This is a genomic window from Actinoplanes sp. GCM10030250, from assembly GCF_042666575.1.
Lineage (GTDB): Bacteria > Actinomycetota > Actinomycetes > Mycobacteriales > Micromonosporaceae > Actinoplanes.
The window spans coordinates 1-114,315 of sequence record NZ_JBHTDO010000001.1 but is presented as its reverse complement, the minus strand read 5'-3'; the positions used below and the strand labels follow the sequence as shown (position 1 = coordinate 114,315).

Sequence of the window (114,315 nt, the reverse complement as noted above, 5' to 3'; positions counted from 1 at the left end):
CGGACGACGGTGACGCGGATCTGGCCCGGGTAGGTCAGCTCCTCCTCGATCTGCTTGGCCACGTCGCGGGCCAGGACAGCGGCGCCGATGTCATCGATGTCGTCCGGCCGGACCATCACCCGGATCTCGCGGCCCGCCTGCATCGCGAAGACCTTCTCCACGCCGATCTTGCCGCCGGCGATCTCCTCGATCCGTTCCAGGCGCTTGACGTACGCCTCCAAGCTCTCCCGCCGGGCACCCGGACGGCCGCCGGAGCAGGCGTCCGCGGCCTGGGTCAAAACGGCCTCGATGGTCTGCGGCGGCACCTCGTTGTGATGCGCTTCGATGGCGTGCACGACGTCCTCGTGCTCGCCGTACTTACGGGCCAAATCGGCGCCGATCAGGGCGTGGCTGCCCTCCACCTCGTGGGTCAGCGCCTTGCCGATGTCGTGCAGGAACGCGGACCGCTTCATCGTCGGCACGTCCAGACCCAGCTCGGCGGCCATGATGCCGGCGATGTGCGCGGTCTCCACCAGGTGCTTGAGAACGTTCTGCCCGTAGCTGGTGCGGTAGCGCAGGCGGCCCAGCAGTTTCGTCAGCTCCGGGTGGATGTTGGTGAGGCCGACGTCGACCAGGGCCTCCTCGGCGGCGCGATCACAGAGGCGCTCCACCTCGTTCTTGGCGCTGTCGAAGACCTCTTCGATCCGGTGCGGGTGGATCCGGCCGTCGAGCACCAGTTTCTCCAGGGTGAGGCGGCCCACTTCCCTGCGTACCGGGTCGAAGCAGGAGAGCAGCACCGCCTCCGGGGTGTCGTCGATGATCAGGTTGACGCCGGTGGTCGACTCGAAGGCCCTGATGTTGCGGCCCTCCCGCCCGATGATCCGGCCCTTCATCTCGTCGCTCGGCAGATGCAGCACGCTGACCACGCTCTCCGCGGTCTGCTCGCTGGCGATCCGCTGAATCGCGTCGACCACGATGTGCCGGGCCCGGGTGTCCGCGGTGGTCTTCGCCTCGGTCTCGATGTCGCGGATCAGGATGGCGGCCTCGCGCTTCGCCTGCCCCTCGATCGCGTCGATCAGCTCGGTGCGGGCGGTCTCCACGGACAGGCCGGCGATCCGCTCCAACTCCCGCCGCCGGGTCTCCTCCGACCTGGTCAGCTCGGCCTCCCGCTTCGACACGGCCGACTCGCGGGTGGTGAGATCGCCCTCCAGGCTGGCCAGGCGGCGCTCCCGCTCGACAAGGCGCTCCACCTCCTCGGCGTGCAGCCGCTCCCGCTCGTCGATCCGGGCGGCCCGGCGCTCCACCTCCGCCGACTGCTCCTTCACCGTGGCATTCAGGAGAGCGATTTCTCGCTCCCCCGAACGACGAGCGGCGGCACGCAGCTGCTCCGCGTCCGCCTCCGCCTGCCGGTGAGCGTGCTCCAGGACGGTGTCGGCCTCGCTGTGCGCGGTCTCCAGAACCCGGCGGGCCTCAGCGCGGGCGGCATTCGCCTCGGCCTTGGCGGCGGCGGTCTCCGCCCGTACCGAAGCAGCCTTTGCCTTTGCGTCCTCGACCTTGGCCTGCGCGTCCCCGACCGCCTGCTCCTGCCGGTCCTGGGCATCCTGCCGGACGGCGTACAGGTTGCGCAGCGCCCGCATCCCGAAAACGATCCCGGCTATCACCGACACGGCGAGCACGATGGTCGCAACCACGAGCACCCAGACCAGGGGGGTCATCTCGCCGCGTCTCCCTTCGCCGCCGGCGCGGTTTGCGCGCGCGGCCTCTCTGCGGGATGCCCGACCAAGGCAGATGACCGCGTGCGGCACCGGGCCCGGCCCACACGCTCCGGAAATGGTCCCCGAGCTTCCAGTCTCCGCCAGGTGGTGCCGGCGCTCTCCGACTTCGGGCTGGCCCTTGGGGGTCGCCTTGGGCTTTGGGCCTTGGCTTTTGGGCCTGGGCTTTGGACCTTGGCTTTTGGGCCTGGGCCTTGGGCCTTGGGCCTTGGGCCTTGGGCCTTGGGCCTTGGGCCTTGGCTTTTGGGCCCTGGCTTTTGGGCCTTGGGCCTTGGGCCTTGGCCTTCGGGTGGCCCTTGGCTTTGGGTTGCCCTTGGCCGGGCTTTCGGAGTGAGACGGCCTCCGGGTCCGGGCAGGCTTGGACGACCGGTTGCTGTGGTTGTCGGCGGCCCGGTTTGCGGGTGCCTCTGCGCCTCAGCCGCCGGAAGCCCGGGGATGCTCGGATCGGAGTGTGTGGAGTTGTGGGTCGACCGCCGGTATGTCGTGCCACCTGTCGCGCGGTCAGCGACGGGTGGAGATATTCGCAAGGGCGGTGGACTGCCCAAGTGATGCCGTAATGTAATGCGATCTATGTTGTGCCTGTTGCATACGATGGTCGAACAAACCTTGTGTAACGCGAGGCTAGGTCGCAAGCACCGGTTCGGTCAAGGACTCATGATTCGGCAGCGGATAGGACGTACGGCACAGACACGCTTACGCCCAGCTCACCATACCGTCCGGATATTTCCGACGTACCGTGCGATGACGCCTCACGCCGACCGCCCGGCGGCAACTGAGAGTCTTGACTGCCGTAACGGCGGGTTCGACATTCAGCTTCGCTGCGGAAGTCTCGGGAACACGGTGCGTGACCGCATGCCGAATCAGCCGCCGCGACGGCGGGGACGCGACAGTAGGCAGCCCGGAAGGGATGCAAGGGGAGAGATCCTCACATCAGGACTATATCGGCGAGAGGGGCCGGGATCGTCACCAATGCCCCGTGTCGCGTCGTAGTTGATCTGGTTGCGGCGCGCGGGGGTCGTAGGTGGCTCCCCGCGCGGACTTCGCTCGAACCCCGCGGACTTCGCTCGCACCCCTGCGCGCGGAGTCTTGGCCCGCGCCTCGGCGGGCGGGACCTTTCACTCGCACTCCTGCGCGCAGGGTCTCAGCCCACACCCCTGCGCGCGGGTCTTTAGCTCACGTCCTGTCGCACGGGTGTGTTCGGTTCGCGGCCTCCCGTACGGGTCTTTAGCTCACGGCCACCCGCACGGTGCGTTCGGCTCGCGGCCTCCCGCACGGGTCTTTAGCTCGCGGCCACCCGCACGGTGCGTTCGGCTCGCGGCCTTGTCCGCGACGGGCGAAGCTTGTGTCCTTCCGCGCGGTGGGTTCAGGCTGGAGGTTCGCCGGCCTGGTCAGCCAGAGCGTCGGCGTCGATGGCGTCGGCGAACTCGGCTGCTTCGGCGTCGCGGTCGGCCAGGGCGTCCTTGACGGCGCGGATCGCCACGCCCGCGGAGTAGCCCTTGCGGGCGAGCATCGCCACCAGCCTGCGGAAAACCGCTTCCGGCTCACCGCGGGCGGTCCGCAGCTTGCGGTCCACCAACACCCGCGCTGTCGCGGCCTCGGACTCGTCGTCCAGCGACTCCAGAGCCTCACCCGCCGTCTCCGCGTCCACGCCGCGCTGGCGCAGCTCGTTGGCGAGCGCTCGGCGGGCCAGCCCGCGCCCGGAGTGCCGACTGGTGACCCAGGCCCGCGCGAAGGCCGCGTCGTCGATGATGCCGACCTCGTCGTAGCGATCGAGAACCTCGGCGACCACCTCCTCGGAGATCTCCTTACGGGCGAGCGCCTTCGCCAGCTCGGCACGGGTCCGAGGGCGCACGGCGAGCTGCCTGAGGCAGATCTCGCGCGCCAGCTCGGACTCACTCTGCGGTGGTTTCGACGGCTTGCGCTCGGAGCGGGCACCGCGCCCGAACGCGCCATCCGGCTCGAACGCACCACCTGGTCCGGTGGCGCCATCCGGCTCGAACGCACCACCTGGTCCGGTGGCGCCATCCGGTTCGAACGCACCACCTGGTTCGGTGGCGCCATCCGGTTCGGAGGTGCCGTTCGGGGAGCGCCACGGATTGGACGCCCTCTGGCGACCCCGGTTGCCGCGCCGGGGGATCCCGGCGCTGCCGTCAGCGGATTCATCGGCCTCGGTCCGGGGCGGGATGGCATCCCACCCGCGCCCGGACCTCGCACCGCGTCTTCCAGCCATAGCGGCTTACCGGATCAGAAGTCGACCGGCGGCAGCTCGGGGCCGCCCGCGGCGTCACCTGTGGTCTGCCCGACGCCGAGCTTCTCCAGGATCTTCTTCTCGATCTCGGCAGCGACGTCGGGGTTTTCCTTGAGGAACTCCCGCGCCTTCTCCTTGCCCTGGCCGAGTTGGTCGCCGTCATACGTGTACCAGGCGCCGGACTTGCGGATGATGTTCTGCTCGACACCGACGTCGATGAGCGAGCCCTCCCGCGAGATGCCCTTGCCATACATGATGTCGAACTCGGCCTGCTTGAACGGCGCGGCCACCTTGTTCTTGACGACCTTGACCCGGGTCCGGTTGCCGATGACGTCGGTGCCGTCCTTCAGGCTCTCGATGCGGCGCACGTCGAGACGGACCGACGAGTAGAACTTCAGCGCGCGGCCACCGGTTGTCGTCTCGGGCGAGCCGAACATGACGCCGATCTTCTCGCGCAGCTGGTTGATGAAGATCGCGGTCGTGCCCGAGTTGCTCAGGATGCCGGTGATCTTCCGCAGCGCCTGACTCATCAGGCGCGCCTGGAGGCCGACGTGACTGTCGCCCATCTCACCCTCGATCTCGGCACGCGGCACGAGCGCCGCGACCGAGTCGATCACGATGATGTCGAGTGCGCCGGAGCGGATCAGCATGTCCGCGATTTCGAGCGCCTGCTCGCCGGTGTCCGGCTGCGAGATGAGCAGGGCGTCGGTGTCGACGCCGAGCGCACGCGCGTAATCCGGGTCGAGGGCGTGCTCCGCGTCGATGAACGCCGCGATGCCGCCGGCCTTCTGCGCGTTGGCCACAGCGTGCAGCGCGACCGTCGTCTTACCGCTCGACTCCGGCCCGTAGATCTCGATGACCCGGCCACGCGGCAGGCCGCCGACGCCGAGTGCCACATCGAGGGCGATGGAGCTGGTCGGGATCACAGCGGTCTGCACAACCGGCCGCTCACCGAGCCGCATCACGGAGCCCTTGCCGAACTGCTTGTCGATCTGTGCCAGCGCCAGTTCGAGCGCCTTTTCCCGGTCCGGTCCTGCCGCCATTGCCGCCACCCCTGTATTCGACTTCGCGTTCTTCGTCGAAGAGCTCTTGTTCATCACGGCCGACACGTTATGCGGTGGGTACGACAAAAATCTTCCACCCCACCGCCGATCTGTGGACGGCCAAGCCGCTGTGGACAATAGCCGAACACCTGTACGAGGATCGAGCGACACGCCAGAACAAACGTGCTAATGCAGGTCAGCGTAGGCGCGAAGGCACCCGATCGGGGTACGCCGCCACCACCGCACGCCAGATAGTGGCGGTCTCGACACCCTGAGCAATTGCTTGGTCGATGGTTCGCCCGCCGAGATCCGCGAAAGCGTGGTCCGCCGCGAAGCTCCGGGCATAGGCCGATCCGAACGCCTGCTCGAGACGTCTCCAGAAGTCTGTCAACCGCACCGATCGAGCCTACCCACGCCCGCGGCGAGGACCTCAGACCAGCGCCGAAGCAGCCGCCTCCGCGAAGACGCCCGCCGAGTAGGTACAAGAAGATGTACATCTTCAATCGGACTCGACTATGCCAGGGAGGTCGCTGCGACCTTCAGATCGTCCACCAGTCCGCCGTACGCGATATCGCGATTGTCGGCGCGGAGCACTGCAGAGGGGTGGATGGTGGCCATCGCCTGGATCTCGGCGATGGGGAAGTCGTCGGGGTGCTCGGCGGACCCAGGCCATGGCATGAGCTGACCGCGCGATCGGGTGACCCGGAAGGACGCCCCGAACAGCGCCTTTGCCGCTGTGGCTCCGAGCGCGACGACCACGGCGGGCTTGAGCAGCGAGAACTCCGCGACGAGCCACGGCCTGCACGCGGTGATGTGCGCCGGCCCCGGCGTCTCGTGGATGCGGCGGCTTCCCCGCACAGTGTGTCTGAAGTGCTTGACCGCATTCGTGATGTAGAGGTCGGCCGGGTCGATGCCGGCGTCGTCGACGGCCTCGCGCAGCAGGCGGCCGGCCGGCCCGACGAAGGGCAGGCCGCGCTGGTCCTCGACGTCGCCCGGCTGCTCCCCGACGAACACCATCCTCGCGTGCGGCGTTCCCCGGCCGAAGACCGTCTGGGTCGCGTCCTGGTAGAGCTCGCAGCCCTGGCAATCGGCGGCAGCCGACTTGAGCTCGTCGATGCTGCCGGGTCTCTGCGGAACCCAGCGCTGCGCGCCCACCGGCGCCTCTGTCGATGGCATTACCCCGTTCTACCCGGATCGGCGGGCCACATGCTGACCGGCCTCCCCCTCACGGTGGAACGCGATCCGGCAGGGGATGGAGCGCGAATCAGCGCATCGGCACGACGAGAACGGCATGCGGGTCAGCACGGCGGCGCGATGGCGTCGGCGCGCGGGACAGCACGGCGGCACGGTGGGCCAGGCGCGGGACAGGACGGCGGCACGGTGGGCTGGGCGCGGGACAGGACGGCGGCACGGTGGCTGGGCGGGGGTCAGGACGGCGGCACGGTCGGCTGGGCGGGGGTCAGCGCATCGGCGCGGTGGGGACGAAGGCGGAGGTGACGCTCGCGATCGCTCGGGCCAGTTGGGGGACGTCCTCGTCCTCCAGTGAGCTGACGGTGATGCGGATGCCGGGGGCGGAGCGAAGGCGGAACAGGGCGCCGGGTGCCACCGCGAAGCCGGCGTCACGCAGACCGGCGACAGCGCGGGTCTCGTCGGGCACCGGGATCCAGACGTTGATGCCGGTCTCGCCGTGGGCGACGGCTCCGGCGGCCCGGACGGCTTCGATGAGGCCGCGGCGGCGTCTCGCGTATTCCGTGGCTGCGGCGGCGACCCTCGCGGTGACGCCGGAGTCCTGCCAGAGATGCAGCAGCATCCGTTGCTGGGTGGTGGAGACCCACCCCATGCCGATCCGCATCCGGCCGACCACCCGGGCAACCGTCGTCTCGTCGCCGGCGAGCACCGCGATCCGCAGGTCGGGCCCGAACGGTTTGGAGGCCGAGCGGATGAAGGCCCAGGAGCGGGTGACCGGCCCGACGCAGTGTGGTGCCCGCTCGGCCAGCTCGGCGGCGTGGTCGTCCTCGATGACGACGACCTCCGGATGGGCGGCGAGGAGGTCACGGAGTCGCGCGGCGCGCGCCTCGCTCACCGCGGCACCGGTCGGGTTCTGGGCGCGGACTGTGATGGCGACAGCCCGTACGCCTGAATGGAGGGCTTCGGCGAGTGACTCCGTCTCAGGCCCCTGGTCGTCGACGGCGACCGGCACCGGCCGCAGGCCGAGGGCCGCGATCAGATCGATGAGGCCCGCCCAGCCGGGGTCCTCGACAGCGACCGAATCTCCCAGCCGGAGATGGGCGGTCAGCACCCGCTCGATCGAGTCGAGGGCGCCGGCGGTCACCGCGATCGCGGCATCGGCGACCGGAATGCCGTCCGCGAGCAGGCGCGGGCGAGCCGCGTCGATCAGCTCCGGCATGGTGACCGCACTGGTGTAGCCCTGTGGAGGGCCGGTCTTGTCGGCCACGGTCATCAGCACCGGCCCCAGTGGAGGGAGCAGCCGGACATCCGGCTCGCCGGCGGAGAGATCCCTCAGCCCGGCGGGCACCGGCGAGTGCGGCGCCGATCGTGGCACGGCCACCGCGGGGCGCTCGCGCACCCTGGTCCCCCGGCGCCCCTCGGTCTCGACGACGCCGCGTTGCCGCAGCTCCTGATAGGCCTTGGCGACGGTGGCGGGGCTGACGTGCAGAGCACTGGCGAGAACCCGCACGGACGGGAGAGCCGCCCCGGTGATCCAGTCGCCCCGCACGACGCCCGCCTCGATGCTCGCCGAAATATCGGCGGCCGTCTCGCCATTGACCTGATACTGTGCTGACACAGATTGGATTCTGTACTAGCACAGCTTCAATAGCAAGATGATCGCCCACTCGGAGGCTCCGATGACCGACCTCTACCCCCCGACCGAGCGCACCACCGCCACCCGCACCCGCAGCCGGATGCACTACGAGCGGGAGACGGCGCACACCATTCTCGACGAGGCGTATGACTGTGCCGTCGGTTTCGTCGTCGACGGTGAGCCACGTGTGCTGCCGAACCTGCATGTCAGGATCGACGACACTCTCTACCTGCACGGCTCCACGGGCGGCAGGCTGGGGCTGACCGCTCGCGCCGACGGCGTCTCCGTCTGCGTGACGGTGACGCTGGTGGACGGTCTGGTGTACGGGCGGTCCCAGTTCCACCACAGCGCGAACTACCGCTCCGTGGTGGTCCTCGGCGTGGCCCGCCCCGTGACGGACGAGAACGAGAAGCGGCGGGTCCTCGGCGCCCTGGCGGACAAGGTCGGCAACGGCAGGTCCGCGGACAGCCGGCCGCCGAGCCGCCAGGAGCTGGCTCAGACGAGCGTCCTGGCGCTGCCTCTCGTGGAGGTCTCGGTTCGCGTCCGTGCCGGCGGCGTAATCGACGACCCCGGCGATCTGGATCTGCCGCACTGGGCCGGCGTGCTGCCGCTGCGGCAGGTGGCCGGGTCGCCGCTGACCGAGCCGGGTGTCGGCGCGGCTCCCCCTGCCTACCTGCCGGGACATCCGTCGCAGTGGCAGACACCCGTGGTTCTCGAGGGCCGGCACGTGCGGTTGGAGCCGCTGGCGCCGGCACATGTGGAGGGCCTGTTCGAGGCTCTCGACGACGAGGAGGTGTGGCGGCACCTACCGTCGCACCGGCCCAGCAGTCCGGAGCAACTGGCCGAGGAGGTCGATGCGGCGCTGCGTAACCAGTGGCTGGGCCATCAATCGTGCTGGGCGCAGATCGATCCGGTCAGCGGGGTGGTGATCGGCATGACGACCTACCACGACATCGACAGCTCCCGGCGCTCTCTCGGCATCGGGCACACCATGGTCGGCCGGAAGTGGTGGCGGACGGGCGTCAACACCGAGGCGAAACTGATGCTGCTGGAGCGGGCCTTCGACGTGCTCGGTGCCGAGCGGGTCTTCTGGTACACCGACGTTCGCAACGACCGTTCCCAGCAGGCCATCGCACGCCTGGGCGCCAGCCGGGACGGGATGATCCGGCACCAGCGGCTGCGGCCCGACGGCACGTGGCGCGACACCGTGCTGTTCGCGATGACCGCGGACGAGTGGCCGGCGGCCGCGCGGCGACTCCGGGATCGGCTGGCAGCCGGATGAGGGCGTTCCGGGACGTTGCGGTGAGGACTGAGGGCTGCGGACTGAGGGCTGAGGACTGAGGGCCGCGGGCTGAGGGCTGCGGGCTGAGGGCTGAGGGCTGAGGGCTGCCGGCTGCGGGCTGGGAGCTCAGCCGCGGTCGGTTTGGGCGGCGGCTCTGCCGGAGCGGTTGGCGTAGAAGGTCGTGCGGACCATTTGGATCTTGTTGAGGTCGTCCGACCAGCTGCCGGCTGGTGCGGCCCAGCCGAGGGCGTAGGCCTTGCCGTTCTGGGAGAACCAGCGGATGCTCGCGCGCCGCTGGTGTCCGTCCTGGCCGCGGTAGAGGTAGTCCCAGTCGGCTGCCTTGTGGAGCAGCGGTACCGCGGTGATGCCGATCAGCTGGTAACCGACCGGCGCGCCCTCCTGCTTGAGACGGAGGTCCTCCGCCTGGCACGCCTTGAGCGGGTCAGCGTCCGGGTCGCCTCCCACGTCGAGGCTCATGACCACGGGGCCGCGCGGGTCGCGGAAGCAGTAGGTCTTGCCGATCCGCTGGTAGGTCCAGCCGTCCGGCACCGCGATGTGGAAGCCCGACCCGTCGTTGAAGTAGGACCAGCCGGCGAGCAGTGTCCCCCCGTTGACGCCGCGGGCGGCTCCCTTCCTGGGCGTGACCCGGGCGTTCGCGGGTGGCGGGGAGTCGCAGGCCACCGGGGAGAATCCGCCCGGGTTGGCGACGGGGGTGGTCGGCATGGTCTCCCGGCGGGACGACTCGGCGGGCGAGGGGTCGGATGTGGAGGGCGCCGTCGACGGGCTTCCCCTGGGGACCGGGATCGCGGAGGGCGAGCTGGTGCTCGGCGCCGACCGGGATTGCACCGTTGTCGCGGCTGGTGGGAGCACGACCTGGGGGCGGGGGCCGGTGTTCTGTGCCAGGTAACCGGCCGAGACGCTTCCGGCCAGCAGGACGAGCAGCACAACAGCAACGAGGGTGCGCCGGGCCCGAGTCGAGCTGGGAATGCGGGGCCAGCCGGGCAGGCGGGACCAGCCGGGCAGGCGGGACCAGCCGGGCAGGCGGGTTCGGGGTGAGCCGGAACTAGGGGGCCAGCCGGGTGGGCGGGACGAACCGGGCGGGTGGGATCGGCGTCGCGGGCTGGGTCGGCGGCCTGGCCCGGGTCGGCTGTGCGAGCCCTCCGAGGGGGGCGGGCCGGTTTCGGAGCGGGTGAGGATTTGGCCGGTCAGGGCGGCTTGGGGTGGGGGCACGTACAGGACCAGCGCCTGGCCGCGGGAATGCAACGGCGATGTCACCGCGTGCATGTTGATGATGGGCGGCGCTTGGCTCGGCGCTTCCGGTTCCGGTTCGGGTGACGGGATGACATCGACGTCTGTGGTGGTCCGATCAGTGCCTTCTGCGGGGTCGTTCGCCGCCGGAGCGAAGTCGTGCTTGGCGGTTGGCGGTCTCCGGGACGCCGGCGCCGGCTCGTTCAGGGCCGGAGCCGGGGGACTTTCATGGGAGCGTTGCGGACCTCTTGAGCTTTGGGACGGGACGGCGGCCGCTCCGCGGAATCCCGGCCGAACGGCAGCTTCCCCACGTGCGGCGGGTGGAACGGGCGGCTGGACAGCAGCACCAATCACCGGCGGATCGACAGGACCCCCACCGGCTGGAGCCGGGTGGAGGTCGAACGCCGAAACGACCCTTTCGTCCGCGGAGTCGTCTTTGGCGACGGAGGACGTGGCGACGGAGGACGTGGCGACGGTCGACGTGGCGACGCCGACGGCCCTTCCGCGCGGCACATGGTGGGCGGCGGGAGGGGTGGGGTGCTCCGGGCGTACGAAATCTGCTTCTGGGTGGGGAAGCAGTTGATCGGTATCGGACTCCGGTGGGGCGGTTCGATGGTCGAAGGTCGCGCCGTCCGCCGGCTTTCGTGGTTCCTCCGGGCGTGGCCGCACAGTGCGCTGACCAGGGACGGAAGGGTGGTCGGCGGCGACGATGACGCGCAGCCGGTGCTCGACCTCGGTTGCGGTCAGGCGCGCGGCGGGGTCGAAGCGCAGGAGACCGTTGAGGACCGGCGCGAGTGGGCCGGAACGGACAGGAGGGTCGGGCGGTTCCGTGGCAAGCGCGGCCAGGGTCGCCATCGCGCTGTCCCGGGCGTAGGGAGAGCGGCCCTCGACCGCGGCGAAGACGGTCGCACCGAGGGACCAGAGGTCGGACTCGACCGTGGAGGCGCCGTCGCGGGCTCGTTCCGGGGAGACGTACTGCGGTGAGCCGACGATCAGGCCGGGTGCCGTGACGGTGCCGTCGTCGACGAAGGTGGCCAGACCAAAATCGGTCAGAACCACTCGACCGTCGGTGCCGATGAGCACATTGTGTGGCTTCACGTCCCGGTGCAGCACGCCCGCCTGGTGCGCCGCGTGCAGCGCGTCGAGCACCGCGAGACCGATCCGGGCCGCGCCCGCCGGATCATAGGGTCCGTCCTCCTGGAGGACCTGGTGCAGGGAGCGCGAGGAGATGTATTCCATGACGATCCACGACTGGCCGTCGTGCTGCACGACGTCATAGATCCGCACTACATGCGGATGGTTGAGGCGGGCGGCGCTGCGGGCTTCGCGCAGCGTACGGTCGCGGAGCCGGTCCTTCTCCGCCTCGGTCATCCAGTCGGGAGGGACGATCTCCTTGATCGCGACGTCCCGGTCGAGCATCTCGTCGCGGGCCAGCCAGACCCGTCCCATGCCACCGGCGCCGACCGGATCCAGAAGACGGTATCGACCGGCAACGAGCATCAGCCTGACCGCCATCGGCACCTACCCATCTCGTCGGGTATCAGGATAATCAGCCACAGACCGCCCAAGGAATGACGATCACCCGGTCGCCGCGTGGGGCTCGCTCAGACCCGAAAGAGCTTCGATCTTGCGTACGCCGAAAGCTCTTCGATTTTCGGATCCTGCACGGGCTTCCGGTCCGGCACGGGCTTTTTCGGACTGGCACGGGCGAATGTCGGGCATGGGGTCTCAGCCGGCGGGTTTTGTCGTACCCCCGGAGGAGGATGGATCGCATGCGAGAGGTGCTCGAGAAGTTCGGACCGGCCACCAGGGAGTGGTTCACGGCCGCCTTCGCCGCGCCCACCGCTGCCCAGGCCGGCGCGTGGCGGGCCATCGGTGCAGGGCGGAACGCGCTGGTGGTGGCCCCGACAGGCTCCGGCAAGACGCTGGCGGCGTTCCTCTGGTCGCTCGACAAGCTCTCCCGTGAGCCGGTTCCCGAGCAGGCGCGTCAGCGGTGCCGCGTGCTCTATGTGAGCCCGCTGAAGGCGCTGGCGGTGGACGTCGAGCGCAACCTGCGGGCGCCGCTGACCGGCATCCGGCAGGCGTCCGGCCGGCTCGGGCTGCCGCCGCCGGAGATCACCGTCGGGATGCGGACCGGAGACACCCCGGCGGACGAGCGGCGCAACTTCGCACGCACCCCACCCGACATTCTCATCACCACCCCGGAGTCACTGTTCCTGCTGCTCACCTCCGCGGCGAGGGATTCGCTGCGCGGTGTCCAGACGGTGATCATCGACGAGGTGCACGCGGTCGCGGCCACCAAGCGCGGCGCTCACCTGGCGCTCTCCCTGGAGCGGCTGGACGGGCTGCTGGAGCGTCCGGCCCAGCGGGTCGGTCTCTCCGCGACGGTCCGGCCGATCGACGAGACGGCGCGCTTCCTCGGTGGCGCTCAGGCGGTCGAAATCGTGCAGCCGCGCAGCGCCAAGACGATCGAGGTCTCGGTCGAGGTCCCGGTGGAGGACATGACACGCCTCGACGAGGCGCCCGGCCAGGACGGCGACGACCTCGACGGCGGCCGGCGCACGCCCTCGATCTGGCCGGCGGTCGAGGAGCGGGTTCTCGACCTCATCCAGGCACACCGGTCGACGATCGTGTTCACCAACTCGCGGCGCGGGTCCGAGCGGCTCTGTGCCCGGCTCAACGAGCTGGCCGCCGAGCGGGCCGAGCAGGCAGAGCACGCCGCGGAGCCGGCGGATTCGGGCGGTGATCGCGACGAGGGGGACGCCGCACGAGCGGGTGACAACGCCGTTCGGGGCGGGATGCCGAGTCCGGTCGGCCCGGTGATGGCGCGAATGCCCGCGGCGATCATGGCGCAGTCCGCCGCCACTCGCGGTGCGCCTCCGCTCGTCGCCCGCGCTCACCACGGCAGCGTCTCCCGCGAGGAGCGCAAGCAGATCGAGGAGGCGCTCAAGTCCGGGCTGCTCCCGGCGGTGGTCGCGACCTCCAGCCTGGAGCTCGGCATCGACATGGGCGCTGTCGACCTGGTGGTGCAGATCGAGGCGCCACCGTCGGTCGCCGCCGGGCTGCAGCGCATCGGCCGGGCCGGGCACCAGGTGGGTGCGGTGTCGCGGGGTGTCGTGTTCCCGAAACACCGCGGAGACCTGCTGTCGTGCGCCGTCGTCGCGGAGCGGATGGGCGAGGGCGCGATCGAGGAGCTGCACTACCCGCGCAACCCGCTCGACGTGCTGGCGCAGCAGATCGTCGCGATGGTCGCCCTCGACGCCTGGCAGGTCGACGAGCTAGCGGCGCTGGTCCGTCGCGCCGCGCCCTTCGCGGAGCTGCCCGACTCCGCGCTGCACGCGGTGCTCGACATGCTGTCCGGGCGATATCCGTCGACCGCCTTCGCCGAGCTGCGGCCCCGGCTGGTCTGGGATCGCGGCACCGATCAGCTGACCGGCCGGCCCGGTGCGCAGCGCTTGGCGGTCACCAGCGGCGGCACCATTCCGGACCGGGGAACATTCGGGGTCTTTCTCGCCGGTTCGGAGCGCGCTTCGCGGGTGGGCGAGCTCGACGAGGAGATGGTGTACGAGTCACGCGTCGGTGACGTCTTCCTGCTGGGTTCTACGTCCTGGCGGATCGAGGACATCACGCCGGACCGGGTTCTGGTCTCCCCCGCGCCCGGTGCTCCGGCTCGGATGCCGTTCTGGAAGGGCGACTCCCCCGGCCGCCCGATCGAGCTGGGACGAGCCATCGGTGCCCGGCTCCGGGCGCTGACCAAGGCCGGTGATGAGAAGGCCACTGCCTCTCTGCGCGAATCCGGCCTGGACGAGTGGGCGGCCGACAACCTGGTCTCCTACCTGCGTGACCAGCGTGAGGTGACCCGTCACCTGCCGGACGACCGAACCGTCGTGGTGGAACGCTTCCGCGACGAGCTGGGCGACTGGCGGATGACCGTGCACTGTGTGCTCGGCGCCAAGGTCAACGCGCCCTGGGCGCTGGCGATCGGGCGCCGGCTCTCCGAGCGGTACGGGGTGGACGGTCAGGTGATGCCCTCCGACGACGGCATCGTGATCCGGCTGCCGGACACCGCTGAGGAGCCACCGGGCGCGGAGCTCGTCACCTTCGACCCGGAGGAGATCTCCCAGCTGGTCGAGGAGTCGGTCGGCACGTCGGCGCTGTTCGCATCCCGGTTCCGGGAGTGTGCGGCACGGTCGCTCCTGCTGCCGCGCCGTGATCCGCGGCGCCGGCAACCGCTCTGGCAGCAGCGGCAGCGGTCCGCGCAACTGCTGGATGTGGCACGGGAGTTCGCCGACTTCCCGGTGACCCTCGAGGCGGCCCGGGAGTGCCTGCGGGACGTCTTCGACGTGCCCGGACTGGTCGGTCTGATGCGGGAGGTCGCGGGCCGCAAGATCCGGCTGGTCGAGACGGAGACCGCGCGGCCGTCGCCGTTCGCCCGGTCGCTGCTGTTCGGTTATGTCGGAGCCTTTCTGTACGAGGGGGATGCCCCGCTCGCCGAACGGCGGGCCGCGGCACTGGCCCTCGACTCGACCCTGCTCGGGGAGCTGCTCGGGCGGGTCGACCTGCGGGAACTCCTCGATCCTCAGGTCGTCACGGAGACCGAGGCGCAGCTGCAGTGGCGTACCGAGCAGCGCAAACCACGCGACGCCGAGGACACCGCGGAGCTGCTCCGGCTGCTCGGTGACCTCTCCACGGCCGAGCTGGCGGAACGCGGGGCACCCGAGGAGTGGGTGCTGACCCTCGCGGCGGCACGGCGAGCGGTGCGGATCCGGGTGGCCGGCGAGGAACGCTGGATCGGTGTCGAGGACTCGGGGCGTTATCGGGACGCGCTCGGGGTGGCGTTGCCGGTCGGTATTCCCGAGGCGTACATGGAGCCGGTCTCGGATCCGCTCGGTGACCTGGTGGCGCGGTATGGGCGTACCCATGGGCCGTTCGCCGCGGCGACCTGTGCGGCCCGGTTCGGGCTGGGCGTGTTCGTCGTCGAGCAGGCGCTGAAACGGCTCAGCGCAACCGGCCGGGTCAGCTCCGGTGAGTTCTCGCCCGGCGGCGCGGGCACCGAGTGGTGCGATGCCGAGGTGCTGCGCATGCTGCGGCGCCGCTCGCTGGCAGCTCTGCGCCGGGAGATCGAGCCGGTGCCGCCGGCGGTGTTGGCGGCGTTCCTGCCCCGGTGGCAGCAGGTCGGTGGCAACGCCCGCGGGGTGGACGCCGTGGCCGCGGCGATCGAGCAGGTCCAAGGGGTGGCGGTGCCGGCGTCGGCGTGGGAGCGGCTGGTTCTGCCGGCGCGGGTCGCCGACTTCACCCCTCCCCTGCTCGACGAGCTGTGCGGGAGCGGCGAGGTGCTGTGGGCGGGATCCGGCTCCATCGCCGGAGGTGACGGCTGGGTGACGCTGGCCTATGCGGACAGTGCCCCGCTGTTGCTGCCTCCGCCGGATGACGAGTTCGCGTCGACACCGCTGCATCAGACGGTTCTGGATGCGCTCGGCGACGGGCAGGCGCTGTTCTTCCGGTCGCTCTCCGACCGGGTCGGCTCGACAGATGACACCGACCTGGCGGCGGCGGTGTGGGACCTGGTCTGGGCCGGGCACCTGACCAACGACACGTTCGCACCGCTGCGGGCGTTACTCGGCGGCAGCGGTGCCCACAAGGCGAAGGCTGCGCCGGCACGCTCCCGCTACCGGCGTCCGGGCCGGCCGCAGATGCCGTCGCGGACCGGGCCGCTGAACATGGCGGGCCGCTGGTCCCGGCTCCCGGAACGAGACCTTGATCCGACCCGTCGCGCTGCCGCGGTCGCCGACGTGCTGCTGGAGCGCCACGGCGTGGTGACCAGAGGTGCGGCCATCGCGGAGGGGGTGGTCGGCGGGTTCGCTGCGGTCTACCCGGTTCTGGCGGCACTCGAGGAGCGCGGCGGGGCCCGGCGAGGTTACTTCGTCGAAGGGCTGGGAGCGGCTCAGTTCGCCGTGCCCGGAGCGGTGGACCGGCTGCGGGCGCTCGCCGAACCCGCGGAACTGACCAAACGTGCCGGAACGGCTGTGGTGCTGGCCGCCACCGACCCGGCCAACCCCTATGGTGCGGCGCTGCCGTGGCCGGAACGGATCGTGGAAAGCGGTGACGGGGAGCCGGTCGCTAAGGCCGGTCACCGGGCGGGACGCAAGGCGGGTGCGCTGGTCGTACTGGTCGGTGGTGAGGTGGTCCTTTATGTGGAGCGGGGCGGGCGGACGCTGTTGTCGTTCACGGACGACACGGAGCAGCTGACGATGGCGGCCCAGGGGCTGGCGGGGGCAGTGCGGTCCGGGGCGCTCGGGTCGATGTCGGTGGAGCGGGCGGATGGTGAGTCGGTGCATTCGTCGGCGTTGCGGGAGGCGTTGACGGCGGCTGGGTTTCGCGCCACGCCGCGAGGGTTGAGGCTGCGCGCGTAGGGGTCGGGTAAGCGCGGGCGGCGGGTGCGGGCGGCCGGCGGCTGGGAGGACCAGGCCAGTGGGGCGAGCGGCGGCGCGAGCGGGAGAGGCGGCTGGCGGCGCGGGGCGCGGCCGGCGGGGCGCGGCCGGCGGCGCGCGGCCGGCGGCGCCGTCAGGTCACGGCCGGCGGCTGTCAGCTGGCGGCTGGCGGGGCGCGGGCTGGCGGCCGGCGGGCGCGGGCTGGCGGCTGGCGGGGCTGGCGTGGGTAGGTGCACACGTTGGGGTTGCGTGCGCTGGTGAGGCCCAGGACGTGGGTAAATGCGCACAGAACCTCAACGTGTGCATCTACCCACGCTCGAGCGCCGTCGTCACATCAGTTCGAACCCGTGATCTTGAGGCTGGCGTGCGGTGATGTCGGGGCGGCAGTGGCGGGGCGGTGCCGGGGCGGCGGTGCCGGGCGAGGGCGTCGGGGCGGCGGTGCCGGGGCGGATTTAGACGTGGGGGGCTACTTCGGAGGCTACGAGGTTGATGTGGTCCAGGTCGGCGAGGTCCAGGACCTGGAGGAAGAGGCGGGAGGCGCCTGCTTCGGCGTAGCGGTTGATGATTTCGACGGCTTCGGCGGGGGTGCCTACGATGCCGCCGTTGGTGCGCATCTCCTCGGGCTCCCGGCCGATGGAGGCGGCGCGGCGGCGGATTTCGGCGTCGGTGCGGCCTACGCAGAGGACGGCTGCGGCGGAGAAGGTGGGGGGCTCGGTGCGGCCGATGGCGGTGCTGGCGGCGCGGACGCGGTCGTACTGGGCGGGGATGTCCTCGAGTTTGGAGAAGGGGACGTTGAATTCGGTGGCGTAGCGGGCTGCCAGGGCGGGGGTGCGCTTCTTGCCGTGGCCGCCGATGATGACCGGTGGCGGGGACTGTGCCGGCTTCGGCAGGGCCGGGGAGTCGCTGAGCTGGTAGAACTTGCCGTCGTGGTCGAAAGTGGAGCCCGCCGGTGTGGCCCACAGGCCGGTGATGATCGCGAGCTGTTCCTCGAGGCGGTCGAAGCGTTCGCCGAGGGGCGGGAAGGGGATGCCGTAAGCGGTGTGCTCGGCCTCGAACCAGCCGCCGCCGAGGCCGAACTCGACTCGGCCGCCACTGATCGCGTCGACCTGGGCCACCGCGATGGCCAGCGGGCCGGGCAGGCGGAAGGTGGCCGAGCTGACAAGCGTGCCGAGACGGATGCGGGACGTCTGCACGGCCAGCGCGGCAAGGGTGATCCACGCGTCGGAGGGGCCGGGCAGTCCGGAACCGTCGCCCATCTTGACGTAGTGGTCGGAACGGAAGAAACCGTCGAAGCCACCATCCTCGGCGGCCTTGGCCACCCGTAGAAGGTCGTCGTGGCTGGCACCCTGCTGAGGTTCGGTGAAGATCACGAGACGCATGGCTCAACACTGCCACGGCGTCACGGTGCCGCCCTCCACAAGCGAAAGATCACGATCAGCACAGGGTGTCTGCGCGGCGCGCCCGCCCGGCATCCGATGACGACAGGCAGTAACGTTGGCCACCATGCCGGGTTATGGATGGATCAGCTTCACCACCGATTACGGCACGTTCGACGGTTTCGTCGCGGCCTGCCACGGATCGATCGCGCGGGTCGCCCCCGACGTGCGCGTGATCGACGTCACTCATCATGTGCCGCCCGCCGATGTGGCCCGGGGCGCTGCCGTGCTGGCGCAGACCGCGCCCTTCCTGCCGGCCTCGGTGCACCTCGCGGTGGTCGACCCGGGTGTGGGCACGGCCCGGCGCGGTGTGGTGCTGAGCACACCCAACGGCATCCTGGTCGGCCCGGACAACGGCCTGCTGATCTGGGCGGCGGAGGCGCTGGGTGGCATCGAGTCCGCTCACGATCTGAGCAACAAGGACTGGATGCTGGGCGACGTCTCGCGGACCTTCCACGGCCGCGACGTCTTCGCTCCGGCCGCGGCCAGGCTGGCGGCGGGCGCCGCTGCGGCGGAGGCAGGTCCCGCGGTGGACAAAACCTCTCTGGTACGCCTACCCGCCCCGATCGTGACCCTCGGGGACGGCTGGATCGAAGCCGAAGTCCTCACCGTGGACCGGTTCGGCAACGTGCAGCTGGCCGCCGAAGGTTCGATGCTGACCGGCCTCGGACCGGAACTCCTGGTCAACGGCGGCGTCCGCGCCCGGCGTGGCGCCACGTTCGCCGACGTGGGCGCGGGTGAGCTGCTGGTCTTCGCCGACTCCGCCGACCGGATCGCGATCGCCGTCAACAACGGCCGCGCCGTCGTCGTCCTCTCGGTCCGCCCCGGCGACGTCGTCCGCATCACCGCCCGCTGACCCGCGAGCCCGACCAGAGCCACACGGCCCAGGGCGGCCCAGGGCGGCCCAGGGCGGCCCAGGGCGGCCCACGCGCCCACGCGCCCACGCGCCCACGCGCCCACGCGCCCACGCGCCCACGCGCCCACGCGCCCACGCGCCCACGAACGATACGAGAGCTGGGCGCGTGATCCCGTCAGATGCGGTGGTGGATCCAGACGTTGGGTTCCACGTACACCGCGTACCCCTGGTCCACCTCACATCGCACCGGCGACAGCGCCCCGGGAACCTCCACCGGACCTGACACGTCGAACGGCAACCCCGTCCAGCCCCGCCACTGCTCGAGAGTCCCCGGCACGGTCATGCTGTAGTGCGCGACGTTCACGATCCGTCCGCCGGCCCGCACGTGGACCCGCAACCATGGATCCTCGGGTAGGCCGTCGTCTCGGGTCGCGTAGGCGTACACGTCGATGGGCTTGGTGATCTGAGAGTGCTTGCCACTCGGTCTGACCGGCGCGACCAGGTCCGTGAAGCCCAGCGTGGCCGCGTTTTCCCGCATCGCGGCCAGCATGCGGCCGGAGAGTCCGGTGCCGCGCAGATCGGGACGGATCATGATTTCGAGGGCGGAGACCATGGTCGGGGCGGTGCCGGTGAGACGGTCGTGCGCGGCCGTCCGGATGGCCCAGTCCCAGCCGCCCTCGGGCAGGCCTTCCGCGATGTCGCCGGCGAAGGCCAGCGGCACTGAATGCGCCTTGGCCACCGCCCGGCCGGTCGCCCGATCCACTGCCAGCAGGGTGAAATCGGGCCAGAAGGTGTCGTGATAGCGGTAGTAGAAGGCGCCGATCGGGTCCTTCGACATGAACTCCGGCCAGAAACCGTCGAGTTCGTCGAGGATGCCTGAGCGATCGCCGATCGGGGCTATCTCCAAGTCCATGCGACGCAGGATGTCAGCCGGGGGCGCGGGCGGTCACGCGCTTTTTCCCGGACCTGATCGCTGAAGGAGCGCTGGGCGGAAGCTGAGCTGGGCATGGATGATCGATTCGGCGGCGGCAGACGGGGCACTATGTGTCCATGCCGGAAGGGGACACGGTCTGGAACACCGCGCGGGTGGTGGAGCGCGCGCTCACGGGTGAGGTGCTGACCGCCTCGGACTTTCGTGTGCCGCGGCTGGCCACGACCGATCTGAGCGGCTGGACGGTGGCCGAGTCCGCGAGCCGCGGCAAGCACCTGTTGCTGCGGCTGACCAAGGAGGGGCGGCCGCCGTACACGCTGCATTCGCACCTGCGGATGGAGGGTGCGTGGCGAGCCTATGCGCCGCGCGAACGCTGGACCGGCCGCCCGGCCCACCTGATCCGGGTCGTGTTGCGGACGGCGCGGTCGGTGGCGATCGGCTACCACCTGCATGAGCTCATGCTGGTTCCGACCGCTGAAGAGGAGAGCCTGGTCGGGCACCTCGGCCCGGATCTGCTGGGTGAGGACTGGGACGCGGCGGAGGCGGCGCGCAGGATCGCCGCGCAACCGGCGGCGAGTATCGCTGAGGCGCTGCTCGACCAGCGGAACCTGGCCGGGGTCGGCAACCTCTACAAGGCGGAGACGCTGTTCCTGCGCGGGATCTGGCCGTGGACGCCGGTCGCGGACGTGCCGGACCTGACCGCGACGGTGGAGCTGGCGCAGAAGCTTGTCGCCTCGAACAAGGGGCGGTGGAGCCAGACGACGACCGGTTCGCTGCGCCGGGGCGAGACCAGTTACGTGTACGGCCGGCGGGCCCAGCCGTGCCGCAGGTGCGCCAGTGCCATCCAGAAGGCGGAGCAGGGCGAGCGGATCACCTACTGGTGCCCACGATGCCAGCCCGACCCCGCGGGATAGCCCGGCCTCAGCTGGCGGATCTGAACCTGGTGGTGCTGTCCCGCAGCTCCGCCAGCCCCTCGGCGATGCCGCGGAGCCGGTCGCTGGCCTCGATCAGGCTGAAATAGGCCGGGTGCCGGGAGTCGGCCACCGGGTGCCCGTCCTCGGCCACATAGGCGGCCGAGGCCGCGACGAGGCTCTCGAACGCCGTGACGCCGTCGCTGAACTGCTCGGTGAGCGTCGCGTGCGACCGGACCAGCGTGTCGCGCTGGCCGGGCTTGCCGAGGGGGATGGCGCGCTCCACGCTCGCCGCACGCTGGCCGAGGTCGCGCAGCCAGGTCTCCGCGGTCGCCGCTTCCAGCACCGCGGTCTCGCCCTCGCCGCTGAGCCGCCCGGCGAGACCGGACATGGTCAGCGAGGCGCGGTCCAGGCGGTCCCAGGACTCGGCGATCGAGGAGCCGCGCAGGGCATAGCGGGTCTTCTGCCGGCGCACCTCGGAGAGGACGGTGCGGCCGAGCGCCTTGGTGAGCCCGGGTTCGGGCAGCGACGGCGGCGGGGCGGGCGTCGCGGCCAGCTCCCGGTGATCGCCCCACCTCCACCAGGCGAGCACGGCGGAGGCGCCGGCACCGGCAGCCCACGCCGCGTCGGCCAGGCCGATGCCCGCGTAGGGGGTGAGGACGGCAGCGGCGGCGGTCAGGCCACCACCGAGCACGCTCCACCGGCGTGCGGAGCCCCGCAGCCGCTTGAGCTGCCGGAAATACCTGGTCCGCTCGTCCACCGTCGCTCCCCTCCCGTCGTGTCGCGGGTCAGCCGGCGGCGCTGGTGTCGCCGCGCTTCTGGTTCATGCTGGCCCTGATCTCGTCGAGCCGCGCCACGCTGGCCGGGTCGGCGGCCGGGGTGGTGTTCTGCTCGACGGCCGGCTGCGCGGCGGCGCCGCCCAGTTTCTCGCCCGCCATGCTGGCCCGGATCTGCTCCAGCCGCGACGAGCCGGCCAGGTCGAGGCTGGATTTCTGCACCTCGAGCATCCGGCCCTCGACCGAGTTGGACGCGAGCTCGGCGCGGCCCATGGCGTTGGCATAGCGCTGCTCGATCTTGTCGCGCACCTGGTCCAGCGACGGGGTGTTACCCGGCGCGGCAAGCTGCGACATCGACTCCAGCGATTTCGCCACGGTCTCCTGCATCTTCGCCTGCTCGAGCTGGCTGAGCAGGCGCGACCGCTCGGCGATGCGCTGCTGGAGCACCATCGCGTTGTTCTCCACCGCCTTGCGGGCCTGCCCGGCGGCACCGAGCGCCTGGTCGTGGAGGGTCTTCAGATCCTCCATCGACTGCTCGCCGGAGACTAGCTGGGTCGCCAGGGTCTGCGCTGTCGACTCGTATTTCTGTGCCTCGGCCTCGTCACCGGCGGCGCGGGCCCGGTCGGCCAGGACGAGCGCCTGCCGGGCCATCCCCTGCAGTTTCTCGACCTCGGACATCTGCCGGGAGAGCTTCATCTCCAGCTGTCGCTGGTTGCCGATCACGGCGGCGGCCTGCTGAACGAGCGCCTGATGCTGCCGCTGGGCGTCCTCGATGGCCTGCTGGATCTGCACCTTCGGGTCGGCGTATTCATCGATCTTCGCGCCGAAGAGCGCCATCATGTAGTGCCAGCCCTTGACGAACGGATTCGCCATCTCGCGGTATCCCCTCAAGTCGCTCCGTCGGAGGCGTCACCGTTTGGCCCTGCTCGACTCGACTTCATCGTGCTCGGCGGTGACGCGAAACCCATCGTGTCAGCCCGACGCCAGCGGCGTCACCTGTCCTACGGGGGATCTCAGGGTCTCCCCTGGCATCGAGGTTACGCTCCCCTGAGCCACGCGGCGATATACGCGCAGGGCCGCCCCTTGGGGGCGGCCCTGCGGTCGTGTCAGCATGATCAGGCGGCGTAGACGATGTCCCGCTGCTGTTTGCGGGTCGTGCGCAGAGTGGCCTTCAGCGGCGAGTCCTGGCGGACCGAGACGGAGACGTTCCCATCGGTCGCCTTGGCGGAATTGTCGTCCACCGGGACCAGAACGCCATCCATGTTCTCCGCCAGCGACAGCGTGCTGCTGACCTCACTGAGAAGCTCGGAGAGACGGGCGCCGAGGGCGTCACAGATCGCCGCGAGCAGCTCGCTGGACGCCTCTTTCTGCCCTCGCTCGATCTCGGACAGATACCCCAGGCTCACGTTCGCGGCCGTCGACACCTCGCGTAGCGTGCGGTGCTGACCCTGCCGGCGCGCACGAAGTGCGTCGCCGATAACGCGGCGTAGCAGGACCATGGCACCTCCTCCTGCGGGCGGGGCCACCGGCATCCGCCGGAGGCTTCCCGCAACCGTACCTGGCGCGGGCGACGGCGACATCCCGCCCCGCCGAATCAATGGGGCAGGCGGCCCGCGCGCGTATCGGGCAACGAGCCCGGCTCGGCGCGTATTCCCAGCTCAGACCGGAGCGGGAGTGGCACTCAGCGATTCGGTCAGCAGTTGCAGGACGGCGGTCACACTTTCGGTACGAACGGCCGCCCGGTTTCCGGCGAGTTTCAGCTCGCGCACCTCGGTGCCGGCCGGGCCGGCGACCGCGACGTATACCAGACCGACCGGCTTGCCGTCCTGCGGTTCGGGGCCCGCGACGCCGGTGGTGGCCACGCCCCAGTCCGCGCCGCAGCGTTCGCGGACACCAGCGGCCAGGGCGGCGGCCACGTCCGGGTCGACCGGGCCTCGTTCGTCGAGCAGATGCTTCGGTACGCCGGCGAGCGTGCCCTTCAACTCGGTGGCGTAGACCACCATCCCGCCCCGGTAGACCGCACTCACACCGGGGATCTCGACGATCGTCGCCGCGACCAGGCCACCGGTGAGCGACTCAGCGGTGGCGAGGGTCTCCCGGCGCTCGACCAGTACATGTACGGCTGCCGCCGCGGCCACTGCCATGTCCACGGGACTCCCCCTAGTTGTTCCGGATCAGCTGCTTCCCTGACGCCGCAGACGAAGCGCCTGCAGCACGTAGTCGGCGCCGGTCACCACGGTGACCACCAGCGCGCCACCCATCAGGATTACCCCGACAATCTCGGCTGATTCCGGGACAGGCCACAGATACCAGGCAATCGCGGCGGTCTGCAGGCCGGTCTTGAGCTTGCCGCCGCGGGAGGCGGGAATGATGCCGTACCGGATGACCCAGAACCGCAGAGCCGTCACGCCCCACTCGCGGATCAGGATCACGATCGTGACCCACCAGGGCAGATGGTCGTACGCCGAGAGCAGCACGAGCGCCGTACCGGTGAGGGCCTTGTCCGCGATCGGGTCGGCCACCTTGCCGAACGAGGTGACGAGCGACCACCGGCGGGCGATCCAGCCGTCCACGAAGTCGGTCGCCGAGGCCACGCAGAACGCCAGGCAGGCCGCGATCCGCCAGTCCGGGTCGGTCATGCCGGAGGCGACGACGAGGGCGAGGAACACGGGGATGAGCACGATCCGGACCACAGTCAGCGCGTTGGCCGCGTTGTAGAGCGACACCACGCGGGGTGCGGGCACCGGAGCCGGCTCGTTGGTCATGTTGCGGGCACCGTGGCGGCTGAGATCATCTCCACCGGCACCGCGATCAGGTCGACACCCTCGGTCCCGGTGACCGTCGCGCGAATCAGGTCGCCGGGGCGCAGCGCGGTCAGGTCGACACCGTGCTCACCGGCGACGAGCGTGGTGGAGCCGTCGACCTCGGGGGCCTGGTGCTCGGCGCGGCCCTCGATCTCGTCGCCGTCGATCGTGTCGACGAGCACCTCGACGGTGGTGCCGAGCCGATCCTCGGCGCGCTGGGCGCAGAGCTCCTCGGCCAGAGCGACGACCCGGTCGTACCGCCGCTTCACGGTGCCCTCGCTGAGCTTGCCGGTCATGCCGGCCGCCTCGGTGCCGTCCTCGTCGCTGTAGTCGAAGACGCCGATGGCGTCGAGCCGGGCCTCGGTGAGGAAGCGCATCAGCTCGTCCACGTCCTGCTTGGTCTCGCCGGGGAAGCCGACGATGAAGTTGCTGCGGGCGCCGGCCCAGGGCGCCAGTCTCCGGGCCGAGTCCAGCAGCTCGAGGAAGCGCTCGGTGGAGCCGAACCGGCGCATCCGGCGCAGCACCGGCTCGCTGGAGTGCTGGAACGACAGGTCGTAGTAGGCGGCGACACCGGGCGTGGTGGCGATCGCCTCGACCAGGCCGGGGCGGGTCTCGGCCGGTTGGAGGTAACTGGCGCGCACCCGGACGATGCCGTTGACACGGGCGAGCTGCGGCAGCAGCTTCTCCAGCAGCCGCGGGTCACCCAGATCCTTGCCGTACGACGTGCTGTTCTCGCTGACCAGCACCAGCTCGCGCACGCCGGACTTGGCCAGCCATTCCGCCTCGGCGAGCAGCTCCTGCGGGTCGCGGGAGACGAACGAGCCGCGGAACGCCGGGATCGCGCAGAACGCGCAGCGGCGGTCGCAGCCGCTGGCGAGTTTCAGCGACGCCACCGGGCCGCTGTCGAGCCGGCGGCGCAGCACCTTCCGCAGGTGTGCGGGGGTGTGCTCGTCGACGGTCGCGTGACCGGGCACCACCACCTTGGCGGTGTGCCGCTCGACCGGGGTGATCGGGAGCAGCTCGCGGCGGTCGCGCGGGGTGTGCGCGGCGAAGGACTCGCCGGCCAGCACGCCGTCGAGCCGGGCCGCGATGTCGGTGTAGTCGTCGAAGCCGAGCACCGCGTTCGCCTCGGGGAGGTTGTCGGCGAGCTCCTTGCCGTACCGCTCGGCCATGCAGCCAGCGGCGACCACCTTGGCACCGGTGTCGGCGGCCGCGAGCAGGGTGTCGATCGAGTCCTGCTTGGCTTTCTCGACGAAGCCGCAGGTGTTGACCACCACCACGTCGGCGCCCTCAGCGTCCGTACCGACCTCCCATCCACCGGCGTCGAGACGGGCGGCGAGCTCTTCGGAGTCGACCTCGTTACGGGCGCAGCCCAGAGTGAGGAGTGCGACACGGCGGGTGGGTGGCGTTACTGACACCCGACAAGGTTACCGGGCGCCCGCCGAGTCACCTTCCCCCGCTCGGACCGGTTGTCCGCCGGGCCGAAACACTCACGTTGCAATAAAGCAGTATGTTGCTCGCTGTCGAGCACGTTGCGCTATTCGGGGGAGTATGCGCGTGAAGCACCCCATCTCACGCATCCAGGCACGTATTTCAGCCGTTCTGCCGGAGGTCCTGTTGGCCTCCGGCCTGCTCGGCGTCGCGGTGCTGGTCCGCTACCTCGGCTGGGGGATGGTGGCGGGCGACTACCGCATCTACCTCGAGCCGTGGAGCCGGTTCATCGCCGAGCACGGGATGTTCTCCGCGCTGCGGTTCGGCTTCGCCGACTACAACGTGCCCTATCTGTACGTGCTGACCGGCTTCACCTGGCTGGACGCGCACACCCCGATTCCCCTGATGACGTGGATCAAGGGCTTCTCGGCGGTGTTCGACGCCGTCCTGGCCTATTACGTCGCCCGGCTCGTCGCGCTGCGCGGCCGGAATTGGCGGATGCCGCTGCTCGCCGGCCTGACCGTGCTGGTGCTACCGACCGTGGTGCTGAACGGCGCGTACTGGGCGCAGTGCGACAGCATCTACGCCGCGTTCTCGGTGGCCGGCCTCTACCACCTGATCCGGCAGCGGCCGTGGATCGGTAGCGTACTGATCGGGGTGGCGCTGGCGCTGAAGCTCCAGACCATCTTCATCTTCCCGGTCCTGCTCGTCCTGCTGCTGGGCCGCCGCATGCCGTGGCGCAGCCTGATCGCGTTCCCGGCGGTCTACGTCCTGCTCGCGGTGCCGGCCTGGCTCGCCGGCCGGCCGTTCGCCGACCTGATGATGATCTACGCCAACCAGACGAAGACCTACCCGAGCCTGACCCTGAACGCCCCGACGATCTACGCGTTCATCACACCGAGGTCGCCCGCGCTGCTCGAGACGGCCCGCTCCGCCGGAATCCTCTTCGCGATCGCCGCGGTACTGATCCTCACCTATCTGATCACCGTGCGACGGCTGAGGCTCAGCAACGAGCGCCTCGTGCTGCTGGCGGCCACCTCGAGCATGCTGGTGCCGTTCCTGCTGCCGGGCATGCACGAGCGCTACTTCATCCTGGCCGAGGTGCTGACCGTGGCCGCGGCGTTCTGGCTGCCGCGCGCGCTGTGGTTCGTACCGATCCTGGTGCAGGCCGCCTCGATGGTCACCTATCTGAACTACCTGATGTCGGCCCAGCCGAGCCCGGTCGACCTGCGGATCCTCGCACTGCTGATGCTCGGTGCGCTGGTCGCCACCGGAGCCCGGCTGCTGCGGCCGGACCCGGCGCCGCTCACCGCGACGATCCCGGCACCGGCGCTCGGCCACCTGCCGGGTGCCCAGCGTTCACCCGAGTCCGGCACGGCGGTCATCGCGGGCCGGTAGGTTCTCCGCTTCGTGTCGGTGATTCGGAGCCGGGTGGCGAGCCCGGAGACGTTGCTGCTGGTGGCGCTCGTCGCTGTCGGCGCGGCGGTGAGGTATGTCGGCTTTCCCACGGTGAGCCCGGACTACGCGAGCTTCATCCGGCCGTGGGGGCAGTTCATCGCCTCGCACGGCGGTTTCGAGGCGGTGGGCGAGAACTTCGCCAACTACAACGTGCCGTACCTCTATCTGCTGGCCGGGCTGGTCTGGCTCGACCAGCACCTGCCGGGCACGCTGCTGCCACTGGTCAAGCTGCTCTCGGTCGGGTTCGACGTGATGCTCGCCTACTACGCCGCCCGGATCGTCGCCCTGCGCAACCGCGACTGGCGGCTCGCGGCACTCGCCGGGCTCGTGGTGCTGCTGCTGCCGACAGTGGTGCTGAACGGCGCGTACTGGGCGCAGTGCGACAGCATCTACGCCGCGTTCGTGATGGCGGGCCTCTATCACCTGCTGCGCGACCGGCCGTGGCTCGCCATGGCGCTGGTCGGGGTGGCCTTCTCGTTCAAGCTGCAAACCGTCTTCGTCTTCCCGGTGCTGATGGTGCTGGTGCTGGCCGGGCGGCTGCGGTGGTACCAGCTGTCCGCCATCCCCGCGGTGTACGTCCTTCTCGCCGTGCCCGCGTGGCTCGCCGGGCGCCCGTTCGGCGACCTGATGCTGATCTACTCCGAGCAGAGCGGGCAGTACCAGAGCCTGACGCTGAACGCGCCGACCGTCTACACGTTCGTCAAGGCCGCGCCGGTCATGCTCGCGACCCTGCGTACCGCCGGCACGCTGCTCGCCGTCGCCGCCGTGCTGGTGCTCGCCTACACCGTGCTGATCCGCCGGGTACGCCTCGACAGCCCCGGCATCCTGCTGCTGGCCGCCACCTCGGCCATCCTCGTGCCGTTCCTGCTGCCCGGCATGCACGAGCGCTACTTCATCCTCGCCGAGACCCTCACCGTGGTGGCGGCGTTCTGGCTGCCGCGGCGGATGTGGTTCGTACCGATCCTGGTGCAGTTTGCGTCGTTCCTGAGTTACGCCGCCTACCTCTTCAAGGCCGGCTCCGGCGCCGTCGACCTGCGAATCCTGGCCCTGCTGATGTTCACCGCACTCATCGCCTCGATCGCGGTCCTGCTGCGGCACAACGCCCCCGATCCCGAGCCCGAGCGTCTAGCACCAACACCTGTTAGTCATACGATTGCCGGGTGACTTCGGAGAACCTGGACGACCTGGCGGCGGTGGCCGCGCTCACTGACGGGGTACGACGGTCGGCCTACCAGACAGTGGCCGGCCACCACGGCATTCCGGTCGGGCGGGACGAGGTGGCCGAGACGCTCGGCATCGGCCGCACGCTCGCCGCCTTCCACCTCGACAAACTGGTGGACGCGGGACTGCTCGAGGTGTCGTACGCCCGCCGTTCCGGCCGGACCGGCCCCGGCGCCGGCCGTCCCGCCAAGCTCTACCACCTCGCCGCCGGCGAGCACGCGGTGAGCGTGCCACCGCGCGCCTATCGCGCCGCCGCCGAGCTGCTGGCCGAGGCCCTGGAGCTCAGCGCCGCCGACGAGACCCTCAACAGGGTGGCGGGTTCGCACGGCAGGAGGGCCGGCGCGGGGCACGACGACGTCACCGGCCTGCTCACCGAGCACGGTTACGCACCGGCCGCCGACCCTGGGACACCGGATCGGATCGAGCTGCGCAACTGCCCGTTCCACCGGCTCGCCGAGCAGTTCCCGCCGCTGATCTGCGGGATGAACCTGGCCATGATCAGCGGCCTGCTGGAGGGAGCGGGCCTGGAGTGGACCGCCCGGATGGACGCCGCATCCGGCCGCTGCTGCGTCACGCTCTCTAAAAATAAAACTGATTGACTTTAGATGGGTGGGCTGGTGAGCTGAAAGCATGACCGACTTCCACCTGGCCCAGATCAACACCGCACGGCTCCGAGCCCCGCTGGAAGATCCGGCCATGGCCGATTTCGTCGTCGGCGTCACCACGATGAACGAGCTGGCCGACCGCTCACCCGGCTTCGTCTGGCGGCTCGTCGGGGAGAGCGGGGACGGCACCATCCAGGCACCGGCCGACCCCAGGACGATCTTCACGCTGTCGGTGTGGGAGTCCGTCGAGCACCTCCGGGCGTACGCCTACCAGAGCGAACACCTCGACTTCCTGCGCCGCCGCCGGGAGTGGTTCCTGCCCCACGAGCACACCACCTCACTCGCGATGTGGTGGATCCCCGCGGGCCGGCGCCCCACCATGCGGCAGGGCATCTCCCGCCTGGGACGGCTCGCCGCGAACGGCCCGTCCCCGGACGCGTTCACCTTCCGCCAGACGTTCAGTCCACCCGCAGCGCCGCGAGCGCCTCTTCCAGTTCGTCCGGCTTGACCAGCACGTCCCGGGCCTTGGAGCCCTCGGACGGCCCGACGATCCCGCGCGTCTCCATCAGGTCCATCAGGCGGCCCGCCTTGGCGAAACCGACCCGCAGCTTGCGCTGGAGCATCGAGGTCGACCCGAACTGACTGGTGACGACCAGCTCGATGGCCTGGATCAGCACCGCCAGATCGTCGCCGATCTCCTCGTCGATCTCTTTCTTCTTGCTGACCGGCACCTCGGTGACGTCCTGGCGGAACTCCGGCTCGCGCTGGCCCTTGCAGAACTCGACGACCGCGGCGATCTCTTTCTCCTCGACCCAGGCGCCCTGGATCCGGACCGGCTTCGAGGCACCCATCGGCAGGAAGAGGCCGTCGCCGCGGCCGAGCAGCTTCTCCGCGCCCGGCTGGTCCAGGATGACCCGGCTGTCGGCCAGGCTCGACGTCGCGAAGGCGAGCCGGGACGGCACGTTGGCCTTGATCAGGCCGGTCACCACGTCGACCGACGGCCGCTGGGTGGCCAGCACCAGGTGGATGCCGGCGGCCCGGGCCAGCTGGGTGATCCGGACGACCGAGTCCTCGACGTCGCGCGGCGCGACCATCATCAGGTCGGCCAGCTCGTCGATGATCACCAGCAGGTACGGGTACGGCTTCATCTCCCGCTCGCTGCCCGGCGGCGCCTTGATCTCGCCGCTGCGGACCTTGCGGTTGAAGTCGTCGAGGTGGCGCACCCCGTTGGCGGCGAGGTCGTCATACCGCATGTCCATCTCACGAACCACCCACTCCAGGGCGTCCGCGGCCTTCTTCGGGTTCGTGATGATCGGCGTGACGAGGTGCGGGATGCCCTCGTAAGCCGTCATCTCCACCCGTTTCGGGTCGACGAGCAATAGGCGTACCTCATCGGGGGTTGCCCTGGTCAGGAGCGAGACGAGAAGCGAGTTGAGGCAGGAGCTCTTACCCGCGCCGGTGGCACCGGCGATCAGGATGTGCGGCATCTTGGCCAGGTTGGCCACGACGAACCCGCCCTCGATGTCCTTGCCGAGCGCGACAACCATCGGGTGGTGGTCGGCGGTGGCCGCCCGGGAGCGCAGCACGTCACCGAGCGAGACGTTCTCCGGGTCGGTGTTCGGGATCTCCACACCGACCGCGCTCTTGCCCGGGATCGGGCTCAGGATGCGCACGTCCGGCGACTTCACCGCGTAGGCGATGTTGCGGGAGAGCTGGGTGATCCGCTCCACCTTGACGCCCGAGCCGACCTCCACCTCGTAACGCGTGACTGTCGGGCCGCGCGTGAAGCCGGTGACCACCGCGTCGACGTTGAACTGGTCGAAGACACCGGTGAGCGCTGCCATGATCTCGTCGTTGGCGCGGCTGCGGGCCTTCGCCGGCGCGCCGGTGGCCAGCAGGTTCGGCGGCGGCAACCGATAGTCGCCGGCCACCGCGGAGATCTCCAGCTGCTCGGCACGGGTCGGCGGCGGCGAGTGGTCCGGCGGCTTCGGCTTCTTCCGGCTCGCCGGAACCTTGGGCAGGGCGATCGTGTCGTGGAGGATCAGTTCCTCGTCGAAGTCGTCCGGGGGCTCGATCGGCGGGTCCTGCGCGGGATCGGCCAACGCGGCCTGCCTGCGCCGGGCCGGCCGGCGCGACTTCGCCGGCGTCTCCTCGGACTCGTCACCCTCCGGCAGAACCGCTGCCGGCGCGCGCCGCGGTGTCCGCCCGCTCACCACATCGAGCAGCAGGAGCACCCGCTCCGGGACCTTGGCGATCGGCGTCGCGGTGATGACCAGGAGACCGAAGACGAAGAGCAGGACCAGCAGGGGTACGGCGACCCAGGGCGTGACCGCTCGTTCCAGCACCCCGCCGATCCCGTAACCGAGCAGGCCGCCCGCCTCGTCCATGGCGATACCGTCGACCGGCTGCCCGGAGATGTGCAGCAGGGCCGCGGTGGCCACGACGATCGCCGACCAGCCGACCAGGTGGCGCCCGCCGTGCTCGGGATCGGCCGGTTCCCGCATCAGGCGGACCGAGCCGTAGAAGAGCAGCAGCGGCAGCAGCACCGCCAGGCTGCCCAGGAAGAGCCGGATCGTGTCACCGAGCCACTGACCCACCGGCCCGGCACCGCGGCCCCAGAGCGCGACCGCGACCAGGATGGCGAAACCGAGAACGAGCAGGCCCGCGCCGTCGCGGCGGTGCTCGGGCCCGATGTTGCGGGCGGTCGCCGCCTGCCGGCCGGCGCCACGGGCGACCCAGCCGACGCTTCCGGCCAGGCCCATCCAGAGCGCGCCGACGCCACGGCCCAGCCCGGTCGCGAGCGTCGCGCCCGCGGTGCTGCGCTTGCGCACGGGAGCTCGCCGCGTCGCGGTCTTGCGCGCGGCCGGTTTCCGCGCCGGTTGACGGGCGCGGTTGACTGCGGCACCGCGCGACGTGGACGCGGCGCGGCCCCGGCTCGCCGGAGGAGTACGGCCCGCCATGGATGTCACCGTAGCCCGGCGAGCCCGATCCACCGAGAAGGCGCACCGTGACAGCTTCTCGCTTTCCGGGCAATTACCATCGACAGGTGCTACCTCTCAGCAACGACATGATCAAGGCATCGCTGGACGCGAAGGGCTTCTCGTACTTCGTCGATGCCGACGGTGACGTCGCCGGCAACTTCCAGGGCAACCTCATCTACTTCTTCCGGCTCGGCGAGCGGCAGGAGATCCTCCAGGTCCGCGCCATGATGCAGCACGTCTTCTCGGTCGACGAGATCCCGCGGCTGTACGAGTTCTGCAACACCTGGAACCGGGATCAGCTCTGGCCCAAGGCGTACGTGCACGTCACCGACGACGGCTCGGCGGTCGTGGTCGGCGAGGTGACCTGTGACTGGGAACGCGGCGTCACGCCGGAGCAGCTGGACCAGGTGATGCTCTGCGGCATCGCGACCGGGTGCCGGCTGGGTGAGGCGCTCGGCGAGCTGAAGTCGCCGCCTCCTCCCGCATGAGAATCGGGGCCCGCACTCTGACGAGTGCGGGCCCCGATCCATGCCGGGCCTCGGTCACCTGGCCGGGCTAAGGCCTCCGCGCCCGGCTAAAGGCGTCCGGGTGGCTTCCACACCCGAACGCCCCTGGCCACCGCTAGGAGACGTTGAAACCCAGCGAGTAGGCACCGGTGCCCGAGGTGGCCACCACGACGTACCGGTAGGTGCCGGCGCGCCCGGTGAAGCTCAGGGTCTTGTCACCCTCACCGGTGGCGCGCTCGACCGTACGGAACGAGCCGCGGTTGTTCATCCGCTGAAGCACCAGGTCGAAGTCGGCACCGTCCGGAGCGTCCAGGCACGCGGTGTGCGTACCGGCACGGGCGCGGTAGGCCCCGTTGTCCGGCTGAGCCTGCGCCGAGCCGGCCCGCGAGATCTCGTTCTCACGCTGCACCGGGAGGCTGTCGCAGGCCGAAGCCTCGCCACCCTCCTCGCCGCCCTCTTCGGCCGGAGGTGCGCTCTCCGCCGGAGGTGCGCTCTCGGCGGGCGGCTCAGCCGCACCGCCGGTGGTCACCAGCGTCAGGTTCTGCGCCGCCAGGACCTCGTTGAGCGGCTGGAAGAACGTCTCGCCGCCGACCGTGCAGTCACCCGAACCACCCGAGGTCATGCCCTGGGCCTGGTCACCGGAGAGCCACGGCCCGCCGGAGTCACCGCCCTCGGCACACACGTCGGTACGCGTGAGCCCGGTGACCGCACCCTCCGGGTACCGCACCGTCTGGTTCTTCGCGAGGATCGTGCCGCAGAAGGTACCGGTGGTGGAGCCGGAGCGGCAGACCGCGGCACCGACCGGCGCCTCGGTGTTGCCGGCGACCGGCAGCTCGTTGCCCTCGAAGTCGTTGACCACCGCACGCGGGGTCCAGTCGCCGTTCACCGCGACGAAGCCCATGTCGGCCTCACCCGGGAAGACGGAGAACTCCACGGTGCCCTGGGCCTGGTTGTTGAACCCGGTCGTCTGGGCGCCCTCCTCGCCGCAGTGACCGGCCGTGACGAAGCCGCCCTCCACCGAGAAGCCGATCGAGCAACGGGCCTGCCCGCCACCGATGTTGATGAAGTACGGGTCAGCGCCGCGCACGTCGAAGAGCGGCTTCGGCTGCGCCTTGCTGATCTTCACGGTGACGGCGTTGTCCGAGACCCCGCTGTTCTCCGCCCACTCCAGCGCGGCCGACTTCGCACCGGGCTGCGCGACCACGACGACCTTGTTGGTGGTCGGATCCACGAACCAGCCGGTCACGGCGTCCGGGCTGGACTTCGCGTCGTCCAGCTTCGTCTTCGCCGCGTCGAGTTGCGCCTCGCTGCGCTTGACCAGCACCGGCACGGCGCCGGCGGCCTTGACCTCGGCTGCCGCGTCCGAGTCGGTCACCGCGACCTTCAGGGTCGTGCCGTCCTCGGCGAGCCAGGCGCCACCGAATTTCGCGCCGGTCTGCACGGCCAGCGTCGCCGAGACCCCGCCGGCCCATTCGGCCCGGGAGAGCCTGGCACGCGCCTGGTCACCATCGAGGCCCAGGTCGCGTTTCATCGCCGCGAGCAACTGCGGGGAAACGTCCCCACCCTTGCCGGCGGCTGCGGATGACGGCTTGTCCGACTCGGTGCCGGCGAGCGACGGCAGCGTGAACGCCACCGCCGCTCCGGTCGCCGCCAATACCGCCGCCGCTACGGCGATCGGTCTGCGCTGCATCTGGAGAACTCCCTCCGCCACGGGTGCCGTGGGGGCGGCACCGGTGACAGGAAGTACGCAGCAGATCCCCAGATGGTTGAAAAATACGTCAAACTTCCACGACGGTGGGCACGATCATCGGCCGGCGGCGGTACGCGTCGTTCACCCAGCGGCCGACCGTACGGCGGACGACCTGCTGCAACTGGTGCGTATCGGTGATGCCGTCCTCGGCGGAACGATGCAGCGCCGCGGTGAGCAACGGCACCACGGGGTTGAACGCCTCCGGGTCCTCGGAGAAGCCCTTCGCCGAGATGACCGGTTCGCCGACCACCTTGCCGGTGACCGAGTCGATCACCACGGTCGCGGCGATGAAGCCACCGTCGCCCAGTATCCTGCGCTCGGTGAGGAGCGACTCGCTGACGTCGCCGACGGCGAGGCCGTCCACGTACACATACCGGCTCTTGACCCGGCCCACGACGCGGGCGTGGCCCTCGACCAGGTCGACCACGTCACCGTCCTCGCAGAGCACCACCCGGTCGGCGGCCACCCCGGACTCGATGCCGAGCTGGGCGTGGGCACGCAGGTGGCGCCACTCGCCGTGCACCGGCATCAGGTTGCTGGGGCGCGTCACGTTGAGCAGATAGAGCAGCTCACCGGCCGGCGCGTGCCCGGAGACGTGCACCTTCGCCGTCTCCTTGTGGATGACCGTGGCACCCGCCCGGGAGAGCTGGTTGATCACCCGGTAGACCGAGGTCTCGTTGCCCGGCACCAGCGAACTCGCCAGCACCACGGTGTCGCCGGTGGCGATCGTGATGTGCCGGTGGTCGCCGGTGGACATCCGCCCGAGGGCGCTCATCGGCTCGCCCTGCGAACCCGTCGACATGAAGACGATCTCGTCGGGCGGCAGGTGGGTGGCCTCGTCCAGGCCGACCAGCAGGCCCTCCGGGATACGCAGCAGGCCCAGGTCACGGGCGATGCCCATGTTGCGGACCATCGAGCGGCCGATCAGGGCGACCTTCCGGTCGTACTCCCAGGCGGCGTCCATCACCTGCTGGACGCGGTGCACGTGCGAGGCGAAGCTGGCCACGATGATCCGGCCGCGCGCCTTGCCGAAGATCGAGCTGAGCACCGGGCCGATGTCGCGCTCCGGTGTGACGAAACCGGGAACCTCGGCGTTCGTCGAGTCGGAGAGCAGCAGATCGACGCCCTCGGCACCGAGCCGGGCGAAACCGGCCAGGTCGGTGATCCGCCCGTCCAGCGGCACCTGGTCCATCTTGAAGTCACCGGTGTGCAGCACCAGGCCCGCCGGCGTGCGCACGGCGACCGCGAGGGCGTCCGGGATCGAGTGGTTCACCGCGAAGAACTCGCACTCGAACGGGCCGAGCCGCTCGGTCTGGCCCTCCCGGACCGTCAACGTGTACGGGTCCAGGCGGCGCTCGGCGAGTTTCGCCTCGACCAGCGCCAGGGTGAACTCCGAGCCGACGAGCGGGATGTCCGGCTTGTGGGCCAGCAGATAGGGGACCGCACCGATGTGGTCCTCGTGGCCGTGGGTCAGCACGATCGCCTGGATGTCCTGCAGGCGCTCCAGGATCGGAGCGAAATCCGGCAGGATCAGGTCGACACCCGGCTGCTCGACGTCGGGGAACAACACCCCGCAGTCGACAACCAGCAGCTTCCCGTCGAACTCGAAGACCGTCATGTTGCGGCCGATGGCGCCGAGGCCGCCGAGCGGGACGACGCGCAGGGCGCCCTCCGGCAGTGGCGGCGGTGGACCCAGCTCCACGTGAGCGTGACTCATTCGCCTCTTCCTGTCAGAGCACGATGCCGGCCGCGGCGGCGTCCTGGCGCAATTGGTTCATTTCCTCGTCACCGGCGTCGACAAGCGGCGACCGGACCGGCCCGGCGGGCAGGCCGAGAGCCTTGAGACCCGCCTTCACCAGCATCGTCCCCGGGGAGCGGAAGATGCCGGTGAACAACGGCAACGCTGTGCGGTGCGCGGCCAGCGCGGCGGCCGTGTCGCCCCGCTCATATGCCTCGATCATGTCCTTGGCGAGGGCACCGGTGAAATGCGTCGACGTGCCGACCAGGCCGGAACCGCCGATGGAGAGCAGCGGCAGCGTGGCGGCGTCGTCGCCGGAGTAATAGGCGAGAGGGGTGCGGGCGAGCACCCAGGAGCTGGCGATCAGGTCACCCTTGGCGTCCTTGACCGCCACGATCCGCTCGTGCTCGGCGATCCGGCACATAGTCTCGGTGGCGATGGCCGTCCCGGCGCGGTGCGGAATGTCATAGACCATGATCGGCAGCCCGCTCGCGTCGGCGATGGCCCGGAAGTGACGCTCGACACCGGCCTGCGGCGGCTTGTTGTAATACGGCGTGACGACCAGCAGACCGTGCGCACCCGCCTTCTCGGCGGCGTTGGCCAGCTCGACGGTGTGTGCGGTGTTGTTCGTCCCGACGCCGGCCACGATCTTGGCGCGATCACCGACCGCCTCCACCACGGCCCGCAGAAGGCTTTCCTTCTCCGCGTCGGTCGTGGTCGGAGACTCCCCCGTGGTGCCACTGATCACGAGAGCGTCGTTGCGCTGCTCGTCGACGAGGTGAGCGGCGAGCCGGGCCGCGCCCTCGAGATCCAGGGAACCGTCGGCGGTGAACGGGGTCACCATGGCGGTCAGCAGCCGTCCGAACGGCCGCGGGTCGTGCGTCATACCTGACAACCTATCGGACGCTCCGGTCACACGTAGAAAGCGGTGAACGGCGCCCATGGCAGGTTACGCAGGATGCTCCAGACGGCCCACACCGCCATGAATGTGATCATGACGGCCGGACTGATCGACAGCTGCGGCACCTTCCACCGGAACAGCGTCCGCCCGGCCCACGCGACATACATGTAGATCAGGAACGGCACCGCGAACACGAACATCAGGTGGTGACGGGCGGCCGCGGGCACGTTGGCGTGCAACAGGTACCAGGCGGCGCGGGTGCCACCGCACCCCGGGCACACGAACCCGGTCGTGAACTTCACGATGCAGCTCGGCTCGTCACCGGCCGCCGCCTGGACCGGGTCGCTGACCAGCGTGTAGCCCGCCGCGGCGCCCATGCAGGCCAGCACCGCGACCGGGGCGAACCAGAACGGGGTGCGGGCGGCGACGCGGGTGACGAAGCGGGTCAGGCGGTCCTGCTGCGCATAGGCGATCCACTCCGGCGGCACGGCCGGGCCCTGAATCGGCTGGTCCGCCAGCCAGGGCGGGAGCTCACCCCAGGTGCCGGACTGGCTCGCGGGAGTGGCGGTGCTCATGGCCGCCACGGTACACCGAGGGCTCTCCCCCTCAGCGCCTCCGCGGCGTCACCCCGCACTCGCTCTCCGCTTGTGCGGCGCGCTTGCGGCCCCCGCTTGCGCCCGGTCACCCCGCACTCGCTCTCCGCTTGTGCGGCGCGCTTGCGGCCCCCGCTTGCGCCCGGTCACCCCGCTCTCGCTTTCAGCGCCGCGGTCAGCGGCCCGGCGAAGTCGCCCCGGTCAGGTGCCGCCACCGACTCCAGGCCCAGCCAGCCGGCCAGCCGGACCAGCTCGGCGGCCAGCGCCTCAGCCGTCTCGTCCTGGTCGGCGACCGGCTCGATCCACGCGGCCGGAACCTGCAGCACACCCGTCCTGCGCTCGGCCTTCAGATCAACCCGGGCGGCGAACCGCTCACCGAGCAGGAAGGGCAGCACGTAATAGCCGTAGAGCCGCTTGGGCCGCGGCACGTAGATCTCGATCCGATAGGTCATGTCGAAGAGCCGCTCGGTGCGCGCCCGCTCCCAGATCAGCGGGTCGAACGGGCTCACCAGCGTCGCCACGTCCACCCGGCGGGGCAGCCGGGCCCCGTGGTGCAGGTAGGCGGGCGCCTTCCAGCCCGCGACCGTCACCGGGCGCAGCACACCGGCCTCGGCCAGCTCGGCGATCGCGGTGCGGCACTCGCGCACCGGCAACCGGAAATAGTCACGCAGCTCCGGCTCGGCGGCCACCCCGAGGGCCTGGGCGGAGAGCTCGACCAGGGCGCGGAACGCCTCCTCGGGCTCCGGCGTGGGCGCGTCGAGGACGGCTGACGGCAGGACCCGCTCGGGCATGTCGTAGCGCCGGGCGAACGAACTGGTCCGCTCGGCGGCGGTCACCTGACCGGTGTAGAACAGCCACTCCAGCGCCTGCTTGACAACCGACCAGTTCCACCCCCAGTTGTCCCTGGTCCGCGGCGCGTCGTGCTCGATCTCGGCGGCGGTGATCGGGCCCCGCTCGCGCACCTCGTCGAGCACCCAGGACACCAGCTCCGGCTGCTCGGCGACGATCTGCCGCATGTTGCCCCAGGCCAGGTCGTGCGCACGGGCCATCCGCCAGCGAAAGAGCGGCTGCAGCTCGGCCCGGATCAGCGAGGCCTCGTGCCCCCAGAACTCGAACAGCTCCCGGGGACGGCGATAGGCCGCCCGCTCCAGCAGACCGGCCGGATAGGGGCCGAGCCTGCTGTAGAGCGGCATGAAGTGGGCGCGCTGCAACACGTTCACCGAGTCCATCTGGATCAGGTGCAGACGGCGCAGCACACGGCGCAGGTGACGCAGATCGGTGGCACCGCCCGGTTTCGGGTCGGTGAAACCCTGGGCCGCCAGGGTGATCCGGCGGGCCTGGGAGACGGAGAGTGCATCGGGAACAGCCATCGTGAAAACAGGCTAGGTCAGGGGTATGACAAAGTTGCCGCCATGGCTCTCGGCTTCGTCCGTCCCGCGCGTCCCGACGACGCACCGGAGATCGCTCGCATCCAGCTCTCCACCTGGCGCACCGCGTATCGCCGGATGTTCCCCGCTCACGTGTTGGCCAACCTGGACGAGTCGTACCTCGCCCGCGGCTGGACCGAGGCCATCACCGAGGCGCCGTCCGCCCGGCACCGGGTGCTGATCGCCGTCGAACAGGCCGAGAACAGCAAACAGGTGGTCGGCTTCGCCGCCTCCGGCCCCGCCGACGAGCAGGCCCTCGCCCCCGAGGAGTCCGCGCTGCCCGACGACGTCGCCGCCGTCACCGACCTGCTCATCGAACCCCGCTGGGGCCGGCGTGGCCACGGCAGCCGGCTGCTCGCCGCCGCCGTCGACAACTGGCGCGACGACGGCTTCCGCACCGCGGTGGCCTGGGTCTACGACGCCGACACCGTCATGCGCAAGTTCCTCGGTTCGACCGGCTGGGAACCGGACGGCGCCGGACGCGCCCTGGACGTCGACGACCTGCTCGTACCCCAGCTGCGCCTGCACGTGGCGCTGGACGGAGAATAGAGAACGTGACGAATACCCAGCCGACGTTCGTCTACGACGGCGACTGCTCCTTCTGCACCAGCTGCGCCCAGTTCATCGAGCGCCGCATACCCACCCGGGCCACCGTGATCCCCTGGCAGTTCGCCGACCTGGGTGCGCTCGGCCTCACCGTCGAACAGTGCGAGGCCGCGGTCCAGTGGGTCGGCCTCGACGGCACGACAGCCGCCGGCCCCGACGCGATCGCCCTGCTGCTGCGCGACGCCGGCCGCTTCTGGTCCCTCGCCGGGGGCACCCTCGGCCTGAGCCCGGTCCGCGCCGCGGCATGGCCGGCCTACCAGTGGGTCGCCGACCATCGCCACCTCATGCCGGGCGGCACCGCGGCCTGCGCGGTCCCCCAGAACCGCCGCCCCGCCCCGGCGACGGAGTCCTGACCGGCTTTCCCCGGCCACTGCGCGGGCACGCCAGGACGCCCTCGCACGCGGTCACGGCGGCGCCTAGGTGGCGGATCGGTCGTGCGGCGGCGCCTGCGTAGCGGGTTCCGGAGCAGGGCCCACAACACGGCGGCGCAGGCGAATCTTCTCCAACGGCAGGAAAGCCGCCATAGCCACCAAATGCGGCGCGAACGAGATCGTGATCGTCGCGAACGTCGCCAGGTGGAAGGCGTAGAAGAACGCCACCACACGCGCCCGCCACCGCTCCGGAACCACGAAGATCAGCGGGCTGAGCAGCTCGAACGCGATGATCCCGAGCTGCGAGACGATCAGCAGGCCGGGCACCGACGCGATCAGATCAGCCAGCTCGGTACCGCGGCGGATGATCGCCTGGGCGAGGACCCCGCTGGTCACCCACTCCACACCACCGAAGCGAAGTTTCGCGATCGCCGCGAGGAAATAGGTGCAAGTCACCGCGATCTGGGTGACCCGCAGCGCCCAGCCCCCCGACTCGGTGAGCGCGGGATCGCGATGCCGGGCGCGTCCGACCGTGGGAAGGACCGCGAGGGCCACGAGGAGCCCGACCCGGTCGTGATCGACCTTGCCGTAGCTCATCGCGATGATCATCCACTCGAAGTAGAGCAGGAAGACCGGCCAGCCGAGCAGCCGTGGCGCACGGCCGCTCGCCGCGGCCAGGGAGAGCACCAGCAGTGCCCAGAAGATGCCGTGCACCAGCAGCGGAGTGGGCGTCGGCAGGGGCAGGAGACGGCCGATCAGCAGTGGCTCGTACAGATCTCCCGGGGTGTTGGCGTGCGACCGCACCCAGGGGGTGAAAACGACCAGGTCAAGGGCGACAAAAAGATAGACGAGCGTACGGAACGCGGCGATCCGGCCTCTCGGAACCGGCTCGAAGAACCAGCGACTGATCATGGCCGGGTCCAATCGGCGACGATCTCGTCGTACGAGGTGCCGGTGGGCCGGGCGTCCTTGATGCCGTGCCAGCGGATCACGATGCGGACCTCACGCAGGACCGGGGCGCCGGGTGTGTGTTCGGCGTAGGCGTCGGCGATGCGACTCAGGCGGGACGGGTCCTGCTCGTACGCCTGCTGTTGTCCCTCGATCTCAGCCCGCCGGATGCCGCTGTTGGCCTCGGTGATGGCCACCACCTGCCCGGTTTCGTCGACGCCCTCGACGCGGGTGTCCTTGGCCGCGCCGTTCGGGTCCGGTGACGTGGAGTACATCCGGAAGGGCCCGAACGGGAAGTGGTCGTCCTGGCCGAACAGGGTCCCGGCAACCAGCAGCAGCAGTCCCGCCAGGGTGGCCAGGAGCCGCACCCGCCGGCCGCGCGTCGTCAGATCGGTCACCGCGACAAGATAGCCGGGTCAGTCCAGCAGCGGGTCGAGGCCGATGGTCAGGCCCGGGCGCTTGATCACGTTGCGGACGGCGAGCAGGACACCCGGCATGAACGACGAGCGGTCCAGCGAGTCGTGCCGGATGGTCAGCGTCTCACCGAGGGTGCCGAACAGCACCTCCTGGTGCGCGACGAGACCCGCGGCGCGGACCGAGTGGATCCGCACGCCGTCGATCTCGGTGCCGCGCGCGCCGAGCTGCTCCTCCTTGGTGGCGTCCGGCATCGGGCCGCAACCGGCCTCGGCACGGGCCTCGGCGATCACCTTGGCGGTGTGCATCGACGTGCCGCTCGGCGCGTCGAGCTTGCGCGGGTGATGCTGCTCGATGATCTCGACCGACTCGAAGTAGCGGGCGGCCCGGGCGGCGAACTGCATCATCAGCACCGCGCCGATGCCGAAATTCGGTGCGATCAGCACGCCGGCGCCGGGCTTGGCCGCGAGCCAGGCACGGACCTGCTCGAGCCGGTCCTCGGTGAAGCCGGACGTGCCGACGACGACGTGGATGCCCTGCTCGATCGCCCACCGCAGGTTGTCCATCACCACGTCGGGGCTGGTGAAGTCGACAAGGACCTGAGCGCCCGCGTCGGAGGCGTTGAAGATCCAGTCACCCTGATCGATCATGGCGACCAGGGTGAGGTCGTCAGCGGCGTCGACCGCCTTGCAGACCTCCAGGCCCATCCGGCCCCGGGCTCCGAGGACGCCGACTCGAACAGGTTCAGGCAGGTCAGTCACACCGTCAATTTAACGTACGGCGACGCGCCTCCCACCACCGCTCCGCGAGCCCGACGACCACGAAGACCACGCCCACGTACGCCCAGCCGACCAGCACGTCGATCACCCAGTGCTCGGCCGTGTAGACCAGGGTGAAGGTCATCGACAGCGGGTACGCGAAGAGCAGCGGCCACCACCGCCGCCGCACCTTCGGCAGGAAGAAGACGACGGCCATGAAGGCGAACGCGGTGTGCAGCGACGGCATCGCGGCGACCGGGTTCGCCGCCTCCACCTGGAGCGCGTTGAGGGTGTTGCCGGCGCCGTGCAGGCCGATCGCGTCCCACCCCTTGGTGGAGATCCGGGTCGCCTCGATCAGCGCACCGTGCTGGGGCTCCGCCGCCCACCACGGCGGGGCCGCCGGGTAGAGGAAGTAGGTGATCAGGCCGAACACGCAGAGCACGAACCAGCGGCGCATGAACCGGGCCCACTGGTACCGGGACCGCATCCAGAGGATCACGGCGATGGTCGGCAGGGTCAGGAAGTGCGAGAAGTAGACGATCGAGACGACCACCTCCCACCACTGGACCACGCCGGGCTGCCAGAGGTGCTCCTGGAGCCACTGCGTCGGGGTGAGGTCGCCGGTGAACCACCCGAACATCCACTTGTCGAAGGCGATCAGCTCGGTGACATGCGGCGCGAACAGCTTGTCGGCGTAGCCCCGGGAGATGTTGTAGATGAACAGCAGCAGGCAGATCGGCAGCCAGTCACGCAGGAACCGCAGGTGGGTCTGCCATGGCTCGTGGTTGCGCCACGCGATGGTCGCCAGCCACAGCCAGCCGAAGGCGATCAGTGGGTCGCTCGTCGGTACGCCCACGAAGTACACCCCGACGGCGAAGACCGCCGCCCAGATCAGCATCCCGATGATCCGCCGCTTCCGGAGCTCCGGTGGTGGCGGGGTTGCGGGGGTCTCGGGCGGGGTCTCCAGCGTCGTCACGGGGTCCAAGGGTAACTACGGGTGCAACTCGGACTCGTCGAACGGTCCCACCACGGCGAGCGAACGCTCCCCCGACAGGAGTTCGGCGGCGACCGCGTCGACCTCCTCGACGGTGATCGCGTCCACCCGGGCGAGCAACTCGTCGACGCCCATCAGGTCGCCGTGCAGCAGTTCCGACTTGGCGAGGCGGCTCATACGCGAGCCGGTGTCCTCCAGGCCGAGCACGTACGAGCCCTTGACCATGCCCTTGCCGCGGGCCAGCTCCTCGGCGGTGATGCCGTGCTGTGCCACCCGATCGAGTTCGGTGCGGATCAGGTCGAGCACCTCGGCCGCCTTCGCCGGTGCGCAGCCGGCGTAGACGCCGACCAGGCCGGAGTCCGCGTACTGGCCGGCGTACGAGTAGACCGAGTACGCCAGGCCGCGCTTCTCCCGGATCTCCTGGAACAGCCGGCTCGACATGCCGCCGCCGAGCACGTTGTTGAGCACGCCCAGGGCGAACCGGCGCTGGTCGTGGCGGCCGAGACCGGGACCGCCGAGCACGATGTGCGCCTGCTCGGTGTCGCGGTGCAGCACGACGTTGCGGGGCTTCTGGATGCGTACGCGCTTGTCGCTCGCACGGGTCTCGGCGGGCGCGGCCGGCGCGGTGTCCAGCGGGGTGCCGCCGAGCGCCTTGCGGACGAGCCGGACGACAGTGGCGTGGTCGAGGTTGCCCGCCGCGGCGATCACGATCTGGGGCGGTGTGTAGCGCCGCCGGTAGAAGCCGTGGATCTGGTTGCGGGTCATCGGGGCGATCGACTCGGGCGTACCGGAGATCAGCCTGCCGAGCGGATGGTTGCCGTAGAGCGCCTCGGCGAAGACGTCGTGCACCTCGTCACCGGGCTCGTCCTCGTGCATGGCGATCTCTTCGAGGATCACGCCCCGCTCGGTCTCCACGTCGGCCGGGTCGAGGATCGAGTCGGCGACCGCGTCCACGAGCACGTCCACCGCGAGCGGCAGGTCGGCGTCGAGCACCCGCGCGTAGTAGCAGGTGTACTCCTTCGTGGTGAAGGCGTTCGTCTCACCGCCGACGGCCTCGATCGCCGCGGAGATCTCCAGGGCGGTCCGTTTCGGGGTGCCCTTGAAGAGCAGGTGCTCAAGGAAGTGCGAGGCACCGTGCAGGGCTGGTGTCTCGTCACGGGAGCCGATGCCCACCCAGATCCCGAGCGAGGCGCTGCGGGTGGTGGGGATGGACTCGGTGATGATGCGCAGACCGTTCGGAAGGACCGTTTTGCGTACGCCGTCTTTGAGGGTCTTGGTGACAACGCGGGCCGGCCTTTCGGCCGGCCCGCGGTTGCTGTTCGCTGTCACTTAGTCGCGACGCTCGCCCGCAGGCCGCGACCGGCGCCGCCGGGGCTCGCCACCCTCGCCACGCGGGGCACCCTCGCCACGGGGACCACCCTCGCCACGGGGACCACGGTCCTCGCGGGGTGCCCGCTCGGGACGCCCGCCCTCGCCGGCAGCGGCGGCCGGCTCGGCCGGAGCCTCCGCGCCCTCGGGACGGACCTTGTCGAGGTAGATCTTGCCGCGGGCGTCGATGTCCGCGATGGACACCTCGACCTTGTCGCCGACGTTGAGGAAGTCCTCGACCTTGTCGACCCGCTTGCCGTCGCCCACCTTGGAGATGTGCAGCAGGCCGTCGCGGCCCGGCAGCAGCGAGATGAAGGCGCCGAACGCGGCGGTCTTCACCACGGTGCCGAGGAACTTGTCGCCGGCCTTCGGCATGGTCGGGTTGGCGATCGCGTTGATCCGCTCGACCGCGGCCTCGGCGGCCGGGCCGTTCGTCGCGCCGACGTAGATCGTGCCGTCGTCCTCGATGGAGATGTCGGCGCCGGTCTCGTCCTGGATCGCGTTGATGGTCTGGCCCTTGGGGCCGATCACCATGCCGATCTTGTCGACCGGGATCTTCACCGTGGTGACGCGAGGTGCGTACTCGCTCATCTCGGCCGGGGCCTCGATGGCGGCGGTCATCACGCTGAGGATCGTGGCGCGGGCCTCGTGTGCCTGCTGCAGAGCGCCGGCCAGCACGTCCGACGGGATGCCGTCGAGCTTGGTGTCCAGCTGCAGGGCGGTGACGAACTCGCTGGTGCCGGCGACCTTGAAGTCCATGTCGCCGAACGCGTCCTCGGCGCCGAGGATGTCGGTCAGCGCCACATACTCCGTCTTGCCGTCGACCTCGTCCGAGATCAGGCCCATCGCGATGCCGGCGACCGGGGCCTTCAGCGGCACACCCGCGGAGAGCAGGGCCAGCGTCGAGGCGCAGACCGAGCCCATCGAGGTGGAGCCGTTCGAGCTGAGAGCCTCAGAGACCTGACGGATCGCGTACGGGAACTCCTCACGCGACGGCAGGACAGGCACCAGGGCCCGCTCCGCCAGCGCGCCGTGGCCGATCTCGCGGCGCTTCGGCGAACCCACCCGGCCGGTCTCACCGGTCGAGTACGGCGGGAAGTTGTAGTTGTGCATGTAGCGCTTGGTCTTCTCGGGGGCGAGAGTGTCCAGCGACTGCTCGAGACGCAGCATGTTCAGCGTGGTGACGCCCAGGATCTGGGTCTCGCCCCGCTCGAACAGCGCCGAGCCGTGCACCCGCGGCAGCACGCCGACCTGGGCGCTCAGCGGGCGGATGTCACGCGGGCCACGGCCGTCGATGCGGATCTGCTCGCGCAGCACGCGGGCACGCACCTCGGACTTGGTCACCGAGCGGAACGCCGCGCTGATCTCCTTCTCGCGGCCCTCGAACTGGGCGTCGAGAAGCTCGTGCGCCTTGGCCTTGATCCGGTCCAGGGCCTCCTCACGCTCCGCCTTGCCGGCGATGGTGAGCGCCTCGGCGGTCTCACCGCGAACGGCTTCGACCACTGCGGAGTAGACGTCGTCCTGGTAATCCAGGAAGACCGGGAACTCGGCGACCGGCTTCGCGGCGACCTCGGCCAGCTCGCTCTGCGCGCGGCACAGCTCGCGGATCGCCGGCTTGGCGGCCTCCAGGCCGCTGGCGACGATCTCCTCGGTCGGGGCGACGGCACCGGCCGAGATCAGCTTGATCGCGTGCGGGGTGGCCTCGGCCTCGACCATCATGATCGCGACATCGCCGTCCGGCAGCGTCCGGCCGGCGACCACCATGTCGAAGGTGGCCCGCTCGAGCTCCTCGAGGGTCGGGAACGCGACCCACTGGCCCTCGACGTGCGCGACACGGGTCGAGCCGACCGGTCCGCTGAACGGCAGGCCGGAGAGCTTCGTCGACATGGAGGCCGCGTTCATGGCGACGACGTCGTACGGGTGGGAGGGGTCGAGCGCGAGGATGGTCTCGACGACCTGGACCTCGTTGCGCAGGCCCTTGGTGAACGACGGGCGCAGCGGCCGGTCGATCAGGCGGCAGGTGAGGATGGCGTCCTCGCTGGGACGGCCCTCACGCCGGAAGAACGAGCCGGGGATACGACCCGCGGCATACATCCGCTCCTCGACGTCGACGGTCAGCGGGAAGAAGTCGAAGTGGTCCTTCGGCTGCTTGCCGGCCGTCGTCGCGGAGAGGACGGTGGTGTCGCCCAGCTGGACGATCACCGAACCGGCGGCCTGCTGCGCGAGGCGGCCGGTGGAGAACTTGATCTCGCGGGTGCCGAACGACCCGTTGTCGATGACGGCGGTGCGGGATTCGTTGCCGAGAGCGTTGTTCTGCTCTGTCATGAAGTGCGGTACTCCTTCGTCGAGGACCCGGCGGTCTACAGCGCGGTTCAGAAGGCCGGTCTTCGATCGAAGTACCCAGGAGAAGTGTGCCTGGGAACCACTACCGAGGACCGGTGCTGACGGAGTGACCCGCGCGGGTCCGTGGGGTGTTGAGCCGAGGGAGCGGCCGGAGCCGCCCCCTCAGGGCGTGCTATCGACGCAGGCCGAGGCGCTCGATGAGCGTCCGGTAGCGGGCGATGTCCTTCTTGTGAACGTAGTTGAGCAGGCGGCGGCGCTGACCCACCAGCAGCAGCAGACCACGACGGCTGTGGTGGTCGTGCTTGTGCACCTTGAGGTGCTCGGTGAGGTCGGCGATCCGCTTGGTGAGCATCGCGACCTGAACCTCGGGCGAACCGGTGTCGCCGTCCTTGGTCGCGTACTCGCCCATGATCTTGTTTTTGGTCTCTTGATCGAGCGCCATGTTCTCCGGACTTCTGTGTTGCCGATTCAAACGATTCCCCGCACCCGCGGCGTCGGGCAGGCAGGCGGGGCCGGTGTCGGGACAACCCAACGACGGTTAAACCCTATCAGGGCGTCACCGGAGCAACACCCGGGTCTCTTCGACGTCCGCCCGGATCTGAGCGATCAACGGATCGATGGCGTCGTATTTGCGCTGCTCGCGGATGTGCGCGACGAAGTCGAGGCTGACGCGCTCGCCGTACAGGTCGCCGGAGAAATCGAGCACATAGGCCTCCACCCGCCGCTCCCGCCCGGAGAAGGTGGGATTGGTGCCGATCGACACGCTGGCCGGGAGCCGGACACCGTTCTCACCGCCGCGGGTGATCCAGGCGGCATAGATGCCGTCGGCGGGAACGGCCGCGTACCGGTGCACCATCAGGTTGGCGGTGGGGAAACCCAGCTCGCGCCCACGCTGATCACCGCGGACGACCACACCGGCCAGGCGGTGCGGCCTGCCGAGTGCGGCGGCCGCGGCACGCACGTCCCCGGCGTCGACACAACTGCGGATGTACGTGGAGGAGAACACCAATCCGTTCTCGGATACCAACGGAGCATCCTCGACGGTGAATCCGAACTTCTGCCCGAGCGTCTCCAGCAGAGCCACATCGCCGGCCGCCCGGTGCCCGAACCGGAAGTTGTCGCCGACCACGACGACCGCCGTGTGCAGCGCCTCGACCAGCACGTCATGAACGAACTCGTTCGGCGTCTGCTGCGAGAACGCCGGGGTGAACGGCACCACACAGAGCGCGTCGACGCCCAGCTCCTCGATCAGCTCGGCCTTGCGCATCGGCTCGGTGAGCACCGCCGGGTGCGAACCGGGGCGGACCACCTCGGCCGGATGCGGGTCGAACGTCATCACCACCGACTGGAGACCCAGGTCACGGGCCCGCTTCACGGCGTGACCGATGATTGCCTGGTGCCCGCGGTGCACGCCGTCGAAGACACCGATCGTCACGACCGACCGGCCCCAACCACCGGGGACCGACTCGTACCCCCGCCACCGCTGCATCGAACGCCCCTCCACTGAGCTACCGGGCCCTAGCGTATCGACCGCCCGGGCGGGCCGCGCGTCCCCCGCGCCACCCCCGAGCGGCCGCGCGTCCTCCCACGTCACGCCTGCGGCTGCCGGGCGCGCGGCTTCACCCGGCTTGGCCGGTCGTCAGGCGGGGGCTTCAGGCGGGGGCGAGGACGATCTCGGCGCGGGCCTTGCCGTCGCGTTCGCTGACGATCGCGAGGACGTCGCCGGACGGGTCGAAGACGGCGTACGGGCCGTCGATACCGGCCGGGGCCAGCGGGCCACCGTGTCGCAGTACCCGGGTCTCCTCCTCGGTGGCCGTGCGCTGCGGGAACGCCCGCCGGGCCGCTTCCGCCATCGGGAGGCCGATCACGTCGGGGGCGCGTTCCTCCAGTTCCGCGAGGGTGGAGGCGGCGTCGAGGGTCATGCCGCCGACCGCGGTCCGGCGCAGTGCCGTGAGATGACCGCCGACACCGAGCGCGGTGCCGAGATCACGGGCGATGGCACGGATGTAGGTGCCGGAGGAGCACGTCACGTCGACGTCCACATCGATCACGTCCTGGCTCTCGGTGCGCCGGATCGCGAGGACGTCCAGGTGGTGCACGGTGATGCGGCGTGCCGGGATCTCGACCGTCTCACCGTCGCGGACCCGCTTGTACGACCGCACACCCTTGATCTTGATGGCGCTGACCGCACTGGGTACCTGGTCGATCTCGCCGACCTGGGTGGCGAGTCCGGCGCGGATGGCGTCGTCGGTCACACCCTCCGCCGAGGTGGTGGACGTCACGTCACCCTCGGCATCGTCGGTGACGGTGGACTCACCGAGCCGGATCGTGGCGGCGTAACTCTTCTCCGCACCGATCACATAGGTCAGCAGGCGGGTGGCCCGGTTCACCCCGATGATCAGAACCCCGGTGGCCATCGGGTCCAGTGTCCCGCCGTGCCCCACCCGCCGGGTCTTCGCCAGCCGCCGAATCCGGGCGACGACGTCGTGCGACGTCATACCGGCCGGCTTGTCCACCACGATCAGTCCATCCGTGTCCACCGGACCACCCTATTTGCGCCCCGCGATCACCCCACCCCCGCCCGGACCTTCACCAGCAGGAAGGCGTACGGCGGGCGGCGGGAAGCGGCGGGCGAACGGCGGGGCGGCGGGAAGCGGCGGGGCGGCGGGAAGCGGCGGGGCGGCGGGAAGCGGCGGGCGGACGCTTGGGTGGCGGGAAGCGGCGGGCGGACGCTTGGGTCTCGGTCAGCGGGTTGCGCCTACTACCACCCAGCGGGGGGAGCGCCACCGCCAGACCAGGGTGACGAAGCGGACGAGAGTGAACAGGCCCAGACCGGCCCAGACGCCGCCCAGACCCAGGTCGAAGGCGTAGGCGAGCCAGATGGCCGGGAGGAAGCCGCACAGGGCGGAGATCACCGTGATGGTGCGCAGGAAGGCCACGTCGCCCGCGCCGATCAGGACGCCGTCGAGGGCGTAGACCACGCCGGCGAACGGGAGCAGGCCGACGAACCAGGGCCAGATTATCGAGGCCTGGGCCTGCACGGCGGGGTCGGAGGTGAACAGGGCGGGGATGGCGGAGGCGCCGGCCGCGGCGAGGGCGGCGAAGACGGCGGCCGCCACGCCGCCGGCGAGGGTGACGCGGCGGGCGATGTCGCGGGCCTCGTCGGCGTCGCCGGCTCCGAGGGCGGCGCCGACCAGGGATTGGGCGGCGATGGCCACCGCGTCGAGGGCGAGGGCGGCGAAGAACCAGAGTTGCAGGGCGATCTGGTGTGCGCCGACGGCGGCGATGCCGAAGCGGGAGGCTACGGCGGTGGCGGAGAGGAAGCAGGCCTGGAAGGCGGCGCCGCGGATCAGCAGGTCGCGGCCGAGGACCACCTGGCGGACGATGATCGACGGTGCGGGGCGCAGGGCGTGGGTCTCGCGTACCAGGGCGAGCAGGAAGAGGAGGCCGCCGACGCTCTGCGCGGTGACGTTGGCGATCGCGGAGCCGGTCAGGCCCAGGCCGAGGGGGTAGACGAGCACCGGGCAGAGGATCGCGGAGAGCACGTTCGCCCCGAGGACGATGTAGAGCGGGCGCCGGGTGTCCTGCACGCCGCGCATCCAGCCGTTGCCGGCGGCGGCGAGCAACAGGCCGGGCGCGCCGAACGCGGCGATCCGCAACCATCCGGCGGCGGCCTCGGCGGTGTCCGGGTTGCCGGCGAGGACCCGGGTGAGCGGCTCGGCAGCGACCAGGGCGGCCAGGGCGAGCAGCAGGCCGACGCCGAGCGCGAGCCAGGACGCCTGGACACCCTCGGCGACCGCGGCGGGCCGATCACCGGCACCGAAGCGGCGGGCGGCGCGGCCGGTGGTCCCGTACGCCATGAGCGTGCCGAACCACGCGGCCATCGACATGACGGTCCCGCCGATCGCGATCGCGGCGAGCTCGACCGGGCCGAGGTGGCCGACGACAGCGGTGTCCACCAGCACGTAGACCGGCTCGGCGGCCAGCACCACGAGCGCCGGCAGTGCCAGCGCGACGATCCTGCGCGCGGTGGCAGTGCGCCGCAGTTCAGCAGAAGACGCGGCGGGAGACCCTGCAGAAGACGTGGGCTCTGCAGAAGGTGCGGACTCTGCAGAAGGTGCGGACTCTGCAGGATGCACGGGCTCTGCAGAAGGCACGGGCTCTGCAGAAGGCACGGCGGGAGGTTCTGCAGGCGGGCTCATGGTGTTCCATGATGCCCGCCCGGCAGTAAGGGCCGCAATGCGGCTCCGTCACTTACATTTTCGTCGGCGGGAATTACTGGCGCGTGTCCAGCGAGGTCTGCAGGGCGCGGCGGGCCTGCTCGCGGGCGTCGTCAGAGGGCTGGGGCTTCGGCTTGGCAGCCATCGGAATGTCCTTCCACGGTGGGGTGGGGCGCACCCGAACTCGCGGGGCGCCCGAAATCGGTCGAGCGGTGCGTCACAGGAAGCCCGATCCGGGATCGCCGGATCTGCGGCCGAGGTGACGCGGCCCGGGGCTGTGGACCCGGGTGGCTCGAGGTCTCGCGGAAGGCGGTCGGTAGCAGCCGCGCGAAACCAAATCACCGTTCAGGAACCAAACTAACGTTCAGTCTCGCTGGCTGTTGGTGGGATCCCGCGATCCGGGACAACGAAGATGGGGGCCACCCTTTCGGGTGACCCCCGTTCAACTGCGGAAACGCCGCTCAGTTCAGGTATTCGTCAAGTAGGCGACGAACGGCGTCCACCACCTGATCGGGCTCGCCGTAACCGGTGAAACCGGCGGCCAGACGGTGGCCGCCACCGCCCTGCGACACCGCCACACCGCTCACGTCGACAGCACCCTTGCTGCGCAGGGACACCGACCACTCCCCCGCCGCGACCTGCTTCACCACCACCGACACGTCAGCCTCGGCGACCGAGCGCACCGGGTCGATGAGGGCGTCCAGCACATACGGCGGCTGGGAGTATCGCTGGAGGTCGTCGAGCGTCGCGTACGTCCAGACCATGCCGCGACCGCCGGCCGCGCCGGGCTCCAGCACCGCCCGGCCCATCACCTCGCCGGCCAGCTTCATCGCACCGAAGGGGCGGCTGTCGAAGACGCGCCGGGAGATCTCGCCGGGGCGCAGCCCGGTGGCGATCAGCCGCGCCGCCAGCTCGTGCACCGCCACGGTGGTCAGGTCGAACTTGAACGAGCCGGTGTCGGTGGCGAGGGCCACGTAGAGGCACTCGGCGATCTCCTGATCGAGCTCGACTCCGAGCTCGGCGAGGAGCCGCTCGGCGACCACCGACGTGGCGGCCGCCCGCGGGTCGACGAGCTGGACGCCGCCGAAGCCGGTGTTCGACGCGTGGTGGTCGAGCACCAGGCTGGCCGGCGCGGCGGACAACAGGCCGGCGAGCCCGCCGAGGCGGGACTCGCTCGCCACGTCGAACACGATCACGAGGTCGGCGTTCTGGTACGCCTCACCCTCAGCGACCAGCAACTCCGACCCCGGGAGAGCGGCGTAGGGATCGGGCACCCGGAACTCGCCGGGGAACGTGGCGCGCACCCGGTCGAACCCGAGCCGCCGCAATCCCAGCCCGAAACCGAGCATGCTTCCCAGCGCGTCCCCGTCCGGGTTCACGTGGCAGATCAGCTGGATCTCGTCACCGGTGCCGAGCGCGCGGACCGCCGCGACCGCGGCGGCCCACTGCCCGGCCGAGGGAGCGGACAGGGTCACCCCTGTTCCTCAGCCGCGCCCACCCGCTCGGGATCGTCCTCGTCCTCGTCGCTCTTGTACGGGTCCGGGTCGCCGGCGTAGCTCTTACCCGCCGCCAGCCGCTGGACCTCCTCGTCACGGTGCCTGGCCTGCTCCAGCAGGTCGTCGATCTCCTTGACGTTCTCCAGCACGTTGTCCAGGACGAACGCCAGGCTCGGCGAGTGCCGCAGGCCGAGGGCGTGCCCGACACGGCTGCGCAGCATGCCCTTGGCGCTCTCCAGGGCCGCCGCCGTCGACGCCTGCTCGGTGACGTCACCGAGAACGGTGTAGAAGACCGTCGCCTCGCGCAGGTCGCCGGTGATCCGGGCATCCGTGATCGTCACCATGCCGAGGCGCGGGTCCTTGATCTCCCGCACCAGCGAAGCCACCAGTTCACGGATGCGCTCCGCGTGCCGCCGTGTCTTGGCCGGATCCGACATCTAGCCCACCTCCGACTGTCATTCCCGCGGGTCAGCACCGACCCCGCCCTAACTGCTGAAGCCTACCCAGGTCAGTCGTCGTCGCCGTAAAGCCGTCGCTTGACGGAGAGCAACTCGATCTCGGGCCGGCCGGCCATCTGATGCTCGCAGGTGTCGATGACGGAACGTGCCTGTGCGGGGTCGGGCGCCACCACGGCCACCCCGATCTGGGCCCGGCCGTGCAGGTCGTGGAATCCCACCTCGGCGGCGCTCACCTCGAACTTCTTCAGCATCGCGATGATCGGCCTGACATAGGACCGCTTCTGCTTCAGCGACTGGGAGTCACCGGGCAGGAGCAGGTCGAAAACTGCGGTCTCGGTATACATCAGCGAGCAGGGTACGCCCGTACCGATGGCCAGGTCAGCCGGATTTCCGCGCCACGATCACGTCGCGGTCGATGCCCTGGTCCACCCGGTGCTGCAGGGGCAGGTGCTCGACGAGGTCGAGCCCGCACGCCAGCAGGATGTCCTCGGCCAGCTCACGCTTGGCCACTTTCGTGTTCCAGGAGAGCCCGATCGCGCCACCGCGGCGCAGCAGCGGCAGCCACTCGGGCACGGCGCGCTCCAGCAGGTCCAGCGGGCGGCGGGAGATGCCACCGCCGTCGTCGTAGCTGCCGTGGGCCACGCCGTACGGCAGGTCGGCGACCAGAACGTCGGCGATGTTGCCCCGGATCAGGCCGTCCAGCCCGGTGGTGTCGGCGTGCAGCACTGTCACCTTCTGGACCGCGCCGGCCTTGTGGTCGTCCTTGCTGGCCGCCATGGTGACCTCCAGGCGGCGGGCGGCGCGGCGCCCCTGCCGGCGCATCGGGACCAGCTCGGCGGTGTGCTTGAGCCGCTTGCGCTTGAGCCACGTCTGGAGGAACAGCTTGTACGCCTCGACGTCCTTGCCGTCGATCTCCACACCGATGCCGTCGTAGCCGTACATCAGGGCCTGGTTGAGGGTGGTGCCACGGCCGCAGAGCGGGTCGAGGACGGTGAGGTGCCCGTCGAGCATCCGGCCGGCCGAGTCGGAGGCGAGCAGGGTGAGGTTGAGCACCAGCTTGGTGAACTGCTCGTTGGTCTTGCCCGCGTACTTCGGGATGGTGATCAGGTCGCTGTCGTACCGGGCCAGCGGGGTGAGCAGGTGCGGGCGCAGCAGGTCGTCGTCGACGCGTTCGAAGAGGGCATAGGCCGAGGAGAGGTTCGACAGGTACGCGATGTCGCGCTCGGAGAGTGACCCGGTGAAGGTCAGGTACTCGACGCCGCCGATCTCGGTCACCTCGATGTCGGCGAGTTCCGAGGAGAGGACTTTCCCGAAGGCAGCCAGCTCCGCCTGGGACATGCGGGACGCCTGGTCGGCGTAGACGCGGTTGGCGGACGGGGCGAGGAGCATGGCGTACCGGGGCATGCCGTCATTCTCCCAGAGGCCCCCGCGCCCATCGTTCCCCGCCCGGCCGGCAAGCGGGACCACCGATCTCCGCCCGGCGGTCGCGGCAAAGGCGGCACCACCGCCGGTGATCGCGCGGCGATCCGGGAACTGTCGAAATTCGGCAGAGCGCCGTCGGTCGTACGAGAAAAGGTCTTGAAAAAACGCACGGCCCCGGCGCCGAAGCACCGGGGCCGTGCAAAGTCGCGAAGCTTACGCCCGCGGCTTCTCGCGCATCTCGAAGGTCTCGATCACGTCGCCGATCTGCGGCGAGCCGTAGCCCTGGAGCGTCAGACCACACTCGAAGCCCTCGCGGACCTCGGTGGCGTCGTCCTTGAACCGCTTGAGCGAGCTGATCGTGACGTTGTCACCGACCACGACACCGTCGCGCAGGATTCGCGCCTTGGTGTTGCGGCGGATGAGGCCCGACCGGACGATACAGCCGGCGATGAGACCGATCTTGGACGAGCGGAAGACCTCGCGGATCTCCGCCGTGCCCAGCTCGACCTCTTCGTACTCCGGCTTGAGCAGGCCCTTGAGCTCCGCCTCGATCTCCTCGATGGCCTGGTAGATCACGCTGTAGTAGCGGATCTCCACGCCTGAGCGGTCGGCGAGTTCCTTGACCTTGTTCGAGGCCCGGACGTTGAAGCCGATGATCGTCGCGGTCTGCTCCGACGATGCCGACGCCAGGTTGACGTCGCTCTCGGTGATCGCACCGACGCCGCGGTGGATGACCTTGAGCTGCACCTCCTCCGGAATATCGATCTTGAACAGCGCTTCCTCGAGCGCCTCGACCGAACCGGAACCGTCACCCTTGATGACCAGGGTGAGCGACGCCTTCTCGCCTTCCTTGAGCTCGCGGACGATCTCGTCGATCGTCTTGGCGCGCCGGGAGTTGGCGAAGGTCGCCGCACGACGGCGAGCCTGCCGCTGCTCGGCGATCTGACGCACGGTGCGGTCGTCCTCAGCCGCGAGGAACGTGTCACCGGCGCTCGGCACCGAGGTCAGACCCAGAACCAGGACCGGACGCGCCGGACCCGCCTCGGGGATCTGGTTGCCCTTCTCGTCGAGCATGGCCCGGACACGACCGTGAGCGGAACCCGCCACGATCGAGTCACCGGCACGCAGCGTGCCCTTCTGCACCAGGACGGTGGCGACCGCGCCGCGGCCCTTGTCCAGGTGCGCCTCGACCGCGACACCCTGTGCGGGGCCGTCGATCGGGGCGGTCAGCTCGAGCGCCGCGTCGGCGGTCAGCAGGACGGCCTCGAGAAGCTCGTCGATACCGATGCCGGGCTTGGCGGCCACGTTCACGAACATCGTCTCGCCGCCGTACTCCTCGGCGAGCAGGCCGTAGTCGGTGAGCTGCTGGCGCACCTTCTCCGGGTTGGCGTCCGGCTTGTCGACCTTGTTCACCGCGACCACGATCGGCACCTCGGCGGCCTTGGCGTGGTTGAGCGCCTCGACCGTCTGCGGCATCACGCCGTCGTCCGCCGCGACCACCAGGATGACGATGTCGGTCACCTGGGCACCACGAGCACGCATGGCGGTGAACGCCTCGTGACCCGGGGTGTCGATGAAGGTGATCGCCCGATCCTGGCCCTGGTGAGGCACGACGACCTGGTAGGCACCGATGTGCTGGGTGATGCCACCCGCCTCGCCGGCGACCACGTTGGTCTTGCGGATCGCGTCGAGCAGCTTCGTCTTACCGTGGTCGACGTGACCCATGACGGTCACCACCGGCGGCCGTGTGACCAGGCGGTCGGCCGCGATCTCGGCATCGAGGTCGATGTTGAACTGCGCGAGGAGCGCGCGGTCCTCGTCCTCGGGGCTGACGATCACCACGTTGAAGCCGAGGTGCTCACCGAGCAGCAACAGCGTGTCGTCGGAGACCGACTGGGTCGCGGTCACCATCTCGCCCAGGTTGAACATCTCCTGGACCAGCGAACCCGGGTTCGCGTTGATCTTGTCAGCGAAGTCGGAGAGCGACGCGCCGCGAGACAGCCGGATGTCCTGGCCGTTACCGCGGGGCGCGCCCGAACTCATCTGCGGGGCAGACAGGTTGTCGAACTCCTGACGCCGCTGCTTCTTCGACTTGCGGCCACGGGTCGGCCGGCCGCCGGGACGCCCGAAGGCACCCGCCGCACCGCCGCCACGACCACGGCCACCGGCACCGCCGGGACGACCGGGAGCACCGGCACCAACCGGGCCACCGCCGCCGCCACCGGGACCACCGGGACGGAAGCCACCGCCGGCGCCACCGCCGCCACCGGGACGGAAGCCGCCACCGGCGCCACCGCCACCACCGGGACGGAAGCCGCCACCGGCGCCACCGCCACCACCGCGGTAACCGCCGCCACCGGCGCCACCGCCACCACCACCGGGACCGCCACGACCGCCGCCGGGACCACCGGGACGGCCCGCACCGGCACCACCGGGACCGGCCGGACGGCCGGGACGCTGGGACGGCATGGACGCGGGGCTGGGCCGCGGGGGCATCGAGGCAGGGCTCGGCCGCGGGGGCATGCCCGGCTGGTTCGGACGCGGCATCGAGCCAGGGCTCGGCCGCGCGGACGCACCACCGGAAACACCGAACGGGTTGTTACCCGGGCCGCGCGCGGGCGGACGCGGGTTGCCACCGGCCGGGCCGGGACGCGGGCCACCGGGCGCACCGGGAGGTGCGTTACGGCCCGCTGCCGGTGAGCCCGGACGGGGCGGGACGCTGCCGGGACCACCGGGGCCACCAGGACCACCGGGACGCGGGCCACGCGGGGCGCCCGGGGCGCCCGGGCCACTGGGGGTGCCGGACTCGGTGGAGCCCTGCGGCCGGCGCTCGGCATCCCGGGAACGGGCTGCCTGCGCTGCCTGTGCCGCCTTGACTGCGGCTTCCTGCTCCGCCTTCAACGCCGAGGCGCGCGCCTCGGCGGCCGCCACCTCGATGTCGTGGGCGCTGGCCGGCTTCGCAACCGGACCGGGCATCGGACCCGGGCGACCCGGGACCGTCGGCTTCGGCCGGACGAACGGGCCGGGCGCCGGAGCAGCGGGAGAAGTAGGAACGTTGCTGGACGGGCCCTGCGGCGGACCGGGCCGGCGCGGCGGCTGAGGCCGCCCTGCCGGGGGACCCGGGCGCGCGGGCACAGCGGTGCTGGAGCCGCCGGACGCGGCGGGAGCACCGGGTGCCGGAGCGCTGGGAGCCGACGAAATGGCTCCACCCTGCTCGAGGGCACCACGGAGTCGCCGGGCCACGGGGGCCTCGACGGTGCTCGATGCGGATTTGACGAACTCGCCCATTTCTTTCAACGTGGCGAGAACGGTCTTGCTGTCGACCCCGAGCTCTTTGGCGAGCTCGTGAACGCGGGCCTTGCCTGGCACTGCACTCCTCACTTCGAGGTCGTGCGAGCGCACCCGCACAGACCTCACTCGTGCACTAGAAGCCTTGTCATTTCAGGGACTTCATCGTGTGCTCATCTGAGTCGTCCTACCTTGCTGGGTCGTGACGAAGCGCCGGACGCCTCGTCATCGGTGAGTCCGCACGGCACGAAGACCGTACGAAGGTGCTCGGCTAACAGGCCAGTGTCAGCAACACCAGTGAGACGCAGAGCACGCCCGAAGGCGCGACGTCTCTCTGCCTGTGCCAAGCAAGCCGGATCGGGATGCAGATGTGCTCCCCGGCCCGGCAGTCGTCGGCCCGGATCGGGCAGAAGCCGGAGGTTTCCCCCGGATCCGGCCGCGACGAACCGCAGCAATGAAGCGGCCGGCGCGCGGTTGCGGCAACCGACGCAGGTTCGCGTCGGGCCGACCGAGGGCAAGTCTACCCCTCGATCGGGCCGGACGCGTATCCGGTCAGTTCCCCGCCTCGGCCGCATCACGGTCCGAGACTGCGGCCGGCTCGTTGTCCGGACGGATATCGATACGCCAGCCGGTCAGCCGAGCCGCCAACCTGGCGTTTTGCCCCTCCCGGCCGATCGCGAGGGAAAGTTGGAAGTCCGGCACGGTCACTCGCGCCGTACGGGTGGTGGCGTCCACCACCTCGACACGCAGTGCCTTGGCCGGTGAGAGCGCGTTGCCGACGAACTGGGCGGGATCGTCCGACCAGTCGATGATGTCGATCTTCTCGCCGTGCAGTTCGCTCATCACCGCGCGGACCCGCTGACCCATCGGGCCGATGCAGGCGCCCTTGGCGTTCACGCCGGGGACCGTGGAGCGCACGGCGATCTTCGTACGGTGACCCGACTCACGCGCGATCGCGGCGATCTCCACCGTCCCGTCCGCGATCTCCGGCACCTCCAGGGCGAAGAGCTTCTTCACCAGGGCCGGGTGCGAGCGGGACAGGGTGATCTGCGGGCCGCGGAAGCCCTTGGCCACGTGCACCACGATGCAGCGGATCCGGGACCCGTGCTCGTACGACTCGCCGGGCACCTGCTCGGACTGCGGCAGGACCGCCTCCAGCTTGCCCAGGTCGACGATCACGATGCCCTTCTCGGCACGCGCCGCGTCCGCCTGCACGACACCGGTGATCAGGTCGCCGTCGCGTCCCGCGTACTCACCGAAGTGCTGCTCGTCGGTGGCCTCGCGGAGGCGCTGCAGGATCACCTGCTTGGCGGTCATCGCCGCGATCCGGCCGAAGTCGTGCGGGGTGTCGTCCCACTCCCGCACCACGGTGCCGTCCGTGTCGAACTCCTGAGCCAGCACCGAGGCGACCCCGGTCTTGCGGTCGATCTCCACCCGGGCGTGGCTCTCCGCGCCCTCGGTGTGCCGGTAAGCGGTCAGCAGCGCGGTCTCGATGGCCGCCAGAATGGTCTCGAACGGGATCTCCCGCTCGCGCTCCAGGGCGCGCAGCGCCGCGAGGTCGATGTTCACTCCTCGCCCTCCCCTTCGTCTTCGTCGTCGTCTTCGTCATCGTGCTCGTCGTCTTCGTGCTCGTCGTCGGTGTCGCCGAAGTCGGCGTCGTCCATCCGCTTGAACTCGATCTGGACCTTGCCCGGTCCGAGCTCGGCGAACCCCAGCTCGCGGGTCGCGCCGTCCACGTCCAGCACGACGCCCGTGTCGCCGGCCGAGACCACCCGGCCGACCACGCCGTTCACCGCGACCAGGCGGCCGGTGTTGCGGCGCCAGTGCCGTGGCTCGGTCAGCGGCCGGTCGATGCCGGGCGAGCCGACCTCCAGCTGGTACTCCCCGCTCAGCAGCTCGCCACCGCTCTCCTCGGCGGCGTCCAGCGCAGCCGAGATCTCCCGGGAGACGACTGCCACGTCGTCCAGGCTGATGCCACCGTCGGTGTCGACGAGGACCCGCACCACGAACCGGCGACCGGCCCGGGAGAGCGTGAGGTCCTCTAGGTCGTAACCCGCTTTCTCGACCACCGGCTCGACCACTGCCCGGACCCGGGCCCGGGCGGCCGTCAGGTCGATCCGCGGTGCGACGGGTGCACGGTTCTCCGGCTCCGGCCGGTTACGGCGGCCACCGGGATGGCCGCCGGGCCGGGCCCCGGCGCGACCACGCTGCGTCATCGGGCTCGACCTCTCGCTAGCTGGGGAACGCGATTGCGCTTCTTATACGCCGCTTCGGTGGAAACGACTATATGCCGCCGGGCAGAACGCGCCCCGCGGCTGATGCTGAGCGTAACGCCCCGGCCGAGCGGCCGGAGCGGCGCCGCTCCGAAACCATCCCTCGGGCAGGTCAGCGGACCGATGGTGTTGACTGGCCCGGTGGTGATGACGACAGCGGGACACACACGCCGCGGAGTGCTGGCCACGGCGGGCACCGTGCTGGGCACCGCGACGCTCGGCGGTTGCGGGCTCTTCGACGACGAACCGGAGCCCGTTCCGGCGCCGGATCCGCTGCAGCCGCTGCTGGTGGAGACGCTCGCGCTCGCCGGGGCGTACGACCGGGCGATCGCCGCCCAGCCCGCGCTCGCCGCGCGGCTCACCCCGCTCGCCGAGGACCATCGGGCGCACGCCGCCGAGCTGGCCCGGGTGATCGGCACGACGGCTCCCTCGGGGGTCGCGGCGCCGTCGTCCGCCGTGTCGGCCACCGACGGCGACACCACGGCCGAGCTGCGCAAGGCGGAGCAGGCGGCGCAGAAGAACGCCGTCGAGGCCTGCAAGACCGCACCGCGGGAGCGGGCCGCGCTGATCGGATCGATCGCCGCCTGCCGCGCCACCCACGCCGAGGCCCTGCGCTGACGCGCCAGCGTCTAAGGTTCGCGGCGTGATGGAAGAGTTGGCCGGCGCGCTCGCCGCCGAGGAGGCGGCCATCTATGCGTACGGGTTGGTCGGCGTGCACCTGGACGAAGACGAGCAGGGCCGCGCCCGGACCGCCGAACAGGTGCACCGGGAGCGCCGTGACGAGCTGGTCGACCAGCTCGACGAGCTGAAGGCGAGCACCGCACCGGCACCGGCCGGCTATCAGCTGCCGTTCGAGGTCACCGACCGGGACACCGCCCTGAAGCTGGCGATCCACATCGAGGACGGGGTCGGCCAGGCGTGGCGGGTCGTGCTGCCGGTGACGGAGGGTACGCAACGTACCGACGCATTGTCGGCTTTGACCGACTCCGCAGTTCGCGCTACACGATGGCGGCGGATCGCGGGTGCCGAACCGCTGACCATGGCCTTTCCGGGCCGCGCCGTCTGACCGGAGGACTTCTCGCTGTCGATCGGGGCTTCCCCGCAATCAGGATTACCCGAGAATGATGGGGTGATCGACGGGATCGACACCACCACGGCACGCGGGTCGCTCGCGGTCCGGCTGCGCGACGTCATCCAGCATCGATGGGCGGCCGAGGTGCAGGCCATCGGAGTGCGGGGTTCGGTCGCGCACGGGGACGACTCCGACGCCAGCGACGTCAATCTGTTCGTCGTGACGTTCCGGCCGAAGACCGGTCCGAAGCCCACCCGGCGCAAGGTCGACGGGGTGCCTGTCGAGCTCCAGGTGATGTATGCGGGTGAGGCCATGGGCCTGGCCCGGGTGCTCAACCCGCGCTGGCCGCTGCTCGCCGACGGGTTCATCACCAACTACCCGCTCTACGACCCGAAAGGCTGGTTCGCCGACGAGCGCGAGGCGCACCTGACCCTGCTGGCCGAGGCTCGCCCGGTCGAGTTCAGCCACCTGGCCCGGCACAACTGGGCGATCGCCAACGGCGCGCACGCCCGCGCCATCCGGCTCGCCCAGTGGTATGACACCGACGCCGCCCTGATCCTGATGGCGGAGGCGCGGCTGCACGCGGCGATGGTCACCGGCCTGCTGACCCGCACCTATTTCCGCAACGAGGCGGACGCGGTCAAACGCACCGGTGTGGCGGCGGCCGACATGCAGGAGATCGGCGCGATCCTGCAATACCAGGCGGAGGAACTGGCCGCGAGGGGCCGCCCGGTGGACGGCACCCTCGGCGCGCTGTTCGATTGAAACCGGCTCAGGGCAGCGTGAGAATTTCGTAACCCTCGTCGGTGACGACCAGGGTGTGCTCGAACTGCGCGGTCCACTTGCGGTCCTTGGTGACGACCGTCCAGCCGTCGTCCCACAACTCGTAGTCATACGTACCGAGGGTGATCATCGGCTCGATGGTGAACGTCATCCCCGGCTCCATCACGGTGTCCAGCCGCGGATTGTCGTAGTGCGGGATGTAGAGCCCGGAGTGGAACGTCTCGCCGATGCCGTGGCCGGTGAAATCGCGGACGACGCCGTACCCGAAGCGGCGCGCGTACGCCTCGATGACCCGGCCGATCGCGTTGATCTGCCGGCCGGGAGCGACCGCGCGGATGCCGCGCATCATCGCCTCGTGAGTCCGCTCGACGAGCAGGCGGGCCTCGTCGCTGACCTCGCCCACACAGAAGGTGGCATCGGTGTCGCCGTGCACCCCGTCCAGGTACGCCGTGACGTCGACGTTGATGATGTCGCCGTCCTCGATCACCGTGGAGTCCGGGATGCCGTGGCAGATCACCTCGTTGAGCGAGGTGCAGCAGGATTTCGGAAAGCCCTTGTAGCCGAGCGTCGACGGGTAGGCACCGTGGTCGAGGATGAACTCGTGGACCACCCGGTCGATCTCGTCGGTGGTCACGCCGGGCTTGCAGTGCTCACCGGCCAGCTGGGTGGCCCGTGCCGCGATCCGGCCCGCGATCCGCATCTTCTCGATCGTCTCGGGGGTCTGCACGTGCGAGCCACGCCATTCGCGCGGGCGCTTCTTACCCACATACTCGGGGCGGACGATCTGCGCCGGGACCGATCGCGCACGCGACTGCTTTCCCGGCACGAGTGGGGCACGTACGGTCATGCACACAGCCTATCCGCGGCGGGCGCGTTCCTTGCCGCCCCCGGGGGCCTGTGGAATCGTGTGTTCGTGGATCAAGAGGGTCAGGAGACAGACTTCTCGGCGACCGGGGAGATCTCCGGCGATCGGGTCACCGTGACGGTGACCGGCGAGGTCGACATGGCCACCGCGGAAGCCCTCTACCTGACGTCCACTCCCGACGGCACGACCGCCGCCACGCTGGACCTGCGCGCGGTGACGTTCTTCGACTCGGCCGCCATCCACACCCTGGTCCGGCTCGCCGAGCGCTATCCGGGGACGCTGACGGTGCTCCCCTCCGGCCGGGTCCGGCGTGTGCTGGACATCTCAGGGCTGGGCGGTCAGCCCTGGCTCAGGTCCGGCTGACAGCGGCCTGCGCAGGGTCACCGCGGTTCCCTCCGGCGAGCGGTGCACCGACAGCTCGGTGAGCGCGCCGATCAGGGCCAGGCCGCGGCCCCGGAACCCCGGGTCGGTGGCCGGGCGCCAGCGGCCGGTGTCCCGTACCGTCACCAGCACCGCGCCGCCGGAGAGCGACGCGTCGACGGTGATCACCGGCTCGGCCGGTGCGACCGGGTGCTCGATGGCGTTCGCCGCGGCCTCGGAGACCGCCACCACCAGGTCGAAGGCGTCCGCGTCGGCGACACCGTGTGCGGCCAGGAAGTCCTCCAGGCGCCGGCGGAGCACGGTCAGCCTCTCCGGCTCGGCGGGCAGCCGCAGCACGAACTCGCGCGGCTCGGTCACCTGGAGGGCGATCAGGGCGATGTCGTCGCTGCGGGCGTGCCGGGTGGCCTTCGCCAGCAGCCCGTCGAGCAGGTCCTCGATGTGCTCGGTGGGTTCGGCGGCGTCCTGGGTCAGCTCGGCCAGGCCCCTGTCGATGCCGTACCGGCGGTCCTCGATCAGGCCGTCGGTGTAGAGCAGCAGCCGGTTGCCCGCGTCCAGCTCGGTCTCCCGGGTCGGGTAGTTCACGTCACCCAGGGCACCGATCGGCGGGCCCAGGGCGGAGCTGTAGAGGAAGGTGCCCGGCTTGCCCGGTGCGACCCGGACCGGTGGCGGGTGGCCCGCCGACGAGAAGCGCAGCCGCCGGGTCCGCGGGTCGAACGCGACACAGAGCACGGTGGCGAACTGCCGCCGGCCGAGTGTGTCCACCAGCCGGTTCAGCCGGGTGAGGGCGCCGCCGCAGTCGAAGCCCTCCAGGACGTAGGCCCGCAGCGCGTTGCGCAGCTGCCCCATGCCGGCGGCCGCCTGCACACCCTTGCCGACCACGTCGCCGATCACCAGGAACAGCTCGCCGTCGGGGCCGGCGATCACGTCGTACCAGTCGCCGCCGACCCGGGCCTCACTGCTGCCGGGAACGTAGCGGCTCGCCACGATGGCGCCCGGCACCCGGGGCAGGGACTGCGGCAGCAGGCTGTGCTGCAGGGTGCTCGCGATCCGGTGCTCGGTCTCGTAGAGGCGGGCGTTCGCCAGCCGCAGCCCGACCAGCCGGGCCAGCTGGGTGAGCACCGCCGACTCGGCCGGGCCGTCCGCGCCGGACCAGACGCGGAGCTCACCGAGGGGCGGGCCGGCGGTGTCCGGCAGCGGCAGTACCAGGTCGGGCGAGGCGGCACCGTCGGCGCCGCCGTCCCGCTCGGCCCGGGCGTCCGGCGCGGTGAGCACCACCCGGCCCGCCGAGGTCATGGCCAGCACGTGCCGGGCCGCGACGTCGAGCACCTCGGCCGTCGTCGGCACCGTGTTGAGCGCCACCGCCGCGTCCACCAGGCGGCGCAGCCGGCTGACGATCTCCCGCCGGATCTTGCCGAGCTCCAGGTTGGCACGGACCCGGGCGAGCAGCTCCCGGGTGGAGAACGGCTTGACCAGGTAATCGTCGGCGCCGGCGGACAGTCCCTCGACCGAGGCCTCCTCACCGGCGCGAGCGGAGAGCACCACGATCGGCACGTCCCTGGTCCGCTCGTCCGCACGCAGGGCCGCGATCAGGCCGAAGCCGTCCAGCCGGGGCATCATCACGTCGGTCAGCACCAGGTCGAACGGGTCACGCCGGGCCAGTTCCAGCGCCTCCTCGCCGTCCACCACGGCGACCACGTCCCAGTGCGGGCTGAGCAGCCGGGAGACGTGTTCCCGCAGGTCGGCGTCGTCGTCGGCGAGCAGGATCCGGCCGCCGGAGCTGTCCCGGACCGGTTCGGGCGCGGCCGGGCCGTCACCGGCCCACCAGGTGGCCTCGTCCACCCAGAGGCGCGGCTCGGACGGCTCACCCGCCACCGAGCCGTCGGCGACCCGGTCAGCCGGCAGGTGCGCGGTGCCGAACGGGATCCGGACCGTGAACTCGCTGCCCTGGCCCGGTGTGCTGCGGACACCGGCCGACCCGCCGTGCAGCTCGGCGATCTCCCGGACCAGGGCCAGGCCGATACCGGTACCGTGGCCGCGTGACCAGACACCGGTGACCCGGTGGAAGCGGTCGAAGAGCAGCGCCTGCTCGGCCTCGGGGATGCCGACGCCGGTGTCGCAGACGGAGAGCACCGCGGCGTCACTCGCTGCGGACACCCGGACCTCGACACCACCCGCACGGGTGAACTTGACCGCGTTGGAGAGCAGGTTGAAGACGATCTTCTCCCAGAGCTCGTGATCCACGTGCACGGGTTCGGGGAGCGGCGGGGCGTCGACGGTCAGCTCCAGCCCGGCACGCTCGGTGGCCGGGCGGAACGAGCCGGCCAGCCGGGCGGTGATCCCGGCCAGATCGGTCGGCCGGTAGACCGCCCGCATCCGGCCGGACTCCAGCCGGGAGAAGTCGAGCACCGTGTTGACCAGCTTGAGCAGGCGCAGGCCGTTGCGGTGCACCGGGCGCAGCCGGTCACGCACCGCGGCGGGCACCACCGGATCACCGAGCAGGTCCTCCAGCGGTCCGAGGATCAGGCTCAGTGGCGTACGGAACTCGTGGCTGACGTTCGAGAAGAAGTTGGTCTTCGCCTTGTCCAGGGCGGCCAGCTCGGCGGCCCGCTCCCGTTGCTGCTCGTAGGCCCGCGCGTTCGCCACCGCCCGGGAGATCTGCGCCGTGGCCAGATCGAGGAAGTCCCGGTAGCCGTCATCCACGGTGAGCAGCCGGCTCACACCGGCGACCAGCGCGCCCACGGTGCCGTCGCCGGTACCGACGGGGAGCACGAGGGCCTCGCCGGCGGCCGGCGGCGGCTCGGGCACCAGCTCGGACAGCACCATCCGCCCCGGGCGCCCACTGCGGATCACCTCGCGGATCACCGGGTGGTGGTGGTCCGGCTGATCCAGGACCAGCGCGGCGTACGGCACGTCGGCGGCGTTCTCACCGAGCACCGCGACGGCCTCCTCGGCAAGGGCGGCCTGGTCGTGCGCGCCGGCCAGGCGTCGGCCGAGGGCGCTGAGCGTACGCACACGGCGCTCACCGAGCACCCGCCCGGTGGTGTCGCTGACGATGCACAGCACCCCGCCCGGACGCCCGTCCGCACCCCGGATCGGGTCGTAGGAGACGTCGAAATACGTCTCTTCGAGGAACCCGTGCCGCTCCAGCAGGAACCGGTGATCGGTGGCGTGAAACGACTCGTCGTTCGCGAGCACCCCGCCGAACAGCCCGTGCAGCACGTCCCAGGCTTCCGGCCACAGCTCACTGCCGGGCCGGCCCAGGTGGGCGGGGTGCTTGCCACCCATGGTGGCGATGTACGCGTCGTTGTAGAGCGCCGCGTACTCCGGTCCCCAGAAGATGACGATCTGCGCCCGGGACGCCAGCATGGTGACCACCGCGTCGGCGAGCTCGGCGGGCCAGGTGGCCGGCTCACCGAGCGGTGAGGCGGACCAGTCCAGCGTGGACATCCGCGTGCCCATCTCGCCGCCACGCTCGAAAGCGACACGCAGCCGGCTCGGCAGGACACTCACCACGCCTCCCACGGATCTCTCGCCGGCCGGTCGGAGCACCCGGCCCGCTGGCACCGTAGCACCGGGAAACGTGGGGTCAGGCCGCGGCCGTGGTGCGGGCGCGGACGGCCGCCTCGGCCAGAGCGGCGAACGATCGCAGGTCGGTGGTGCGCTCCGGATGCCACTGCACGCCCAGTGCGAAGGTCCGCCGGGGATGCTCGATGATCTCGACGACCTCGTCGTCCGGGCACCAGCCGACGGGGCGGAATTCACCCGGATCGTCGACCGCCTGATGGTGGAAGGAGTTCACCGTGAGGCTGCGGCCGAAGAAGGCGTGCGCCCCGCTGCTCTCGTCGACGAAGACGTCGTGCCGGCCGTAGTCGGAGGCGTTCGCCGCGAGCGGGTCGGTGCCGGCCGCGGCCCGGTGCCGCTCGTGGCCGATCAGGTCGGGAAGGTGCTGGTGCAGGGAGCCGCCGGTGGCGACGGCCATCACCTGCATGCCCCGGCAGACGCCGAGGACCGGCAGGTCGGCCTCGAGCGCGGCGCGCATCAGCATCAGCTCGGCGGCGTCGCGGGCCTTGTCCACCTCGGTGGCCGGGTGCGCGTCGGCACCCCAGTGCGACGGATCGATGTCACCCCCGCCGGAGAAGACGATGCCGTCGAGCGACTCGATGACGTCGGTGCCGGGGTCGTCCGGTGTAATCAGGACGGCTCGGCCGCCGGTGGCGTGCACGGCCCGCACGTAGGTCATCGGGAGCATTCCGGCCATCATCTCGTTCCGGCCGTACTGGATGTGCTCGGCGTACGAGGTGAGTCCGATCAGCGGTCTGCGCATACGGTCGCGGTTCTCCTTCGTTCAGGATGCCGCCGCGACCAGCGCCCCGAAGAGCCTCCGGTCCCGGCTCACTTCCGGGTGCCACTGAACGCCGAGGACGAACCGGCGGCCGGGGTCCTCGACCGCTTCGGGCAGGCCGTCCGCGGCCCGGCCGGTGACGGTCAGCGAGCCGGCGTCGGCGACACCCTGATGGTGGAAACAGTTGATGGTCACGTCCTCGCCCATGAGGTCGTTGATGCGGCTGCCGGGGGTGAAGGCGGCGGACTGTTCGCCGTACACCCCCGGTGCGGGGCGGTGCTTCTCATGGCCGACGACGTCGGGAAGGTGCTGGTGCAGGGAGCCACCGGCGGCCACGGTGAGCAGCTGCATGCCGCGGCAGACACCGAGGACCGGCAGGTCCCGGTCGAGGGCCGCGCGAAGCAGGACCAGCTCGCCCGTGTCACGCTCCGGGTCGGTGACGGTGTACGCCCCGCTCTCCTGCCGGTACAGCGAGGGCTCGAGATCCGGCCCGCCCGACAGCAGCAGGCCGTCCACCCGATCGAGGACGTCGGCGTCCAAATCGTCCGGGGGCAGGAGCACCGCACGGCCGCCGGCCAGGCGGACCGCCTCGACGTAGTCGTGGGGCACCAGAGCCGAAGGAAGGTCCTGCCAGACGCCCCAGGTCGCGGGCAAGACGTATGTCGTTATGCCGATGATCGGACGCATCGCACCACCGTAGTCACATGCGCGCGGCGCCGGAGAACCGGCGCCGCGTCACGGGTCCCTTCTGTCCCACCTACACGGGGATCTGAGCCCGTGCGAGCGGGGATTCGACCCCTACACCCAGTTGAACTGGGCGTATGTAGGTCCTTCCCCACGGTAGCGGGTGTTGAAACATCACAGCGGCGTTACGTACGCCCCGGTGATACCGCCGTCGACGACGAACTGCGAGGCGGTCATGAACGACGCGTCGTCGCTCGCCAGGAACGCCACCGCGGCCGCGATCTCCGCGGGGTCGGCGAACCGGCCCATCGGCACGTGCACCAGCCGGCGGGCGGCCCGCTCCGGGTCCTTGGCGAACAGTTCCATCAGCAGCGGGGTGGCGACCGGCCCGGGGCAGAGCGCGTTGATCCGGATACCCTCGCGGGCGAACTGCACACCGAGCTCGCGGGTCATCGCCAGCACGCCGCCCTTGCTGGCGGTGTAGGCGATCTGCGAGGTGGCCGCACCCAGCAGCGCGACGAACGACGCGGTGTTGATGATCGAGCCCTTGCCCTGCCGCTGCATGTGCGGGATCGCGTACTTGCAGCAGAAGAAGACCGACGTGGTGTTGACCTTGAGAACGCGCTCCCAGGCGTCCAGGCCGGTGACCAGGATCGAGTCGTCGTCGGGCGGGGAGATGCCGGCGTTGTTGAACGCGATGTCCACCCTGCCGTACCGTTCCGCGACGCCGTCGAAGAGCGCTTTCACCTGCTCCTCGTCGCTGACGTCGCAGGCCACGAACTCGCCGCCGGTCTCCTCGGCAGCGGCCTTGCCGGCGTCGGCGGAGATGTCCACGGCGATCACCCGGGCGCCCTCGGCGGCGAACCGCCGGGCGGTGGCCAGCCCGATACCGCTGCCGGCCCCGGTGATCACGGCCACCCGGTCCTGTAGACGTTCCACTTACTCTCCCATCGAAAGGAACACGTTCTTCACGTCGGTGAACGACAGCAGCGCGTCCGGCCCCAGCTCACGGCCCAGCCCGGACTGCTTCATGCCGCCGAACGGCGTCCAGTACCGCACCGAGGAGTTGCTGTTCACGCTGAGCGCGCCGGTCTCCACCGCGCGCGACATCCGCAGCGCACGACCGAGGTCGCGGGTCCAGATCGAGCCGGACAGCCCGTACTCGGTGTCGTTGGCCAGCCGGATGGCCTCGGCCTCGTCGCGGAACGGCAGGACCGACAGAACCGGGCCGAAGATCTCCTCACGCCAGTGCCGGTCCCGCTCCGAGCCGGCGAGCAGCACGGTGGGCGGGAACCACCAGCCGGCACCCTGCGGCGCGGTGCCGCGGAACGCGACGTCAGAGCTTTGGACGTACGACGAAACGACATCCCGCTGTCCGGATGAGATCAGCGGTCCCATCTCCGTCGTCTCGTCCGCGGGGTCCTGGACCCGGAACGCCCGGACGGCCGGTTCCAGCAGGGCGAGGAATTTGTCGTACACGGTGTCCTGAACCAGCAGCCGCGACCGCGCGCAGCAGTCTTGGCCCGCGTTGTCGAAGACCGCGCCCGGCGCGGCAGCCGCGGCGGCCTCCAGGTCGGCGTCCGCGAAGACGACGTTGGCACTCTTGCCACCCAGCTCCAGCGTCACCCGTTTCACCTGGTCGGCGCAGCCCGCCATGATCGATTTGCCGACCTCGGTCGAACCGGTGAAGCAGACCTTGCGCACCGCCGGGTGGGTCACGAAACGCTGCCCGACCACGCTGCCCTTGCCCGGCAGCACCTGGAACACGTGCTCGGGCAGCCCGGCCTCCAGGGCCAGCTCGCCGAGGCGGATCGCGGTCAGCGGGGTCAGCTCGGCGGGCTTGAGGACCACCGTGTTGCCCGCCGCCAGCGCGGGCGCGAAACCCCAGCCGGCGATCGGCATCGGGAAGTTCCACGGCACGATGATCCCGACCACGCCCAACGGTTCGTGGAACGTCACGTCGATGCCGCCGGGCACCGGGATCTGCCGGCCGATCAGCCGTTCCGGTGCACCGGCGTAGTAGTTGAGCACGTCCCGGACGTTGCCCGCCTCCCAGCGCGCATTGCCGATCGTGTGGCCCGCGTTGCGTACCTCAAGCTGCGCGAGCTCCTCGATGTGCTCGTCCACCACAGCGGCGAAGCGGCGCAGCAGCCGGGCCCGGTCTCCGGGCGCGACCTCGCGCCATCGTGCGAAGGCCTGCTGCGCACGCTCGATCGCCGCGTCGGTCCCGGTCAGATCCAGCGACGGTACGGTCGTGAAGCTCTCACCCGTCGCCGGGTCGATCACATCGGTCACGCCTTGATCATCCTCTCCGGGTACCGGATTTCACAGACGTTCGAAGCCCCTGCGCAACTCCCAGTCGGTGACCGCCGCGTCGTAGGCCGCCAACTCCACCCGGGCCATGTTCGCGTAGTGCGCGACCACGTCCGCGCCGAACGCCGCCTCGGCGATGCCGCTGCCCGCCCACAGCGCGGAGGCGTCGCGCAGCGTGGTCGGCACCCGCTCCGCCGACGCGTCGTCGTACGCGTTCCCGGCGAACTCGTCCTCCAGCGACAACTCGTTCTCGATCCCGTGCAGCGCGCCCGCGACCAGCGCCGAGATCGCCAGGTACGGGTTCACGTCCCCGCCCGGCACCCGGTTCTCCACTCGCATGCCCTCGCCGTGCCCGGCGATCCGCAGCGCGCAGGTCCGGTTGTCCACGCCCCACCGCAGCGCCGTCGGTGCGAACGACCCCGGCTGGTACCGCTTGTACGAGTTGATGTTCGGCGCGAACAGCAGGCTGAACTCCCGCATCGTCGCCAGGAGCCCGGCCAGGACCCGCTGTCCGATCTCGCTCAGATGGGCCGGCCCGTCGCCGAGCATCGCCGACCGGCCTTCCTCGTTGCGCAGCGAGAAGTGGATGTGGCAGGAGTTGCCCTCCCGGTCGTTCGGCTTCGCCATGAAGGTGAGCGACATGCCCTCCTGCGCGGCGATCTCCTTCGCGCCGTTCTTGTAGATCACGTGACCGTCGGCGGCGCTGAGCGCGTCCGCGTACCGGAAGGCGATCTCGTGCTGACCGAAGTTGCACTCGCCCTTCGCGCTCTCCGGGATCAGGCCGGCGCCGTACATGTCGTTACGGATGCGGCGCAGCAGCGGCTCCACCCGGGCGGTGCCGAGCAGCGAATAGTCCACGTTGTACTGGTTTGCCGGGACCAGGTCCCGGTAGTTCTTGGTGAACGCGTGCTCGTACGAGTCCTTGTAGAGGACGAATTCCAGCTCGGTCCCCGCGAACGCGGTCAGGCCGTGCGCCGCCAGCCGGTCGAGCTGGCGGCGCAGGATCTGACGCGGTGAGGCCGGCACCGGCTCCCCCGCCGTGTCGAACAGGTCGGCGAGGACCAGCGCTGTACCGGGCTGCCACGGGACACGGCGCAGGGTGGAGAAGTCCGGCCGCATGACGAAGTCGCCGTACCCGGTGGACCACGAGGACATGTCGTACCCGTCGACGGTGTTCATGTCGACGTCCACGGCGAGCAGGTAGTTGCAGCCCTCGCTCCCGCCGGACACCACCTCGTCCATGAAGTACCGCCCGTGCAGCCGCTTTCCCTGCAACCGGCCCTGCATGTCGGTCAGGGCCAGCAGCACGGTGTCGATGCTGCCGTTGTCGACGGCTACGTCGAGTTCCTCGAGATCCATAGGTTCAGTCCCCTCAGTCGGTTCCCGACGGCATGGTCTGCTCGCCGTGCGCTGCCTTCTCGATCAGGTTCTGCTTCGGTCCGGTGAACCACTTGCGTGCGCTGGCGAACCACCAGATGGTGGCCGCACCGAGAACCACCGCGACGGCGACGATCGTGTAGTTGAAGTTCGACGCGGTGATCGGGCCGGCCGTGGGGAGCACGAACAGCACACAGATGACACCTACCCAGATGATCGCGATCCATCCGACCGGAGCGCTCCAACGGCCCAGGCTCCACGGGCCGGCCACGAAGTCCGGGTCGCGGCGGCGCAGCAGGACCGGTCCGACGTAGGCGATGTAGAGGCCGATCACGGCGATCGAGGTGGCCGCCAGGTAGGCCGTGGTGTTCCAGAGCGACGGCAGCACCAGCAGGGTGGAGAGGCTGACGCAGAGCCAGATCGAGTTGGTCGGCGTACCGGTGCGCGGGTTGACCTTCTTCCAGATCCGCGAGCCGGGCAGGGCGTCGTCGCGGGCGAACGCATACGACATCCGGGAGTTGGCGGTGACCGAGGCCATGCCGCAGAACCATTGCGCCACCATGCAGATGAACAGCAGGAACGTACCGGTGTCGTGGCCGACGGCGTCGATGAAGATCTGCGCGGGAGGCAGGCCGAGCTCGCTGGTCCGGGCACCCTCGTAGTCCTGGATCGACCAGGTGATCGCGAAGAGCAGGACGAAGCCGGCGATCACCGAGACCACGACGGAGAGCACGATCCCGCGGGGTGCGGCACGGGCCGCGTCGTGGGTCTCCTCCGCCACGTGCGCGGAGGCGTCATAGCCGGTGTACGTGTACTGCGCCATCAGCAGGCCGATCAGCACCGCGTAGATGCCCGCACCCGCGAAGTCGAAGCCGGTGGCGTTCTTCACCTCGAAGAACACCTCGGAGATCGGCTTGTGCTGGTCCGGGATGACGGCCAGCACGCCCACGATCACCGCGACGCCGACCAGGTGCCACCAGGCGCTCACGTCCGAGAGCAACCGCACCAGGTTCACGCCGAACGTGTTGAGCAGGCCGTGCACGATGATGATGACCAGGAAGATCAGGAACGTCCGGCCGGTCGTCACCTCCATGTCGAAGGCGAGGCTGAGGAACGCCGACGTGGTGATCGCGGCGCCGAAGTCGATCGCGGCGGTCACCGCGACCTCACCGAGGAAGTTGAACCAGCCGACGAACCAGGCCCAGGCGGCCTTGTTGCGTTTGGCCAGCGCCGCGGCCCACCAGTAGAGGGCGCCGGCGGTCGGATAGGCCGAGCAGACCTCGGCCATCGCCAGCGCCACGAAGGTCACCATGATGCCGACAAAAAGCCAGCCCAGCGTGATGGCCATCGGTCCACCGGCGGTCATCGCGATGCCGTACGACGTGATGGCACCGGCCAGGATGGAGATGATCGAGAAGGAGACGGCGAAGTTGGAGAAGCCGGAGAGCCGGCGGTGCAGTTCCTGCTTGTAACCGAGTTGGGCGAGACGTTCCTCGTCTGTGGTCATCTACGTGCTCCCTTGCCCGAAGGGGTTGTGACCTGAGCCACTGATGCGGTGATGATCTCGCCGCTGTGTTACGGACGTCAATGAGGAGCGTAAATTGCGTTGCCGCACCCGCGGCCCGATGCGAGCCTGGTTCCAGCGATTCCTCGGCAGGATCGCGAGTCCCGGGGGTTCGTCGACGACCCCTTCCGCGGCGGCGCGGGGCGCGGTCACCTCTCTCTTCGGCGCGCTCAGCGCGCACAGCGCCCGCTCCGCGCCGCCGCCAGGGCCTCACCCGCCTGCGCCTAGCCGACCCGCCGCCTGCGCCTTGCCGGCCTGTCGGCCGCCCCAGACATCGATCGTTGCAAGAGTTTGCGCAGGTCAGTCAGACTTTTGAATAAAAAATCTACAGCGGCGAGTCTAGAAATCGGGCGGGAACCGGAATACATTTGCCTTGTCGGCCCGATCCGGTGCAACTGGCTTACAGCCTGACCGTAACTGGGGTTGGCCGACTGCAACTGGCATAGTCGCTGAGTTGGAGAAGGAGGACGAGATACCGCAGCAACGCGTAATCACGACGTCCCCGAACCGACATGAGGTGATCGCAGCCGATGCCCATCACTCCGGTCGACTGCTAGCGGCACGCAGCCTGTCGACCACATGCGCCGGATGAGTCCGGCACAAGAATTGAAAAGCCAGGGCCCCGGTTACCCGCCGGGGTCCTGGTCTCTTTCGTCTTTTCTGCTGTCATCCTTCCACTTTCACGGCTCCTGAAGGGATCATGATCAACAGCGCTGACCAGCCGGAGTTCACCATGGGCCGGGCCGCCGAGCAGATCGGCGTGACCCCGGCGTTCCTGCGCAGCCTCGACGAGGCGGGCCTGGTCGAACCGGAGCGCTCACTCGGTGGTCACCGCCGTTACTCCCGCCATCAGCTCGACCTGGCCGCCCGGGTCCGGCAACTGCTCGACGAGGGCTTCCTGCTCGCCGCGGCCTGCCGCATCGTCACCCTGGAGGACCGGCTGGCCGCCGCACACCGGCGGATCGTCGACCTCGGCGGCAAACTCGGCCCCGGCGAGGACGCCACCATTCCCACCCAAACCCGCCGGGAATTGGGCACCACGCGCTATTACTCCACTCCGCGCTCGGAGACGACTCCCTCGGCGCCGTGACCCGGCCTGGCAACTCCCTGCGCGCCGTGACCCGGCCTGGAAACGCCCGGCCCCACGTGCGATGGTCAGGCCATGCCGCCTCCGAGCACCCTGCCCCGGGCCAAGGGCTCCTTCTGGACACCCGAGGAGTGGCGGCGGCCCGGCCCGACCGCCGCGCAGCGCCGTAACGACCTCTGGATCGGGTTCGCCGTGGTCGCGGTGGCGGTGCTCAACCTCTTCCTCTCCCGCAGCTTCGGCATGCTCGCCAGCGACGATGCCCCGGCCCGGATCGAGCAGATCGCCTGGGTGGTCGGCACCACGGCGCCGCTGGCCTGGCGCCGCCGGTGGCCGGAAGCCGTCGCGATCGTGATGTCGGTGCTCTACATCGGCGGGCAGTTCCGGGGCGCGCAGGAGCAGCAGGTCGCGTCCTACGCCCTGTTCGCCGCGATCTACACGCTCGGCGCCTGGGGCCCGAGCCGGCGGCGCGCCCGGGACATCCGGCTCGCGATCATCACGGTGATGTTCGGCTGGCTATCCGTCGCGCTGCTCATGGCGTACGAGAGAATTTTGCATGAGGGTTTCTCCGGCGCCTCCGGCGAGCTGCCGGCGCTCTGGGCGCTCGTCTTCAACCACTACTTCGTCAACGCGATCTTCTTCGGCTCGGTCTACCTCGTCGGTGACGCCGCGTGGAACGGCGCTCGCCGCCTGGCACAGGTCGAGTCCCAGGCCGCCGCACTGCGCGCCGCGCAGGCCGCCGAAGCCGAACGGGCCGTCCTCGGCGAGCGCGTCCGGATCGCCCGCGAACTGCACGACGTCGTGGCGCACCACGTGTCGGTCATGGGTATCCAGGCCTCCGCCTGCCGCCGGGCGCTGGACAAGGACCCGGAACGGGCCCGGACAGCGCTCACCGCGATCGAGGAGGGCGCCCGCACCGCGGTGGACGAACTGCGGCGGATGCTGGGTGCGCTGCGCGCCTCCGGTGCCACCGGTGAGGCCGCACCGGCCGGGATCGACCGGATACCGCAGATCGCCGACAACGCCCGGGAAGCCGGGCTGACCGTGCACTACGCCGTCTACGGCGATCCGGTTCCGGTGCCCGACTCGGTGTCGCAGGCCGCCTACCGGATCGTGCAGGAGGCGGCCACCAATACGCTCAAGCACGCGCGGGCCGGCAACCTCGACATCCGGATCCGCTATCTCTCCGGGGAGCTGGAGATGGACATCGCGGACGACGGGCGGGGCTCGGCGCCGGCCTCGGCGGCCGGGATGGGGCTGATCGGCATGCGGGAACGGGTGTCGATCCACGACGGCACCCTCGAACACGGGCCGCGTGGAAACGGCGGGTACCGGGTACGGGCCCGGCTGCCGTACGCACCGGCACTGGCCATCGCGGGAGGCAAGGCGTGAGCATCCGGGTTCTGCTGGCCGACGATCACCAGCTGGTGCGTACCGGCTTCCGGGTCATCCTGGAGATGGAGGACGACATCACGGTGGTCGGAGAGGCGTCCGACGGCGCGCAGGCCACTGACCTGGCGCTGTCGCTGCGCCCCGACGTGGTGCTGATGGACGTCGAGATGCCCGGCGTGGACGGGCTCGAGGCCACCCGCCGGATCGCCGCCGAGGGTGGGCCGTCGGTGCTGATCCTCACCACGTTCGACCGGGACGACTACCTGTTCGCGGCACTCCAGGCCGGGGCCAGCGGCTTCCTGCTGAAGAACGGCACACCGGAGGCGCTCACCGAGGCGGTCCGGGTGATCGCGGCCGGCGACGCCCTGCTGGCACCGGCTGTCACCCGCCGGGTCATCGCCGAGTTCAGCACGCCGCGGCAGCGCAGCCCCGAGCCGGTGGTCCGGCTGGAGGACCTGACCCCGCGCGAGCACGAGGTGCTGGTCGAGCTTGCCGGGGGCGCCACCAACGCGGAGATCGCGGCGGCTTTGCACCTTGGCGAAACCACGGTCAAGACCCACGTCAGCCGGGTGCTGATGAAGCTGGGTGCGCGGGATCGGACGCAGGCGGTGGTGCTCGCGTACGAGCTCGGGGTGGTCCGTCCGGGATCGTGAGGGTTCTCCTCGCGTTCGTTCGCGGGCTTGAGGGTCGTTCCCAGCGTTCGTTCGCGGGCTTGAGGGTCGTTCCCAGCGTTCGTTCGTGGGCGCTCGGGTCCTCCGTGCGAAGGACCCGGGTGGTCGTTCTCCGGCCGGACGACGGGGGCATCGACGGGCGCCTACCGTGACCTTCATGACCACCGTCCTCAACGTCGATGCCGTCAACCGGTCCTTCGGCGACCGGCAGGTCCTCAAGGACGTGTCGTTCGCGGTGGAGTCCGGCCGCCTGACCGGATTCGTCGGTGCCAACGGCGCCGGCAAGACCACCACCATGCGCATCATCCTGGGTGTGCTCGGCGCCGATTCGGGTGCCGTCACCTGGCAGGGCAGCCCGCTGACCCGCAAGGATCGGCAGCGCTTCGGCTACATGCCGGAGGAGCGCGGGCTCTACCCGAAGATGAGCGTCGGCGAGCAGGTCACCTACCTGGCACGGCTGCACGGGATGACCGCTGCCGACGCCCGGCAGCGGACCTCTGCCCTGCTGGAGCGGCTGGAGCTCGGCGGCCGCGAGGGCGACCACGTGGAGAAGCTGTCTCTCGGTAACCAGCAGCGCGTACAGATCGCGGCCGCCCTGGTCCACGAGCCGGAGCTGCTGGTCCTTGACGAACCGTTCTCCGGCCTGGACCCGCTCGCCGTCGACACGGTGGTGGCCGTCCTGCGGGAGCGGGCCGCGGCCGGTGCCGCGGTGCTCTTCTCCAGCCACCAGCTCGACCTGGTCGAACGCCTCTGCGACGACCTGGTGATCATCGCGGACGGCACCATCCGCGCCGCCGGCAGCCGCTCCTACCTGCGCGAGCAATACGCGCTGCCGCGCTACTCGATCGAGGTCGGCAGCGACGCCGGCTGGCTGCGCGACGAGCCCGGCGTGACCCTCGTCGAGCTCGACGGCGCGCGTGCCGTCGTCGACCTGGACGCGGACGCCGACGACCAGCAACTCCTGCGCGCCGCCCTCGCCCGCGGCCCGGTCCGCGCGTTCGGCCCGGTCCGCCCGTCCCTCGCCGAGATCTTCCGAGAGGTGATCCAGTGACCACGTTCGAAGCCATCCGGCTGGTCGCCGCCCGTGAGCTCAAGGTCAAGCTCCGTGACAAGGCCTTCCTCTACAGCACCGCGTTCTTCCTGGTGATCGTCATCGCCTCGATCGTGCTGCCGGCCTTCATCGACGGCGGCCCGTCGAAGGTGGCGGTGGTCGGCGACACCGCCATCGCACAGCTCACCGACGCCCAGCTCGAGGTCCGGGCCGTGCCCGACGCGGCGACCGCCGAGCAGCTGGTCCGCGACGGCGACGTGGAGGCGGCGATCCTCCCCGGCCCGGAGGTCGTGGCGCTGGAGGAGCCGCCCTCCGAGGTGGTGCAGGCGCTGAGCACCGCTCCGCCGGTCCGGCTGCTCGAACCGGCGGGCATCGACCCGTTCCTGAAGTTCATCGTGCCGTCCGCGCTGGCGATGCTGTTCTTCATCACCTCGTTCACGTACGGGCTCCAGATCGCGCAGAGCGTCGTCGAGGAGAAGCAGACCCGGATCGTCGAGATCCTGGTGTCGAGCGTGCCGGTACGCGCCCTGCTGGCCGGCAAGGTGGCCGCGATCACGCTGCTGGCGTTCGGGCAGATAGCCCTGCTGGCACTGGTCGCCTTTGTCGGCATGACCGTCACCGACGTGGACACCAGCGTGATCAACGCGGTCGGCCCGGCGATCGCCTGGTTCCTGCCGTTCTTCGTGCTCGGCTTCATCATGCTGGCCACGCTCTGGGCGGGTGTCGGTGCGCTGGCCGCCCGGCAGGAGGACCTCACCAGCACCTCGTCACCGGTACAGATGGCGGTGCTGATCCCGTTCTTCGCGGTGCTGTTCCTGCAGGACAACGAGGCGGCACAGAAGGTGATGTCGTTCATCCCGTTCTCGTCGCCGATCGCCATGCCGATCCGGCTCTTCAACGGGGACGCCGCGGCCTGGGAGCCGATCGTGGCGCTGCTGATCCTTGCGGTGACGGCGGTGGTGCTGCTGGCGATCGGTACCCGGATCTATCAGGGCTCCCTCATGCGCACCAGCGTCCGCACGTCGTTCGCGGCCGCCTGGCGCGCCGCGAGCTGAGACTGGTCGGCAGGCGGCTGCCTGCGGTCGACGGCTGATCATCCTGGTCTCCGCGGGCTTGGCCGCGCCGGACTTCGTGGGCCCGTCCTTTTCTGGGCGGGCCCGCTGCTTTCGGTCGAGCTCCGCTTTCGGCCGAGCCTCACCTCCAGTCGAGTCCCGTTTTCGGCCGAGCCTCGCCACTCCCGGGTTGACTCCAAGATCGGTGTTACCGATCAGTAGACATCGCGGCGCCGGGCCGGGCAGGATCGGGGGCATGTCGATGCGCTGGGGCATGACCGTGCCGCTCAGCGGCGTTCCGCTCGCCGGGCACGCCGCCGTCTACTCGGCCCTGGCCGACGCGGGTTTCACCGACGTCTGGTCGGCGGAGGTGAACGGCACCGACGCGTTCACGCCGCTCACCCTCGCCGCCGCCTGGGAGCCGCGCCTGCGGCTGGGCACCGCCATCGCCCCGGTCTTCACCCGCGGGCCGGGCCTGCTGGCGATGACCGCCGCCGCGCTGGCCGAGACCGCACCGGGCCGGTTCCAGTTCGGCATCGGCGCCTCGTCACCGGTGGTGTCCGGGGATTGGAACGCCGCCGACTTCGTCCGGCCGTACGCACGCAGTCGCGACATGCTCCGGTTCCTGCGCTCCGCACTCGCCGGCGAGGTCGTCGATCAGCAGTACTCGGAATTCGCCGTCAAGCGTTTCCGCCTGGAACGCCCGCCGACCGTCCCGCCGCAGGTCATGCTCGCCGCACTGCGCCCGCAGATGCTGCACCTCGCCGCCGCCGAAGCGGACGGCGTGATTCTGAACTGGCTCTCCCCCGGCGACGTCGCGACCGCGCTGGCCGAGACCAAGGAAGCCGGCCCGGACTTCGAGGTGGCGGCCCGCATCTTCGTCATCCCGACCGACGACGCCGCCTACGCCCGCACGGTCGGCCGCCGGATGATCACGGCTTATCTGACCGTCCCGGCATACGCGGCCTTCCACCGCTGGCTCGGCCGCACCGAGGCGCTCACCCCGATGTGGCAGGCCTGGGATTCCGGCGATCGCAAGGGCGCCCTCGCCGCCATCCCCGACGAGCTGGTCGACGACCTGATCGTCCACGGTTCGCCGGAGCAGTGCCGCGACCGGGTCCAGAAGTACGCGGACGCCGGCGTGACCGTCCCGGTGATGGCCCTGACCCCTACGCCGGAGCTGGAGCGGGGCGGTCTTCCCGCTCTGCACGAGCTGATCGCGGCCCTCGGCCGAGTGGGGCCTACGGGCTGAGCGGGCCGGGCGGCGCGAGCACGGCAGGCGCTGGCTGAGCGGGCCGGGCGGCGCAAGCGCGGCGGGTGTTGGCTGAGCTGGCCGGGCGATGGGAGCGCGACTGCGTGGAGAGGCTCGGATTTGCGCCCGGGGACGGCAGGAGCGCGGGGCGTGGGTAGGTTGAAGCGTTGTGCGGGTAGGCGTATGAAAAAAGGCGCACCCAAAAGTCTTGAGTGCGCCATTTCCGGGGTTCTCTGCGCTGATTCTGGGGTTACTCGCTGTCGGCGAGGATTGCGTAGAGCTTGCGCTTGGTCTCGTTGAGCACCTCGAGCGCCTTCTGGCGCTGCTCGGGCGTGCCCGAGAAACCGACCTGCTTGAGTGCGCCCATGATGCCCACCGCGGCGTCGCGGAAGTCTTGCACCTGGGACATGGCGTCGGCGCCGAACTGGGACCACGGGGGGTTCTCGGCGGCGGCCTCGGCCTCGGGGCGGCCGTCGGCGGTGAGCTGGTAGCTCTTGCGGCCACCCTCAGCGGTGGCCTCGATCAGGCCCTCGTCCTCCAGCAGCTGGAGTGTGGGGTAGACCGAGCCGGGGCTGGGGCGCCAGATGCCGTTGGTGCGCGCGTCGAGCTCCTGGATCATCTCGTAGCCGTGCATGGGGCGCTCGAGCAGGAGCGCGAGGATGGCGGGGCGGACGTTCTGCCGGGAGCCGCGGCCGCCGCGGCGTTGGCCTCGGCCGAATTCGGGCGGGCCGAAGGGTCCGCCGCCGGGACCGCCGGGGCCGAAGGGGAAGCCGGGCGGGAAGCCGAAACCGCGCCTGCGCGCCTCGCCTGCCCAGCCGCGACCGCCGCCGCCGAAGCCGGCGAATCCACCGTGTCCGTGCTGACCCTCATGCATGTGCCTCATGATCTTCTCCGTTCTGTTGGCGATAGTTAGACGATATATCGCCAACGTGTCGGGTGCAAGGGATTCCATGAACGCGGGGATGCGATACGTGTTGAGAGGCTCGGATCTGGCAATCTGATACCTGTGTTGACGGTGCCCATCCGGCAGCTCGGCGAGCCCGAGCGCACGGCGGTCGAGCGGATCCTCGACGCCGATCCCTATGCGGGCGCCCAGATCGCGGAGCGCGTGGCGGCGCACGGGCTGAACTGGTGGCGATCGGACGGGCGGATCTACGGTTACGAGCCGGCCCGCCGCGTCGAGTCCCTCATCTGGTCGGGCGCGCATCTGGTGCCGGTCGGTGCCACGCCGGCCGCTACCGCCGCCTTCGCCGATCTGCTCGGCGCGGAGCCGCGGATCTGTTCGTCGATCATCGGCCGTTCCGAGGCGGTGCTCGACCTGTGGAGCAGGCTCGGCGGCCACTGGGGGCCGGCCCGCGACGTGCGGCCCAACCAGCCGCTCCTGGTCACCGACCGTGATCCGCTGGTGCGCCCCGACCCGTCGGTGCGGCTGGCCCGCTCGCACGAGGTCGACCAGCTGTTCCCGGCCGCGGTCGCGATGTATACCGAGGAGGTCGGTGTCTCGCCGCTGCTGGACGACGGCGGGCGCGGCTATCGGCGGCGGATCGCGGAGCTGGTGAAGGGGAAGCGGGCGTATGCGAGGTTCGCCGGCGACCAGGTGATCTTCAAGGCGGAGCTGGCGATCATCACCCGCCGGACCACGCAGGTCCAGGGTGTCTGGGTGCATCCGGATTACCGGGGGCGCGGGCTGGCCACCGCCGCCATGGCCGCCGTGGTCTCCGACGCGCTGCGCCGGGTCGCGCCGACCGTCAGCCTCTATGTCAACGACTACAACAAAGCCGCACGCCAGGTGTACCAGCGGTGCGGCTTCGTGTCAGCGGGATCGTTCGCGACCGTGCTGTTCTAAAAGAACCTTCTAGTGCACGGTCACGGTCGGGCCGGGGATCAGTTCGCGCAGCTCGTCGGGGAGGTCGGCGCCCATCTCGTCGGCGAGGCGCAGGGCCTCCTCGACGAGCGTCTCCACGATGATCGACTCGGGCACGGTCTTGATGACCTTGCCCTTGACGAAGATCTGGCCCTTGCCGTTGCCGGACGCCACCCCGAGGTCGGCCTCGCGCGCCTCGCCGGGACCGTTGACGACGCAGCCCATCACGGCGACGCGCAGCGGGACCGGGAAGCCCTCGAGAGCCGCGGTGACCTGCTCGGCGAGCGTGTAGACGTCCACCTGGGCGCGGCCGCAGGACGGGCAGGAGACGATCTCCAGGCCGCGCTCGCGCAGGCCCAGCGACTCGAGGATCTGGTTGCCGACCTTGATCTCCTCGACCGGCGGGGCGGAGAGCGAGACCCGGATGGTGTCGCCGATGCCCTCGGCGAGCAGCGCACCGAACGCCACGGCGCTCTTGATGGTGCCCTGGAACGCCGGGCCGGCCTCGGTGACGCCGAGGTGCAGCGGGTAGTCGCACTGCTCGGCGAGCTGCCGGTACGCCCGGATCATGACGACCGGGTCGTTGTGTTTCACCGAGATCTTGATGTCGCGGAAGCCGTGCTCCTCGAACAGCGAGCACTCCCAGAGCGCCGACTCGACGAGCGCCTCAGCGGTGGCCTTGCCGTACTTCTCCAGCAGGCGCTTGTCGAGCGAGCCGGCGTTGACGCCGATCCGGATCGGGATGCCCGCGTCGGAGGCCGCCCTGGCGATCTCCTTGACCTTGTCGTCGAACTGCCGGATGTTGCCCGGGTTGACCCGGACCGCGGCACAGCCGGCGTCGATCGCGGCGAACACGTACTTCGGCTGGAAGTGGATGTCGGCGATCACCGGGAGCTGGGACTTCTTGGCGATCGCGGGCAGCGCCTCGACGTCGTCCTGCGAGGGGACGGCGACGCGGACGATCTGGCAGCCGGACGCGGTCAGCTCGGCGATCTGCTGAAGGGTCGAGTTGACGTCGGCGGTGAGCGTGGTGGTCATCGACTGGACGCTGACGGGAGCACCGCCGCCGACCGGCACGTTGCCGACCATGATCTGGCGGCTGTGCCGGCGCGGGGCCAGCGGGGGCGGAGGTACGGCCGGCATTCCGAGACTGATCGCAGTCATTTCACTCACTTGAAGATCGTAATGGGGTTGATGATGTCCGCGGTCACGGTCAACAGGGTGAACGCGCCACCTATCAGGATGACCGCATACGTCACGGGCATCAGTTTGTAGTAGTCCACCCGGCCGGGATCCGGTCGCCGGAAGCGTTTGTAGAGCCACGATCGGATGGCCTCGAACCAGGCGATCGCGATGTGCCCGCCGTCGACGGGCAGCAGCGGCAGCAGGTTGAACAGGCCGATGAACACGTTCAGCGAGATGAAGACCTGCCAGAAGACCTCGGGCACGCCCTTCTCGATCGCCTCGCCACCGATCCGGCTGGCACCGACGACGCTGATCGGGGTGTCCGGGTCACGCTCGTCGCCGGTGATCGAGTTCCACAGGGCCGGGACCTTCTCCGGGATCCGGGCCATCGCCTTGACGGAGTTCTCCACCAGGTACCAGTTGAAGTCGCCGGAGGCGGGGATCGCGCCGATCGCGTTGTAGGTGATGACGGCCGGCTCGTTGGTGGTCCAGCTCACCCCGGCGACGGCGACCTGGCTGACCGGGCCCTCCGGATCGTCCAGCGGGGTGCGCTCCGCGCTGACCAGGTCGACAGTGGTGGACGCGGTTTGGCCGTTCCTCGTGTATTCGAACGGGGTGGGGCCGGCCGGCGACGCGCGGATCGCGTCGACGAGCTGGCCGTAGTTCGTCACGGCGACGGCGCCGACCTTGGTGATCAGGTCACCGGTCTGCAGGCCCGCGGCCTTGGCCGGTGCCTCACGGGCGCTGCCTGTCCCGGGGACGCACTCGGCGCTGGTGTCGGCGACCGAGGTGCGGATGCAGTCGCCGACGTAGATCATCGCGGGGGCAGTGCGCTGCGCCTCGGCGGTCTGCGGGATGTCCGTGTTCGGCAGGCCGATGGTCATCGCCATCACCCAGGCGCCCACCAGGGCGAGCAGGAAGTGGGTGATGGAACCGGCGGACATCACCACGGTCCGCTTCCAGACCGGGAACCGCCACATGGCGCGGTGCTGGTCCTCCGGCGCGACGTCCTCGTCCTGCGGCGTCATGCCGACGATCTTGCAGAAGCCGCCGAGCGGGATGAGCTTCAACCCGTACTCGGTCTCGCCGCGGTGGAAGGAGAAGATCGTCGGGCCGAACCCGACGAAGTACTGCGTCACCTTCATGCCGAAACGCTTGCCGGTGATCATGTGGCCCAACTCGTGCAGGCTCACCGAGATCAGGATGGTCAGCGCAAAGGCCACCACACCCAGCCAGAACAGCATCAGGCTCCTTCAGCCACAGTGACGATGGTCCGCTGCGCCTGGGCACGCGCCCACGCCTCGGCGGCAAGCACGTCCTCGACGGTACCCGGCTCCGCGAAATCCGGGGCCGCCGCCAACACTCGCTCGAGCGTGTCGACGATGCCCAAGAAAGGTAGCCGACCGGAGACGAAGGCGGCCACACACTCTTCGTTGGCGGCGTTGTAGACGGCCGGTAGGCACTTACCGGTACGCCCGGCCTCCTTGGCCAGGCGTACGGCGGGGAACGCCTCGTTGTCGAGCGGGCGCAGTTCCCAGTTGTGCGCCAGCGTCCAGTCGACAGCGGGCGCCGCCGACGGCACCCGCTCCGGCCAGCCCAGCGCCAGCGCGATCGGCAGCCGCATGTCCGGCGGGCTGGCCTGCGCCAACGTCGATCCGTCGGTGAACTCGACGAGTGAGTGCAGCACCGACTGCGGGTGCACCATCACCTCGATGTCGTCGTACGGCACGGCGAACAGCTCGTGCGCCTCGATCACCTCGAGCGCCTTGTTCACCATCGTCGCCGTGTTGATCGTGACGACCGGGCCCATGTCCCACGTCGGGTGCTTGAGCGCGTCCTCGACTGTGACGTTCGCCAACTCCTCCCGGCGCCGCCCCCGGAACGCTCCCCCGCTGGCGGTCAGGACGAGCCGCCGCACCTCGGCCGCGGAGCCGCCGCGCAGGCACTGGGCGAGCGCCGAGTGCTCCGAGTCGACCGGGACGATCTGCCCCTGTTTGGCGATCCGGCGCACCAGCGGGCCGCCGGCGACCAGGGACTCCTTGTTCGCCAGGGCGAGGATCCGGCCCTCCTGGAGGGCGGCGAGGGTGGGCGCCAGGCCGAGGCTGCCGACCACGCCGTTGAGGACGAGGTCGCACGGGTGGGTGGCGAGCTCGGTCATGGCGTCCGGGCCGGCCACGATTTTCGGGATCTTGAAGTCGCCGGTGGCGTACCCCCGCTTCTGTGCCTCGGCGTAGAAGGCGAGCTGGAGATCCTGCACGGCGGAGGCGCGGGCCACGCCCACCACCTCGACGCTCAGCTCCAGTGCCTGGGCGGCGAGCAGTTCGATGTTGCCGCCACCGGCGCCGAGGGCCACGACGCGGAACCGGTCGGGGTTGCGCCGGACGATGTCGATGGTCTGGGTACCGATGGAGCCGGTGGAGCCGAGCAGGACGAGGTCACGCATGGCGTCCATCTTCCCGGATGGTGGCACGCCGCTCAGCCTCGGGCGGGCACACGCTCGCGGATGAAGCCGGTGACCTCCGCGGCGGTCGCCGGCGGGAGACCGTCAGTCGGTACGGCGTAGAAGCCGCTCTTGCCCAGCCGTGCGATCACCATCCCCGGCAGCTCGTCCAGCCGGTCGACGGCGTGCCAGTGAAACAGGTTCTCCACCAGGTCGTTGCCGATCCAGACGCCCCGCTCGTCGATCCGGTACTCGGTCGGCCGGTCCAGCAGATAACTCACCTTCGTCAGGACCAGCCTCGTGGTCAGCGGCGGAACGACGAGCAGGAAGACGGCACCGAGCAGCACCGCGAACGTCGCGACGAAGACGTCCCCGAGGGCGAACAGCAGCAGGCCGAGCACCACCATGGCGGCACCCATCCATCGGTAGAGCCGGAACTGGGGACCCAGGAAATGGGCCAGAGAGGCGAGCAGTTGCTCCCGCGTGGGATGTGCCGAGAAGACGAAGGGCGCCATGGACGCAGGATCGTAGTGATCCGGGGACGCCGATGGGGTACCCCTGTGCCGTGCGTACCCAGTTGTCAGCCGTTTTCCGCCCGTTGAAGGGGCGTGACGTCGCCCTGCACGCCGCGGCCATCACGTTCTACAGCGGCATCGCGGTGGTTCCCGTCGCCCTGCTGGCGATCTGGCTGACCGGGCTGGCGGTGGGCGCTTCCCGCGTACGGGATCTGACCGGACGGACCATCGCCGCGCTGCCGGATGCCATCGGTGCTCCTCGCGCGCTCAGCGCGCTCATCGACGCCGGGCTGGAGCTGACCCCGATGCTGGCACTCGCCAGCCTGCTGCCCGCCACCCTCTACGGCGAGGGTCTGCGCCGCGCTTTCGTCTCGGTCCGCGGCCCCCGGGAGGGTGAGAGCCTCGTCGGGTGGCGCGGCCGCCTGCTCTGGCTGCCGCTGCTCGCCGCCGCGCCGGCCCTGCTGCTCGCCCTCTTCCTGGCCCTGCCCACCACCAGCGATCTCTGGCTGCGCGGAGGCTGGTGGTCGGTGCTGGGTGTGATCCTTTCGTTCCTGGCCGCCTGGCTGGTGCTCACCCCGGTGGTGATCTGGGTGTTCCGGTACGTGGCGCCGGGCCGCCCGCCCTGGGCGGCGACGATCCTGATCGGCTCGTTCACGGCGGCCAACCTCTCCGGCTTCCTGCACGGTTTTGTGCTCTTCTGCTCGCTGCCGCTGGATCTCGGTGTGCCGTTCGGCGGGTTCACCGAGATCGGCGCGACGGTTGCCGTCGGCCTCTGGCTGTACCTGTTCCACATCGTGCTGCTGGCGGGATTCGCCGCGACTCATGGCGCACCAGTTGTTTTCAAGGCGCATTTGACGGACGAATCGTCGAGACCGGTCAGCCGAACAGCGAGGTAATCTCGCTCGGCATGACCCCCATTCCCGACCGCGCCGACGTGGTGATCATCGGAGCCGGGCACAACGGCCTGGTCTCGGCGATCCTGCTCGCCCGCGCCGGGCTCGACGTCGTCGTGCTCGAGGCCGCAGGCGTGCTGGGCGGTGCCACCCGCACCGAGCATCCCTTCCCCAAGGTGCCCGGGCTCGGCCAGTCCACCGGCTCCTACCTGCTCGGGCTGATGCCGCCCGAGCTGCTGCGGACCCTCGATCTCGAGATACCGGTCCTGCGCCGCGATCCGCACTACTTCCTGCCGACCGCGGGTCCGGCCGGCTCGCCGTACCTGCTCTTCGGCGGCGACCGCGACGCCACCCGGGCCCAGATGGAGCAGTTCTTCTCACCCCGCGACGTCGCCGCCGACGAGACGCTGGCCTGCGAGATCAGTGCCCTGCGCGCCGACCTCGCGCCGTCCTGGCTGGAGGAGCCGGCCTCCGTGGAGGAGATCGCCGACCGCCACATCAGGCCACAACTTCAAAGCACATTCCTTGATCTTGTACGCGGATCCGTTGCCGGCTACCTGTCGCGGTTCGGGTTCTCCAGCGAACTGCTGATGGCGATGTACACGGTCACCGACGGCCTGTCCGGGCTCAACGCCGGCCCGGACGACCCCGGCACCGGGCACAACTTCCTGGTGCACAACATGTGCCGGCTGCCCGGATCCAACGGCACCTGGATGATCGCCGAGGGCGGGATGGGCACCGTCTCCCGGACCTTCGCCGACGCGGCCCGTGCGGCGGGCGCCACGCTGCACACCAACGCCGAGGTGACGGCGGTGACCGTGGACGGCGGGGCGGTGAGCGGCGTGGTGCTCGCCGACGGGCGGTCGGTGTCGGCCCGCGTGGTGCTGGGCGGCTGTGACCCGTACCGTCTGATGGATCTTGTCCCTGAGGGTGCCCTGCCGACCGCGCTGACCGACCGGATGGCCGCCGTCCGGCGGCCCGGCACCACCCTCAAGGTGAACCTGGCGCTGCGTGACCTGCCGCGTTTCTCGTGCCTGCCGGAAGGGGCGCCGTCGCCGCACGGATCGACCGTCCACCTGCTGCCAGGTGCGTCGATGAAGTCCCTTCGGGACATGTGGGCCGAGGTCCAGGCGGGTCAGTTGCCGTCAGAGCCGACAATCGAGTGGTACGTGCACACGACTGTCGACCCATCGCTGCGTGACGAGTCGGGTCACCACTCATCGGCGCTGTTCGTGCAGTCGGTGCCGTACTCGTTGACCGGGACCACCTGGGAGGCCGAGCTTCCGGGCTATGTCTCCCGGCTGCTGGAGATCTGCGACCGGTATGCGCCGGGGACGTCCGACCTGGTGGCGGACACTTTCGCGCTGACACCGCCGGGGATCGAGGAGCACTTCGGTATCACCGGCGGGCACATTCACCACGTGGACAACACGGTGGCGTTCGATCAGCGGATGCCGTATTTCACGGGGCTGGACGGGCTCTATCACGGGTCGGCGGGGGCGCACCCGGCCGGCAGCGTGATCGGGGCGGCGGGCCACAACGCGGCCCGCCGCATCCTTCGGGACCTGGGTGTCTAGGCCGTTTTACTCGCCCTGATCTTGTGGCCGACGCCGGTCAGGCAGCGGCCACTGGGCAGGTCGAACTTCCAGCCGTGCAGCTGGCAGGTGAGCACGTTGCCGTCCACGATGCCGAAGCGGGACAGGTCCGCCTTCAGGTGCGGGCAGCGGCGCTGCACGGTCCAGTCGCCGAACTGGATGTCCTCGGCGTCGACCGACTTCTCGTGCTCGTCGTACCAGCCTTCCGCGTACTGGAGGCGCTCCTCGGAGAGGCACTTGAAGAACGCGTAGACGAACTCGTTGTACTGCCCGATCCGGGCCGCCGAGAAGCGGCAGGACAGGAACAGCGAGTTCACCCAGTCGCCCTCGTCGATGAAGATGAGGTGCTCGATCAGCTCGCGCTGGGTGCGGAAGCGGTAGCGGACCTTCTCGTCGCCGTACGGCCGGACCTGCTTGCCGGGGAAGTCCACGACGATCGACTCGACCTCGTCGCCGTCGTAGGAGACCAGGTCGAAGCGGACCGGTCCGCCGACGCCCTTGGCCAGATAGATCGACTCCTCGAGGAGCGGCTCGATCCGCTTCTTCAGCTCACCGAGGACGTCGATCTCCGGGTGCCGCCAGGACGCCTTCTCCGCCTCGATGATCGGGCGCTTGCGCTCCCGCATCTCCTCGAGGTGCTCCTTCTTGTTCGCGAAGAACTCCTCGATCGGCACCGGGTGCTCGGTGGTCGCGGTGGCTCCCCCGTCGGTCAGCTCGCTGACGCTGCCGGGCAGCAGGACGATGCCGTTGGTGCCGCCGACCTTCGCGTACTCCGACAGGAACACCGACTGGTCCGGGAAGATGTTGCCCTCGTCGCCGTGGATGTCGTTGAACTGCCACAGCTCGTCGTCCAGGAAGCACGGCGGACCGGCGATCGGGAAGACGTGGTCGGCCTTCAGGTCGTCGATGTAACGCCAGGTGCGGTCGAACTGCCGGTCCCGCTTCTGCTTGCCGAACGCGGTCTTCGCGTTCTCCGGGAGCTCGTAGACCATTGGGTACCAGATGGCGCCGGAGAACTGCAGCATGTGCGCGTGCACGTGGCCCAGCTCGTTGAACCGGGTCAGGTCGGACGGGCGGGCGTCGTTCTGGTTCAGCACACGGATGCCGTCGTGCTCCACCCAGAGCGACGAGTCGCCGATCGGGCCGTCGGTCGGGCTGATCAGCGCCTGGATCATCACCTTCAGGCCGCCGTCGAGCTCGTGCACCTCGTCCGACTTCGTCCGCAGGAAGCTGGTGAAGCCCAGCGCCCGCAGCTCGTCCTCCAGCTGGCTGGTCGGGTACTCCGGCAGCAGAACCGTCGCCTTCTTGCTGATGAACCGCTTCAGGTGCTCCGCGTCGAAGTGGTCCCGGTGCAGGTGGGAGACGTAGAGGTAGTCGACGTCACCCAGCGTCTCCCAGTCCAGCAGCGAGTTGTCCGGGAAGGGGAACCACGAGGCGAAATACGCCGGGTTCACCCACGGATCGCACAGAATGCTGCCGGCGGCGGTGTCGATGCGCATGCTCGCGTGGCCGGTGCCCGTGATCCGCACTAGATCGCTCCTCAAACTCGGCTTCTGACCGCCCTCGAAAGTACAACCGGGTTGCCGGGTGCCGCTCGGCGGCCCCGTGACACACTGAGATCCGACGTCAACGAGCATCGACGAGGAGGACCTGGCCGTGTCCGCGGAAGAACACCACGAGGTTTACGCGCCCGACCAGCTCAAGCCGGGCAACCGCAAGCGGGCCCAGCGTGGTGCGATCATCTCCGCCGCGATCCTGCTGCTCTTCTTCTGGGGCAACCAGCAAGGCAACACCGAGAAGGTGTGGCTCGTCGTGATCGCGCTGGGGCTCGTCGGCGCGGTGGTCGGTGACATCGTGCTGCGGCGCAGTGGCCTGCGTCCCAACGACCAGTAACCCTCTCTACCTGCAAAAGGGGCCCGCACAGCGGGCCCCTTTTTCGCGTTCTGTACTCAGCGGCGCCGCAGCAGGATGTCCTTGACCTCGCGCAGCGCGGCATCGACCTCGGCCTCGAAGTAGCCGTTCGGCACCAGGCCGAACTGGAGCATGTCGAGGTCGTTCTCGTTCACCGGCATCGGGCCGCGACCGGTCATCGCCTGCAGGATGCCCTCGAAGAGCCGGTCCACCTGCATCGGGTCGTAACCGCTGCCGAACCGCCTCGGCTGGAACGTGCGGCGCAGCTGATCCACCCGGTACAGCTCGCCACCCGGCTCACCGAGCGGCGGGCCGAGCTGGGGCTGCTGCTGCGGCGGGCCGTAACCACCGGGCGGGCCGCTCATCGGCGCACCCGGCATCGGGGAGCCCGGCATCGCCGAGGGCATCTGCTGGCCGCCGTAACCGCCGCGCTGGTCACGGTCGGGCATGCGGATCTCAGCGGTCATGTCGGCCCGGCCGTGCCGGCCGGGCTCGAAGCCGTCGTAGCTGCCACCCTGGTCGTACCCACCCTGGTCGTAACCGGGGGGCGGGCCGGGGCGCTGAGGCGGCTGCTGCTGCCCGTAACCGGTCGGCTCGTCATAGCGGCCACCATAGGGGTCGCCCTGCGGCATCTGCTGGCGCTGCGGCATCTGCGGGGGCATCTGAGGCGGCATCATGCGGTCGTCGCGGACCGGGGCGGGCAGCCGCTCGGTCGGGGGCGCCATCGGGCTCTGCCCGCGGCCACCCATGCCGGGGCCACCGGGCGGCATTCCTCCGCCGCCCTGCATTCCCCCGCCCTGCATTCCCGCACCCTGCATGCCACCGCCCTGCATACCACCGCCGTGCATGCCGGCGCCCTGCATACCCGCGCCCTGCATGCCGCCCATGCCGCCCTGGTTCATCCCCGGCGGGCCCTGCGGTGCGGCTGACAAGCCACTGCGCATCGAGTCACGCATCGGGTCGGGTGCCGGGCGGCCGCCGCGCTCCTCGAACTCGGCGAGCTGCCGCTCGACCCGGTCCAGGTGCAGGTCGACCTGCCACTCGTCGTAGCCGCCGAACCGCACCCGGAAGACGACGTCGTGCACCTCCTGCGCGCCGACCGGCGGGCCGGCCTGCTCACCGGACAGGGTCGCCTCGACCCTGTCCAGGAAGGCGTCAACCTCGTCGACCTTGTAGCCACGCCGCAACGCACGCCGCCGGAAACGCTGTCCCTGACTCGTCACAACGTCTCCCACTCCGCTCGCTGGGACCTGCGCCCAGTCACTGTGCCACCTCCGCGTCGGCTGCGGCGCCCCCTGCGCTCGCTTGCGTCAGCTCTCCCGCGGCCAGCTGGCCGCACGCACCGTCGATCTCCCGGCCCCGGGTGTCGCGCACGGTGGTCGAAACGCCGGTCTCTCGCAGCCGGCGGACGAACTCGCGCTCGACCGGTTTGGGGCTTGCATCCCACTTGCTGCCCGGGGTGGGGTTCAGCGGGATGAGATTCACATGAGCCAGCTTGCCGTTCAGAAGGCGGCCCAACAGGTCGGCACGCCAGGGCTGATCGTTTACGTCCCTGATCAGGGCGTATTCGATGGAGACCCGACGGCCGGTCTGCGCCGCGTAATCAAACGCGGCATCGAGCACCTCGGCCACCTTCCAACGCTGGTTGACGGGCACAAGCTCATCGCGCAGATCATCATCGGGGGCATGCAGTGACAACGCAAGAGTCACAGAGAGCTGTTCGGCGATCAACCGGCGCATAGCGGGCACCAAACCCACCGTGGACACCGTGATGTGCCGTTGTGAGAGCCCGAGACCCTCCGGCGCCGGGGTCGTCAGGCGCCGCACCGCCTCGATCACGCGCGGGTAGTTGGCGAGCGGCTCGCCCATGCCCATGAAGACCACGCGCGACAGCCGCGGCGGTGAGCCGGTGACCGCACCGGAGGCGGCCACGCCGGCCAGATAGACGACCTGGTCCACGATCTCGGCCACCGAGAGGTTTCGGGTCAGGCCCTGCTGGCCGGTCGCGCAGAACGGACAGGCCATGCCGCAACCGGCCTGGCTGGAGACACAGGCCGTCACCCGGTCGGGGTAGCCCATCAGGACGCTCTCCACGAGCGCGCCGTCGTGCAGCCGCCACAGCGTCTTCCGCGTCGCACCGTCGTCGCAGGCCTGCTCCCGGATCGGGGTCAGCAGCGTCGGCAGCAGATCGGCCGTGATGCGGTCGCGGGACGCCGCGGGCAGGTCGGTCATCGCGGCCGCGTCACGCACCAGGCGGCCGAAGTAGTGGGTGGAGAGCTGCTTGGCGCGGAAGGCCGGCTCGCCGAGGCTCGCGACCGCGCTCTTACGACCGGCGAGGTCGAGGTCGGCGAGGTGGCGCGGAGGCATGCTCGGGCGGCGGCGGGTGGTGACCGCGTCGGGCTGGTCTGGGCTGATCGGGATGACCGGAAGAATCGTCATGGCATATCCAGCTTCTCACGCCTGCTAGCTCGGGGAGATGATCGAGAAGAGCAGGTAGGCGGTGGGCACGGCGAACAGGATCGAATCCAGCCGGTCCATCAGCCCACCGTGACCGGGCAGCAGGTTGCTCATGTCCTTGATCCGCAGGTCCCGCTTGAGCATCGACTCGGCCAGATCGCCGAGGACCGCGACCACCGATATGACGGCGCCGAACAACAAGCCCCAGTACACCGGCACGTCGAGCAGGAAGAACAGCAGCGCGCTGCTGCCTATCGCGGAGGCGGTCAGCGAGCCGGCGAACCCCTCCCACGACTTCTTCGGGCTGATCCTCGGTGCCATCGGATGCTTGCCGAGGAAGACGCCGGACGCATACCCACCTGTGTCGGAAAGCACCACGGCGACGAGCGTGGCGATGACCCGCCAGGCCCCGTCCATCGGCTCACCGTCGCCCGGATGGACCAGCAGGGCGGCGAAGCTGAGCAGGAACGGCACATACACGGCGATGAGCACGCTCGGGGTGAAGTCGCGCCGGACCGCGGGGACGCCGTCCGCGAGCCGCCAGAGCATCGCGGCGCCGACCGTGACGGCCAGGCCGATGGCGAGCGCGTCGGGACCGGCCTGCCAGGCGAGGCCGACCATCAGGGCGCTGCCGGCGATGAGCGGGATGAGCGGCGGGCTGCTGCCGGCGACCGCCATCGCCCGGGCCATCTCCCAGACCCCGATGCCGGAAGCGACAACAAGGACCACCAGGAGGGCGACCGGTTCGATCAGCAGCGACGCCAGCACGATCAGGCCGAGGCTGAGACCGACTCCGATCGCGGCGGGCAGGTTGCGCCCGGCACGGCCCTTCTTCTCGGTCTGTCCGCGTCCGGCCCGGCGCCGGCCCTTGACGCCTTTCGGGCCCGGCGGGGTCTGCAGGACCTCGGGGCCCTGCGGCGCCGGCTCAAAACCGGGCGGATTCGAACCCGACGGATTCGAACCCGGTGGATTCACCGGGTGGGCGGCCGGCTCGTCCGCGTGCCAGGCCTGACCGGGGTACGCCGAAGGGGCCGGCTGCGAGCGCCGGTAGTCGGCATACGGGTCCTCCGGGGAGCCGGAGGGGTCATAGACATACGGCGCCGGCACGCTCGTGTCGTCGCCGGGGGCCTGGCCGGCACGCGGATCGAGGTACGACATCAGACTTCGAGCAACTCTGCTTCCTTGTGTTTGAGGAGCTCGTCGACGACACCCACGTAGCGATGCGTCAGGTCATCGAGCTCCTTCTCAGCACGACGGCCATCATCTTCGCCCGTGTCGCCGTCCTTGACCAGCTTGTCCAGCTGCTCTTTGGCCTTACGGCGGACGTTACGGATGGCTACGCGGCTTTCCTCAGCCTTATGGCGAGCCACCTTGATCATTTCGCGCCGCCGCTCCTCCGTCATCTGGGGGAGGTGGATGCGCAGCTGGGTGCCCTCGTTGTTCGGGTTGACGCCGAGGTCCGAGTCACGGATCGCGCGCTCGATCGGGCCGAGCTGCGTCGCGTCATACGGCTTGACGATGACCATGCGCGGCTCCGGAACACCGACCGAGGCCATCTGGGTCACCGGGGTGGGTGCGCCGTAGTAGTCGACGACGATCTTCGAGAACATCGCCGGAGTGGCACGGCCGGTCCGGATGGCGGCGAACTCCTCCTTGGCGTGCTCGACCGCGCTGTCCATCTTCTCTTCGGCCTCGAAGAGGGTTTCCTCGATCACCGGCTCTTCTCGCCTCCTTGCTGTCTTCGGTGGTGCGGGATGTGGGGACTTGGACGCGCGCTCACTCAGCGGTGATCAAGGTGCCGATCCGCTCGCCGGCGCACGCGCGCACGATGGTGTCGTCGCCCTCCGCGCCGAAGATCAGCATCGGCAGCTTGTTCTCCTGGCACAGGCTGAAGGCGGCCTGGTCGGCCACCCGCAGACCGCGCAGCAGAACCTCTTGGAAGGTGAGGGAGTCCAGCTTGCTGGCGGTCGGGTCGATCCGCGGGTCGGCGGTGTAGACGCCGTCGACGCCGTTCTTGCTCATCAGCACCATGTCGGCGTGGATCTCGAGCGCACGCTGGGCGGTGACCGTGTCGGTGGAGAAATACGGCATGCCGGCGCCGGCGCCGAAGATCACGACGCGCCCCTTCTCGAGGTGGCGGATGGCGCGCAGCGGGAGATAGGGCTCGGCGACCTGTGCCATCGTGATGGCGGTCTGCACCCGGGTCTGAATGCCCTCCTTCTCCAGGAAGTCCTGGAGGGCCAGGCAGTTCATCACCGTGCCGAGCATGCCCATGTAATCGGCGCGGTTACGGTCCATACCGCGCTTCTGCAGCTCGGCGCCGCGGAAGAAGTTGCCGCCGCCGACCACCACGGCGACCTGGATGCCGCGCCGCGTCACGGTGGCGATCTGCCTCGCCAGCGACTGCACCACGTCGGGCTCGACCCCGACCTCGCCGCCGCCGAACACCTCGCCGGAGAGTTTGAGAACGACCCGCCGCGGCCGCACGGTCGGCGGGTTCTGATCGTCAGCCGTGGAGGACTGCTCGGTCATCATCGTCATGAGACCCGCCTTTCCTTTGCCATCTGCAGGAGACCTTATGCGACCGGGAGGCCGGACGCTGACTCGCGTACCCGACCTCCCGTGCCATTACTGCGGAGCCTTACTCCTGGCCGACCTCGTACCGGACGAAACGGGTGACCTGGATACCGGCCTCCGCGACGACCTGCTTGACGGTCTTCTTGTTGTCGACCACGGAAGCCTGCTCGAAGAGGACGAAGTCCTTGAAGAAGGAGTTCACCCGGCCCTCGATGATCTTGGGCAGAGCCTGCTCCGGCTTGCCCTCCTCGCGAGCGGTCTGCTCGGCGATGCGACGCTCCGACTCGACGACCTCGGCCGGAACCTCTTCGCGGGTCAGGTACTTGGGGCGCATCGCGGCGATCTGCATGCCGACGCCGCGAGCGTCCGCGTCACCGGCCTCGTCGGTCTTGCCCGAGTACTCGACGAGCACGCCGACCTGCGGCGGGAGGTCCTGAGCCTTGCGGTGCAGGTAGACCGCGACGGCGCCCTCGACGACGGCGAAGCGGTTCACGACGATCTTCTCGCCGATCTTCGCCGAGTACTCCTGGACGGTGTCGGCGACGGTCTTGCCGTCCTCCAGCGTCGCGGTGAGCAGCGCGGCGGCGTCGGCGACCTTGTTCTTCTCGCCGAACTCGACCAGCCGCTGACCCAGCTCGACGAAGTCGGGGGTCTTGGCGACGAAGTCGGTCTCGCAGTTGAGCTCGAGCAGCGCCTTGCCGGAGTGGGCCACGATGCCGTTGGCGGCGGTGCGGCCGGCACGCTTGCCGACGTCCTTGGCGCCCTTGATGCGCAGGAACTCGACGGCCTTGTCGAAGTCGCCCTCGGCCTCCTCGAGCGCCTTCTTGCAGTCCATCATGCCGGCACCGGTGAGGTCGCGGAGCTTCTTGACGTCCGCGGCGGTGAAGTTAGCCATGACTCTTCTCTCGATGTCAGTCGGGATACGGCCGCCGCCGCCATCAGCGGCGGCGGCCGGAAGCAATCGGGACGACTTACTCGGCGGGGACGGTGGCCGGAGCCGCGGCGGCCGGGGCGGTCTCAGCCTCAGCCGGAGCAGCCTCAGCAGCAGCGGCCGGAGCGGCCTCAGATTCCGCGGGGGCAGCCTCAGCGGCAGCCGGAGTGGCCTCAGCGGCAGCCGGAGCAGCCTCAGCAGCAGCGGCCGGAGCGGCCTCAGCAGCCGGGGCGGCGGCCGGAGCGGTCTCAGCGGCCTTCTTCTCGGCGCCCTCGTAGAGGTCGCGCTCCCACTCGGGCAGCGGCTCGCCGGCGGCGACGGTGCCCGGCTCGGGCTTCTCCTCGGCGCCACCACGGCCACGGCCGGAGCGGGCGATCAGGCCATCCGCGACGGCGGTGGCGACAACCCGGGTCAGCAGCTCGGCCGAGCGGATCGCGTCGTCGTTGCCCGGGATCGGGAAGTCGACCTCGTCCGGGTCGCAGTTGGTGTCCAGCACCGCGATGACCGGGATGCCCAGCTTGCGGGCCTCGTCGACAGCGATGTGCTCCTTCTTGGTGTCCACGACCCAGATCGCCGACGGGACCTTGGTCATGTCACGCAGACCACCGAGGGTCTTGGTGAGCTTGATCTTCTCGCGGGAGAGCTGGAGGGTCTCCTTCTTGGTGTAACCGGCGGCGGTGCCGCTCAGGTCACCCAGGGCCTCGAGCTCCTTCATGCGCTGAAGACGCTTGTACACCGTCTGGAAGTTGGTCAGCATGCCGCCGAGCCAGCGGTGGTTCACGTACGGCTGGCCGACCCGCGTCGCCTGCTCGGCGATGGCCTCCTGAGCCTGCTTCTTGGTGCCGACGAAGAGGATGTGACCACCCTCGGCGACGGTGTCCCGCACGAAGCTGTAGGCCTTCTCGATGTAGTCGAGGGTCTGGCGCAGGTCGATGATGTAGATACCGTTGCGCTCGGTGAAGATGAAGCGCTTCATCTTCGGGTTCCAGCGCCGGGTCTGGTGCCCGAAGTGGACACCGCTCTCCAGCAGCTGGCGCATGGTCACTACGGCCATGGTGGGTTACTCCCTGGTCTTCCCTGGTTGTCACGCTCACCGGCGGTGAACGTCCTGGCGCCCGGTCAGCGGCCACAGTCGGACCCGACGAAGATCGGGACCAGGGAGGGCCGTTGCCGCCGGCCACCGGCACTGGTGATCCAGCAGCGGCACGGTCGGAGGGCGCGCGAGGTCGGCCGCCTGAGGCGGTCGCCGTCGACAAGCATACGCCAAGCTGCACGGCGGTCCGGGGCGCCCTCTGTCGGCCTTCGTCAGGGGCCGGTTTGCCCTTTATCGGGGGACCCAGTGCGCCTGGGCTGGGTTGATCAGGCTACGGCCAGGCCCGCGGCCAGCAGGAGGATCAGGCCGGCGGGCAGGTAGGCCATCGGGGCGCGTAGCCACGCGTCCCGGGTGGTCGGGCCGCCGCCCGCGGCGAAGAGACCGAATCCGGTCAGCGCGAGACCGAGGGTGAGGCAGACGGCGGGGACTATGCCGCCGGCGGACGGGTCGGCGGCGAAGGTCGCTGTGGCGAGCAGGCGCAGGGCCGGGAGAAGCAGGACGGCGACCAGGACCGCCAGCACTATCGATGAGATCGGGCGGCGGGTGCGGTAGACGCCGTCGGCGGGGCGGGTCTGGTCGGTCCTTGGGGCGGTGATCGGTGGCACCAGGCTTGTCGGTTCGGCGATCGGAGGGCTCAGCGGGCTCGGGGCGCTCAGCGGATTCGGGGCGCTCAACGGGCTCGGGGCGCTCAACGGTGGTGTGGCGGGCGGGCGGACCGGTGGATACTCCGGACCACGGACAGGCATCCGCACGGCTTCGTAAGCGGCCCGCCCGTCCGGCTCGGGTGCGGCTTCACGCTGCTCGGGCAGCCGGAACGAACCCGACACCTCGGGGTCGCCGGAGTCGGTGGCGTGACGGCGGCCGGTGTACCAGCTCGGCTCCGACTCGTCGGCGTATCGATGCTCCACGGATTCGCACGGTAGGCGACGGACCGGTCCGTGGCCACCCTTATCACACGGGGATGGGACCCGGGCGGTAATCCACATTGCCGGTCAACCCACAGGCCGCCCGCCGGGGGCACCGCTTCTGTGCCACGGTCCCGGCCCATGACGACTGAGCGACAGGCGGTCGGCGCCTACGGCGAACGGCTCGCCGCCCGGCACCTGGAAAAGCTCGGTCTCGTCGTACTGCATCGCAACTGGCGGTGCTCGGACGGCGAGATCGACCTCATCCTGCGCGACGGCGACGACGTGGTCTTCTGCGAGGTGAAGACGCGGCGCGGCACGGCCTTCGGCCCGCCGGCCGCCGCGGTCGACCATCGCAAGATCCGCAAGCTGCGGCTCCTGGCCTTCCGATACCTGACCGATTCAGGGGTACGCGGAGGGCAGATCCGCTTCGACGTCGTGGAAGTGCTTCCCCAGCGCCGGGGTGCCGCGATCGTCGTACACATCAGGGCTGCGTTCTGATGAGTTACGCGCGAGTGCTGTGCGTCGGCCTGATCGGGGTCGCCGGTCATCTGGTCGAGGTGGAGGCCGATCTCTCCAGCGGGCTGCCGGCCGTGGTGCTCACCGGGCTGCCGGACACGGCGCTGAACGAGGCACGCGACCGGGTCCGGGCCGCCATGGTCAACTCCGGTCAGGAGTGGCCGAACCGCCGCATCACCGTGAACCTCCTCCCCGCCGCGTTACCGAAGCACGGCAGCGGCTACGACCTCGCCATCGCCGCCGCGTTACTCGCCGGCGCGGGCGAGCTGCCGGTGACGCCGCTGGACGGTGTGGCGCTTCTCGGTGAGCTCGGCCTGGACGGCGCGGTCCGGCCGATACGCGGGGTCCTGCCCATGGTCGCCGCGGCCGCTCAAGCCGGGATCACCCGGGTGATCGTGCCGCTGGACAACGCGCGGGAGGCGACGGTCGTGCCCGGCGTCACGGTGCGCGCGGTCGACTCGCTGCGCCGCCTGGTCGACTTCGTACGGGGCTACGACACGCTGCTCGACCCGCGCCCGGCACCGCCGGTTCCGCCGTACTCCGGCCCTGACCTCGCCGATGTGGCCGGCCAGCCGACAGCCCGGTACGCGCTGGAGATCGCGGCCGCGGGCGGACATCACGTGGCTCTCCTCGGCCCGCCCGGGGCGGGCAAGACGATGCTCGCAGAACGCCTGCCGTCGATTCTGCCGGAACTGGACGACGATGCCGCTTTGGAAGTGACGGCCCTGCAGTCGATCGCCGGAGTCCTCCCGCCCGACGGGCGGCTTATCCGCCGCCCGCCGTTCCAGGCCCCTCACCACAGCGCGAGCCTCGCGGCCCTGGTGGGCGGGGGCACCGGTCTGGGCCGGCCGGGCGCTCTGTCCCTGGCGCACCGAGGGGTGTTGTTCCTCGACGAGGCGCCCGAGATCAGCAGGTCCACCCTCCAGGCGCTGCGGCAGCCGCTGGAGAGCGGCCGGGTCCTGCTGTCCCGGGCGCGGGGAACCACGGAGTATCCGGCTCGGGCTCAACTGGTCATCGCCGCCAATCCGTGCCCGTGCGCCTCCCCCGCCGGCGACCAGCTCTGCACCTGCTCGCCCGTGGCCCGCCGGCGCTACCTCGGCAAGCTGTCCGGGCCGCTGCTCGACCGGATCGACATGAAGATCAACTTTCTGCCACTCACCGCGGTCCAGTTGATGAGCGACTCGTCGCCGGCTGAAGGGTCGTCCGTGATCGCGGTCCGGGTGGCCAGGGCCCGGGCCGCGGCAGCGGAGCGGTGGGTGGCGGACGGCTGGCGGGTCAACGCCGACGTACCCGGGCCGCGGCTGCGGCGGCCACCGTGGCGCTTGCCCGTCCGGGATACCGGGGTCCTCCACACGGCGCTGGACCGGGGCAGCCTGTCGGCGCGAGGTGTGGACCGGATCTTGCGTTTGGCGTGGACGATCTGCGACCTGGACGGGCGTGATCGGCCGGGTGCCGAGGACGTGGGTGAGGCGTACCAGCTCCGGATGGGCGACCTGCTCCAACTCCCGGCCAAGTCCCGAACCTGACCCGTGTGGCGCTCCACCCGTCACCAGCAACGACACATCCGTCATCTGCAACGACTCTTTGAAGGAGAACCGAATGAACGTCCGGACCGCACTTTCCGCACCCGAGCCGCAGCCCGGCCGGCGAGCCTCGCATCGCATCCGAGCGAGCCGCTCCTCCCTCGGCCGGCCCGCGCTGAGCCGATCCGCCCTGAGTCAGCCCGCCCCGGACCGCCGCTTCGCTCTTCGCCTCCCTGCGCCGTTCAAGCGGAAGCCTTCCCCACTCGTTGATCCGCCCTCCACGGATACGGAGGGTGATGAGCTTCGCCTCGGCTGCGGCATATGGCCTCGTCCCCCTCTGCCCGGCTCAACGTCACGGCGCGGTGGACCAGCGGTGTCACGGCGCGGTGGACCAGCGGTGTCACGGCGTGGTGGACCAGCGGTGTCACGGCGTGGTGGACCAACTGTCTCCCGGCGGTCGATATGACCAGCGAGCCTCAGCAGGTCGAACATCACGGCCCCGCCCGCCGGACGGACGGCAACCGGGACGTCGGCGGGGACGAGGATCGGGCGGCACGCGTGGCGCTCACCTGGCTGACCGAACCGGGCAACCGCACGGTCTGGGCGATGGTCCAACAGGACGGCGCTCCCGCCACGCTGGACCGGCTGGTCGCCGGCGACTTCCCGGACAGCCGGCTACGGGCCGCGGTGACAGCTCGGGCCGTGGTCGGTGACGCACACCGGATTGCGGAGATCGCTCTGCGCCAGGCGGAACGGCTCGCCGCCCGGGTGGTCGTTCCCTCGGACGCCGAGTGGCCCGCGCGGCTCAGCGACCTCGCCCGGCTGGAGCTGGACACCGGCGGCCGGATCAATCAGGACACCCGTCCGCCGCTCTGCTTCTGGGTCCGCGGCGAGGGGCAGCTCGACGAAGCCCTGGAACGCTCGGTGGCGATCGTCGGAGCCCGGGCCGCGACCAGTTACGGGACGCACGTGGCGACCGAAATGGCGTACGGCCTGGCCGGTAGGGATTGGACAGTGCTATCCGGTGGGGCGTTCGGCATCGACGCCGCCGCACATCGCGGTGCGCTCGCCGCGAACGGCCGGACGGTGGCGGTTCTCGCGTGCGGCGTCGATCGGCCCTATCCGTCGGGCAACTCCGGCCTGTTCGAGCAGATCGTCGACCAGGGCCTGCTGATCAGCGAGTGGCCGATCGGCGCAGAACCGCTCCGGCACCGCTTCCTGATCCGCAATCGGGTCATCGCGGCGGCCACCGCCGGAACCGTCGTGGTCGAGGCCGCCGCACGCAGCGGGGCGACACAGACGATGAGCAGGGTGCTCGCCCTGTCCCGGCCGGCGCTCGTCGTACCCGGGCCGATCACCTCGGCCATGTCGGTCGGTTGCCACGAGATCCTTCGGGGCAATCCGTACGCCCGTGTGGTCACCTCGGCCGACGACGTCCTCGAGGAGGTCGGTCGCATCGGCGAGTACCTCGTTGATCCACCGCGGGGGCCGGAGGACATCCGTGACTCGCTGGACGAGGAGTCGGCGCTCATCCTGGAGGCACTGCCCTACCGGCGAGCCGCTACCCCGGAGGAATTAGCCGCTTCGGCTGGACTGTCCCTCCGAACGGTCCTCCAGAGGGTGTCGTTTCTGGAGACCGCGGGCCTGATTCTGGTCCGCGAGAACGGGGTGACGCTCGCTCCGGGCCGCCGACGATCCGGTGAATCCGATGTGGACGACTAGGGCCACCGGCCGGGCTCGACCGACGTCCTCGGGAGCGGCCGGTTCGCGCCGTCCATAGCGCCGTCGAGTCGCCGTCAGCGCCGCGCCCCGCAGCGCCCGGGAGTCCCGCAGCGCTCGCCAACCGCAGCAATCATCCGCACTCCGCGACGTCCCGCGCCTCGCGATTCTTCGAGCTCGACGCGCTCGAGGCGTACGGCGCGGACGGAAGCGGATGACCGGCACGGCGGCGTCGTCGCGAGAGCCGGAGGCCCCCGAAACACATCGGTGGAACCCGCCGGAGATCACGAGGCGCTCCGGGACGCGGGCGCAAACTCCCTGGTCGCACCGGAGCCGCAGCTGATCACCGCGCTCGGTCGCGCTGCCGATTGGCATGACAGTGGCCGGCCCGTCGGGTGTCCGGTCGCCACAGTTCAGGTGGCGGCCGGCACCCGCGGCCGGTCATCGCAGCCACGCCGCCGGGGCGGCGCGGGCGCGTGCGTCAGTCCTCGGACTCGTCCAGATCACGGCGGTGAACCTTCATCCACGCCTCGACATCCTCGGTCAGCCAGACCTTGCCCTGCGCCAGGTCGGCAACCGGCTTCGGAAAGTCGGCTCGGCTCGTGATCTGGTAGGCCCGCTGCCGGCTCACACCGCCCAAGCGGATGCGGATCTCGTGCGCGCCCATGAGTCGGATCGGCTTCACTCCCACATGATCGACCGTAGGCGCGGGACTATTAGTCGATAATCAACTTGATAGGCGACAGGTAGTCGCCAGTCACCTAGTGTGGTCCCATGCCTAGAAGTCGCCCGACAATCCCTCCCGTGCCGCATTCGCCCAGGCACCGGCGCGATTGGCGAACCCTGTGGCGCCGATGCATCTGCGGCCTGCCCGCTCCGTGCATCGACCTGCGCCTGCCGGCACCGTCACCACCCTTCCCGCCGGCCGTCAGCCCCGATCCCCGCCGCAACTCAACTTCCCGGCGCGGTTTGTACCGTTCCCGCAACGCCCAGCCCGACGACGGGCCGCCGCCCAACAGCGGGCCACCACCCGACAACGGGCCACCACCCGACAACGGGCCGCGGCCAGACCACAGGCCGCCCAACAACAAGCCGCCCAACAACAAGCCGCCCCTGAACGACAGGCCGCCTCCCGGCAACCGACCGCCTCCCAACGACAGGCTGCCTCCCGACAGTGGGTCGCCGCCCGCAGGCCGCCGGGCGAACATCCCGTCACGCTCCCCGCGCCACGAGCCGAACATCGGTTGCGTCGGTCGACTCACGCCGGCCCAGGAGCATCGCGCGGGCCGGGTGCCCCCGAAACCACGCCGCCGCCGCAGCCATGGCCACTGACCGCCGCGCAGGCCGAGCGAGTAGACGTGAGCGGGAGCAGATATGACAACGATCAGTGAGCGGGAGCATGTGCACGACCGTCCGCAGTGGAACTGCCGGGTCTGCGGGGAGGCGTGGCCCTGTGAGAGTGCCAAGGTCAGTCTGCTGGAGGAGTATCGGGCGTTTCCGTCGCTGCTGAAGATCTATCTCTCGGCGCAGATGTATGACGCGCTTGATGATCTGACCGCGCAGGGACAGCCGCCGCCGAACCTCCACGAGCGGTTTCTGTCCTGGGCACGACGAGGGCCGGCGGAGCCCTGAAGGGTGAGAAACGGGCGGCGGTCACGACCTCGGTGCGGCATCACTGCCGACCTCGGCGAAGACCGCCGCCCGCCCTGCCGCCCGATCAAGCTCGGCCTTCTCAGTGCGACACTGGTTATTCTAGTAATGATGGCCTGTAGGTACAACATTATGTGGGCGTGTAGTTACGTGAGCGTGTAGCTATGTGTTCACGTAAGAACGTGGTCACGTAAAATGGCGCCATGATCGATCATTCCGCGGACCGTGCGGTCTTCCGCCAGTTGGCAGACCTGCTGCGGCGGCAGATCGAAACCGGTGAGCTGGGGCCGGGTGATCCGCTGCCGAGTGAGTTGCGCCTGGCGGAGGATTACGACATCAGCCGCACCACGGTTCGGCAGGCGATCGGGCAGCTGCGCAGCGAGGGGCTGGTCACTGTGGACCGGCCACGCGGCACGTTCGTCCGGGTGCCGGAGCCGGTCGAGGTGGTGGCACTGGCCCGGGGTGAGCGGGTCGGCGCACGCATGCCCACCGACGCGGAGCGCCGGAAATACCGGCTCAGCGACGGCGTCCCGATGCTGGTCGTCATCGCGGCAGACGGCACCGAGACCGTCCACCCCGCCGATCGTGTCCAACTCAGCCGCCCCTGACCACCACGGCCGGCGTGCCGAAACTCGATGACCAGCGTGGGCCGGCACACCGACGGAGGTCAGGCTCGGGTTCGGCGTTGGTAGCCACGGCCGGCGTGCCACGACTCGATGACCAGGTGGTCGGCCGGCACACCGACGTAGGTCAGGGTCACCTCGGTGATGTCGATCCGGAAGAAACCCGCGCCCACATGAGGGGTGTCCGGAGGCGGCGGGACCTCGACGGCCAGGCCGGCCAGCTTGGCGTCGCCGGGGCCGGACTCCGGGTTTTCCTTCGGCGGCTCCAGGGTGGGGCAGTGCATCGCCAGGCGAGGGTCGCGGCGCAGGTCTCGCAGTTTCAGCGAGCCTGGCATCATGCCGAAGGTGATCTCACCGTCCTCGAACTGCGCCTCGCACGCGCTGATCCGCGGGGAGCCGTCCCGGCGCAGCGTGGCGATCGTCTTGTTGGTGCCCGCCTCGAACAGGGCCCGGACCCTGGCCGCGAACTCGGGTGCTCCGAACTTGAGTGACTCGATCTCGATTTCTTCCCAACTTGCCATGCCGACGAGGCTAGGCCGGGGGTACGACAGGTTCGCCGCCGATCGGCGAGGAGGCTTGACGCGATGATCTCCAGCGGAGGACGGTCGAGGGCGATGCGGATCCGCGAAATGCACCAGGACCTGCCGCCGGCACTGCGCGAGGCGGTGGACGACTTCGGCCATCATCTGGCGGTTGTGGACGGGCGGTCGGAGCACACCGTGCGGGCCTACCTCGGGGATGTGGTCTCGCTGCTGGACTTCGCCGCGCGGGAGGGGCGTACCAGGGTGGCGGATCTGGACATCACGATCCTGCGAGGGTGGCTGGCTTCGCGGATGAGTGGCGGCGCCGCCCGTACGTCTCAGGCACGTCGTGCGGCAGCGGTCCGCGCGTTCACCGGCTGGGCCCATCACACTGGCCGCGCGCCCGGCGATCCGGGCGCCCAGCTCGCGAGCCCGCGCGCCCACCGCACCCTGCCCACGGTCCTGCGCGCCGACCAGGCCGCCGACCTGATGACCGCGACCCGGCCACCACCCGCGGACCACCCCAGCAAGGCGGTAAAAAACGACAAAACACCAGGCGAGGACGACCAGGCGGCCAGCAAAGAAGACGAAACGGCAAGCAAGGACGACGAGACGGCAGCCGAGGGCGACGCCACAGCGATCCGGGACCGAGCCGTCCTGGAGTTCCTGTACGCCACCGGCATACGCGTGAGCGAACTCTGCCACCTCAACCGCGCCGACGTCGACCACGCCCGCCAGGTCGTCCGCGTCTTCGGCAAGGGCGCCAAGGAGCGAGCCGTCCCCTACGGCAACCCGGCCCGCCGAGCCCTCGACGAGTGGCTGCGCCTCGGACGCCCCCTGCTGATCGCCCGGGCGAGCCGTGACGCCCTCTTCCTCGGCGCGAAAGGCGGCCGCCTCCAGCCGACAGTGGTCCGCCGGATCGTGGCCCGCGCCGCCCAGGCCGCGGGCCTGCCGCACACCAGCCCGCACGACCTGCGGCACTCGGCCGCCACCCACCTGCTGGACGGCGGGGCCGACCTGCGGGCGGTGCAGGAGCTGCTCGGTCACAGCTCGCTGTCGAGCACCCAGATCTACACCCATGTGTCGACCGACCGCCTGCGAGCGGCTTTCAAACAGGCACACCCGCGGGCCTGACGTCGTACGATCCACAGCATGAGCGCCGACGGACCGCCCCGATCCATCTCCGGCGCCCGGCTGCTGTTCACGCTGGACCCGGCGGTGTCCTATCTCAACCACGGTTCGTTCGGCGCTCTGCCGATCGGGGTGCAGCGCGCCCAGCAGCGGCTGCGTGACGAGGTGGAGGCGAACCCGCTGCGGTTCTTCGGCACCGGGCTGATGGACCGGATCGTCCACACCCGACGGCATCTGGCGATGTTCCTGGGCGCCGATCCGGAGGGCAGCGCGCTCGTGCCGAACACCACCGCCGCGGTGTCCCTGGTCCTGCAGTCGGTGCGACCGGGCTCCACGGACGAGGTCCTGCTCACCGACCACGCGTACGGCGCTGTCGCGATGGCTGTCCGCCGGCAGTGCCGCCGCACCGGGGCGAGCGCGCGCACGGTGGCCGTGCCGATCGGCGCCCCGCCCGCCGAGGTGGTGTCCCGGATCCGCGCCGCGCTGCGTCCCGGCCGGACGAAACTGCTCGTGGTCGACCAGCTGGCGTCGGCGACCGCGATGCTCTTCCCGGTCCGGGAGATCGTCGCCGCCGCGCAGGCGCACGACATCCCGGTGATGGTGGACGGCGCACACGTGCCGGGGATGCTGCCGGTGGACGTGAGCGCCATCGGCGCCGATTTCTGGGTCGGCAACCTGCACAAGTGGGGCTGGGCACCCCGCGGCACCGCGCTGCTGCACGTGGCACCGGAGTGGCGGCGGCGGATCGACCCGCTGGTGGTCTCCTGGGAGCAGGATCAGGGTTTCCCGCTGTCGGTCGAGTTCCAGGGCACGATCGACTACACCACGTGGCTCGCGGCGCCGGCGGGCATCTACGCGCTGCGCACGCTCGGGCTCGAAGCTGTCCGGGAACACAATGCGGCGCTTGCCTCGTACGGTCAACGGGTTGTCGGTGAGGCCCTCGGCCTCGCGCCCGCCGACCTGCCCGACCCCGGCGGACCCGGTGTTGCGATGCGTGTCGTGCCGCTGCCGCCCGGCCTGGCGACGACCGCGCCGGAGGCGCAGGCGCTGCGGCTGCACATCGCGGACAAGCTCGCCGTCGAGACGGCGGTGAACGCGTGGGGCGGACGGGGCTGGCTGCGGTTGAGCGGGCAGGTCTACAACCGGCCGGAGGAATATCACCACCTGGCCGACCACCTACCGGCGCTGCTGAGCGAACTCCAGAACCGGTAGGAGGCGGACCCGGCCCAGGCCCAGGAGCAGGAGCGGATCGAAGTAGGCGGCGCCTCGCCGGAGGCCCCAGTGCAGGCAGGCGGCCTGCGGGCAGCCGGGATGACCGGCGTCGAGGGTCCCGAGCCGCTCACCGGCCGTCACTGGATCACCCACCGCGACCGTGGCGATCACCGGCTCATAGGTGGTGCGCAGCCCGCCGGGGTGGGCCACGCTGACGACACCACGGCCGGCGAGGACCCGCGAGTAGACAACGGTGCCGGCACCGGCGGCGCGAACCTCGGCGCCGGGGCTCACCGCCAGGTCGACACCGCGGTGGCCGGCCAGCCACGGCTCAGGGGGCGGCTCGAACCGGCGCACCACCCGAGGCGACTCCACCGGCCAGCCAAAACGCGCCGGCGCGGCATAAGAAGCAGGCAAGACCGGCGCCGCGAAAGAGGCAGGAAAGACGGGCAAAGGAGGAGAGACCGGCGCCAGAAGGAGCGGGACGAGGAACATCGGGACAGCGGAAACCATGCGAGCCACCCTGCCCGCTCCGCTCCCCCGCCGCGACCGGCCCTGTGGACAGCCGCGAATTGTGGAGAACTAGCCGCCGAAGCCCGGCTCGTCCGGCAGTGAGATGTCCGGCTTCTCGAGCTCCTCGACGTTCACGTCCTTGAACGTCATGACCCGCACGTTCTTCACGAAGCGGGCCGGCCTGTACATGTCCCAGACCCAGGCGTCGTGCATCTCGACCTCGAAGTAGACCTCGCCGTCGGAGTTACGCACGTGCAGGTCGACCTGATTCGCCAGGTAGAACCGGCGCTCCGTCTCCACCACGTAGGAGAACTGGCGGACGATGTCGCGGTACTCCCGGTAGAGCTGGAGCTCCATCTCGGTCTCGTACTTCTCGAGATCCTCAGCGCTCATCGTGTCTCGCCCTCCATGGCCTCATCTTCCCCCACCGACGGCGACGGCTGAGGCTGCTCGCCCGACGCCACGCCGACGGTACCCTCAGCCGCCCCCGGAATCAGCAGCGGCACCGTAACGGAACCACCATCCGGCGACGAATCGGCAGCACCGCCCGACACCGGAACAGACGGCACCGCACCAACAGACGGCACCGCACCAACCGACGGCAATGCCGCAACAGGCGGAACGACGGTGTCGAACAGCGACGGCGCCACGAACGCCGCCGGATCCGCCGGACGGCGTGCCCGCGGCGGCCGATTGCCGCGCCCGGAGGCCGCCGCAACGTTCACATACGAAAACCGGTGCTCGGCGCACGGCCCGTGCCGGGTCAACGCCGCACTGTGCTCGTCGGTGATGTAACCCTTGTGCACCGCGAAGCCGTAGTGCGGAAACTTCGTGTCCAGCTCCACCATGAGCCGGTCCCTGGTGACTTTGGCCAGGACGCTCGCCGCCGCCACGCAGGCCGCGACCCGATCGCCCTTCCACACCGCCAGGCCCGGAACTCCCAGCCCATCCACCGGGAAGCCGTCGGTCAAAACGTACTCCGGGCGGACGGTGAGCGACGCCAGCGCCCGGCGCATCGCCGCGAGGTTGCAGACGTGCAGGCCGCGGGCGTCGACCTCGGTCGGCGGAATGATCATCACGGACCAGGCCAGCGCCCGGGCGACGACCTCGTCGTAGACGCGCTCGCGGGCAGCGGGCGTCAGCAGTTTGGAGTCGGCCAGCCCGGGGACCTCACCGCGCTTGCCCTCCGGCAGGATCGCCGCGGCGGCCACCAGGGGGCCCGCGCAGGCGCCTCGGCCGGCCTCGTCGGCGCCGGCCACATAGCGAAAGCCGCGGCGCTGGAGCGCCTGCTCCAGCGCGTAGAGCCCGGCTTCACGACGGACCACGGTGCGAGGTGGGGCCAGCATCTAGCCGGTCACCCGCCGGAGCAGGCCGGCCAGGTCGGCTGGGAAGATCATCTCGCTGCTCGCCTCGATCTCGGCGGCCGACCACCACCGGTGCTCGGTGATCGTCAGCTGCTCCTCGGCATCCATCCCCGCCGTGTCGACCTGCCAGTCGGCCACCCGCAGCAGGAAGAAATCCTGGCTCTGCCGGTAGTGACGGTTGTCGTAGTCGAACTCGGCGACCTCACTCCAGACCGGCTCGCCCAGGTCCTCCGGTGCCACGCGCAGCCCGGTCTCCTCGAACAGCTCGCGGGCCGCGGCCTCGATCACGGTCTCGCCGTCGTCCAGGCCGCCGCCGGCGGTGAACCACCATCGCAGCCCGGGACGGGCCGGATCACCCCCGTGCAGCAGCAACACCCGGCCCGCGAGGTCGACGAGGAGCACGCGGCCGGCGCGGCGGTCAATCACGGTCACGAGACCAAGCCTATTGCGCTAGTGGAGGACCCGGCGACCCGGCTACTTACCCGAGGCGTCCGGAATCGCGTCGTAGCCGTCCGGCACGGAGAGCCAGGTGGCCCGGCTCGCCGGCCAGAAGATGGTGAACGCCCGCCCGACGACCGAGTCGACCGGAACCGTCGCGTCGCCGATCTTGCCGGCCTCGTCGGTGGCGGTGCTCTGCTCGTAGTGCTCGAGGGAGTCGCCGGAGGCCTCCCGGTGGTCACCCATCACCCAGAGGCGGCCGGCCGGCACCGTGACGCTGAACTCCTGGTCGGCCACCTGGTTACGGGTGCCGTCGGCGTCGGTGTAGATGTACGGCTCGTCGAGCGACTGACCGTTGATCTTCAGACGCTGCTGCTCGTCGCAGCACATCACGGTGTCGCCGGGGGTGCCGATCACCCGTTTGATGAAGTCCTCACCGTCGGCGCCGGACTGCCACTCGGTGGGTGCCTTGAAGACCACGATCTCGCCGCGTCGCGGGTCGCGGAAGTCGTAGACGAGCTTGTTGACCAGCACCCGGTCCCACACGTTGAGCGTGTGCTCCATCGACGGGGAGGGGATGTAGAAGGTCTGGAGAACGAACGCACGCACCAGGACGGCAACAAGGATCGCCACACCCAGCAGGATCGGAAGCTCGCGCCAGAACGACCCCCGGCGCTTTTCGGTCTGCTCGTCAATCACGCTCGGAGCCTACGTCGTCGAGTCACGAACGACATGCCGGAACGCGCGGATAAAACCACTGTGAGCAGAAGGGGCAGGACACCGGTTGCGCCCACCGGGTCGGCCTTGGGCTGCGGAACCGGCCCCGCGTGTGCCGCGGTGGGCTGGTTCTGGGCGAACTGTTTCCACACGTCCGGCACGTCCAGGCCGGTGAACCGGTCGCTGGGCCAGACGATCACGAATGCCCGGCCGATGATGTTCTCGATCGGCACCGGCCCCTGGCAGCGGGCGTCCTGGGAGACCGAACGGTGGTCACCCATCACGAACATCTGCCCCTCGGGCACCGTGACCTCGTTGAACCGGCGGCTCGTGCACTGGCCGGCGATCGGAGGCTGGTTCAGGTCCGAGTTGAAGCCCTCGGCGATGTACGGCTCGTCGATGCCGACACCGTTGACGGTGATCCGGCCCTGGTCGTCGCAGCAGGCGACCTTGTCACCCGGAAGGCCGATCACCCGTTTGATGAAGTCCCGCTCGCCGGGGCGGCTGACGCCGACCAGGTCGCCGACCGTCCGGCCGAGCTTGGCCACGAACGTGTTGCTGACCGCCTCGGTGACCTCGGGAGCCCAGTCCTCGGTGCCCCGGAAGACCACGATCTCGCCGCGCAGCGGGTCGCGCATGTCGTAGACGACCTTGTTGACCAGCACCCGGTCCTGGATCTCCAGCGTCTTCTGCATCGACCCGGAGGGGATGTAGAACGCCTGGACCAGGAACGTCCGGATCAGCACCGCCAGGCAGAAGGCGACTACAAGCAGCAGCGGAAGCTCCTGCCAGAGCGGCATCTCCTTGCGCCGGATGACGGACCGCCGCCGTCGGGCCGGCCCATAGCCTTCCATCGGTTCCACGCTTCGCATCTCCCGCCGTCCGCCGGCCGAACCGCCCCCGGATACAGCACTACCGCCCGAGTTCCCCGGCTACGGGAAATTACGAGCGGTAGGACTGAAATGGTTCACCTGGAACCGTCCGGCACAGACGCCAGCCTAGTTGGCCCGCGCCTGTTTCCGCCGCACCAGTTTTTATCAGACGGACTGCTTCTCGCGAAGCTCCTTGATCTTGGCCTTCTTGCCGCGGAGCTCACGCAGGTAGTAGAGCTTGGCGCGACGCACGTCACCGCGGGTGACGACCTCGATCCGGTCGATCGACGGGCTGTTGAGCGGGTAGCTCCGCTCGACGCCGACGCCGAAGCTGATCTTCCGGACCTTGAAGGTCTCCCGGAGGCCGGCGCCCTGGCGGGCGATCACGACGCCCTGGAAGACCTGGACACGGGAACGGTTACCTTCGACGACCCGCGCGTGCACCTTGACCGTGTCACCCGCCCGGAAGTCCGGAAGGTCGGTGCGCTGCGACTGAGCGTCGAGAGCGTCCAGCGTGTTCATCGCTGCATCCTCGTAGTACTAGAGCGCACCGGGAGTTCGGCGCGCGAATGGGTGATTCTGGCCCTGATGATCCGAGAGCCCTCGTCCCCCTCCGCGGCGCGGAGGAGAGACGGCAACCTCACTACTCTGCCACACGCGGAGGCGGGAGTTCCAATCCGGCCTCGGCCAGCGCCTTCCGGTCCTTCTTGTCCAGATTCTCCGGCGGGTACGCGGCGTACATGTCCGGACGGCGGGAGGCGGTCCGGAACAGGCTCTGCTCGCGCCGCCAGCGGGCGATCCGCCCGTGATCGCCGGAGCGCAGCACCTCGGGGACGGCACGGTCACGCCACGTGGCCGGCTTGGTGTAGACCGGGGCCTCCAGCAGACCCGCCGCGTGCGACTCCTCGGTCAGCGAGTCGGCGTTGCCGAGCACACCGGGCAGCAGCCGGGTGACGGCCTCGAGGATCACGATGACCGCGACCTCGCCGCCGAAGAGCACGTAGTCGCCGAGCGAGACCTCGCGGACCGGCATCCGGTCCGCGGCGTCGTCGATCACTCGCTGGTCGATGCCCTCGTAGCGCCCGCAGGCGAAGACCAGATGATCGAGCGTGGCGAACTCGGCGGCGTCGGCCTGGGTGAACGGCCTGCCCACAGGCGAGGGCACGACGAGCGTGGCGCCCGGGCCCGCGACGGCGTCCAGCGCCGCACCCCACGGCTCCGGGCGCATCACCATGCCGGGACCGCCGCCATAGGGGCTGTCGTCGACCGTCCGATGCACGTCGGATGTCCAGGTGCGCAAATCGTGCACGCCGACATCAAGCACACCGGTGGTCCGGGCCTTGCCGACCAGGGACAGATCGAGCGGCCCGAAATAATCCGGAAAAATGGTGACGATGTCGACGCGCACTACAGGTCCAACAGACCTTCGGGCAGGTCCACCACGATCCGGCCGCCGGTGACGTCCACGGTCGGGACGATCGCGCGGACGAACGGGATCAGCGCGGTACCGCCGCCGGTCTTCGCGAGCACGATCAGATCCGACGATGGCGCGTGATCGATCCGCTGCACGGTGCCGTAGGAGGAGCCCTCGGCGGACTCCACGCGGAGACCGACCAGCTGGTGGTCGTGGAACTCCTCGGGATCCTCCGGCGGCGCCAGGCCGGCGCTGTCCACCTGGAGGTAGACACCCCGCAGCTCCTCGGCGACGTTGCGGTCGCCGATGCCCTCGAAGACGGCGATGCCGCGGCCCTGATGCCAGCGGATCGACTCGAGGACCAGTTGTCTCGGAACTTCGTAACGAACACCGGGCTCGGGCGCAGCCGCCGGGCCGGCGCTCACCCGGCGGTCCCGGGGGACCTCCGTGACGAACACCGACCCGGGCGTGAAGCGTTCCTCGGGCTCGTCGGTCCGCACGACAACCGAGACCTCGCCCCGGATGCCGTGCGGTTTACCGATCTGGCCGACGACTAGCAGCATCGGTCAGTAGGCGTCGACGATGTCGACGCGGATGCCACGGCCGCCGATCGAGCCGATCACCTGACGCAGGGCCTTGGCCGTCCGCCCGCCGCGCCCGATGACCGTTCCCAGGTCCTCCGGGTGCACGCGGACCTCGAGCCGCTTGCCGCGGCGCGAGTCGACCAGCCGCACCCGGACGTCGTCCGGGTTGTCGACGATGCCCTTGACGAGGTGCTCCAGCGCAGGCCGGAGCGCCCCGTCAGCTCGCGTCGGCGCCGGCACCGGCCGGGTCCCCTGCCGTCTCGGCAACAGCCTCACGGTTCGGCTCGGCCCGGTCGGCGACCTTCGTCTGCGCCGGCTTGGCCTCAGCGGCCTCCGGAGCAGCAGCGACCTTCTCGGGAGCCTTCTCGGCGGCAGCCTTCTCGGGAGCCTTCTCCGAAGCGGCCTTCTCGGAAGAAGCAGCCTTCTCGGAAGAGGCCTTCTCCGACGACGCGGCGGACTTCTTGCCCGACTTCGCCGTGGTGGCCGGCTTGGTGTCGGCGAGACCGGCGGCAGCCTTGGCCTCGGCCTCGTACAGCTCGTTCTTGTTCTGCTTGCTCTCCTTGACCAGCAGCGGCGGCGGGGCCGGGAGGCCCTTGAACTTCTGCCAGTCGCCGGTCTTCTCGAGGATCCGCTGCACGGGCTCGCTCGGCTGCGCGCCGACGCTCAACCAGTACTGCACACGCTCGGACTTCACCTCGATCACCGAGGGGTGTTCCTTCGGCTGGTAGATGCCGATGTACTCGATGGCGCGGCCATCACGCTTGGTGCGCGAGTCAGCGACGACGATGCGGTACTGCGGGTTGCGGATCTTGCCCATCCGCAGAAGCCGGATCTTTACGGCCACGGTGATTAACTCCAAAAATGACAGCGTGGGTGAGTCGTGCGGAGCCCGCGTGGGGATGCGTGCCCGGTAACTCGTGGACTAGCTGTGACGAGGGGTTAGAGGGCGCCTCGTCGTAAGCCGGATACCAACAAACCATTCTGCCAGATGAGGGAGCCGCATCCCAATCCGACCCTGGAAGATCAAGTTCAAGATCAAGAGCTTGATGTCGTAGCTGGTTGCATGGTGCTGACCGTCGCTCATTGGTGGAGCCTTGTTGTTGCCCGGCCCGTAGGGTCGGGTGGCATCTGGGCCGTCGGGTCACCGCCCACCGT

At 70.2% G+C, this 114,315-nt stretch carries 104 protein-coding genes and 2 pseudogenes (1 of these 106 only partly in view); 32 read left to right on the top strand and 74 right to left on the bottom strand.

The annotated features are described in order from the left end of the window. From rny to ACFQV6_RS00505, 6 genes are all read right to left on the bottom strand, one after another. Positions 1-1,616 carry the 5' portion of a ribonuclease Y gene (gene rny / locus ACFQV6_RS00530; RefSeq protein ID WP_378025752.1) on the bottom strand. It extends 31 nt beyond the left edge of the window, so only the first 1,616 of its 1,647 coding nucleotides appear in the window; the start codon lies at positions 1,614-1,616; its stop codon lies off the left edge, out of view. 1,498 nt (positions 1,617-3,114) lie between these two features. Beyond that, positions 3,115-3,636, bottom strand: coding sequence for a regulatory protein RecX (locus tag ACFQV6_RS00525; protein WP_378025751.1), 522 nt, complete (start codon positions 3,634-3,636; stop codon positions 3,115-3,117). A 359-nt stretch (positions 3,637-3,995) separates the two neighbouring features. Then, on the bottom strand, positions 3,996-5,042 hold the full coding sequence (gene recA, locus ACFQV6_RS00520; protein WP_378025259.1) for a recombinase RecA: 1,047 nt from the start codon (positions 5,040-5,042) through the stop codon (positions 3,996-3,998). Positions 5,043-5,238: 196 nt separating this feature from the next. Beyond that, the gene (locus tag ACFQV6_RS00515) at positions 5,239-5,439 is read right to left on the bottom strand and encodes a DUF3046 domain-containing protein (protein ID WP_378025258.1); all 201 of its coding nucleotides are present in this window, start codon (positions 5,437-5,439) and stop codon (positions 5,239-5,241) included. Positions 5,440-5,555: 116 nt separating this feature from the next. After that, positions 5,556-6,218, bottom strand: a complete 663-nt coding sequence (locus tag ACFQV6_RS00510) for a UdgX family uracil-DNA binding protein (protein WP_378025257.1) — start codon at positions 6,216-6,218, stop codon at positions 5,556-5,558. 283 nt (positions 6,219-6,501) lie between these two features. Further along, complete coding sequence (locus ACFQV6_RS00505) at positions 6,502-7,848, bottom strand: aminotransferase class I/II-fold pyridoxal phosphate-dependent enzyme (protein WP_378025256.1); 1,347 nt, start codon at positions 7,846-7,848, stop codon at positions 6,502-6,504. 61 nt (positions 7,849-7,909) lie between these two features. Between ACFQV6_RS00505 and ACFQV6_RS00500 the strand changes: the two genes are divergently transcribed. After that, complete coding sequence (locus tag ACFQV6_RS00500) at positions 7,910-9,148, top strand: bifunctional pyridoxamine 5'-phosphate oxidase family protein/GNAT family N-acetyltransferase (RefSeq protein WP_378025255.1); 1,239 nt, start codon at positions 7,910-7,912, stop codon at positions 9,146-9,148. Between the two features lie 126 nt (positions 9,149-9,274). On the opposite strand, the gene ACFQV6_RS00495 is transcribed toward ACFQV6_RS00500, so the two are convergent. Continuing rightward, entirely contained in the window at positions 9,275-11,911 is a 2,637-nt protein-coding gene (locus tag ACFQV6_RS00495) for a protein kinase (RefSeq protein ID WP_378025254.1), read from the bottom strand. A gap of 257 nt (positions 11,912-12,168) precedes the next feature. On the opposite strand from ACFQV6_RS00495, the gene ACFQV6_RS00490 reads away from it, so the two are divergent. Next, positions 12,169-16,809: an ATP-dependent helicase gene (locus ACFQV6_RS00490; RefSeq protein WP_378025253.1), complete on the top strand. Its 4,641-nt coding sequence runs from the start codon at positions 12,169-12,171 to the stop codon at positions 16,807-16,809. A 470-nt stretch (positions 16,810-17,279) separates the two neighbouring features. On the opposite strand, the gene ACFQV6_RS00485 is transcribed toward ACFQV6_RS00490, so the two are convergent. Continuing rightward, the gene (locus ACFQV6_RS00485; protein WP_378025252.1) at positions 17,280-18,206 is read right to left on the bottom strand and encodes an LLM class F420-dependent oxidoreductase; all 927 of its coding nucleotides are present in this window, start codon (positions 18,204-18,206) and stop codon (positions 17,280-17,282) included. A gap of 124 nt (positions 18,207-18,330) precedes the next feature. Between ACFQV6_RS00485 and ACFQV6_RS00480 the strand changes: the two genes are divergently transcribed. After that, positions 18,331-19,119 carry an S-adenosyl-l-methionine hydroxide adenosyltransferase family protein gene (locus tag ACFQV6_RS00480; protein ID WP_378025251.1) on the top strand — a complete coding sequence of 263 codons (789 nt, stop codon included), beginning with the start codon at positions 18,331-18,333 and terminating at the stop codon, positions 19,117-19,119. A 175-nt stretch (positions 19,120-19,294) separates the two neighbouring features. Here ACFQV6_RS00480 and ACFQV6_RS00475 read toward each other — a convergent pair whose 3' ends face one another. Next, positions 19,295-20,032, bottom strand: a complete 738-nt coding sequence (locus tag ACFQV6_RS00475; RefSeq protein ID WP_378025250.1) for an N-acetyltransferase — start codon at positions 20,030-20,032, stop codon at positions 19,295-19,297. 137 nt (positions 20,033-20,169) lie between these two features. Between ACFQV6_RS00475 and ACFQV6_RS00470 the strand changes: the two genes are divergently transcribed. Then, positions 20,170-20,964, top strand: coding sequence for a DNA-formamidopyrimidine glycosylase family protein (locus ACFQV6_RS00470; protein WP_378025249.1), 795 nt, complete (start codon positions 20,170-20,172; stop codon positions 20,962-20,964). Between the two features lie 7 nt (positions 20,965-20,971). Here ACFQV6_RS00470 and ACFQV6_RS00465 read toward each other — a convergent pair whose 3' ends face one another. The 6 genes from ACFQV6_RS00465 to rimO form a co-directional block, all read right to left on the bottom strand. Beyond that, a complete protein-coding gene (locus tag ACFQV6_RS00465; protein WP_378025248.1) occupies positions 20,972-21,721 on the bottom strand; it encodes a hypothetical protein in 750 nt (249 codons plus the stop codon). A 28-nt stretch (positions 21,722-21,749) separates the two neighbouring features. Next, positions 21,750-22,610, bottom strand: a complete 861-nt coding sequence (locus ACFQV6_RS00460) for a PspA/IM30 family protein (RefSeq protein ID WP_378025247.1) — start codon at positions 22,608-22,610, stop codon at positions 21,750-21,752. Positions 22,611-22,852: 242 nt separating this feature from the next. Then, complete coding sequence (locus ACFQV6_RS00455) at positions 22,853-23,236, bottom strand: helix-turn-helix domain-containing protein (protein WP_378025246.1); 384 nt, start codon at positions 23,234-23,236, stop codon at positions 22,853-22,855. Between the two features lie 159 nt (positions 23,237-23,395). Then, positions 23,396-23,881 carry a CinA family protein gene (locus ACFQV6_RS00450; protein WP_378025750.1) on the bottom strand — a complete coding sequence of 162 codons (486 nt, stop codon included), beginning with the start codon at positions 23,879-23,881 and terminating at the stop codon, positions 23,396-23,398. A gap of 30 nt (positions 23,882-23,911) precedes the next feature. After that, positions 23,912-24,502: a CDP-diacylglycerol--glycerol-3-phosphate 3-phosphatidyltransferase gene (gene pgsA / locus ACFQV6_RS00445; protein WP_378025245.1), complete on the bottom strand. Its 591-nt coding sequence runs from the start codon at positions 24,500-24,502 to the stop codon at positions 23,912-23,914. Beyond that, positions 24,499-25,959, bottom strand: a complete 1,461-nt coding sequence (gene rimO / locus ACFQV6_RS00440; protein ID WP_378025244.1) for a 30S ribosomal protein S12 methylthiotransferase RimO — start codon at positions 25,957-25,959, stop codon at positions 24,499-24,501. Before rimO ends, pgsA begins: the two co-directional genes overlap by 4 nt. A 139-nt stretch (positions 25,960-26,098) precedes the next feature. On the opposite strand from rimO, the gene ACFQV6_RS00435 reads away from it, so the two are divergent. The 4 genes from ACFQV6_RS00435 to ACFQV6_RS00420 are packed head-to-tail and all read left to right on the top strand — an operon-like array spanning position 26,099 to position 29,764. After that, a complete protein-coding gene (locus tag ACFQV6_RS00435; protein ID WP_378025243.1) occupies positions 26,099-27,370 on the top strand; it encodes a glycosyltransferase 87 family protein in 1,272 nt (423 codons plus the stop codon). A 12-nt stretch (positions 27,371-27,382) separates the two neighbouring features. After that, positions 27,383-28,594 carry a hypothetical protein gene (locus ACFQV6_RS00430; RefSeq protein ID WP_378025242.1) on the top strand — a complete coding sequence of 404 codons (1,212 nt, stop codon included), beginning with the start codon at positions 27,383-27,385 and terminating at the stop codon, positions 28,592-28,594. Next, on the top strand, positions 28,591-29,250 hold the full coding sequence (locus ACFQV6_RS00425) for a helix-turn-helix transcriptional regulator (RefSeq protein ID WP_378025241.1): 660 nt from the start codon (positions 28,591-28,593) through the stop codon (positions 29,248-29,250). The genes ACFQV6_RS00430 and ACFQV6_RS00425 overlap by 4 nt, the downstream gene beginning before the upstream one ends. Before the next feature lie 31 nt (positions 29,251-29,281). Continuing rightward, the gene (locus tag ACFQV6_RS00420; RefSeq protein ID WP_378025240.1) at positions 29,282-29,764 is read left to right on the top strand and encodes a DUF3291 domain-containing protein; all 483 of its coding nucleotides are present in this window, start codon (positions 29,282-29,284) and stop codon (positions 29,762-29,764) included. Here ACFQV6_RS00420 and ACFQV6_RS00415 read toward each other — a convergent pair. Further along, positions 29,715-32,216, bottom strand: a complete 2,502-nt coding sequence (locus tag ACFQV6_RS00415) for a DNA translocase FtsK (protein WP_378025239.1) — start codon at positions 32,214-32,216, stop codon at positions 29,715-29,717. The genes ACFQV6_RS00420 and ACFQV6_RS00415 overlap by 50 nt on opposite strands. Positions 32,217-32,302: 86 nt before the next feature. On the opposite strand from ACFQV6_RS00415, the gene ACFQV6_RS00410 reads away from it, so the two are divergent. Then, positions 32,303-32,725: a YbjN domain-containing protein gene (locus tag ACFQV6_RS00410; protein ID WP_378025238.1), complete on the top strand. Its 423-nt coding sequence runs from the start codon at positions 32,303-32,305 to the stop codon at positions 32,723-32,725. A 133-nt stretch (positions 32,726-32,858) separates the two neighbouring features. Here ACFQV6_RS00410 and ACFQV6_RS00405 read toward each other — a convergent pair whose 3' ends face one another. The 5 genes from ACFQV6_RS00405 to ACFQV6_RS00385 form a co-directional block, all read right to left on the bottom strand. Then, positions 32,859-34,433, bottom strand: a complete 1,575-nt coding sequence (locus ACFQV6_RS00405; protein ID WP_378025237.1) for a S1 family peptidase — start codon at positions 34,431-34,433, stop codon at positions 32,859-32,861. An 88-nt stretch (positions 34,434-34,521) separates the two neighbouring features. Further along, positions 34,522-36,210 (bottom strand): ribonuclease J, encoded by a 1,689-nt coding sequence (locus ACFQV6_RS00400; RefSeq protein ID WP_378025236.1) that lies wholly within the window; start codon positions 36,208-36,210, stop codon positions 34,522-34,524. 13 nt (positions 36,211-36,223) lie between these two features. Further along, entirely contained in the window at positions 36,224-37,117 is an 894-nt protein-coding gene (gene dapA / locus ACFQV6_RS00395; protein ID WP_378025235.1) for a 4-hydroxy-tetrahydrodipicolinate synthase, read from the bottom strand. Positions 37,118-37,143: 26 nt separating this feature from the next. Continuing rightward, positions 37,144-37,707, bottom strand: coding sequence for a DUF2752 domain-containing protein (locus tag ACFQV6_RS00390; protein WP_378025234.1), 564 nt, complete (start codon positions 37,705-37,707; stop codon positions 37,144-37,146). Positions 37,708-37,871: 164 nt separating this feature from the next. Beyond that, positions 37,872-39,095: a winged helix-turn-helix domain-containing protein gene (locus ACFQV6_RS00385; RefSeq protein ID WP_378025233.1), complete on the bottom strand. Its 1,224-nt coding sequence runs from the start codon at positions 39,093-39,095 to the stop codon at positions 37,872-37,874. A gap of 42 nt (positions 39,096-39,137) precedes the next feature. Here ACFQV6_RS00385 and ACFQV6_RS00380 point away from each other — a divergent pair, with 42 nt between their 5' ends. Together ACFQV6_RS00380 and ACFQV6_RS00375 are read left to right on the top strand one after the other, a co-directional pair. Then, on the top strand, positions 39,138-39,701 hold the full coding sequence (locus ACFQV6_RS00380; protein WP_378025232.1) for a GNAT family N-acetyltransferase: 564 nt from the start codon (positions 39,138-39,140) through the stop codon (positions 39,699-39,701). Continuing rightward, on the top strand, positions 39,698-40,111 hold the full coding sequence (locus ACFQV6_RS00375) for a thiol-disulfide oxidoreductase DCC family protein (RefSeq protein WP_378025749.1): 414 nt from the start codon (positions 39,698-39,700) through the stop codon (positions 40,109-40,111). The genes ACFQV6_RS00380 and ACFQV6_RS00375 overlap by 4 nt, the downstream gene beginning before the upstream one ends. A gap of 63 nt (positions 40,112-40,174) precedes the next feature. Here the strand turns inward: ACFQV6_RS00375 and ACFQV6_RS00370 are convergent, their stop codons facing one another. The 18 genes from ACFQV6_RS00370 to rimP all read right to left on the bottom strand — a co-directional run bounded on the left by ACFQV6_RS00370 (position 40,175) and on the right by rimP (position 60,054). Continuing rightward, positions 40,175-41,041, bottom strand: coding sequence for an MFS transporter permease (locus tag ACFQV6_RS00370; protein WP_378025231.1), 867 nt, complete (start codon positions 41,039-41,041; stop codon positions 40,175-40,177). Then, positions 41,038-41,475, bottom strand: a complete 438-nt coding sequence (locus ACFQV6_RS00365) for a hypothetical protein (RefSeq protein ID WP_378025230.1) — start codon at positions 41,473-41,475, stop codon at positions 41,038-41,040. The genes ACFQV6_RS00370 and ACFQV6_RS00365 overlap by 4 nt, the downstream gene beginning before the upstream one ends. 18 nt (positions 41,476-41,493) lie before the next feature. Continuing rightward, on the bottom strand, positions 41,494-42,252 hold the full coding sequence (dapB, locus tag ACFQV6_RS00360) for a 4-hydroxy-tetrahydrodipicolinate reductase (RefSeq protein WP_378025229.1): 759 nt from the start codon (positions 42,250-42,252) through the stop codon (positions 41,494-41,496). A 4-nt stretch (positions 42,253-42,256) separates the two neighbouring features. Beyond that, the gene (locus tag ACFQV6_RS00355) at positions 42,257-43,147 is read right to left on the bottom strand and encodes a phosphatase PAP2 family protein (protein ID WP_378025748.1); all 891 of its coding nucleotides are present in this window, start codon (positions 43,145-43,147) and stop codon (positions 42,257-42,259) included. Positions 43,148-43,240: 93 nt separating this feature from the next. Continuing rightward, positions 43,241-44,572 (bottom strand): M16 family metallopeptidase, encoded by a 1,332-nt coding sequence (locus ACFQV6_RS00350; RefSeq protein WP_378025228.1) that lies wholly within the window; start codon positions 44,570-44,572, stop codon positions 43,241-43,243. Then, a complete protein-coding gene (locus ACFQV6_RS00345; RefSeq protein WP_378025227.1) occupies positions 44,573-46,936 on the bottom strand; it encodes a polyribonucleotide nucleotidyltransferase in 2,364 nt (787 codons plus the stop codon). A 190-nt stretch (positions 46,937-47,126) separates the two neighbouring features. Next, positions 47,127-47,396, bottom strand: coding sequence for a 30S ribosomal protein S15 (rpsO, locus tag ACFQV6_RS00340; protein ID WP_196411730.1), 270 nt, complete (start codon positions 47,394-47,396; stop codon positions 47,127-47,129). Positions 47,397-47,510: 114 nt separating this feature from the next. Next, the gene (locus ACFQV6_RS00335; RefSeq protein ID WP_378025226.1) at positions 47,511-48,443 is read right to left on the bottom strand and encodes a bifunctional riboflavin kinase/FAD synthetase; all 933 of its coding nucleotides are present in this window, start codon (positions 48,441-48,443) and stop codon (positions 47,511-47,513) included. 163 nt (positions 48,444-48,606) lie between these two features. Beyond that, entirely contained in the window at positions 48,607-49,494 is an 888-nt protein-coding gene (gene truB / locus ACFQV6_RS00330) for a tRNA pseudouridine(55) synthase TruB (protein WP_378025225.1), read from the bottom strand. A 204-nt stretch (positions 49,495-49,698) separates the two neighbouring features. Next, complete coding sequence (locus ACFQV6_RS00325) at positions 49,699-51,000, bottom strand: MATE family efflux transporter (protein WP_378025747.1); 1,302 nt, start codon at positions 50,998-51,000, stop codon at positions 49,699-49,701. A 635-nt stretch (positions 51,001-51,635) separates the two neighbouring features. Beyond that, positions 51,636-52,649, bottom strand: a complete 1,014-nt coding sequence (locus tag ACFQV6_RS00320) for a bifunctional oligoribonuclease/PAP phosphatase NrnA (RefSeq protein ID WP_378025224.1) — start codon at positions 52,647-52,649, stop codon at positions 51,636-51,638. Further along, on the bottom strand, positions 52,646-53,107 hold the full coding sequence (rbfA, locus tag ACFQV6_RS00315) for a 30S ribosome-binding factor RbfA (RefSeq protein WP_378025223.1): 462 nt from the start codon (positions 53,105-53,107) through the stop codon (positions 52,646-52,648). The genes ACFQV6_RS00320 and rbfA overlap by 4 nt, the downstream gene beginning before the upstream one ends. Before the next feature lie 71 nt (positions 53,108-53,178). Next, entirely contained in the window at positions 53,179-53,472 is a 294-nt protein-coding gene (locus tag ACFQV6_RS00310) for a DUF503 domain-containing protein (protein ID WP_378025222.1), read from the bottom strand. Between the two features lie 34 nt (positions 53,473-53,506). Then, positions 53,507-54,532: a TRM11 family SAM-dependent methyltransferase gene (locus ACFQV6_RS00305; protein ID WP_378025221.1), complete on the bottom strand. Its 1,026-nt coding sequence runs from the start codon at positions 54,530-54,532 to the stop codon at positions 53,507-53,509. Positions 54,533-54,763: 231 nt separating this feature from the next. Next, positions 54,764-57,919 (bottom strand): translation initiation factor IF-2, encoded by a 3,156-nt coding sequence (gene infB / locus ACFQV6_RS00300; RefSeq protein WP_378025220.1) that lies wholly within the window; start codon positions 57,917-57,919, stop codon positions 54,764-54,766. Positions 57,920-58,011: 92 nt separating this feature from the next. Continuing rightward, the gene (locus ACFQV6_RS00295) at positions 58,012-58,413 is read right to left on the bottom strand and encodes a YlxR family protein (protein ID WP_378025746.1); all 402 of its coding nucleotides are present in this window, start codon (positions 58,411-58,413) and stop codon (positions 58,012-58,014) included. Beyond that, the gene (gene nusA, locus ACFQV6_RS00290) at positions 58,391-59,407 is read right to left on the bottom strand and encodes a transcription termination factor NusA (RefSeq protein WP_378025219.1); all 1,017 of its coding nucleotides are present in this window, start codon (positions 59,405-59,407) and stop codon (positions 58,391-58,393) included. The genes ACFQV6_RS00295 and nusA overlap by 23 nt, the downstream gene beginning before the upstream one ends. Beyond that, entirely contained in the window at positions 59,404-60,054 is a 651-nt protein-coding gene (rimP, locus tag ACFQV6_RS00285) for a ribosome maturation factor RimP (RefSeq protein WP_378025218.1), read from the bottom strand. Before rimP ends, nusA begins: the two co-directional genes overlap by 4 nt. 204 nt (positions 60,055-60,258) lie before the next feature. Here rimP and ACFQV6_RS00280 point away from each other — a divergent pair, with 204 nt between their 5' ends. The 3 genes from ACFQV6_RS00280 (at position 60,259) to ACFQV6_RS00270 (ending at position 61,948) form a co-directional block, all read left to right on the top strand. Next, positions 60,259-60,729: a hypothetical protein gene (locus tag ACFQV6_RS00280; protein ID WP_378025745.1), complete on the top strand. Its 471-nt coding sequence runs from the start codon at positions 60,259-60,261 to the stop codon at positions 60,727-60,729. 28 nt (positions 60,730-60,757) lie between these two features. Continuing rightward, complete coding sequence (locus ACFQV6_RS00275) at positions 60,758-61,177, top strand: ferritin-like domain-containing protein (protein ID WP_378025744.1); 420 nt, start codon at positions 60,758-60,760, stop codon at positions 61,175-61,177. A gap of 63 nt (positions 61,178-61,240) precedes the next feature. Next, positions 61,241-61,948, top strand: coding sequence for a nucleotidyltransferase domain-containing protein (locus ACFQV6_RS00270; protein ID WP_378025217.1), 708 nt, complete (start codon positions 61,241-61,243; stop codon positions 61,946-61,948). Positions 61,949-61,955: 7 nt separating this feature from the next. Here the strand turns inward: ACFQV6_RS00270 and map are convergent, their stop codons facing one another. Continuing rightward, positions 61,956-62,813 (bottom strand): type I methionyl aminopeptidase, encoded by an 858-nt coding sequence (gene map / locus ACFQV6_RS00265; RefSeq protein WP_378025216.1) that lies wholly within the window; start codon positions 62,811-62,813, stop codon positions 61,956-61,958. Between the two features lie 66 nt (positions 62,814-62,879). On the opposite strand from map, the gene ACFQV6_RS00260 reads away from it, so the two are divergent. After that, positions 62,880-63,194 (top strand): STAS domain-containing protein, encoded by a 315-nt coding sequence (locus tag ACFQV6_RS00260; RefSeq protein ID WP_378025215.1) that lies wholly within the window; start codon positions 62,880-62,882, stop codon positions 63,192-63,194. Here ACFQV6_RS00260 and ACFQV6_RS00255 read toward each other — a convergent pair. The 7 genes from ACFQV6_RS00255 to ACFQV6_RS00225 form a co-directional block, all read right to left on the bottom strand. Next, positions 63,156-66,671, bottom strand: coding sequence for a SpoIIE family protein phosphatase (locus ACFQV6_RS00255; protein WP_378025743.1), 3,516 nt, complete (start codon positions 66,669-66,671; stop codon positions 63,156-63,158). The genes ACFQV6_RS00260 and ACFQV6_RS00255 overlap by 39 nt on opposite strands. 127 nt (positions 66,672-66,798) lie before the next feature. Then, positions 66,799-67,536: a gamma-glutamyl-gamma-aminobutyrate hydrolase family protein gene (locus ACFQV6_RS00250; protein ID WP_378025214.1), complete on the bottom strand. Its 738-nt coding sequence runs from the start codon at positions 67,534-67,536 to the stop codon at positions 66,799-66,801. A 21-nt stretch (positions 67,537-67,557) separates the two neighbouring features. Continuing rightward, positions 67,558-68,241: a gamma-glutamyl-gamma-aminobutyrate hydrolase family protein gene (locus ACFQV6_RS00245; RefSeq protein ID WP_378025213.1), complete on the bottom strand. Its 684-nt coding sequence runs from the start codon at positions 68,239-68,241 to the stop codon at positions 67,558-67,560. Between the two features lie 171 nt (positions 68,242-68,412). Then, on the bottom strand, positions 68,413-69,177 hold the full coding sequence (locus ACFQV6_RS00240) for a 3-oxoacyl-ACP reductase (RefSeq protein ID WP_378025212.1): 765 nt from the start codon (positions 69,175-69,177) through the stop codon (positions 68,413-68,415). Further along, a complete protein-coding gene (locus ACFQV6_RS00235; protein WP_378025211.1) occupies positions 69,178-70,533 on the bottom strand; it encodes an aldehyde dehydrogenase family protein in 1,356 nt (451 codons plus the stop codon). A 30-nt stretch (positions 70,534-70,563) separates the two neighbouring features. After that, the gene (locus ACFQV6_RS00230; RefSeq protein WP_378025210.1) at positions 70,564-71,910 is read right to left on the bottom strand and encodes a glutamine synthetase family protein; all 1,347 of its coding nucleotides are present in this window, start codon (positions 71,908-71,910) and stop codon (positions 70,564-70,566) included. A gap of 13 nt (positions 71,911-71,923) precedes the next feature. Continuing rightward, on the bottom strand, positions 71,924-73,435 hold the full coding sequence (locus tag ACFQV6_RS00225; RefSeq protein ID WP_378025209.1) for an amino acid permease: 1,512 nt from the start codon (positions 73,433-73,435) through the stop codon (positions 71,924-71,926). Positions 73,436-74,192: 757 nt separating this feature from the next. Here ACFQV6_RS00225 and ACFQV6_RS00220 point away from each other — a divergent pair. The 6 genes from ACFQV6_RS00220 to ACFQV6_RS00195 all read left to right on the top strand — a co-directional run bounded on the left by ACFQV6_RS00220 (position 74,193) and on the right by ACFQV6_RS00195 (position 79,994). Next, complete coding sequence (locus ACFQV6_RS00220; RefSeq protein WP_378025208.1) at positions 74,193-74,582, top strand: MerR family transcriptional regulator; 390 nt, start codon at positions 74,193-74,195, stop codon at positions 74,580-74,582. 72 nt (positions 74,583-74,654) lie between these two features. Then, entirely contained in the window at positions 74,655-75,968 is a 1,314-nt protein-coding gene (locus ACFQV6_RS00215; RefSeq protein WP_378025207.1) for a sensor histidine kinase, read from the top strand. Continuing rightward, a complete protein-coding gene (locus ACFQV6_RS00210) occupies positions 75,965-76,621 on the top strand; it encodes a response regulator (RefSeq protein ID WP_378025206.1) in 657 nt (218 codons plus the stop codon). The genes ACFQV6_RS00215 and ACFQV6_RS00210 overlap by 4 nt, the downstream gene beginning before the upstream one ends. Before the next feature lie 175 nt (positions 76,622-76,796). After that, positions 76,797-77,690 (top strand): ABC transporter ATP-binding protein, encoded by an 894-nt coding sequence (locus ACFQV6_RS00205; RefSeq protein ID WP_378025205.1) that lies wholly within the window; start codon positions 76,797-76,799, stop codon positions 77,688-77,690. Then, a complete protein-coding gene (locus ACFQV6_RS00200) occupies positions 77,687-78,745 on the top strand; it encodes an ABC transporter permease (protein ID WP_378025204.1) in 1,059 nt (352 codons plus the stop codon). Before ACFQV6_RS00205 ends, ACFQV6_RS00200 begins: the two co-directional genes overlap by 4 nt. A 253-nt stretch (positions 78,746-78,998) precedes the next feature. Beyond that, positions 78,999-79,994 (top strand): LLM class F420-dependent oxidoreductase, encoded by a 996-nt coding sequence (locus tag ACFQV6_RS00195; protein WP_378025203.1) that lies wholly within the window; start codon positions 78,999-79,001, stop codon positions 79,992-79,994. Between the two features lie 250 nt (positions 79,995-80,244). Here ACFQV6_RS00195 and ACFQV6_RS00190 read toward each other — a convergent pair whose 3' ends face one another. Further along, positions 80,245-80,877 carry a PadR family transcriptional regulator gene (locus ACFQV6_RS00190; protein WP_378025202.1) on the bottom strand — a complete coding sequence of 211 codons (633 nt, stop codon included), beginning with the start codon at positions 80,875-80,877 and terminating at the stop codon, positions 80,245-80,247. A gap of 123 nt (positions 80,878-81,000) precedes the next feature. Between ACFQV6_RS00190 and ACFQV6_RS00185 the strand changes: the two genes are divergently transcribed. Beyond that, entirely contained in the window at positions 81,001-81,840 is an 840-nt protein-coding gene (locus ACFQV6_RS00185) for a GNAT family N-acetyltransferase (protein WP_378025201.1), read from the top strand. A 9-nt stretch (positions 81,841-81,849) separates the two neighbouring features. Here the strand turns inward: ACFQV6_RS00185 and ispG are convergent, their stop codons facing one another. The 4 genes from ispG to ACFQV6_RS00165 are packed head-to-tail and all read right to left on the bottom strand — an operon-like array spanning position 81,850 to position 85,998. Then, positions 81,850-83,022 carry a flavodoxin-dependent (E)-4-hydroxy-3-methylbut-2-enyl-diphosphate synthase gene (ispG, locus tag ACFQV6_RS00180; protein ID WP_378025742.1) on the bottom strand — a complete coding sequence of 391 codons (1,173 nt, stop codon included), beginning with the start codon at positions 83,020-83,022 and terminating at the stop codon, positions 81,850-81,852. Between the two features lie 5 nt (positions 83,023-83,027). Further along, complete coding sequence (locus ACFQV6_RS00175) at positions 83,028-84,287, bottom strand: M50 family metallopeptidase (protein ID WP_378025200.1); 1,260 nt, start codon at positions 84,285-84,287, stop codon at positions 83,028-83,030. Continuing rightward, the gene (dxr, locus tag ACFQV6_RS00170) at positions 84,287-85,495 is read right to left on the bottom strand and encodes a 1-deoxy-D-xylulose-5-phosphate reductoisomerase (RefSeq protein WP_378025199.1); all 1,209 of its coding nucleotides are present in this window, start codon (positions 85,493-85,495) and stop codon (positions 84,287-84,289) included. The genes ACFQV6_RS00175 and dxr overlap by 1 nt, the downstream gene beginning before the upstream one ends. A 23-nt stretch (positions 85,496-85,518) precedes the next feature. Next, positions 85,519-85,998 carry a YcxB family protein gene (locus ACFQV6_RS00165; RefSeq protein WP_378025198.1) on the bottom strand — a complete coding sequence of 160 codons (480 nt, stop codon included), beginning with the start codon at positions 85,996-85,998 and terminating at the stop codon, positions 85,519-85,521. 50 nt (positions 85,999-86,048) lie between these two features. On the opposite strand from ACFQV6_RS00165, the gene ACFQV6_RS00160 reads away from it, so the two are divergent. Together ACFQV6_RS00160 and ACFQV6_RS00155 are read left to right on the top strand one after the other, a co-directional pair. Continuing rightward, complete coding sequence (locus ACFQV6_RS00160) at positions 86,049-86,894, top strand: YhjD/YihY/BrkB family envelope integrity protein (protein WP_378025197.1); 846 nt, start codon at positions 86,049-86,051, stop codon at positions 86,892-86,894. Between the two features lie 11 nt (positions 86,895-86,905). Beyond that, positions 86,906-88,468 (top strand): phytoene desaturase family protein, encoded by a 1,563-nt coding sequence (locus ACFQV6_RS00155; protein WP_378025196.1) that lies wholly within the window; start codon positions 86,906-86,908, stop codon positions 88,466-88,468. Here ACFQV6_RS00155 and ACFQV6_RS00150 read toward each other — a convergent pair. After that, positions 88,465-90,015: a Rieske 2Fe-2S domain-containing protein gene (locus tag ACFQV6_RS00150; RefSeq protein WP_378025195.1), complete on the bottom strand. Its 1,551-nt coding sequence runs from the start codon at positions 90,013-90,015 to the stop codon at positions 88,465-88,467. The genes ACFQV6_RS00155 and ACFQV6_RS00150 overlap by 4 nt on opposite strands. Before the next feature lie 127 nt (positions 90,016-90,142). Between ACFQV6_RS00150 and ACFQV6_RS00145 the strand changes: the two genes are divergently transcribed. Then, positions 90,143-90,379: a DUF2631 domain-containing protein gene (locus ACFQV6_RS00145; protein ID WP_378025194.1), complete on the top strand. Its 237-nt coding sequence runs from the start codon at positions 90,143-90,145 to the stop codon at positions 90,377-90,379. A 56-nt stretch (positions 90,380-90,435) separates the two neighbouring features. Here ACFQV6_RS00145 and ACFQV6_RS00140 read toward each other — a convergent pair whose 3' ends face one another. The 8 genes and pseudogenes from ACFQV6_RS00140 to ACFQV6_RS00105 form a co-directional block, all read right to left on the bottom strand. Further along, the gene (locus ACFQV6_RS00140) at positions 90,436-91,620 is read right to left on the bottom strand and encodes a DivIVA domain-containing protein (RefSeq protein ID WP_378025193.1); all 1,185 of its coding nucleotides are present in this window, start codon (positions 91,618-91,620) and stop codon (positions 90,436-90,438) included. 37 nt (positions 91,621-91,657) lie between these two features. Further along, a complete protein-coding gene (rlmN, locus tag ACFQV6_RS00135; protein ID WP_378025192.1) occupies positions 91,658-92,836 on the bottom strand; it encodes a 23S rRNA (adenine(2503)-C(2))-methyltransferase RlmN in 1,179 nt (392 codons plus the stop codon). Positions 92,837-92,860: 24 nt separating this feature from the next. Then, positions 92,861-94,012 carry a phosphatidate cytidylyltransferase gene (locus ACFQV6_RS00130; RefSeq protein WP_378025191.1) on the bottom strand — a complete coding sequence of 384 codons (1,152 nt, stop codon included), beginning with the start codon at positions 94,010-94,012 and terminating at the stop codon, positions 92,861-92,863. Next, a complete protein-coding gene (frr, locus tag ACFQV6_RS00125) occupies positions 94,012-94,569 on the bottom strand; it encodes a ribosome recycling factor (RefSeq protein ID WP_378025190.1) in 558 nt (185 codons plus the stop codon). The genes ACFQV6_RS00130 and frr overlap by 1 nt, the downstream gene beginning before the upstream one ends. A gap of 61 nt (positions 94,570-94,630) precedes the next feature. Then, positions 94,631-95,386, bottom strand: a complete 756-nt coding sequence (pyrH, locus tag ACFQV6_RS00120; protein WP_378025741.1) for a UMP kinase — start codon at positions 95,384-95,386, stop codon at positions 94,631-94,633. A 109-nt stretch (positions 95,387-95,495) separates the two neighbouring features. Continuing rightward, positions 95,496-96,326, bottom strand: coding sequence for a translation elongation factor Ts (gene tsf / locus ACFQV6_RS00115; RefSeq protein ID WP_378025189.1), 831 nt, complete (start codon positions 96,324-96,326; stop codon positions 95,496-95,498). A gap of 306 nt (positions 96,327-96,632) precedes the next feature. Then, positions 96,633-97,416, bottom strand: a pseudogene (rpsB, locus tag ACFQV6_RS00110) (30S ribosomal protein S2); the annotation flags it as partial. 305 nt (positions 97,417-97,721) lie between these two features. Beyond that, a complete protein-coding gene (locus tag ACFQV6_RS00105) occupies positions 97,722-98,363 on the bottom strand; it encodes a hypothetical protein (protein WP_378025188.1) in 642 nt (213 codons plus the stop codon). Between the two features lie 138 nt (positions 98,364-98,501). Between ACFQV6_RS00105 and ACFQV6_RS00100 the strand changes: the two genes are divergently transcribed. The 3 genes from ACFQV6_RS00100 to ACFQV6_RS00090 all read left to right on the top strand — a co-directional run bounded on the left by ACFQV6_RS00100 (position 98,502) and on the right by ACFQV6_RS00090 (position 102,124). Next, positions 98,502-98,861: a YraN family protein gene (locus tag ACFQV6_RS00100; protein WP_378025187.1), complete on the top strand. Its 360-nt coding sequence runs from the start codon at positions 98,502-98,504 to the stop codon at positions 98,859-98,861. Beyond that, positions 98,861-100,405 carry a YifB family Mg chelatase-like AAA ATPase gene (locus ACFQV6_RS00095; protein ID WP_378025186.1) on the top strand — a complete coding sequence of 515 codons (1,545 nt, stop codon included), beginning with the start codon at positions 98,861-98,863 and terminating at the stop codon, positions 100,403-100,405. Before ACFQV6_RS00100 ends, ACFQV6_RS00095 begins: the two co-directional genes overlap by 1 nt. 318 nt (positions 100,406-100,723) lie before the next feature. Further along, entirely contained in the window at positions 100,724-102,124 is a 1,401-nt protein-coding gene (locus ACFQV6_RS00090) for a DNA-processing protein DprA (protein ID WP_378025185.1), read from the top strand. A 478-nt stretch (positions 102,125-102,602) separates the two neighbouring features. On the opposite strand, the gene ACFQV6_RS00085 is transcribed toward ACFQV6_RS00090, so the two are convergent. After that, positions 102,603-102,788 (bottom strand): AlpA family phage regulatory protein, encoded by a 186-nt coding sequence (locus ACFQV6_RS00085; protein WP_052164533.1) that lies wholly within the window; start codon positions 102,786-102,788, stop codon positions 102,603-102,605. 707 nt (positions 102,789-103,495) lie between these two features. Between ACFQV6_RS00085 and ACFQV6_RS00080 the strand changes: the two genes are divergently transcribed. Continuing rightward, positions 103,496-103,753 (top strand): hypothetical protein, encoded by a 258-nt coding sequence (locus tag ACFQV6_RS00080; RefSeq protein ID WP_378025184.1) that lies wholly within the window; start codon positions 103,496-103,498, stop codon positions 103,751-103,753. Positions 103,754-103,974: 221 nt separating this feature from the next. Next, positions 103,975-104,379: a winged helix-turn-helix domain-containing protein gene (locus tag ACFQV6_RS00075; protein WP_378025183.1), complete on the top strand. Its 405-nt coding sequence runs from the start codon at positions 103,975-103,977 to the stop codon at positions 104,377-104,379. A gap of 59 nt (positions 104,380-104,438) precedes the next feature. On the opposite strand, the gene ACFQV6_RS00070 is transcribed toward ACFQV6_RS00075, so the two are convergent. Then, positions 104,439-104,915: a pyridoxamine 5'-phosphate oxidase family protein gene (locus tag ACFQV6_RS00070; protein WP_378025182.1), complete on the bottom strand. Its 477-nt coding sequence runs from the start codon at positions 104,913-104,915 to the stop codon at positions 104,439-104,441. Between the two features lie 93 nt (positions 104,916-105,008). On the opposite strand from ACFQV6_RS00070, the gene ACFQV6_RS00065 reads away from it, so the two are divergent. Together ACFQV6_RS00065 and ACFQV6_RS00060 are read left to right on the top strand one after the other, a co-directional pair. After that, positions 105,009-106,049, top strand: a complete 1,041-nt coding sequence (locus ACFQV6_RS00065; protein ID WP_378025181.1) for a tyrosine recombinase XerC — start codon at positions 105,009-105,011, stop codon at positions 106,047-106,049. Positions 106,050-106,067: 18 nt separating this feature from the next. Beyond that, positions 106,068-107,258, top strand: a complete 1,191-nt coding sequence (locus tag ACFQV6_RS00060) for an aminotransferase class V-fold PLP-dependent enzyme (RefSeq protein WP_378025180.1) — start codon at positions 106,068-106,070, stop codon at positions 107,256-107,258. Here ACFQV6_RS00060 and ACFQV6_RS00055 read toward each other — a convergent pair. The 11 genes and pseudogenes from ACFQV6_RS00055 to rpsP form a co-directional block, all read right to left on the bottom strand. Beyond that, positions 107,223-107,615 carry a M23 family metallopeptidase gene (locus ACFQV6_RS00055; RefSeq protein WP_378025179.1) on the bottom strand — a complete coding sequence of 131 codons (393 nt, stop codon included), beginning with the start codon at positions 107,613-107,615 and terminating at the stop codon, positions 107,223-107,225. The two genes, ACFQV6_RS00060 and ACFQV6_RS00055, sit on opposite strands and share 36 nt — an antisense overlap. A 225-nt stretch (positions 107,616-107,840) precedes the next feature. Further along, the gene (locus tag ACFQV6_RS00050) at positions 107,841-108,164 is read right to left on the bottom strand and encodes a DUF2469 domain-containing protein (protein WP_067505225.1); all 324 of its coding nucleotides are present in this window, start codon (positions 108,162-108,164) and stop codon (positions 107,841-107,843) included. Beyond that, the gene (locus ACFQV6_RS00045) at positions 108,161-109,117 is read right to left on the bottom strand and encodes a ribonuclease HII (protein WP_378025178.1); all 957 of its coding nucleotides are present in this window, start codon (positions 109,115-109,117) and stop codon (positions 108,161-108,163) included. Before ACFQV6_RS00045 ends, ACFQV6_RS00050 begins: the two co-directional genes overlap by 4 nt. After that, positions 109,118-109,567 carry an NUDIX hydrolase gene (locus ACFQV6_RS00040; RefSeq protein WP_378025177.1) on the bottom strand — a complete coding sequence of 150 codons (450 nt, stop codon included), beginning with the start codon at positions 109,565-109,567 and terminating at the stop codon, positions 109,118-109,120. 42 nt (positions 109,568-109,609) lie between these two features. Then, the gene (gene lepB / locus ACFQV6_RS00035) at positions 109,610-110,272 is read right to left on the bottom strand and encodes a signal peptidase I (RefSeq protein WP_378025176.1); all 663 of its coding nucleotides are present in this window, start codon (positions 110,270-110,272) and stop codon (positions 109,610-109,612) included. After that, positions 110,269-111,144, bottom strand: a complete 876-nt coding sequence (gene lepB / locus ACFQV6_RS00030; protein ID WP_378025175.1) for a signal peptidase I — start codon at positions 111,142-111,144, stop codon at positions 110,269-110,271. Before lepB (ACFQV6_RS00030) ends, lepB (ACFQV6_RS00035) begins: the two co-directional genes overlap by 4 nt. Before the next feature lie 183 nt (positions 111,145-111,327). Beyond that, positions 111,328-111,684 (bottom strand): 50S ribosomal protein L19, encoded by a 357-nt coding sequence (rplS, locus tag ACFQV6_RS00025; RefSeq protein WP_378025174.1) that lies wholly within the window; start codon positions 111,682-111,684, stop codon positions 111,328-111,330. A 121-nt stretch (positions 111,685-111,805) separates the two neighbouring features. Beyond that, positions 111,806-112,570: a tRNA (guanosine(37)-N1)-methyltransferase TrmD gene (gene trmD / locus ACFQV6_RS00020; protein WP_378025173.1), complete on the bottom strand. Its 765-nt coding sequence runs from the start codon at positions 112,568-112,570 to the stop codon at positions 111,806-111,808. Further along, entirely contained in the window at positions 112,570-113,136 is a 567-nt protein-coding gene (rimM, locus tag ACFQV6_RS00015) for a ribosome maturation factor RimM (protein ID WP_378025740.1), read from the bottom strand. The genes trmD and rimM overlap by 1 nt, the downstream gene beginning before the upstream one ends. Positions 113,137-113,142: 6 nt before the next feature. Then, positions 113,143-113,400, bottom strand: a complete 258-nt coding sequence (locus ACFQV6_RS00010; protein WP_014447131.1) for an RNA-binding protein — start codon at positions 113,398-113,400, stop codon at positions 113,143-113,145. A 157-nt stretch (positions 113,401-113,557) separates the two neighbouring features. Further along, positions 113,558-114,004 (bottom strand): annotated as a pseudogene (gene rpsP, locus ACFQV6_RS00005) (30S ribosomal protein S16); the annotation flags it as partial. Positions 114,005-114,315: the final 311 nt, after the last annotated feature.

Bases quoted from the DNA above. Each gene is read 5' to 3' on its own strand.
- ACFQV6_RS00255 (WP_378025743.1), bottom strand. From the start codon at position 66,671: ATGGGCACGCGGATGTCCACGCTGGACTGGTCCGCCTCACCGCTCGGT.
- tsf (WP_378025189.1), bottom strand. From the start codon at position 96,326: ATGGCTAACTTCACCGCCGCGGACGTCAAGAAGCTCCGCGACCTCACC.
- dapA (WP_378025235.1), bottom strand. From the start codon at position 37,117: ATGACGCACGACCCGCGGCCGTTCGGACGGCTGCTGACCGCCATGGTG.
- ACFQV6_RS00080 (WP_378025184.1), top strand. From the start codon at position 103,496: ATGACAACGATCAGTGAGCGGGAGCATGTGCACGACCGTCCGCAGTGG.
- ispG (WP_378025742.1), bottom strand. From the start codon at position 83,022: ATGACTGCGATCAGTCTCGGAATGCCGGCCGTACCTCCGCCCCCGCTG.
- ACFQV6_RS00225 (WP_378025209.1), bottom strand. From the start codon at position 73,435: ATGACCACAGACGAGGAACGTCTCGCCCAACTCGGTTACAAGCAGGAA.
- ACFQV6_RS00450 (WP_378025750.1), bottom strand. From the start codon at position 23,881: ATGGCAGTGGCCGCGGCGGCAGCCGTACATGTACTGGTCGAGCGCCGG.
- ACFQV6_RS00380 (WP_378025232.1), top strand. From the start codon at position 39,138: ATGGCTCTCGGCTTCGTCCGTCCCGCGCGTCCCGACGACGCACCGGAG.
- ACFQV6_RS00070 (WP_378025182.1), bottom strand. From the start codon at position 104,915: ATGGCAAGTTGGGAAGAAATCGAGATCGAGTCACTCAAGTTCGGAGCA.
- ACFQV6_RS00090 (WP_378025185.1), top strand. From the start codon at position 100,724: ATGGCCTCGTCCCCCTCTGCCCGGCTCAACGTCACGGCGCGGTGGACC.
- ACFQV6_RS00190 (WP_378025202.1), bottom strand. From the start codon at position 80,877: ATGAGGCACATGCATGAGGGTCAGCACGGACACGGTGGATTCGCCGGC.
- ACFQV6_RS00165 (WP_378025198.1), bottom strand. From the start codon at position 85,998: ATGGCGCCCTTCGTCTTCTCGGCACATCCCACGCGGGAGCAACTGCTC.
- ACFQV6_RS00050 (WP_067505225.1), bottom strand. From the start codon at position 108,164: ATGAGCGCTGAGGATCTCGAGAAGTACGAGACCGAGATGGAGCTCCAG.
- ACFQV6_RS00275 (WP_378025744.1), top strand. From the start codon at position 60,758: ATGGAAGAGTTGGCCGGCGCGCTCGCCGCCGAGGAGGCGGCCATCTAT.
- ACFQV6_RS00490 (WP_378025253.1), top strand. From the start codon at position 12,169: ATGCGAGAGGTGCTCGAGAAGTTCGGACCGGCCACCAGGGAGTGGTTC.
- ACFQV6_RS00400 (WP_378025236.1), bottom strand. From the start codon at position 36,210: ATGAGTCACGCTCACGTGGAGCTGGGTCCACCGCCGCCACTGCCGGAG.
- pyrH (WP_378025741.1), bottom strand. From the start codon at position 95,386: ATGACCGAGCAGTCCTCCACGGCTGACGATCAGAACCCGCCGACCGTG.
- ACFQV6_RS00295 (WP_378025746.1), bottom strand. From the start codon at position 58,413: ATGCGGCCGAGGCGGGGAACTGACCGGATACGCGTCCGGCCCGATCGA.
- rlmN (WP_378025192.1), bottom strand. From the start codon at position 92,836: ATGACGATTCTTCCGGTCATCCCGATCAGCCCAGACCAGCCCGACGCG.
- ACFQV6_RS00220 (WP_378025208.1), top strand. From the start codon at position 74,193: ATGATCAACAGCGCTGACCAGCCGGAGTTCACCATGGGCCGGGCCGCC.
- ACFQV6_RS00095 (WP_378025186.1), top strand. From the start codon at position 98,861: ATGAGTTACGCGCGAGTGCTGTGCGTCGGCCTGATCGGGGTCGCCGGT.
- ACFQV6_RS00470 (WP_378025249.1), top strand. From the start codon at position 20,170: ATGCCGGAAGGGGACACGGTCTGGAACACCGCGCGGGTGGTGGAGCGC.
- lepB (WP_378025175.1), bottom strand. From the start codon at position 111,144: ATGGAAGGCTATGGGCCGGCCCGACGGCGGCGGTCCGTCATCCGGCGC.
- ACFQV6_RS00485 (WP_378025252.1), bottom strand. From the start codon at position 18,206: ATGCGTCTCGTGATCTTCACCGAACCTCAGCAGGGTGCCAGCCACGAC.
- ACFQV6_RS00195 (WP_378025203.1), top strand. From the start codon at position 78,999: ATGTCGATGCGCTGGGGCATGACCGTGCCGCTCAGCGGCGTTCCGCTC.
- ACFQV6_RS00245 (WP_378025213.1), bottom strand. From the start codon at position 68,241: ATGCGTCCGATCATCGGCATAACGACATACGTCTTGCCCGCGACCTGG.
- ACFQV6_RS00310 (WP_378025222.1), bottom strand. From the start codon at position 53,472: ATGTATACCGAGACCGCAGTTTTCGACCTGCTCCTGCCCGGTGACTCC.
- recA (WP_378025259.1), bottom strand. From the start codon at position 5,042: ATGGCGGCAGGACCGGACCGGGAAAAGGCGCTCGAACTGGCGCTGGCA.
- ACFQV6_RS00280 (WP_378025745.1), top strand. From the start codon at position 60,259: ATGACGACAGCGGGACACACACGCCGCGGAGTGCTGGCCACGGCGGGC.
- ACFQV6_RS00075 (WP_378025183.1), top strand. From the start codon at position 103,975: ATGATCGATCATTCCGCGGACCGTGCGGTCTTCCGCCAGTTGGCAGAC.
- rpsO (WP_196411730.1), bottom strand. From the start codon at position 47,396: ATGGCGCTCGATCAAGAGACCAAAAACAAGATCATGGGCGAGTACGCG.
- ACFQV6_RS00420 (WP_378025240.1), top strand. From the start codon at position 29,282: ATGACCGACTTCCACCTGGCCCAGATCAACACCGCACGGCTCCGAGCC.
- map (WP_378025216.1), bottom strand. From the start codon at position 62,813: ATGACCGTACGTGCCCCACTCGTGCCGGGAAAGCAGTCGCGTGCGCGA.
- ACFQV6_RS00155 (WP_378025196.1), top strand. From the start codon at position 86,906: ATGACCCCCATTCCCGACCGCGCCGACGTGGTGATCATCGGAGCCGGG.
- ACFQV6_RS00250 (WP_378025214.1), bottom strand. From the start codon at position 67,536: ATGCGCAGACCGCTGATCGGACTCACCTCGTACGCCGAGCACATCCAG.
- ACFQV6_RS00475 (WP_378025250.1), bottom strand. From the start codon at position 20,032: ATGGACTTGGAGATAGCCCCGATCGGCGATCGCTCAGGCATCCTCGAC.
- pgsA (WP_378025245.1), bottom strand. From the start codon at position 24,502: ATGACCAACGAGCCGGCTCCGGTGCCCGCACCCCGCGTGGTGTCGCTC.
- ACFQV6_RS00230 (WP_378025210.1), bottom strand. From the start codon at position 71,910: ATGGATCTCGAGGAACTCGACGTAGCCGTCGACAACGGCAGCATCGAC.
- ACFQV6_RS00085 (WP_052164533.1), bottom strand. From the start codon at position 102,788: ATGGGCGCGCACGAGATCCGCATCCGCTTGGGCGGTGTGAGCCGGCAG.
- ACFQV6_RS00370 (WP_378025231.1), bottom strand. From the start codon at position 41,041: ATGATCAGTCGCTGGTTCTTCGAGCCGGTTCCGAGAGGCCGGATCGCC.
- ACFQV6_RS00305 (WP_378025221.1), bottom strand. From the start codon at position 54,532: ATGCCCCGGTACGCCATGCTCCTCGCCCCGTCCGCCAACCGCGTCTAC.
- ACFQV6_RS00385 (WP_378025233.1), bottom strand. From the start codon at position 39,095: ATGGCTGTTCCCGATGCACTCTCCGTCTCCCAGGCCCGCCGGATCACC.
- ACFQV6_RS00510 (WP_378025257.1), bottom strand. From the start codon at position 6,218: ATGCCATCGACAGAGGCGCCGGTGGGCGCGCAGCGCTGGGTTCCGCAG.
- ACFQV6_RS00415 (WP_378025239.1), bottom strand. From the start codon at position 32,216: ATGGCGGGCCGTACTCCTCCGGCGAGCCGGGGCCGCGCCGCGTCCACG.
- ACFQV6_RS00045 (WP_378025178.1), bottom strand. From the start codon at position 109,117: ATGCTGGCCCCACCTCGCACCGTGGTCCGTCGTGAAGCCGGGCTCTAC.
- ACFQV6_RS00460 (WP_378025247.1), bottom strand. From the start codon at position 22,610: ATGGCGAATCCGTTCGTCAAGGGCTGGCACTACATGATGGCGCTCTTC.
- ACFQV6_RS00065 (WP_378025181.1), top strand. From the start codon at position 105,009: ATGCGGATCCGCGAAATGCACCAGGACCTGCCGCCGGCACTGCGCGAG.
- ACFQV6_RS00500 (WP_378025255.1), top strand. From the start codon at position 7,910: ATGACCGACCTCTACCCCCCGACCGAGCGCACCACCGCCACCCGCACC.
- ACFQV6_RS00205 (WP_378025205.1), top strand. From the start codon at position 76,797: ATGACCACCGTCCTCAACGTCGATGCCGTCAACCGGTCCTTCGGCGAC.
- rplS (WP_378025174.1), bottom strand. From the start codon at position 111,684: ATGAACACGCTGGACGCTCTCGACGCTCAGTCGCAGCGCACCGACCTT.
- ACFQV6_RS00060 (WP_378025180.1), top strand. From the start codon at position 106,068: ATGAGCGCCGACGGACCGCCCCGATCCATCTCCGGCGCCCGGCTGCTG.
- rimP (WP_378025218.1), bottom strand. From the start codon at position 60,054: ATGACGCAGCGTGGTCGCGCCGGGGCCCGGCCCGGCGGCCATCCCGGT.
- ACFQV6_RS00455 (WP_378025246.1), bottom strand. From the start codon at position 23,236: ATGGTCCTGCTACGCCGCGTTATCGGCGACGCACTTCGTGCGCGCCGG.
- ACFQV6_RS00390 (WP_378025234.1), bottom strand. From the start codon at position 37,707: ATGAGCACCGCCACTCCCGCGAGCCAGTCCGGCACCTGGGGTGAGCTC.
- ACFQV6_RS00175 (WP_378025200.1), bottom strand. From the start codon at position 84,287: ATGCTGTTCTGGCTGGGTGTGGTGGCCTTTGCGCTGACCATCCTGATC.
- ACFQV6_RS00480 (WP_378025251.1), top strand. From the start codon at position 18,331: ATGCCGGGTTATGGATGGATCAGCTTCACCACCGATTACGGCACGTTC.
- ACFQV6_RS00405 (WP_378025237.1), bottom strand. From the start codon at position 34,433: ATGCAGCGCAGACCGATCGCCGTAGCGGCGGCGGTATTGGCGGCGACC.
- ACFQV6_RS00355 (WP_378025748.1), bottom strand. From the start codon at position 43,147: ATGCTGATCTGGGCGGCGGTCTTCGCCGTCGGGGTGTACTTCGTGGGC.
- rbfA (WP_378025223.1), bottom strand. From the start codon at position 53,107: ATGTCGGATCCGGCCAAGACACGGCGGCACGCGGAGCGCATCCGTGAA.
- dxr (WP_378025199.1), bottom strand. From the start codon at position 85,495: ATGGACGCCATGCGTGACCTCGTCCTGCTCGGCTCCACCGGCTCCATC.
- ACFQV6_RS00335 (WP_378025226.1), bottom strand. From the start codon at position 48,443: ATGCAGCGGTGGCGGGGGTACGAGTCGGTCCCCGGTGGTTGGGGCCGG.
- ACFQV6_RS00130 (WP_378025191.1), bottom strand. From the start codon at position 94,012: ATGTCGTACCTCGATCCGCGTGCCGGCCAGGCCCCCGGCGACGACACG.
- ACFQV6_RS00495 (WP_378025254.1), bottom strand. From the start codon at position 11,911: ATGGCGGTCAGGCTGATGCTCGTTGCCGGTCGATACCGTCTTCTGGAT.
- ACFQV6_RS00215 (WP_378025207.1), top strand. From the start codon at position 74,655: ATGCCGCCTCCGAGCACCCTGCCCCGGGCCAAGGGCTCCTTCTGGACA.
- ACFQV6_RS00100 (WP_378025187.1), top strand. From the start codon at position 98,502: ATGACGACTGAGCGACAGGCGGTCGGCGCCTACGGCGAACGGCTCGCC.
- ACFQV6_RS00345 (WP_378025227.1), bottom strand. From the start codon at position 46,936: ATGACAGAGCAGAACAACGCTCTCGGCAACGAATCCCGCACCGCCGTC.